Raw genomic sequence first — 101,003 nt, forward strand, 5'->3', positions numbered from 1 at the left:
GACACCCACCAGGCGCTGATCGACACGATCTTCAGCGAGACCGGCCTCAACGACGTCGCGGTCAGGATCAACAGCGAGATCGAGACCACCCACCCGACCCTGACGGCAGATTATTCCGGCGCCGACCTCGCCGAGAAATTCACCCTCAGCGCCTTCGCAGCGCGCGGCGTCGACGGTGCGATCACCGACCTGATCGAGGCCAAGTACAGCGGCGAGGACGCGCCGACGAAGGCCAGCCTCAAGGGGGCGTTCAAGGACGGGTTCAACGACGGCATCTACACCAAGATGCTCGGCGGGACGAACCCGTTCAGCGTCGACCTCACCGACGTCACGTCGGGCACCGACACGATCATCGGCTTCACGCAGAACACCACGAACAGCGAGGCCGTCGACGTCACCGTGACGCTGCCGAAGGTGACGCTGATGCTCGACCGGCTGATCGGCTCCGACGCGCTCGGCTTCAGCGTCGGCGAGGCGCTCGAGACGGTGGTCTCGACGGCGGAGAGCTTCAGCTTCACCCTGACGCCGGTCACCACCATGAACGGCGGTGCGCTGGAGGAGGTCGGGCTCGACGTCGACGGCTTCGACGTCGACACGCTGTTCGAGGTGGGCGGCGTGACCATCAACCTCGCCGACCTGACCGACTTCCGGCTCGGCTTCGTGTCGGGGCAGATCGACACGGTGGAGCTGGGCAAGCTCGGCCTGTTCTTCGAGGGCGCCGACACCCTGACCCTCGGCGCGCGCCTCACCGGCATCGACTCCGGCAGCTTCGACTTCGCCTTCGACCTCGCCAGCACCTTCACGCCCGACTTCTCCGTCAAGGTGCAGGAGGTCGGCGCGGCCGCCTATACCGACATCCTCACCGACACGAGCTACGAGGTGCTCAAGGTCGACGGGGCCGCCGCGCTCGACATCGGCGGGTCGAACGTCGACTTCGACGTGGCGCTCGGCGTCGGCACGATCTTCGACTCGAGCGCCGTGAGCGGGGCCGAGTCGCGGCTGGTGCAGATGCTCAAGGACGTCGAGGTCACGAGCTTCCTGATCGACATCACCGCCGGCGTGACCGACCCGACGCTCGAGGCGGCGCTCGAAGAGGCGATCCAGTCGATGGCGGTGCTCGCGGGCGAGCAGATCAAGGACGTGCTGACCTCGCTCGGCGTCTCCATCTCCTCGACCCTCGCCAACGCCACCTTCGACGTCGCGATCCCGTTCACCGACGTCGAGCTCGGCGACGCGTTCGGCGACGTGCGCAACTTCTTCCTCGGCCTGCCCGCGATGTTCGAGGTCTCGTCGGAATCGCTCGGCTACGGCGGCGAGGCGACGGAGACGTCGCTGCGCAACGAGACGACCGAGCAGACTGGCAACATCCTCAGCTTCGCCGACCTGTCGATCTTCGCGTCGTTCAACGACATCCTCGAGGTCACCGTCCTCACCGGCGCGACGACGACGAACGGCGCCGGCGAAGACGTGCCCGTCACCGAGACGGTGGAGGTCAATCTCCAGTCGCTCGTCTTCACCAACCTGTCGACCGGCGAGGCGCTCGATCTGCTCATCGATCGCTTCAACACCGCCTTCGCGGCGCGCGGCCTGTTCTTCGAGAATGACGGCAACAACGCGCTGAAGGTGAAGGCGTCGGAGGTCGGCGGCTTCTTCCAGACCTTCACGCTCGCCGACGCGACGCTGAAGATGGCGGGGACCAACGCCGGGCTGACGCTCGGCTCGCTCGGCTTCGACAGCGCCAACGCCAGCACCTCGACCGACGCCAACGACGTCACCCGCACGGCGCTGTCGTTCCTGACCGCCAACACCAGTGCCGAACTCGGCGCGATCGACTTCACCGCGCTCGCGGGCGTCGGCTCGCTGCGGTTCGACATCACCGTCGACGGCGTGCTGAAGACCATCGACGTCGCCGCCAGCGGCGGCAGCTGGAGCAACGTCGCCGGGCTCGTCGCCGATCTCAACGCGGCGTTCACCGAGTTCGGCGCCGGGATCGCGGTGTCGGCCAACAGCGGCGGCGACGGGCTGGCCTACAGCCTCACCGACGGCTCCATCGCGCAGGCCACCCTGCGCCTCGCCACCGAAGACCTGCTCGTCGCGCTCGATATCGACGGGCTCATCACCTGGGTGAACGTCGAGCTCGACAAGGTGCTCTCCGGTGCGAGCCTCGCGCTCAACGACGACGGCAGCCTCGTGCTGTCGCTGCCGGACGTGACCGGCGCGGCCTCGTTCGGCAGCGCCGACCCGATCTCCTTCAGCGCCGCCGATCTCGGCCTCGGCGACATCGCCGACCTGACCCTGTCGGCCAACCTCGAGGGCGACGTCGCCGCGTCTTTCAGCAGCGCCATCGGCATCGACTTCGGCTCGCTGTTCGACGGCATCATGTCGTCGGGCGGCGCGACGACCCTCGGCGGCAAGTCGTCGCTGGGCGACAACTTCATCGCCACGGTGCTCGACTCGGTGTTCCTCGAGGGCATCAGCCTCGACGCCTCGGTGCGGGCGACGGCGAGCTCCGTGACTGGCGGCGCGGATATCGGCCTCGCCAAGGTGGCGCTGGGCGGCACCGACCCGACGCAGAACTTCATCGTCCTCGACGCGCAGATGCGCGCGGCGCTGGTGGGCGAGGACGGCGACGGGGCGTTCTCCGACCGGATGAGCTTCGGCCACCTCTACGGCAAGCTCACCGCCGGCGCGGTGGGCGACCTGATCGGCACGCTCAACCTCGAGGGCGGCATCGCGACCGACGACGAGGGCAACGCCCTCGACGCCTCCGGCGCGGCGGCCACGGCGCTGGCCGACATCGAGGTGCGCGACGGGGTGATCGATTCGCCCTTCGCCGCCGGCTCGCGCGGCAACATGCTCTACATCTCGATCGGCGACATCGAGATCGACGTGGTCGGCATCGGCGGCCTGCCCGAGGACGCCTTCGCCGGCCTGACCGTCGCCACCGGCTCGGTCTTCGAGTTCGACGACACAACCGACATCAACATCGACAGCCCGCTGGCGGAGAGCCTGACCGGGCTCGGCGAGGGCGACATCCTCGATGTGATGACCAACATCGCGACGATGCTGCAGGCCGTCGGCGAGACTTTTGAGGACAACTTCCCGTTCCTCGGCACCGATATCCCGCTGCTCAACTTCTCGGTGCTCGACAGCCTCGACTTCGCCACGAGCTTCCTCGAGGCGCTGCAGGACCTGCGCGACGACCCGCAGATGGGGCTCGACGTGATCGACGCCTTCTTCGAGGGCATCTTCGGCGCCGACACCGTGACGCTGACCTGGGACGCGCCGAACCAGACCATCGACTTCGCACTCGAGCTCGACTTCCTGCAGGACTATTCCGAGGAGGTCGGCTTCCAGGTCGATCTCGCGCAGCTGCTCGGCGATCAGCTGGCGGACGTGCTGGGCGCCGGGCTGGCCGATCTCGTCACCGGGCTGGTGGACGCCAAGGGCGACGCGTCGTTCATCTTCGATCCGGATCTCAGCTTCAACCTCGTCTTCGGCATCGACCTCGCGCCGCTCCTCGTCGAGCCGACGGTGCTCGCCGACGACGCGACCGCGCTCGACGCGCTGTCGACGGTCGGCGGGCTGGTGGAATCCACCAGCGGCGCCAACGACCTGCGCATCGCGATCCAGAGCGACAGCGGCACCACCAACACCGTCTCGCTCGACGTCAGCAGCGCCACCGACATGGGCGAGCTGATCGCGCTGATCGACAGCGCCATCGACGGCGCGACGAGCGGCACCGCCTCGGTCGCGCTGGTTGACGGGGTCGTGACCTTCACCGACAGTCGCGCCGAGATCGTCGACACGACCGGCGTTACCGCGCTGTTCGGTGCCGCCGAGGCCGAGGCCGCCGACAATGCCGGCACGCTCGAGCTGGACTTCGACGCGGGCTACACCGACTACGCCGCCGCGGTGTCGTTCGCGCTGTCGATCAACGACGGCGAGGCCGTCACCGTCTCGCTCGACGCCGACGCCACCCGCACCACGCAGACCGATTTCGTCGACGCGCTGAACACGGCGCTGCAGGCGCTCAGCGTAGCCCGCGCGCTGCTCTCGGAAGGCGCGATCACCGGCACCACGCTGAAGCTCTCGCAGCTGGTGCGCGCCGTCGTCGACGGCGGCACGATCAAGCTGCGCGGCACTGACTTCGCCACCGCCAGCGGCTACGACCCGATCGGCTTCAAGGCGCAGGGCATCGACCAGTCCGAGACCGTCACCGTCAAGCTGACCGACCTGACCGGCGCCAACGTCGCCCGCCTGCTTGGCTTCAGCTCGGGCACCGCCGTCACCGTGGGCGAGGATGCCCTGGGCGAGACGATCTACCTCGGCGTCGACGCCGCCGCGCCGCGCGTGTTCCTCGACACCGACCAGACCGAACTACGCGCCGAGCTGACCGCCGGCAGCGTCGGCGGGCTCAACGTGTCCATCGGCCTCGGCCCGATCTCGGCCAACGTCACCGGCGGGTCGGCCTACATCAGCGACGGCACCGCTGGCGGTGGCCCGGCCTTCATCTCGCTGGGCCTCAACGACATCGACGGCGACGCCAACGACGGCGAGTACGACCTCTCCGACCTGCGCGACATCTTCTCCGACGCCTCGCGCAGCTTCCTCGACCTGTTCGACTTCGACATGGGCATCGGCATCTTCGTCGACCTGCCGCTGTCCGACAGCTTCGGCTTCTTCGATCCGGCGACGGACGGGCTGGAATACTCGGGCACACTGCTCGAGGTGGTCGACAACGTCGACTTCTCGACCTTCACCGTCGCCGATCTCGGCAACTTCTTCCAGGGTGACCTGATCTCGCTGTTCGAGGACGGCAAGATCGACATCAGCGCGGCGAACACCTTCACCGACTTCGAGCTGACGCTGCCCGACCTCTCGGACTTCTTCTCGAACTTCAACATCGCTGCCTTCCTCAACGACCCCATCGCGGTGATCGACGGGCTCGAGAGCGTCATGGGCACCATCGAGCGGGTGATCGACGACTACATGTCGGACATCGACGTGCCGATCGTCGGCGATGCGCTCTCGACCGGCCTGACCTTCTTCGACGACTTCCGCTACGCCGTGCTCGACCCGGCGCGCGACTACGCCGAGCAGCCCAAGGCCGATGGCTCGCTGCCGACGACGGTGGACCTGATCACCGGCTTCCTCAACGATGAGATGAACGACCTGCTCGGCACTACGGGCGAAACCTACCTGCAGGCGTTCCTCAACACCGACGACCCCGGCAACCCCTATCTCTACGCGGCGCTGAACTTCACCGGGACGATCTTCTCGGAGATGCTGGATATCGATTTCGATTTCGGCATCCCCGGCTTCAACATGGAGGTCGAGGACGGCTCGGAGATCCTGCTCGAGCTGAACTACCTGGTGAACCTCGGCTTCGGGATCGACGGGTCGGGCTTCTTCCTGCTCAACGACACTGACCAGGACGAGATCGCCATCGAGTTCCTCGCCGACGCGGGCAGCTTCACCGGCTCGATGTCGGTGCTCAATCTGCTCGGCGTGTCGGCGGCGGCGGTCGAGGTCGACGGCAACGACAACGTCATCAAGAGCGCGCACGACGGCCAGCAGGGCATTGCCCGCGTGACGGCCGGGCTCGGCGCCGACCTCTACGGCGACAGCGGCACCGAGATCACGTCCATTGACTACGACCTGAGCGGGATCGCCCCCGTCTTCGGCTCGACAGTGCTCGACTACGAGAAGCTGATCTATTTCGGCCAGCTCGACACCAGCAACCTGATCGCGTTCGACTTCTCCGCCGAGGCGGAGCTGCAACTCACCCTAGAGGGCAACGTCCTCAATCCGACGACCGGTGACCCGATCACCATCGGCGGCGTCGAGTTCCTGCCCACCGTCGCGACCGAGCTGCTGTTCTCGGGGGACTACACGCTCTCCGGCGGCCTGTCGCTCGACAAGCTCGAATTCAGCAACGTCCGGATCGATCTCGAGAACCTCGTCGGCGGCGTGCTCGACCCGATCCTCGACCCGATCCGCGCCTTCATCGACCCGCTCAACGAGTATTTCGGCTGGCTCAACGACGCGCCGTTCAGCTACATGCTCGACGCCGTCTCCACGGCGTTCCCGATCCTGAAGCTGCCGGTCACCATCGCCGACACGATCATCACCGTGACGGAGTTCGTCGCGGACCTGCAGGACAACGATTACAAGATCATCTTCGGCGATTACGACTTCTCCGGCGTCAGCGCCGACGAGAGCTTCACCGACATCGACGCCTCGACGACCAAGACCTCTTCCGGGTCGGGGTCCGGCAGCAACTCGCTCGACTCGATGCTGTCCTCCGGCGGCTCGACCTTCGGCCAGTTCGGCAGCGAGTCCGGCGGCTTCCTGTTCAAGCTGCCGCTGCTGCAGGATCCGTTCTCGGCGATCAACCTGCTCACCGGCGATTTCGAGAGCGTGGATCTCGTCGAGGCGACCTTCTCGCTGTTCAACTTCGACTACGACATCGACATCGTCCAGTCGCTGCTCAACGCGATTTCGGCACCCGGCTGGGTGCAGAACATCATCAACGGCGCGCTGTCGGCGAACATCTCGGCGAAGTTCTTCGCGGGCTTCACCGTGGGCTACGACCTCGGCGGCATCGCCAACTTCGTCAACACGCTCGACCCGATCCGCCTGCTCGACGGCGTCTACATCGACGCCGAGCCGGGCTCGCTCATCGAGGCGAGCTTCGAGCTGGCCGCGAGCCTGAACGCGGGCATCGCCGGGCTCAGCGGCAGCGCGGGCGCCGGCGTCGACCTGGCGTTCAACGACCCGGACGGCGATGGCAAGCTGCGCCTGCCCGAGCTGACGGCGATCATCGAGGCGGCGGCCGACGAGTTCGCTGCCGGCGACATCATAGACGGCCTCGAATACCTGTTCGTCGGCAGCGCCTACTACCACGCCAACCTGAGCGTCTGGGCCGGCATCAACCTGCCCTGGCCGCTGCCCGACCTGAAGTTCAGCTTCGACGTCTTCGACTTCGGCGACACCGTGAACTTCGGCGGCACGCCGCTGACGACCGGCATCGCCCCCGAGGTCGCCGACGGCGGCACCGCGGTCCTCAACATCGGCGCCAACGCGGGCAACAGCTTCACCAAGCTGAGCGAGGACGGCGACGACAAGGTGGTCATCTCCGGCCCCAACTCGCCCTACTCCGTCAGCCTGACGACCAACGGCGGCAACGCAACCGGCTCGCTGAACCAGAATCTCGGCTCCATCGTCGCGCCGCTGGGCGATGGGACGAACGTCCTCGACATGAGCGGTGTCACGTCCGACATCACCACCGTCACCATCGCCGGGTCCGGCAAGGACACGATCATCCTGCCCAAGACCGGCCTGCACGTGGTCGTCTCGGGCGACGACGTGGACTCGATCACCACCGAGGCCGGCTCGTCGGGCACCTACATCATCTTCGCCGGCGCCGGCGCGGACAGGATCGACATCAAGGGCGGCAACGTCGTCGTGCTGGGCGGCGACGATTACGGCATCGGCGAGAAGCTCAAGGAGAAGTACATCGGCAACGGCGATCCCGTCGTCGACGCCGAGCTCCTCGCCTTCCTCGGCATCAACGCCGACGGGACCCTGAACGCCTCGGGCGGCGCGAACTACACGTTCGGCGGCGTCGCGATGAACCTGGCAGGGGTCGTCGCTGGCTTCACCGAAGGCTCGCAGCAGAAGAACGACAGCGCCGCCGACAGCATCACCGTCGGCGCGGGCAACCACGTGATCCTCGGCGCCAAGGGTGCCGACGAGATCACCTTCGCGACCGGCAGTGGCGACACCGCCATCGTGCTCGGCGGCGCGGGGGCGGACCAGATCACCGGCACCAACGCCGGCAGCGCCTCCATCGAGGCCGGCGCCGGGCAGGACCGCGTCGTGCTCAGCGGCGGCGGCTCCTCGACGATCTTCGGCTGGGGCGCCGCCGCGGCGACGGAAGGGCTCGACCCGGACGCCGCCGTGGCCGCGCTGGCGCGGGCCGACGGGGCGGACATGCTGATCGGCGGCGACGGGGCCGACACGATCCACGGCCAGTACGGCGGCGACATCATCATCGGCGGCCTCGGCGACGACGTCATCACCGGCGGCCTCGACAACGACATCCTGATCGGCGGCGCCGTCACCATCTCCGACCCCGCCAACAACGTCTTCGATCCGACCGTCTCCGACCTGCACATCACCCGCGCCACCGGCCTCGTGCTGACCACCGGCGACGTCGCCGACGGCAACGACAGCGTGTCGGGCAACGGCGGTCAGGACGTCGTCGTCGGCGGCGGCGGCAACGACTGGCTGCGCGGCGGTGCGCTCGCCGACCTCGTCGTCGGCGACTTCGGCACCATCGGCATCTCGTCCAACCTGATCGCCGAGAGCTTCACCTCGCTGCACGCCGAGAGCGCCAACGCGGGCACCGACGACCTCGAGGGCGGCTCGGGCGGCGACATTCTCGTCGCGGGCGGCGCGGCCCCGGGCGACAGCGAATCCGTCACCGACCTGCTCGGCGACAACACCGTCCTTGGCGACTTCGGCACCGTCACCGGCGCGCGTATCCTCGAGGGCGTCACCGGCGTCGTCTCCATCGCCAGCAACACCGGCGGGGCGGATTCCATCACGCTGGGCAACGGCAACGACATCGTCCTCGCGGGCGAGGGCAACGACGTCGTCGACATGGGCGGCGGCGGCGACATCGTCATCGGCGACCTCGGCACGCTCGACATCACCGCCGGCACCATCGAGACCAGCGCCGCGGGCACCAGCGGCGACGACACCATCACCCTCGGCAGCGGCTTCGCCGACGACATCTACGACATCGTCCTCGGCGGCGGCGGCAACGACACCGTCACCTCCAACACCGGCGGCCTCGCCTTCCTCGGCGACGACGGCTCGATGGTGCTCGACTCGTTGGGCCTCAGCGAGCTGCGCACCTACAGTCCGCTCTCCAGCAGTGCCTCGGCCGACGACATCAAGGCCGACGAGGCGACCCGCGAGACGATCGACAAGACCGTCCGCCAGATCACCTCCGACGCCACCGCGGCGGGCGGCAACGACAGCCTGACCACCAGCGGCGGCACCGTCTACTCCGTCCTCGGCGGCGGCAGCGACACCGCCACGCTCGGCGACGGCGACGCGGTGGTGCTCGGCGACGACGGCACCATCGAGCTGGTGCTCGGCGGCAGCCCCGAAGAGGTCCAGGTCCAGACCGTGACCAGCGCCTCGGCGGGCGGCGACACGCTCTCCAGCGGCTCCGGCCGCGACCTGCTCGTCGGCGGCGACGGCGCGGATTCGATCTCCGGCGGCGACGGCGCGAACGTGCTGCTCGGCGACAGCGGCACCGTCACCCGGCCGTTCGAGACCGGGACCGACATCGACATCACCGCCGACGTGACCGGCAACGACGGCAACGACACCATCACCGGCGGCGCGGACGTCGATCTCGTGATCGGCGGCGGCGGCGACGACACCATCACCCTCGGCGAAGGCGCCAACGTCGCCGCGGGCGACGGCGGCGTGCTGGCCGTCTCGGGCACCGACATCACCCTCACCAGCACCGCCGACAGCCGCGACGGTGCCGACAACGTCTCGGCCGGCAGCAGCCGCGACATCCTGATCCTCGGCGGCGGCTCCGACGAAGCCGACCTCGGCGACGGGGACAACCTCGCGCTCGGCGACAGCGGCGAACTCGTGCTCGACGGCAGCGGCCTCAGCCTCACCTCCGAGAGCGCCGACAGCGACGGCGGCGACAGCCTGACCACCGGTGCGGGCAACGACCTCGTCGTGCTCGGCGGCGGTGCGGACGACGCGTCCCTCGGCAACGGTACCAACGCGCTGCTGGGCGACAGCGGCACCCTCGTCTCGTCGCTCGACTTCGCCACCCTGACCCTGACCTCCGCCAGCATCCTCACCCGCGACGGCGCCGACAGCGTCACCTCCGGCAGCGGCCGCGACGTGATGATCCTCGGCGGCGCGGGCGACACGGCCGCCCTCGGCGACGGCGACAATCTCGCCCTCGGCGACAGCGGCACGCTCACGGTGGACGCGACCGACCTGATTCTCGAGTCGACCAGCCAGGACAATGACGGCTCCGACGACCTCTCCACCGGGGAGGGCAACGACCTCGTCGTCCTCGGCGGCGACGCCGATATCGCCACCCTCGGCGACGGCACCAACGCCCTGCTCGGCGACAGCGGCACGCTGACCTCCACCGCCGACTTCCTGACCCTGACCCTCACCTCCGCCACCGATCGCAGCCGCGACGGCGCCGACAGCGTCACCGCCGGCAGCGGGCGCGACGTGGTGGTGCTCGGCGGCGCGGGCGACACCGGCGATCTCGGCGACGGCGACAACCTCGCCCTCGGAGACAGCGGCCTGCTCACCATCGATCCCGCCGATCTGACACTCACCTCCCAGAGCGATGCCACCGACGGCGACGACAGCCTCACCACCGGGACGGGCAACGACCTCGCCATCCTCGGCGGCCTCGCCGACACCGCCACCCTCGGCGACGGCACCAACGCCCTGCTCGGCGACAGCGGCACGCTGACCTCCACCGCCGACTTCCTGACCTTGACCCTCACCTCCGCCACCGACCGCAGCCGCGACGGCGCCGACAGCGTCACCTCCGGCAGCGGGCGCGACGTGGTGGTGCTCGGCGGCGCGGGCGACACCGGCGACCTCGGCGACGGCGACAACCTCGCGCTCGGCGACAGCGGCCTGCTCACCATCGATCCCGCCGACCTAACGCTGGTCTCCGAGAGCGACGCCACCGACGGCGACGACAGCCTGACCACCGGCGCCGGCGCCGATCTCGTGGTGCTCGGCGGCCTCGCCGACACCGCCGCCCTGGGCGACGGCACCAACGCCGCGCTGGGCGACAGCGGCACGCTGACCTCCTCCGCCGACTTCGCCACCCAGTCGCTCGCCTCGGCCACCGACCGCAGCCGCGACGGCGCCGACAGCGTCACGTCGGGCAGCGGGCGCGACTCGGTGATCCTCGGCGGCGCCGACGACAGCGCCGACCTGGGCGACGGCGACAACGCCGCGCTCGGCGACAGCGGCACGCTGATCCACGACGCCACCGGCCGCACCCTCGTCAGCGAGGTCGACGTCACCGACGGCGACGACAGCGTCACCACCGGCCTCGGCAACGACGTGGCCATCCTCGGCACCGGCAGCGACAGCGGCACCCTCGGCGAGGGCGACAACGCGGCCCTCGGCGACAGCGGCACCCTCGTCGCCAGCGCCGACCTGACCGAGATGACCCTGGTCTCCGATGCCGACATCACTGACGGCGACGACAGCCTCACGGCCGGTGCCGGCCGCGACCTCGTCATCCTCGGCGGCGCCAACGACACCGCCGATCTCGGCGACGGCGACAACTCGGCCATCGGCGACAGCGGCGAGCTGGTGCTCGACGCGGACGGGCGGACGCTAACTTCGGCGAGCGCCGACACCGACGGTGTCGACACCCTCACCACCGGCAGCGGCGACGATGCCGCGATCCTCGGCGGCGCGGGAGACACGGCGGCGCTCGGAGAGGGCGACAACAGCGCGTTGGGCGACAGCGGCTCGCTCATCGCCAGCGCCGACATGCTGACGGTGACGCTGGAGTCGGTGGGCGACGCGCGCGACGGCGACGACAGCCTCACGGCCGGTGCCGGCCGCGACCTCGTCATCCTCGGCGGCGCCAACGACACCGCCGATCTCGGCGACGGCGACAACTCGGCCATCGGCGACAGCGGCGAGCTGGTGCTCGACGTGGACGGGCGGACGCTGACCTCGGCGAGCGCGGACACCGACGGCATCGACACCCTCACCACCGGGAGCGGCGACGATGCCGCGATCCTCGGCGGCGCGGGGGACACGGCGGTGCTCGGCGAGGGCGACAACAGTGCGCTCGGCGACAGCGGCTCGCTCATCGCCAGCGCCGACATGCTGACGGTGACGCTGGAATCGGTCGGTGACGTGCGCGACGGCGACGACAGCCTCACGGCCGGTGCCGGCCGCGACCTCGTCATCCTCGGCGGCGCCAACGACACCGCCGATCTCGGCGACGGCGACAACTCCGCCATCGGCGACAGCGGCGAACTGGTGCTCGACGCGGACGGGCGGACGCTGACCTCGGCCAGCGCCGACACCGACGGCATCGACAGCCTGACCACCGGCAGCGGCGATGATGCCGCGATCCTCGGCGGCGCGGGGGACACGGCGGTGCTCGGAGAGGGCGACAACAGCGCGCTGGGCGACAGCGGCTCGCTCATCGCCAGCGCCGACATGCTGACGGTGACGCTGGAATCGGTCGGCGACGCGCGCGACGGCGACGACAGCCTCACGGCCGGTGCCGGCCGCGACCTCGTCATCCTCGGCGGCGCCAACGACACCGCCGATCTCGGCGACGGCGACAACTCGGCCATCGGCGACAGCGGCGAGCTGGTGCTCGATGCGGACGGGCGGACGCTGACTTCGGCCAGCGCCGACACCGACGGTGTCGACACCCTCACCACCGGCAGCGGCGACGATGCCGCGATCCTCGGCGGCGCGGGAGACACGGCGGTGCTCGGCGAGGGCGACAACCTGGCGCTCGGCGACAGCGGCTCGATCGCGGCGACGGCGGACGGGGCGCAGATCGCGCTGAGCTCGGTCGGCGATGTGCGGGACGGCGACGATAGCGTCACCGCCGGCGCGGGGCACGATTTCGTGGTGCTCGGCGGGGCCGACGACACGGCCGCGCTCGGAGACGGCGACAACCTCGCGGTCGGCGACAGCGGCCTCGTGACGGTCGTGTCGGGAGACATCGTGCTGATCTCCGAGAGCGCCGATACCGACGGTGTCGACAGCCTCACCACCGGCCTCGGCGACGACACCGCGATCCTCGGTGGACGCGGCGATACCGCGACCCTCGGCGAAGGCGACAACATCGCGCTCGGTGACAGCGGCGCGATCTCCTCCGCGTTCGCGACGCTGATGATCTCGCTGGAGTCGGACGGCAACCTGCGCGACGGCGACGACAGCCTGACGGCCGGTGCAGGGCGTGATCTCGTCATCCTCGGCGGCGCCAACGACACCGCCGATCTCGGCGACGGCGACAACTCGGCGCTCGGCGACAGCGGCGAGCTCATCGTAGGCGTCGAAGGCCGCTCGCTGCTCTCGAACAGTGCCGACACCGACGGGATCGACCTCCTCACCACCGGGTCGGGCGACGATGCGGCGGTGCTCGGGGCGCGCGGCGACACGGCGCTGCTCGGCGAGGGCGACAACATTGCACTCGGCGACAGCGGCCAGATCCTGGCGAGCGCGGACATGCTGTCGCTCGAGCTCGCCTCGACGGGCGACCTGCGCGACGGCAACGACAGCCTCGTGACCGGCGCCGGGCGCGACGTGGTGATCCTCGGCGGACGGGCGGACACCGCGTCGCTCGGCGACGGCGACAACAGCGCACTGGGCGACAGCGGCGACATCAAGCTGACGCCGGAGGGGCAGACCCTGTTCTCCGGCAGCGCCGCGACGGACGGCATCGACAGCCTGACGACCGGGATCGGCGACGACACCGCGATCCTCGGCGGGCGCGGCGACACGGCCATCCTCGGCGAGGGCGACAACAGTGCGCTCGGCGACAGCGGCTCCATCGTCGCCAGCGCCGATCTGGCGACGATCGGGCTCGGGTCCGAGAGCCGCAACCGCGATGGCGACGACTCGATCAGCGCCGGGGCCGGGCGTGACCTCGTCATCCTCGGCGGCGCGGCAGACATCGCGCGGCTGGGCGACGGCGACAATTCCGTGCTGGGCGACAGCGGCGGCATCGGGCTGGCCCCGGGCGCGCTGGCCCTGGAGTCGCGTGCGGCGCTCACCGACGCGGCGGACCTCGTGGTCACCGGCGCGGGGCAAGACCTCGCGATCCTCGGCGGCGACGACGACGTCGCCCGTCTCGGCGACGGCGACAACGGCGCCCTTGGCGACAGCGGCCGCATCGCGCGCGAGCAGATCGGCGGCGTCGAGCAGCTGGCGCTCGACACGACCGACGCGGAGATCGGCGGCAACGACACGATCACCACGGGCCTCGGCGAGGACGCCCTGCTCGGCGGGATGGGCGACGACAACATCCGCTCGGGCGACGGGCGCGACGCGCTGGTCGGCGACAACGGCGAGATCCTGTGGAAGCGCACGACGGACGAGCTGCGCCGGCTCGAGGTCCGCACCACCAACTCCGCGATCGGCGGCGACGACAAGCTGCGCTCGGGCGCGGGCCATGACGTCGCGCTCGGCGGCGTCGGCGACGACTTGATCGAGACCGATACCGGCGACGACGCGGTTGCCGGCGACAACGCCGCCTACCTCGCCGCGGCCCAGGGCGGCATCGGGGAGCTCGTCTCCACCGCCTTCGCGGTCGGTGGCGACGACCGGCTCATGTTGGGCCGGGGCGACGACCTCGGCATCGGCGGAGGCGGAGACGACGTTATCAAGGTCGGCAACGGCAACGACTTCGCCAGCGGCGACAGCGCGACGCTGACGTTCCTCGCCGAGACCCGGCTGATCACCGCGGTGCTCACCGACGTGTTCAACGGCGGCGACGACCGGATCAGCGCCAAGGGCACCTCGAGCGGCGACAACATCCTGATCGGCGCTGCCGGCGCCGACGAGGTGACGGGCGGCGGCCGCGACGACCTGGTGGCTGGCGACGTGGTGACGCTCGAGCTGCAGGACCCGGCCACGGCGCGGGAGGGGCAGAGCCACGTGGACCGGCTGCTGCGCATCGTGTCGGCCAATCCGCTGGTGGCGGCCGACGACGTGCTCGACGGCGGGCCGGGCGACGACATCGCGATCGGCGGCTTCGGCGACGACCTGATCAACGGCGGCAGCGGGCAGGACTTCCTGTTCGGCGACCTGGTGAACTGGCAGCGGGTCTTCGAGGACCTGGGCGGCGGCAGCGTGGCGGAGGCGATCACCTTCGAGACGATGCTGCCCTATGTCGAGGGCGGCTACGACGTGATCCGCGGCGGCGACGGGCCCGACGTGCTGGTCGGCTCGCTGGGGCCGGACCTGTTCGTGGGCAACACCGCCCAGGACCAGCTCTTCGGCGACAGCTACTGGGGCCTTTATCTGGTGCTCTGGGAAAGCGGCTTCTCCAGCGACACGCCGACCCGGCTGCTGTCCACGCTGAACTTCCCGGGCTTCGGCGCGAACGATCTCGTGTCGCTGTCGCAGACCAACGAGGCGATCTCCAACACCGTCAACATGGACCTCTTCCTGCAGGGCACGCCGCCCGCGCCGGAGCCGGAGCTCGTGGCCGGTCAGCGCGACGTTTCGTCGATGATGGACGGGTTGCAGGCGCGGGCGCTGCAGAGCTTCGCCGTCGACTACTTCAGCCAGGAAAGCGTCAGGCTCGAGCTCGCGCAACTGATGCTGCTGGGCGCCGATGCCGAGCTACTCGGCGAATCGGCGATGCAGTCGCTGCTGCTCCGGCTGGTGGTGCTCGGGGTCGAGCTCGACGCCAGCCAGATGCTTGAACTGCGCGCGACCGTCTGGCAGATCATCGAGGCGATCGAAGCCGGCGCGGCAGAGCAGCCGGCCGGGCTCGACGACGGGGCCGCCAATACCGACACGGTGCCGGCGGCGATCGCGGCGGAATAATCAGAGACAGGCAGGGATGACGCGATGAGCGACGAGAACGAACGTGGCGGTGCGACGCCGCAGCGGGTCAATGACGTGAACATCGACTGGGACGATTCCGCGATGGAGTCGATCTACGCCAACATCGGCACCGCGACCGCCAACCGCGAGGAATTCTTCCTGCTGTTCGGCCTGCACCAGAACTGGCGCGGCCAGAAGCAGGCGGGCGAGAAGCAGCTCGACGTGAAGCTGAGCCACCGCGTGGTGATGAGCCCGTTCGCCGCCAAGCGGCTGGCGCTGGTGCTCAACCAGTCGCTGAAGGTCTACGAGGACCAGTTCGGCAAGATCGAGGTCTGAGCCGGGCACCGACATGCTGAGCGCGCCGACCGCGATCCTGCGCCGGGCGCCGGACGGGGCCGAGACGGTGCTGCTCGGCGCCGACAAGGCCGTGCGGCTGCGCGAGGCCTACGCGCAGATGGCGCAGGACAAGCCGAGCGCGCGGCGGGCGGGCGAGGAACTCGTCGTCGCGGCGCCGGCGGGCGAGGCGGTCTACCTCTTCCTGATCCCGGCGATCCCGCCGATGGCGGCGCTCTCGGACGGGATCCGTCACCTCCAGCAGCTCGCGCAGGGCATCGAGGACGGCCGTGGCGGGGGCGGCGACGGACCGGGCGCGGCGGAGATGCAGCAGGCGCTGGCGGTCGACCTCAACCGCATCGGCGCGCGCCGCGCCGTGCCGCGCCTGCGGGTGATGCTCAACGCGCTGACCGGCCACCGCGCCGCCGCCACGGCGAGCGCGATCCGGCTGCGCGGCGGGCGGGCCGGACGGATCGTGCACCACGACCGCCGCCATTCCCGGCTCGACCAGGAGATCCGCAACCTCGTCCGGCGCTGCACCGCGGCCGGCGTCACCCACGCCGCCCATCCGGCGCCCGAGGGACAGGACAGCGGCATCGGGCTGCAATGCGAGCTGCTCGCCGACCGGCTCGAAGTCGCTTCGCTGGAGATGCACCTGCCCGAGGGCGACGGCATCGCGCTGCTGCTCGGCGATCCCGACCGGCGGCGGCTCGACGCCAGCCTGCCGGCGCTGGTGCAGGCGATGACCGGCCCGCTGCGGGGCGGCGGCAAGGGCGTCCGGTGGAGGCGGCTGGTGCTGCCGGTGCTGATCGCCGCGCTGCTCCTCGCCGCGCTGGTGCCGCTGCCGGTGCGCCTGCCCGCCACCGGCCAGACCATCGCGCGCGAGGCCGAGATCGTCGCGCTGCTGTCGGACGCGTTCCTCGAGACGGTGCTCGTCGCCCCCGGCGACGAGGTGGCCGAGGGCGACCCGATCGCCCGCTTCAACGCGCCCCAGCTGCTCGCCGACCTCTCGGAGGCGCAGCTGCAGGTGAAGGTGGAGGCGGTGAACGCGCAGGACGCGCTGGCCGAGAACGACTACGCGGGCTTTCAGTCGGCCGAGCAGCGCGGGCTGATCGCGGAGGCCCGCGTCGCCAACCTCGAGGACCAGATCGCCGCGCTGACCCCGACCGCCCCCGTGGCGGGCCGCGTCGTGCAGGCGCTGCCGCGTGGCGCGTCGGGGCAGTTCTACCCGCTGGGCGAGCCGGTGGCGACGATCCAGCAGGTGCCTGCATTCGACCTGATGCTCGCCCCTTCCGAGCTCGACGCGCCGGCGCTCGAGCCGGGCCAGTCCGGCGAGGTCTACTTCCGCGGCCTCGCCGACGCGACCTTCCCGATCCGCCTCGCGAGCGCCGCCGTGCCGGTGCCGGGGCAGCAGGAGGGCGAGGTCGCGCCGATGGTGCGTGCCGAGATCACCGGCGGGCCGCAGGAGCGGCTGATCACCGGGCTCACCGGCTACGCCCGGATCGAGGCCGGCCGCGCCCCGGCGGGAGTGGTGGCGTTGCGCTACGCGGTGGAATGGCTGAGGCTCAGGACATGGACACTCTTCGGCTGGCGGATCTGAATGCCGTCGACCTGACGATCTCGGCCGACCGGGGCAGGGCGATGTACCTCGCCACCGACCGGCGCACCGGCGAGATCCTCGAACTGCCCGAACCCATCGCGATGGCGATGCGGCGCGGCCAGAAGCTCGTCGCGGGGGGCGACGTGACCCTGAGCAAGCCGGAGCTGCAGGCGATCTACGCCGCGCTCTCGACCTTCGACCGCATCCGCCGGCAGGGGCTCGAGAAGGCGGCGAAGTTCAACCCGCTGTTCCAGTCGTTCGAGCTGTTCGACGTCGGCCGCTACGCCCCCGAGCTGGCGCGGCTGGCGCGGGCCGTGCTGCGCCCCGCGCTCGGCTGGGCGGTGGCGCTGCTGGCGCTGGCCTGCCTGTGGCTCGGCGCGCGGACCGACTGGGCGATCCTCGGCGCCTTCCGCGACGTGTTCTCGCTCGAGGCGATCGCCACCTTCGCCCTCATCGCGCCGTTGCTGAAGGTGATCCACGAGCTGGGCCACGTGCTGACCGCGCTCCGGCTCGGCGCGCCGGTGCGCACGGCGGGGATCATGCTGATCGGCATGTACCCGATGCCATTCGTCAACATCTCCGACGCCGACGTCACCGTCGGGCGGCGCGAGCGCATCCTGATCTCGCTGGCGGGGCTGTTCACCGATATCGTCGTGGCGATGGTGGCCTTCGTCGCGTGGCACCTGGTCGACGGGACCTTCTGGACGACCCTGCTGGGCAATATCTTCGTCTTCAGCGCGATCAACTCGGTGCTGTTCAACGCCAACCCGCTGATCAAGCTCGACGGCTACTTCGCGATGTCCGACGCCATCGGCGAGCGCAACCTCAACGCCAACGCGATGACCGCCTTCCGCGCCACGCGCCGCTGGGTGACGGCGCTCGGCCACGACGGCGCCCGGCCGCGTGGGCGGCGGGGCTGGGCGATGCTGGGCTACGCGCTGCTGTCGGCGCTCTACAAGGTCTGGATCATCGTCTCGATCGTCTGGGCGCTGCTGCCGAAGTTCCTCGGGCTCGGCGTGCTGCTCGTCGGCTGGGGCATCTACGCGACTTTTTTCTCGCCGCTGCTCGCCGACAGCGCGGTGCCGCAGGTCTCGGGCGATCCGGAGCGGCGGGCGAAGGCGCGCCGCATCCGGCGGCTGATGCTCGCGGGCTTCGCCGCCGGGCTCGCCGCGCTGCTGCTGCTCTGGCGACCCGCGCCGGTGCTGTTGCTGCCCCTGACACTCGACGTGGGTGAGACCTACGCGCTCACCGTCGAGACGCAGGGCGCGGTGGCCGAGCTGCGCCCCGACGGCCCGGTGGCGGAGGGCGAGGCGCTGCTGGCGCTCGCCAACCCGGCGCTGGTCGCCCGGGCCGAGGTGCTGGCGCTCGAGCGCGAGCAGGCGGCGCTGGAGCTCGGTGCGGCGCAGGGCGTCAACGAGGCGCGGGCGCAGGTCGCCCGTAGTCAGCTCGACGCCTTCGAGGAGCGTCTCGCCCTGTCGCGCCAGTCCATCGACGCGCTCGTCCGCACCGCCCCCGGCCCCGGCACCTTCGTCGCCGCGCCCGGACTGCAGCGCGGCGCGTGGCTGACCGAGGGCGCGCCCTACGGCACCTTCCTGCCCGACGCCGCCAGCGCCCGGATGCGCGCCGACTTCCCCGAGGCCTGGCTGCGCCGCTTCGAGGACGGCGCGGTGCGCGGCGAGCTGCGCAGCGAGATCGGCGTGCTGGGGCCGGTGCTCGACAAGGACGCGATGAGCCTGGTCGAGCGGGCGCAGCGCGACGACGAGAGCGGCGTGCGCAGTTTCGCCCTCACCGCCGAGGTGCCGCTGCCCCCTGCCGAGGCCGCCTCGAGCCGCATCCACATGCGCCTCGTCTTCCCGCGCGAGCCGGCGTGGCGGCATGTCCTGTTCTGGGGCGAGGGCCTCGTGGAGACGTTCCGCGAGGCGCAGCTGCGCGACCGGATCCAGCGCCTCGATTAAGTTGCGGATTGGCCACGCCCCGGGCTGACGATGGGGTAACATGCTGCTTTGCGGTCAATTCCGCCCGGGGTTTGTTAAAAGCTCGGCAGGGACATCAGAAGGGGTTGGGGAATGCGACGCAGGTTGCCTCTCATCATCGCGGGCGCCATCGCCCTGTCGGGCTGCAGCGAAGGGCTCGTCAACAAGGCAACCGACGAGCGGCTCGCCGAACTCGCGGCCAGTGGCCTGCCGGCGGAGGAGCGCGAGCGCCTCGTCGCGATGGCCGAGGAGCGACTCAGCGGCAACGAGACCGCGGCCGAACTCGCCGCCCGCTTCTCCGGCCCCGCCGCCAGCACCCCCGGCGGCGCCGTCTCGGTGCAGGCGATCCTCGCCGGCGCGCTCGAGACCGCCCCCGAGATCGGCCGCGCCGCCCAGGCGATCAACGCCGCCGACGCCCGGCGGCTCAACGCGATCTTTGGCTACACGCCGCAGATCAACGCGGCCGTCGAGTACCAGCAGGTCAACCAGCAGGTCGTCAGCACCGACAACGAGGTCTTCGAACTCGGCGAGGCCGACTTCCCCGTCACCACCGCCAGCGTCGAACTGCGCCAGCCGATCGTGGACCTGTCCCGCATCTACGGCATCCGGCTCGCCAACACGACGCGCTCGCGCGCCGAGGTCCGCTATGTCGCCGCGGTCAAGGAGACCGCCTACGAGGTCTTCGACCTCTACCTCGCCGCCGCGCAGTCGAAGGCGCGCATCGCCGAGATGGAGCGCCGTCGCGGCCTGATCGCCAGCCAGGAGCGCACCCTGCGCGACCTGCAGGCCATCGGCCTCGAGGCCGGCGCCTTCCGCGGCCTGCGGCTCGACAGCGAGAATGTCGGGGTCGAGATCGCCCAGGAGCGCGCGACGCTGCAGCGCCTGCTCGGCGAGCTGTCGTTCGCCTCGGGCATCGTCGTGGACGACGTGCAGATCGCCAACGTGCCGGGCGACGTGTTCGGCACCGAGCGCCAGATCTCCGCCGCCGCCGCCGTCGAGAAGGCGCGGCAGAACAACCCCGAGATCCTCGAGGCGATCATCGGCGTCGCCGAGGCCGACCTGGAGAAGCGCCAGGCCATCGCCGCCGACTTCGGCCCGGTCCTCGAAGCCTTCGCGCGGCTCGAGAACGAGAACCGCGAAGACAGCCGCTTCGGCGGCGGCAGCGAGACCCAGGACGCCACCATCGGCGTGCGCCTGACGATCCCGCTGTTCAACTCCAACGGCGACGGCTTCCGCAACCTCATCGAGCGGATCGACTTCCGCGAGGCGGCGCTGGCCTACTTCTCTACCTCGCGCCAGATCACCGCTGAGGTCGGCGCCACCCACGCCCGCATGGCGGAGCTGTCGCAGGCCATCGCCCGTGCGCAGGGTGCCCTGTCGGCGGCGTCGCGCATCTCGGCCGACGAGCAGGCGCTGGTGCAGACCGGCGTGTCGCGCGACTTCGCCGTCGCCTCGCAGCGGCTGCGCGAGAGCCAGGCGCGCGAGCAGCTCGACTATTACCGGCTCGAGTACCTGCGGGCCTGGGCGCTGTTCTCGTACCTGACGGGCGAGAACCTTGCGAACTAGGCTGCTCCTCGCACTGGCGCTGCTGCTGCCGCAGGAGGTGGCGGCGCAGTCCCTGCCGCCGCTCAATTGCGCGATCCGGCCGAGCCGCGTCGTCGAGGTCAGCGCGCCGCGCGAGGGGATCGTCTCCGAGGTCGCCGTCGCTCCCGGCGACGAGGTCGCCGCGGGCGATCTGCTGGTGCGGCTCGATACCGTCCTGCTCGAATCGCAGGCCGCGCTGGCCGAGCGCCGTGCCGAATTCGAGGGCCCGCTCGCCGTCGCCCGCTCCCGGCTGGCCGGGGCCGAGCGGCGCGTCAGCATCATGCGCCGCGCCCGCGACCGGGGCGCGGTGAGCCAGGACGACCTCAACCAGGCGGAGCTCGAATTCGCCACCGCCCGCGCCGAGCTGCTCCGCGAGCAGGAACTGCTCGACGTCGCCGCGATGGAGGCCGACCGCGCGCGCCTCGAGGTGGCCCGATCCGCCGTCGTCGCGCCGGTCTCGGGGATCGTGGGCGAGGAGCTGATCTCGCCGGGCGAGACCACCGCCTCCGGCCCCGTCGCCCGCGTAGTGGTCACCCGGCCGATGCGGGTCGAGGTCTACGTCCCGTCGCAGCTGATCGACGACGTCCTCGCGCGCGACAGCTACGCCGTCACGGTCAACGGGGCCGGTGCCGTGCCGGTGACGTTCGATTACGTCTCGCCGGTCGCCGACGTCTCGTCCGACACGATCAGCGTGTTCTTCGAGCTCGACGACCCCGACGTGCAGCCGGGCTCGCGCTGCCAGCTGGCGAACTGAGGGAGGGCCGGGCTGAAGCCCGGCCTACCGGCATACCGACCGTAGGCCGGCTTCAGCCCGGCACACGCCCCGCCGTCAGCTCCAATCCAGAACCACCTTCCCCGACCCGCCCGACAACATCGCGCCGAACCCGTCCCGGAACTCGTCCGCCTTGAACCGGTGCGTGATGACCGGCCGCACGTCGAGCCCGTTCTCCAGCATCGCGATCATCTTGTACCAGGTCTCGAAGATCTCGCGGCCGTAGACGCCCTTGATCGTGATCGCCTTGAAGACGATCCGGCTCCAGTCCACCGGCGACTTGCCCGGCGGAATGCCGAGCAACGCGATGCGCCCGCCCATGACGAGGTTCTCCACCATCTGGTCGAGCGCCCGCTGGTTGCCCGACATCTCGAGCCCCACGTCGAACCCCTGCTTCATCTTCAGCCGCGGGATCACGTCGGCGAGGTCCTCGCTCGCGACGTTGACCGGCGTCACGTCGGCCACCTTCTCGGCCAGCGCCAGCCGCTCGGGGTTCACGTCGGTGATGACGACATGGCGCGCGCCGACATGGCGCGCGACGGCGGCAGCCATGATGCCGATGGGGCCCGCGCCGGTGATCAGCACGTCCTCGCCGACGAGGTCGAAGCTGAGCGCGGTATGCACCGCGTTGCCCAGCGGATCGAGGATCGCGCCGATCTCGTCGTCGATGGCGTCGGGCAGCGGCACCACGTTGAACGCGGGCAGGCGGAGATACTCGGCGAACGCCCCCTGTTCGTTGACGCCGATGCCGCGGGTGCCGGGGTCGAGGTGGAACTTGCCGGCCCGGCTCTGGCGCGACTGGTGGCCGATCAGGTGCCCCTCCCCCGAGACCCGCTGCCCGATCTCGAGATCGGTGACGCTGCGGCCCAGCTCGACGATCTCGCCGGCGAATTCGTGCCCGGTGATCAGCGGCACGGGCACGGTATGGGCGGCCCATTCGTCCCACTTCCAGATATGGATGTCGGTGCCGCAGATGCCGGTCTTGCGGACCTTGATCAGCACGTCCTCCGGCCCGATCTCGGGCACCGGCGCATCGATCATCCAGAGCCCTTCCCCGGGCTTCGACTTCTCCAGCGCACGCATCTGGTTGCTCATTGGTCGCTCTCCAGCACCAGCCATGTCCACGATATCCCGGCCTCCTCGGCCATGCCCGGCCCGCGATGGCACAGGCGCAGCCCGGCCTCGCCGGCGCGGGCGATTTCGTCGTCGGCGTCCATCGCGTGGACCATCCCGTCGTGCCCCGCCGGCCCGTGGCGCAGGGCCAGCGCGATGCTGCCCCCGGGCGCGAGCAGGTCGGCCATCCGGGCAAGCCCCGCCGCGCGCTCGCCCGGCGCGAGGTGGTGCCACACGGCGTTGGCGAGGATCAGGTCATAGGGCCCGACGAGGCCGTCGAGGCCCGGCAAGCCCGCGTCCACGACCTCCGCCCCGGGCAGCCGCGCCGCGAGGATCTCGCGGAACTCCGCGACGGGCTCCGCCGCCGTGACCCTGTCGCCGCGCGCCGCGAACCACGCCGCGTCGCGCCCGCTGCCCGCGCCGATGTCGAGCACCCGCGCCGGCGCGGGCGGCAGGTGGTCGATCACGCCACCGAGCACGTCCTCCGCGCTCAGCCGGTCGAACTTGGCCTGCAGCTTGGCCGCGTTGGCGGCGTAGACGCCGAGCACGTCGCCCCTCATGCCAGCACCCCCGTCTCGCGCCCGGCCCGCGTGAAGGCGTCGATGCCCCGGTCCAGGTCCTCGCGCGTCAGGGCGGCGTTCATCTGGGTACGGATGCGGGCGCGCTCCTTCGGCACGACGGGATAGAAGAAGCCCGAGACGTAGACGCCAAGCTCGTAGAGCCGGTTCGCCATCGCCTGCGCGCGGCCGGCGTCGTAGGTCATCACCGGGATGATCGGATGCTCACCCTCCAGCAGGTCGAACCCCGCGTCGGTCAGGCCGGCCCGCCAATACCTGGCGTTCTCGAACAGCCGCGCGCGCAGATCGTCGCCGGCCTCGACGATCTCGAGCGCCTTGATCCCGGCCGCGACGATGGAGGGGGGAAGGGCGTTGGAAAAGAGGTAGGGCCGCGCGCGCTGGCGCAGCAGGTCGATGACCGGCTGTGGCCCCGCGATGTAGCCGCCGAGCGCGCCGCCGAGCGCCTTGCCCAGCGTCCCGGTCAGCAGGTCGGCCCTGACACCGGCATGGGCGGGCGTGCCCTCGCCCTTCGGCCCCATGAACCCGGTCGCGTGGCAATCGTCGACCATCACCAGCGCGTCGTAGCGGTCGGCGAGGCGGCGGATCGCGCCGAGGTCGGCGAGGTAGCCGTCCATCGAGAAGACGCCGTCGGTGGCGATCATCACGTGCCGCGCGCCGCCGGCCCGCGCCTCCTTCAGCTTGGCCTCGAGATCGGCCATGTCGGAATTGGCGTAGCGGAAGCGCTGCGCCTTGCAGAGCCGGATGCCGTCGATGATCGAGGCGTGGTTCAGCGCGTCGGAGATCACCGCGTCCTCGGGGCCGAGCAGCGGCTCGAACAGCGCGCCGTTGGCGTCGAAACAGGCGGCGAACAGGATCGCGTCGTCGGTGCCGAGGAAGCGGGCGAGGCGGGCCTCGAGCTCGAGGTGCAGGTCGGCGGTGCCGCAGATGAAGCGCACCGAGGCCATGCCGTAGCCGTGGTCGTCCATCGCCGCCTTGGCCGCCGCGACGAGCCGGGGGTCGTCGGCGAGGCCGAGGTAGTTGTTGGCGCAGAGGTTGATCAGCTCGCGGCCGGCGACATCCACCCGCGCGCCCTGCGGCGAGGTGATCTCGCGCTCGACCTTGCGCAGGTCGGCGGCGTCGATCTCGGCGAGCTGATCGCGGATGTGGGCGAGGAACGGTGCGGACATGGCGGTCTCCTTTGCCGCCTGTCTAACGCGCCCCGCCCGCCCTTTGCCAGTGACGCTCGCGCGACCGCCCCGTCCGCGCGCCGCCCCCGCCCCTCTGTCCTGCAAATATCCCCGCCGGAGGCATCCCCCGGCCGCCAGCCGCGCGGCGGGCGGGTCAGTTCTCCGGGAAGAAGCACGCCGCCGGATGCGGCTCGCCCTCCAGCCTCGGGCGCTCCTCGCGACACTTGTCCTGCGTCTTCCAGCAGCGCGGCGCGAACGGGCAGCCCGGCGGCACGGCCAGCGGCGACGGCAACTCGCCCGACAGCTTGATCCGCTCGCGCCGCCCTTGCGGGTCGGCGGAGGGCGTCGCCGAGAGCAGCGCCTTCGTGTAGGGGTGGCGCGGCGCGGAGAAGACCGCGTCCTTGGGGCCGGTCTCGACGGGGCGGCCGAGATACATGACGATCACGTCGTCCGCGAGGTGGCGCACCACCGACAGGTCGTGGCTGATGAACAGGTAGGCGAGGCCGAGCCGCTCCTGCAGGTCCATCAGCAGGTTCAGGATCTGGCTCTGGATCGACAGGTCGAGCGCGGAGACGGGCTCGTCGAGCACCAGCAGCTTGGGCTCGAGCATCAGCGCGCGGCCGATGGCGATGCGCTGGCGCTGGCCGCCGGAGAACATGTGCGGGTAGCGGTCGTAATGTTCGGGGCGCAGCCCGACCAGCTCCATCATCGCCCGCGCCCTCTCGGCGCGCTCGCGGGCCGAGAGCTCGGGGCGGTTGATCTTGAGCGGCTCCTCGAGGATCGTGCCGACCTTCTGGCGCAGGTTGAGCGAGCCGTAGGGGTCCTGGAACACGATCTGCACCGAGGTGCGCAGGCTGGCCCAGGTCTCGGGCCGCGCCTCGGTGCCGTCGATGACGAGCCGGCCCGAGGTCGGCTCCTCGATCAGCGTCACCATGCGCGCGAGGGTGGACTTGCCGCAGCCCGACTCGCCCACCACGGCGAGGGTGCGGCCGGGCGCGAGGGTGAACGAGGTTTCGGCCACGGCGCGCACGGTCTGGGCCTGCGAGAACAGGCCGCCGCCGACGGAATAGTCGCGGCCCAGCGCGTCGGCGATGAGGACGGGTTCGGGAGCGGTCATATCGCGTCGGCCTCCTCGGGGACGTTCAGGGGATAGTGGCAGCGCGCCAGTCCGATCGCGGGCGGCTGGACCGGCGGCGGCACGGTGCGGCAGCGCTCGTCCGCGAACTTGCAGCGCGGCGAGAACAGGCACCCCTCGGGCCGGTCGTGCTGCCCCGGCACGACGCCGGGGATGGTCGGCAGCCGCCGCTCGGTGGCGCGCTCGGGCAGGGCGGCGAGCAGGGCGGCGGTGTAGGGGTGGTGCGGGTCGGAGAACAGCGAAGCCACTTCCTGCTCCTCGACCTTCTGGCCGGCGTACTGGACCGACACCCGCCGCGCCGTCTCGGCGACCACGCCCATGTCGTGGGTGATCAGGATCAGCGCCATGCCGGTCTCGGCCTGCAGCCCGGTGAGCAGGTCGAGGATCTGCGCCTGGATCGTCACGTCGAGCGCGGTGGTGGGCTCGTCGGCGATCAGCAGGCGCGGCTTGCAGGCGATGGCCATGGCGATCATCACCCGCTGGTTCATGCCGCCCGAGAGCTGGTGCGGGAAGGCCGAGAGGCGCTTCTCGGGGGCCGGGATGCCGACCATCTCGAACAGCTCGATGGCGCGGGCGTGGCGCTGCTTGCGGTCGAGGTCGAGATGCTGGCGCAGAGCCTCCTTGATCTGGAAGCCGACGGTGAAGCACGGGTTCAGCGAGGACATCGGCTCCTGGAAGATCATCGACATGTCCTTGCCGATGATCCGCCGCCGCGCCCGGGGCGAGAGGTCGCGCAGGTCGCGCCCGTCGAAGGCCAGGGTGTCGGCGGTGATCGTCGCGGTCCAGGGCAGCAGGCCCATCGCGGCGAGCATGGAGACGGACTTGCCGGAGCCGGATTCGCCGACGATGGCGTGCAGGTCACCGGCATCGACGGACAGGTCGACGCTGTCGACGGCGCGGAACGTGCCGGTCGAGGTGGCGAAGTCGACGGAGAGGTTGCGGATGTCGAGGAGGCTCATGGGTGGCTCCCTGTGGTGTGTGTATGTCGCATCGGCCGGCTGCCCCGCCCGGCCACGGGCCGCGCAGCGCCCTTCGCACCCGTGCTCCGCCCGGTGGCACACCGGGCAGCGCCGTCACGCCCCCCCGGGGCGGCGCTTCTGGCGAGGTCGGCGCGAGGCTCACAACGCTGGTGCTTTGAAGTGCGGCGGTCCGCGGTGTCGGCCCGCCCCGCCGTGACGGCGCTGCCCTTTGCGCTCAACTTGCCCACCGCTCAGCTCCGCTTCAGCTTCGGGTCGAGCGCGTCGCGCAGACCGTCGCCCATCAGGTTGATGGCGAGCACGGTGACGAGGATCGCGACGCCGGGCAGGGTGACGACCCACCAGGCGCGCAGGATGAACTCGCGCGCCTCGGCCAGCATGGTGCCCCATTCCGGCGTCGGCGGTTGCGCGCCCATGCCGAGGAAGCCGAGCGCCGCCGCGTCGAGGATGGCGGTCGAGAAGGACAGCGCCGCCTGCACGATGATCGGCCCGAGACAGTTGGGCAGCACGGTGATGAACATCAGCCGGAGCAGGCCGGCCCCGGCGACGCGGGCGGAGACGACGTAGTCCTTGCCGCGCTCGTTGAGCACCGAGGCGCGGGTCAGGCGGACGTAGTGGGGCTGCAGCACCAGCGCGATGGCGATCATCGCGTTGATCAGGCTCGGCCCGAGGATCGCCACCAGCGCCAGCGCCAGCAGCAGCGACGGGAAGGCGAGGATGATGTCCATGATGCGCATGATGATCGTGTCGAGCCAGCGCGGCGCGAAGCCGGCGATCAGCCCGATCATGATCCCGCCCGACGCGGCCACGACCACGACGACGATGCCGACGAAGAACGAGAACCGCGCCCCGTGCAGCAGCCGCGAGAGCATGTCGCGGCCCAGCGGGTCGGTGCCGAGCGGGAACTGCCACGTCCCGCCGTCCTGCCAGACCGGCGGCACCAGCGTGAAGGCGCGGTGCTGCGCGGTCGGGTCGTAGGGAGCGAGGATGTCGGCGCCGATGGCGATCAGCACGAAGGCGGCGAAGACGTAGAGGCCGATCACCGCGCCCCGGTTCTCGCGGAACGAGCTCCAGAAGTCCTTCAGCCGGCCGGGGCGGCGGGTCGGGACGGTGCGGGCTATGGTCGTGGAGGCGTCGGACATGTCAGCGCTTCCGGATCTTGGGGTTGATGAGGCCGTAGAGCAGGTCGACCGTCAGGTTCACGATCATCACGATGACCGCGATCAGCAGCAGCCCGCCCTGCACCACTGGGTAGTCGCGGCGGAAGATCGAATCGACCATCCACTTGCCGATCCCGGGCCAGGAGAAGATCGTCTCGGTCAGGATCGCGCCGGCCATGAGCGTGCCGACCGACAGGCCGATCACGGTGATCACCGGGATCATCGCGTTGCGGAGCGCGTGGAGCCCGTTGACGCGCGAGGGCCGCAGCCCCTTGGCGCGGGCGGTGCGGATGTAGTCCTCGCTCAGCACCTCGAGCATCGCCGAGCGCGTCTGCCGCGCGATCACCGCCAGCGGGATGGTGCCGAGCACGATGGTCGGCAGGATCAGGTGGCGCACGGCGGAGGTGAACGCCCCCTCCTGCCCCGAAAGCAGCGAGTCGATCAGCATGAAGCCGGTGACGTCGTCGAAGAAGTAGAGCAGGTCGATCCGCCCGGAGACCGGGGTCCAGCCGAGATTGCCGGAGACCACGATGATGAGCAGCAGCGCCCACCAGAAGATCGGCATCGAGTAGCCCACGAGCGCCGTCGACATCAGGGCCCGGTCGAAGAACTTGCCGCGGTAGACCGCGGCGATCACCCCGGCGGGCAGGCCCAGCACGATGGCGAAGATGATCGCGCAGAGCGACAGTTCGAGCGTGGCGGGGAAGAGCGTGAAGAACTCGTCCCAGACCGGGCGCTTGGTGACGAAGCTCTGGCCGAGATCGCCCTGCAGCACGCCGGTGAAGTAGTCCCAGAACTGGACCCAGAGCGGCCGGTCGAAGCCGAACTGCTGCTGCAGCTCGGCGTAGCGCTCCTCGGTCAGGCCGCGCTCGCCGGCCATGACGATGATCGGATCGCCCGGCAGCAGGCGGATGAAGGAAAAGGAGACCAGCGTGACGCCGATGAAGGTCGGCACGAAGGTCAACAGGCGGGCGAGGACGTATCTCAGCATCCGATCACCGTGAGCTCCTTGGGATAGGTGGTGAGCGAGCGGCAGCCATCGTCGGTCACGAGGATGTCGTCCTCGATGCGGACGCCGAACGCGGTGATGTCGTAGAGGCCCGGCTCGTTGGTGAAGACCATGCCGGGCTCGAGCGCGGTGTGGTTGCCGCGCATGATGTAGGGGGCCTCGTGCACGTCGCGCCCGAGGCCGTGGCCGGTCTTGGTGCGGATGCGCTCGGCGTAGGGGGAAGCTTCGAGCACGGAGATGACCGCGTCGTCGATCTCGTGGGCGGTGACGCCGGGGCGGGTGATCTCGTGGCCGCGCCGGTTGGCGTCGAGGACCGTCCGGTAGACGCGCTGCGCCTCGTCATCGGCATGGCCGACGAAGAAGGTGCGGGTAATGTCGGCGCAGAGCCCGCCCCAGCGCGCGCCGAAGTCGATCAGCAGCGCGTCGCCCGCGGCGATCTCGTAGTCGCCGGCATGGGCATGGGGGCGCGCCGAGTTCTTGCCGGCGGCGACGATGGGGCTGAAGGCGGTGTCCTCGGCTCCGTGGCCGTAGAGCGCGGTGAGCAGGCGGCGTTCGACCTGCTTCTCGGTCATGCCGACCCGCACCGCCTCGACCGTCTCGGCCAGCGCCGCCTCGGAGATCCGGATCGCCTCCTCGAGCGCGGCGACCTCGGCGGGCGTCTTGTGCAGCCGCAGGCCCGAGATCTCGCGCTCGGCATCGACGATGCGCAGCCCCGGCAGCGCCTCGGCGAGCGCGTGGTGGACGAAAACGCGCATCACCTGGCCCTCGACGGCGAGACTCTCGAGCGGCAGGGCACGGGCGAGGGCGGCGAAGGCGTCGGAATAGCCGTCCTGATCGCGCCAGTCGAACACCTCGCCCTCGAACCCGATCAGGTCGAAGGAGCGCAGTTCCAGATTGGGCACGATGGCGGCGGGGGCGCCCTCGGCGGAGATCACGACGACGAGCGGGCGCTCGTGGCTGCCGAAATCCTTGTCGAAGGTGCGCCGGAAATTCGGCCCCGGCACCAGGGCGACGGCGTCGACCTTCAGGTCGCGGGCCAGCTGGCGAAAGGGGCGCAGGCGGTCGGTCATGGATGTGCCTTGAACAAGGCGGGCGGGGCCAGCGATGGCCCCGCCCGGAGTTGCTAACGCAGGGGCGGTTACTCGGAGAGACCGACCTCGGTGAAGATGTGGCCGCCGAGCGGGTGCACGACGTAGCCTTCGACCTCTTCACGCACCGGCATGAAGACGACGGAGTGCGCGATGGTCGCCCACGGCGCCTGCTCCTTGAAGATCTCCTGGGCCTCCCGGTAGAGCTCGGCCCGCTCTTCCTGGTCGGAGAGGGTCTTGGCTTCCTGGATCAGCTCCTCGAAGGGCTCGTGGCACCACTGGGCGCGGTTCGAGTTCTCGACCCCGTCACAGCCCAGCAGCACGGCGAGGAAGTTGTCCGGGTCGCCGTTGTCGCCGGTCCAGCCAAGCAGGATCGCACCGTCGCGGTCGATGGCGCGCGAGCGGTCGAGGTACTCGCCCCACTCGTAGGAGACGATCTCGACGTCGACGCCGACCTCGGAGAAGTCTTCCTGGATCAGTTCGGCCATGCGCCGAGCGTTCGGGTTGTAGGGACGCTGCACGGGCATCGCCCAGATCTTCATCGACAGGTCCTCGACGCCGGCATCGGCCAGCATCTGGCGCGCGGCCTCGGGATCGTAGGGGTCGTCCTCGATGTCGTCGTTGTAGGACCACATGGTCGGCGGGATCGGGTTCTTGGCGACCTGGCCGGAGCCCTGGAAGACCACGTCGATGATCGCGTCCTTGTCGATCGCCATGTTCAGCGCGCGACGGACCTCCGGGTTGTCGAAGGGCTCCATCGTGGTGTTGTAGGCGAGGTAGCCGACGTTCAGGCCTTCCTGCTCGAGCACCTCGATACCCTCGGCCTCCTTCATCGCCTCGATGTCGGCGGGGTTCGGGTAGGGCATCACGTGGCACTCGCCGGCCTGCAGGCGCTGGTAGCGCACGGAGGCGTCGGGCGTGATCGCGAAGACGAGGTTGTCGACCTTGGGCAGGCCTTCCTTCCAGTAGTCCTCGTTGGCGGCGTAGCGGATGACGGCGTCGGCCTGGTAGTCGACGAACTGGAACGGGCCGGTGCCGATCGGCGCCTGGTTGACCATCTCGGGCGTGCCCGCCTCGGCCATCGCGTCGTGGTATTCCTTCGACACGATCGAGGCGAAATCCATGGCCATGTTGGCGATGAAGGGCGCTTCGGGGCGGGTCAGGTTGAACTGCACCGTCATGTCGTCGACCTTCTCGATCGACTCGATGAGGTCGGGCATCGACATGCCCTGGAAGTACTCCCAGCTGCCCTCGGTGTTCATCTGGCGCTCGAAGCTGTGGATCACGTCATCGGCGTTCAGGTCCCGCGAGGGGGTGAACATGTCGTTGGAGTGGAACTTCACGCCCGGGCGCAGGTTGAACGTCACCTGCATGCCGTCCTCGGAGACTTCCCAGCTCTCGGCGAGGCCGGGAACCACTTCGGTGGTGCCGGTCTTGAACTCTACGAGGCGGTTGTAGATCGGGTGCGAGGACGCGTCGAAGGTGGTGCCCGACGTGTAGAGCGCCGGGTCGAAGCCCTCGGGCGAGCCCTCGGAGCAATAGACGAGGGTCTGGGCGAACGCCGGCATGGCGGCGCCGGCAGCCAGCAGGCTGGCGCCTGCGAGCATGTTACGAATCTTCATGTCGTTCTCCTGTCGAACAGTTACCTTCCCCGCCTTGTGACCGGCGAGGCATGCGCACAGACTTGCCGGGATTTCGCAGCGTTGCAAGCAGAGCATAGCCGTCAGTCACTTCATGCCGTAGCGGCAGGGGGTTCTTGACGATGCGGCATTGGCATTCCCCGCGGGCCGGGGCAAAGGTGGCGCGGTGTTGTCATGTCATCCCGGACGTCCGTCATGCCCCTCGGCCTGAGCCTCACCCCCGATCGCCGCGTCTTCGCGGGCTTCGCCATCTATTCCTTCGCGATGGGCAACCTGTTTCCGCGCCTGCCCGACATCAAGCAGGCGATGGGGATCGAGGAGGGCGCGCTCGGGCTGGCGCTGATCGGCACGCCGATCGGCACCCTGATCGCGCTGTCGCTGGCCGCGCCGGTGCTCGACCGCATCGGCTACCGCCGCTCGCTGATGGTGCTGCTGCCCTCGGTCGCGCTGTTCTTCGCCATCGCGGTGCAGGCGTCGGGGCCGGTGGGGCTGTTCCTGCTGCTGCTGCCCGTCGGCCTCGCCATCGGCGGCAGCGAGGTGATCCTCAACGTCGAGGCCGACCGGACCGAGGCGCTGCTCAAGAAGCGCATCATGAACCGGGCGCACTCGTTCTGGAGCATCGGCTTCTTCTGCGCCGGCCTGTTCGGCGCCACGATGGCGCATTTCGGCGTGTCGCCGCAGGTTCATCTCGCGCTGGTGGTGCCGATCGTGATCGGCGGGCTGGCGCTGTTGATGTCCGACTACGCGCCGGCTCCGCCGCGCGTCGGCGAGGCGACCGATTCGCCGCTCTTCGCGCGGCCGACAGCGGCGATCATGCTGCTGGTGGCGGTGACGCTGTCGGCGATGCTGATGGAGGGGGCCAGCATCGACTGGTCGGCCATCTACATGCGCAGCGTCTTCGACGCCGACGCCTTTACCGCGGGCGTGGCCGTGGCGACCTTCGCCTTCTTCCAGGCCAGCGCGCGCTTCTTCGCCGACGGGTTCGTCGAGAAGCACTCGCCCTACAACGTCGCGCAGGTGCTGTTCACCGCCATGGCCGCCGGGCTGTTGCTGGTGGTGTTCGCGCCCGCGCCCGGCTTCGCGCTGGCGGGCTTCGCGCTGCTCGGGCTCGGCACCAGCGCGATCTTCCCGCTGGCGATTTCGGCGGCGGCGCAGCGCACCGACCGGCCAGCGGCGGTCAACGTCGCGGCGGTGGCGCAGATCTCGTTCGTGATCTTCCTCCTCGGCCCGCCGCTGCTCGGCTTCATCGCCGAGCATTTCGGCCTGCGCTCCGCCTTCGCCGTGGGCCTGCCGCTGGTGGCGCTGAGCTTCCTGACCTCGAGCGCGCTGGGCCGGCGGCCGGTGGCGGGGACGGCACCCGCCGAGTGAGGGCGCGCGTGAGGGCTTGAATTCTGGCGGACCCGGGCGTATGTGGCTGCTCAACAGCGGTGCGTCGGGGTCCAAACCCGGGGCTCCACCGGAACTCGCAACGGGCCGCTGGCCCGTTTTTTTGTGCCTGGAGACCGCCATGTCCGACCTGATCGCCAAGACGGCGATGGACCGCAGAATCACCGAGATCATCGACCCCGTCATCACCGACATGGGCTTCGAGACGGTGCGCGTGCGCCTGCAGGGCGGCAACACGCCGGTGCTGCAGATCATGGCCCAGAAGCCCGACGGCACCATCGAGGTCGACGAGTGCGCCGAGATCTCGACCGCCGTCAGCGCCGTGCTCGACGTTGAGGACCCGATCCTCGACGCCTACACGCTCGAGGTCTCGAGCCCCGGCATCGACCGCCCCCTGACCCGGCTGAAGGATTTCGACCGCTGGCAGGGCTACGTCGCCAAGCTGGAAACCACCGAGCTGATCGACGGCCGCCGCCGCTTCAAGGGCGAGCTCGGCGGCGTCGAGGGCGGCGAGGTGCTGATCGAGATCGAAGAGAACGGCGAGCCGGTGACGATCGGGCTGCAGTTCGACTGGCTGAGTGACGCCAAGCTGGTCTTGACCGACGAGCTGATCCGCGAAGTGCTGAAGACCCGCAAGGACGCGGGCCAGATCGACGAGAAAGATTTCGACGAGGTTGAGACCGTCCTGGACGGCTCGGATGAGGAGAACGACTGATGGCCATTACCTCTGCCAACCAGCTTGAGCTGCTGCAGACCGCCGAGGCGGTCGCGCGCGAGAAGATGATCGACCCGGGCCTCGTCGTCGAGGCCATGGAGGAGAGCCTCGCCCGCGCCGCCAAGAGCCGCTACGGCGCCGAGATGGATATCCGCGTCTCCATCGACCGGCGCACCGGCCGCGCCACCTTCACCCGGGTGCGCACCGTGGTGGAAGACGAGGAGCTCGAGAACTACCAGGCAGAGCTGACCGTCGAGCAGGCCAAGCAGTACCTGGACGACCCGAAGGTCGGCGACCAGTACATCGAGGAGATTCCGCCGGTCGAGCTGGGCCGCATCGCGGCGCAGTCGGCCAAGCAGGTGATCCTGCAGAAGGTCCGCGAGGCCGAGCGCGACAAGCAGTACGAAGAGTTCAAGGACCGCGCCGGCACGATCATCAACGCGCTGGTCAAGCGCGAGGAATACGGCAACGTCATCGTCGACGTGGGCGCCGGCGAGGCGGTGCTGCGCCGCAACGAGAAGATCGGCCGCGAGAGCTACCGCCCCGGCGACCGCATCCGCTGCTACATCAAGGACGTGCGCCGCGAGCAGCGCGGCCCGCAGATCTTCCTCAGCCGCACCGCGCCCGAGTTCATGGCCGAGCTGTTCAAGATGGAAGTGCCCGAGATCTACGAGGGCATCATCGAGATCAAGGCCGTCGCCCGCGACCCGGGCAGCCGCGCCAAGATCGGTGTCGTCTCCTACGACGGCTCGATCGATCCGGTCGGCGCCTGCGTCGGCATGCGCGGCAGCCGGGTGCAGGCCGTCGTCAACGAGCTGCAGGGCGAGAAGATCGACATCATCCCGTGGAACGAGGACATGCCGACGTTCCTCGTCAACGCGCTGCAGCCCGCCGAGGTCTCGAAGGTCGTGCTCGACGAGGACGCCGAGCGCATCGAGGTGGTGGTCCCCGAGGAGCAGCTCAGCCTCGCCATCGGCCGTCGCGGCCAGAACGTGCGGCTGGCGAGCCAGCTCACCGGGCTCGACATCGACATCATGACCGAAGAGGAAGAGTCCAAGCGCCGCCAGGCCGAGTTCGAGGAGCGCACCAAGCTCTTCATGGACACGCTCGACCTCGACGAGTTCTTCGCGCAGCTCCTCGTCTCCGAGGGCTTCACCAACCTCGAGGAAGTCGCCTACGTCGAGCAGGACGAATTGCTCGTCATCGACGGCGTCGACGAGGGCACCGCGCAGGAGCTGCAGGCCCGCGCGCGCGACGTGCTCGACGAGCAGAACCGCGTCGCGCTCGAGAAGGCCCGCGAGCTGGGCGTCGAGGACAGCCTCGTCAACTTCGAGGGCCTGACGCCCGCGATGGTGCTGGCGCTGGCCGAGGACGGCGTGAAGACGCTGGAAGACTTCGCCACCTGCGCCGACTGGGAGCTGGCCGGCGGCTGGACGACGGTCAACGGCGAGCGGGTCAAGGACGACGGCGTGCTCGAGAAGTTCGACGTCAGCCTCGAGGAAGCGCAGGACATGGTGATGACCGCGCGCGTCCTGCTCGGCTGGGTCGATCCCGACGATCTGATGCCCGAGGCCGCCGCGGAAGACGGTGGCGAGGAGCCGAGCGAAGAGGAGCAGGCCCCGGCCTGAGGTTCGCCATGTCGCGCGGTGGTCGCAGCAAGGGACGGGACGAGCCGGAGCGCCGGTGCATCGTCACCGGCGAGGTCGGGCCCAAGCAGGGCTTGATCCGTTTCGTTTCGTCCCCAGATAATGTCATCGTTCCCGATGTGGCCGGCAAGCTGCCGGGCCGCGGGATGTGGGTCACCGCCGACCGTGCCGTTCTCGATCAGGCGAAGAAGGGGCAATTCGCCCGCGCCGCCAAGGCACAGGTGGAGGTGCCCGAGGGGCTGGCGGACGAGGTCGAGCGGCAAGTCGCCCGGCGCGTCGTCGAATTGATCGCCCTCGCGCGGAAGGCCGGGCTCGCGGTGTGCGGGTTCGAGAAGGTGAAGGGCTGGCTGGCCGACAGGCCGGTGCGCGTGCTGCTGCAGGCGAGTGACGGGTCGGTACGTGGCAAGAGCAAGCTTTGGACGCCGGAGGGGGCACGGTACTACGACATCCTCTCCGCTTCGGAGCTTGGTGTGGCCTTCGGCCGGGAAAGTGTGATACACGGCGCGCTCTCCACTGGCGGACTCAGTGACCGTGTTGTAGAGGAAGCCGCAAAGCTTAGAGGTTTGCGGACCAGCGAAGGCGGCGACACGGCCGCCCGGAAGGACATTAGAGCTACATGAGCGATACCGACGGCAAGAAAACACTTGGTCTGCGCGGCTCCCGTCCGGGGAACGTGAAGCAGAGCTTCAGCCATGGGCGGACCAAGAACGTCGTGGTGGAAACCAAACGCAAGCGGGTGGTTACGCCCAAGCCGGGCGCGGCCAAGACCGGTGGCGGCGCTGCCGTCGGCGGCGATCCGTCGCGCCGGCCTGCAGGGATTTCCGAGGCCGAACTCGAGCGCCGCATGAAGGCGCTCGCGCTGGCCCGCGCCCGCGAATCCGAAGACGCAGAGCGGCGCGCCGCCGAGGAAAAGGCCCGCGAGGACGATCGCAGGCGCCGCCGCGAGGAGGCCGAGGCCAAGGAGCGCGAAGAGCGCGAGCGCGAAGAGCGCGCCAAGGCTCGCGCCGAAGAGGAAGCCCGCAAGAAGCAGGAAGCCGAGGCCGAGCGCAACCGCAAGGAAGCGGCGAAGAACGAGCCTGCGCCGAACCCGGCCGATGCCGAGGCCGCGGCCCAGCGTCCGAGCAACACCGCCCGCAAGCCCGACCGCGAGCGCGAGGCCCGCACCGATCGTCCGCGTGGCAAGGGCGCCCGCGACGACGGCCGCCGTTCCGGCAAGCTGACCCTCAACCAGGCGCTTCGCGGTGGCGAAGGCGGCCGGCAGAAGTCGCTCGCGGCGATGAAGCGCAAGCAGGAGCGTGCCCGTCAGAAGGCCATGGGCGGCCCCGTCGAGCGCGAGAAGGTCGTGCGCGAGGTGCGTCTGCCCGAGGCCATCATGGTCTCCGAGCTGGCCAACCGCATGTCCGAGCGCGTCGCCGACGTGGTCAAGGCGCTGATGCAGAACGGCATCATGGCGACCCAGACCCAGACCATCGACGCCGACACCGCCGAGCTGATCATCGAGGAATTCGGCCACAAGGTCGTGCGCGTCTCCGACGCCGACGTCGAGCAGGTCATCGACACGGTCGAGGACAAGGCGGGCGATCTGAAGCCGCGTCCGCCCGTCATCACGATCATGGGCCACGTCGATCACGGCAAGACGTCGATCCTCGACGCCATCCGCAACGCCCGCGTCGTGCAGGGCGAGGCCGGTGGCATCACGCAGCACATCGGCGCCTACCAGGTGACGACGGAGAGCGGCAGCACGCTGACGTTCCTCGACACGCCCGGCCACGCCGCCTTCACCTCCATGCGCGCCCGCGGCGCGCAGGTGACGGACGTCGTCGTGCTCGTCGTCGCAGCCGACGACGCGGTGATGCCGCAGACGGTCGAGGCGATCAATCACGCCAAGGCCGCCAAGGTCCCGATGATCGTCGCGATCAACAAGTGCGACAAGCCGGCCGCGAACCCCGACAAGGTCCGCACCGACCTGCTGCAGCACGAGGTCATCGTCGAGAAGCTTTCGGGCGACGTGCAGGACGTGGAAGTCTCCGCGACCACGGGCAAGGGTCTCGACGACCTGCTCGAGGCGATCGCGCTGCAGGCCGAAGTCCTCGAACTGACCGCCAACCCCGACCGCGCCGCCGAAGGTGCCGTGATCGAGGCGCAGCTCGACGTGGGCCGTGGCCCCGTCGCCACCGTGCTGGTCCAGCGCGGAACGCTCAAGCAGGGCGACATCTTCGTCGTCGGCGAGCAGTGGGGCAAGGTGCGCGCCATGGAGAACGACCAGGGCAAGCGCGTGAAGGAAGCCGGGCCGTCGGTTCCGGTCGAGGTGCTCGGCCTCAATGGCACGCCCGAGGCCGGCGACGTCCTGAACGTCGTCGAGACCGAGGCGCAGGCCCGCGAGATCGCCGAGTACCGTGCCAACGCCGCCAAGGAGAAGCGCGCCGCCGCCGGCGCCGCGACGACCCTCGAGCAGCTCATGGCGAAGGCCAAGGCCGACGAGAACGTCGCCGAGCTGCCGATCCTGGTGAAGGCCGACGTGCAGGGCTCCGCCGAGGCCATCGTCCAGGCGATGGAGAAGATCGGCAACGACGAAGTCCGCGTGCGCGTGCTGCACTCCGGCGTCGGCGCCATCACCGAGAGCGACGTGGGCCTCGCCGAGGCCTCGGGCGCGCCGGTGTTCGGCTTCAACGTCCGCGCCAACGCCTCGGCGCGCAACACCGCCAACCAGAAGGGCGTGGAGATCCGCTACTACTCGGTGATCTACGACCTGGTCGACGACGTGAAGGCGGCCGCCTCCGGCCTGCTGTCGGCCGAGGTGCGCGAGAAGTTCATCGGCTACGCCAACATCAAGGAGGTCTTCAAGGTCTCCAACGTGGGCAAGGTCGCCGGCTGTCTCGTCACCGAGGGCGTGGCCCGCCGCTCCGCCGGCGTCCGCCTGCTGCGCGACAACGTGGTGATCCACGAAGGTACCCTGAAGACGCTCAAGCGCTTCAAGGACGAAGTCGCCGAGGTCCAGTCGGGCCAGGAATGCGGCATGGCCTTCGAGAACTACGAGGACATCCGCGAAGGCGACGTCATCGAGATCTTCGAGCGCGAGGAGTTCGAGCGTACGCTCTGACCGCCGCGATAAAGTCTGGAGAAGAGGGCGGGAGCTGCGGCTTCCGCCCTTTCTGTTTTGCCCATCGGCTTGATCCCGCGCCCGGCGGCTTATCTCGCTCGGCATGACCTACGAGATTGCCGTCGGCCCCAACGTACGCAAGTCGCCCTACTTCGACGCCACCGTCGAGGACGGAGTGCGCGCCTTCGCCGTCTACAACCACATGTTCCTGCCCGCCCATTACGGCGACCCCGACGGCGAGTACGACCGTCTGATCGAGGGCGTCGCGATGTGGGATGTCGCCGTGCAGCGGCAGGTCCAGCTCGAAGGGCCGGATGCCGCGCGGCTGGCGCAGGTGCTGACCCCGCGCGACATTGCCGGGATGGAGCCGGGGCAGGGGCGCTACGTGCCACTCTGCGACCATGACGGCTGGCTCATCAACGACCCGGTCCTGCTGAAGCTCGCCGACGACCGCTTCTGGCTTTCCATCGCCGACAGCGACATCGGGCTTTGGGCCACCGCCATCGGCCGCGAGCGCGGACTCGACGTGCGGGTCAGCGAGCCCGACGTCGCGCCCCTCGCGGTGCAGGGGCCGAAGGCGGAGGACGTGGTCGCCGCGCTCCTCGGCGAGGCGGTGCGGGAGATCAGGCCGTTCCGCTTCGAGCCGCGCGAGCTCGATGGCATCCCGCTGCTGCTCGCCCGTTCCGGCTGGTCGAAGCAGGGCGGGTTCGAGCTCTACCTCACCGACACGCGCCGCGCCCTCGCGCTCTGGGCCCGGGTGCGGGAGGCGGGGCAGCCGTTCGGCATCGGTCCGGGCGCGCCCAACGACGTGGAGCGCATCGAGAGCGGCCTGATCTCCTACGGCGCCGACATGCGCCGCCAGACCCACCCGGCGACACCCTACGAAATGGGCTTCGGCGGCATGGTCGATCTCGGCCACGACTTCATCGGCCGCGACGCGCTCGCCCCGCTCGCCGACCAGACGCCGCCGCGGCGGCGCGTCGGCGTGGTGGTCGAGGGCGACCCGCCGACGCCGGGCCACCCGGTCCCGCTCGAGCGCGACGGTGCGGAGGTCGGCTTCGTGAGCGAGCTGGTCTACTCGAAGCGCCTCGGCCGGACGATCGCCGTCGGCCTGCTGCAGAGCGGCGTCGAGGACGGCCTGTCGGTGCGCGTCGGCGAGACGCTCTACCCGGCGCACCTGCACGAGGTGCCGTTCCTCTAGCCCGCCGCCTCGCTCTTCAGCCAGCGCACGAACAGGTCGCGCGCCTGACTGATGGTGCCGGGGCGGGTGAGGAGGTGGTAGGCCACTTCCGCCTCCTCCTGTGCGCCGAGCACTGTCAGCCGGCCGGCGCGGATATCGGCGAGCAGGATCGGGCGCGGCAGGATGGTGATCCCGAGCCCCGCCTTCGCCGCCTCCATGGCGAGCTGCGCGGAATCGAACTGGAGCACCCGCTCCTCGGCGAGGTCGATACCGTGCGAGAGCGCCCAGATCTGCTCCTCGCGCGCGCCCCGGTCGAGGATCCACGTCTCGCCGGCGAATTGCGCCAGCCCCTCGCCCTCCGTCGCCCGGTAGCGCCCCGGCGCCCCGACGGCGTAGAGCGAGGCGACCACGAGCGGCTCGCTGTCGAGCCCGGGCCAGCCGCCGCGACCGTAGCGGATGGCGAGATCGATGCCGTCGGCGCGCAGGTCGACGAGGTCGTTGTTGGGCATCAGCTCGAGCGTCACCTCCGGGTGCTTGAGCCAGAAGCCGCTGATCTTGGGCATCAGCCAGTTGGCCGCGAAGGACGGCGTCAGCGCCACCCGCAGCGCCCGGCTGCTGCCGGTGTCGAGCATGTCGCGGCTCGCCGCGCCGATGATCCCGAACGCCTCGCCCAGCGCCCGCGCGAGCGGCTGGCCCTCCACCGTCACCGCCATGGTACGGCCCTGCCGCTGCAGCAGCGGGATGCCGAAATGATCCTCCAGCGTGCGCACGTGCTGGGCGATGGCGGCGTGGGTGACGTTCAGCTCGCGCGCCGCCGCCGACAGGCTCCCGAGCCGCGCCGCGGCCTCGAAGCCGCGCAGCGCCGCGAGTGAGGGGACGTGCCGCCAGTCCATCCGTTAGCTGCGCTTACACATCGAAAATCTTCCTGAGTCGTCCGAAAGCGCCCTGAGCGGTATCTATGATGCATCGGATCGAGTCAAAGGAGGCGCACATGTTCAGCATACTTGCAGATATGCTGCGAAAGGCAACGACCCCGCCGCCCGGCCGCGCCCGGCCCCGGCAGGGCGAGGACTGGAGCGAGAGGTTCCGCTCCGACCTGCACAGCCGCAGCCCCGAGCCGTACCGCTTCAACCCCAACCGCGACCTCTGGTAGGCCGCCCGTCCTGGTTCACCGTCATGTTCAACATCCTCAACGACACCCTGCACACCGCCAGCCGCCAGGACCCCTGGCCCGTCCACCGCCGCCCGGCCCGCCCGAGCCCGCAGCGCCGTACCTGGCTGCGCCGCGCGCTGGACCTCTACCGCGGCTGAAGATCCAAGCGCCGCGACACCGCGTCGTCGGTCTCGCGCCAGGTCACGAAGCCCATGCGGCCGTAATAGGCGAGGCCGCCCGCGTTTTCCCGCCGGATCGTCGCGTCGATCGCGACCAGCCCGGCGGCGCGGGCGGCCTCGCGCGTCACCGCGAACAGGGCCGAGCCGATGCCGCCGCGGCCGTGGCCGGCGCGGACGAAGGTGGCGATGATCCCCCAGCCGGCCGGGATGCCGTCGCCGAAGGCCGGGTCGGCGCGCACCAGCGACTGAAAGCCCAGCACCGTCCCGGCCTCGTCCTCGGCGAGCGTGCAGCAGACGCCGTCGGGCGGGGCGATGTAGTGCGCCACCATGCGCGCGGGCGTGAAGGGGCGGCGATGGGCGGTCGTGCCGCCGGCGGCGATCAGCGGGTTGATGACGGCGCAGAGGCCGGCGGCGTCCGCGTCGCTCGCCGGGCGCAGGATCAAAGCGCCGCCAGGAGCGCGGCGTGGCGCGCGGTGTAGTCGGCGCGCACCTCGACGGGCGGGCGCAGGCGGATGTCGCACTCGTCGATGAACTCGGGCGCGGGCCGGCCGAAGAAGCGCGTCGCCTCGGCCTCGGAGAAGCCCGCGATCCGCACCGCCTCGAGCCAGGCCGAGACCTTGTCGGCCCGCTTGATCTGGCGCTTCACCGTCTTCGGCACCTGCGCCGGCAGCCCGAAGCGCAGGTGGATCGCGCTCATCAGCCGCTCGTCGAGCGCTCCGTAAGCCGGTCCGACGGCGGCCTTCACCGGCGAGATCATGTCGCCGATGACGTATTCCGGCGCGTCGTGCAGCAGCGCCGCCAGCCGCCATTTCGGCGGCGCGGCAGGCACCTGCCGCGAAAAGATGTCCTCCACCAGCAGCGAGTGCTCGGCGACGGAATAGGCGTAGTCGCCGTGCGTCTGCCCGTTCCAGCGGGCGACGAAGGCGAGGCCGTGGGCGATGTCCTCGATCTCGATGTCCATCGGCGTCGGGTCGAGCAGGTCGAGCCGGCGGCCGGAGAGCATCCTCTGCCAGGCGCGGGGCTGCTTCATCGGGCCGAGCCGCGCGGCCGGTGCGGGTGGTCGGGCATGAGCGCTCCGTCGTTACGGCTGGCCAGCATGCGCAGCCGGCGGGGGAGGTCAAGGTGGCGCAGTTGTCGGTTCAGGGTCCACCTGCTAAGGCCGTGGCCAACCGGATCCAGCTCAGGAGTGCCACCGCAATGGCCAAGGATTACGTCGTCAAGGACATCGCTCTCGCCGGCTACGGCCGCAAGGAGCTCGACATCGCCGAGACCGAAATGCCCGGCCTGATGGCCCTGCGCGAGGAATACGGCGAGAGCAAGCCGCTCACGGGCGCGCGCATCGTCGGCTCGCTGCACATGACGATCCAGACCGCCGTGCTGATCGAGACCCTGACCGCCCTCGGCGCCGACGTCCGCTGGGCCTCGTGCAACATCTTCTCCACCCAGGACCACGCCGCCGCCGCCATCGCCGACGCGGGCGTGCCGGTGTTCGCGATCAAGGGGCAGTCGCTGGAGGAGCACTGGGACTACCTCGACCGCTCGTTCCAGTTCCCCGAGGGTCCGAACATGATCCTCGACGACGGCGGCGACGCGACGCTCTACGTGCTGCTCGGCGCCGACGCCGAGGCCGGCAAGGAATTCGGCGTGCCGACCTCCGAAGAGGAAGAGGTGATCCAGGCGCAGATCAAGAAGCGCATGGAGCAGAGCCCGGGCTGGTTCACCAAGACGCGCGACGCGATCAAGGGCGTGTCGGAGGAGACCACCACCGGCGTCCACCGGCTTTACGAGCTGGTCAAGCAGGGCCGGCTGCCGTTCCCGGCGATCAACGTCAACGACAGCGTCACCAAGTCGAAGTTCGACAACAAGTACGGCTGCAAGGAGAGCCTCGTCGACGGCATCCGCCGCGCCACCGACACGATGATGGCAGGCAAGGTCGCCGTGGTCTGCGGCTACGGCGACGTTGGCAAGGGCTCGGCCGCCTCGCTGCGCGGCGCCGGGGCGCGGGTGAAGATTACCGAGGCCGACCCGATCTGCGCGCTGCAGGCGGCGATGGACGGGTTCGAGGTGGTGCTGCTCGAGGACGTGATCGACAGCGCCGATATCTTCATCACCACGACCGGCAACAAGGACGTGATCCGCATCGAGCACATGCGGCAGATGAAGGACATGGCGATCGTCGGCAACATCGGCCATTTCGACAACGAGATCCAGGTCGCCAACCTGCGCAACCACAAGTGGACGAACATCAAGGAGCAGGTGGACATGATCGAGATGCCCTCGGGCACTCGCATCATCCTGCTCTCTGAGGGCCGCTTGCTGAACCTCGGCAACGCCACCGGCCACCCGTCCTTCGTGATGTCGGCCTCGTTCACCAACCAGGTGCTGGCGCAGATCGAGCTTTGGACGAAGGGCGACCAGTACGACAACAAGGTCTACATCCTGCCCAAGCACCTCGACGAGAAGGTCGCGCGGCTGCACCTCGCCAAGATCGGCGCGCGGCTGACCGAGCTGAGCCCGGAGCAGGCGGCCTATATCGGCGTCTCTCCCGAGGGGCCCTTCAAGCCCGAACATTACCGCTACTGATAATCTTCCGCCCGGGCGGCGCGCACGATGCCGCCGTCCGGGCGATGAGTCATATGACATAGCAGCCCGGCGCGGCTGCGGCCTCCCATGGCGCGGGAAGGCCCTGTAAACTATCGGCGAAATACCGCCGCTTCCGACGTCGAAAAATGTAGCCGGGCAGGGAACGAGTCAGAACCTTCGGCGCTTTCTCTAGCAATCGAAACACACGAGGAAGCAAATCCGATGACCTACAAGACTCTCATGATCAGTGCCGCTGCCAGCGCTCTTTTCGCGTCGGCTTCCCTCGCTCAGACGACCGAGTCGATGGAAGTGCAGATCCCGGAAGGCACGACCTCGATCACCATCGACGTGACCATCAACGACGGCGAAGCCTCCGTCAGCACCGAGGCCAACGCGGCCGCGGAGACGGAGATGGACGCCGAGACCGAGATGGACTCCGAAACCGAAATGGAGACCGCCGAAACGGAGATGGAGACGGATGGCGACGCCGCTGCCGTGACCATGGCCGAGGGCGAGGCCGAGATGGAAGACGGCGAAATGGCCGAGACCGAGATGGTCGAGGGCGAGGAGATGGCCGAAGGCGAGATGGAGACCGTCGAGGCCGAGGTCGAGACCATCGATCCCGAAGCCAACACCGCTGTCGGCACCGCCACCGACCCGGCCGTCGATCCGGCTGTCGACGGTGAAATGGCCGTCGCTCCCACCTTCACCAGCTTCGAGGAGATGATGGTCGGCGACGTGGTCGGCCTCATCGTGCGCAACGACGAAGGCGACCGTGTCGGCGAGATCGACTACGTGGTGCAGACCTCCGAAGCGCTGGCCGGTGTGATCGGCGTCGGCGGCTTCCTGGGCCTCGGCGAGTACACCGTGGCGATCCCGCTCGAGGACTTCCAGCTCGTCGACGGCGGCCAGAGCCTGCTGCTCGCCGGCGCGACCAAGGATGGCCTGAAGGAGCTGCCCGAGTTCGACGAGTCCGAGATCGAAGGCATGGAAGCCGACGTCCCGCTCTCCGAAGTCATGCAGTAACAGTGTCTATCTGACACCAGAAGCCCGGGCAGCCGCCCGGGCTTTTTCTCGTGCGGCGTTGCGTGATGTCATCCGACACCCTACCCTCTCCGGGGATCAACAGGGGGACGGCATGGGCAAGCGCGAAGACCTGATCGAGCGGTACGCGGACGATCTGCGCACCAAGTGCGGCATCGAGCCGGACATGGAGCTGCTGCGCAAGGTGACGATCGGCTGCGGGCCGGCGATCTACAATTCCGACAGCGCCACGGTGGCGGCGAGCCAGCCCAGCGAGGTCGAGACGGTGAAGAACAACTTCCTCGTCCGCAAGCTCGGCCTATCCGACGGGCCGGAGCTGACGGAGGCGATCGAGGAGGTGATCGAGACGTACGGCCGCAGCGAGCGCGACAAGTACCGGGCGGTCATCTACTACATGCTCACCAAGCACTTCGGTCGCGAGTCCGTCTACCGCTGACGCGGAGCATTCGCGTCGAATTGTCGGCACTTGGTCTTTGCCTGGTCGTGCCCTCGCGGTGTAGGACGACCGGGAGGGCCAGGACGGCCGAAACACTTCCCGACGACACGCGTGGTGGGCACGCGGGGTGAGGCGGAGGGTTTCGGCAGCCGCCGGGGCCCTCCGCCATCGTTTCAGAACAGGCCCAGCACGAAGCCGATGATCGTCGGTCCGAGGATCGCGTAGCCGCCGTCGAGCACGATCAGCTTTGGCTTCCGCGCCGAGTACGCGTAGTTCATCGCCAGCCAAGGTGCGATGAAGAACAGCCCCACACCGAAGCCCGACAGCGCGCTGCCGAACACGCTCTCCACGTCGCCCGCCTCGAGAATGTGGCGCAGCATGATCGCCACCAGCAGCTGCGCGACGAAGCTGACGACGTGCGGCGTCGGCCCGCTGTTGAGCGGCGCGCCGTCCGGCCCCGTCGGCACCTCCGACGCCTCGAGCCACTGTTTCGACAGCGTCATGTACCACGCCGCACCGCCGGCGAAGCTGGCGATGGCGGCGACGAGTATCGCGATGATGGTCATGAGCGGCCCCTCTCTCTGCTGTCCCTGCAAGCGAGTATGAAGCCGATCGGCGCGCGGCGCTACGGCGCCGTGTCCCCCATCTCGCAGATCGCCCGCCAGGCGGCCTCGTCCACCGGCTGGACCGACAGCCGCGTGTTCTTCACCAGCGCCATGTCGGCGAAGCGCGGGTCGGCCTTGATCTGTTCGAGCGTCACCGGCCGGGTGAAGGGGCGCACGGCACGGATATCGACGCACTCCCAGCGATCGTCGTCGCTGGTGCTGTCGGGGTGCGCCTCGGCGATGACCTCGACGATGCCGACGACGGCCTTGTCGGATTGCGAGTGATAGAAGAAGCCGAGGTCGCCGACCTTCATCTGCCGCATCACGTTGCGCGCCTGGTAGTTGCGCACCCCGTCCCACTCCTCGCCCGCCTCGCCCCGCGCGACCTGATCGTCCCAGGACCAGCCTTCGGGCTCGGACTTGAACAGCCAATACGCCATCGCTCACTCCTCCTTCAGCGGCCGCGACAGCAGTCGTGCGAGCGCATCCTGCGCCGTGATCGTCTCTTCCACCAGCGCCTCGACCACCGCGCAGACCGGCAGGTCGAGGCCGCGCACCCGGGCGATCCGGCCGATGGCGCGGGCCGTGGCGACACCCTCGACGGTGCTCCCCGTGTCTCCGCGCTCGCCGCGCCCGATGGCGAGGCCGTGGCGGTAGTTGCGCGACTGGTCGGAGGTGCAGGTCAGGGTCAGGTCGCCGAAGCCCGACAGCCCCGCGAGGGTCTCGGCCTCGGCGCCCATGCCGACGGCGAGGCGCTGCATCTCGGCGAAGCCGCGCGTGATGAGCGCGGCGCGTGCGCTCTCGCCGAAGCCCGCGCCGATGCAGGTGCCGCAGGCGATGGCCATGACGTTCTTCAGCGCCCCTCCGAGCTCGGCACCGGTGACATCGGCGGTGCGATAGAGCCGCAGCACCGGGGTCGAGAGCCGGTCCTGCAGCGCGACGGCGGCGGCGGAGTTTCGGCAGGCGAGGGTGAGGGCGGTCGGCAGGCTGCGGGCGATGTCGGCGGCGAAGCTCGGGCCGGTGAGCACGGCGGCGGTGGCATCGGGCACGGCGGCCTCGATGATGGCCGACGGCCCCTCGCCCGTCTCCACGTCGATACCCTTGGAGCACGCGACGAGCGGCTTGCCGGCAAGGCGGGCGCCGTGCTGCGCGAGGAACGGGCGGAGCTGCTGGGCGGGAATGGCGAGCAGCACGATCTCGGCGGCGAAAACAGTCTCTAGATCAGCCGAAACGCGCACCGGCGCGGGGATCGGCACCCCGGCGAGCCGGTGGCGATTTTCCCGCGTTTGTTCGTTCCGCGCGGCCTCCTCCGCGTCGCGCATCCAGAGCGTCACCGGCCCGTTCGCCGCCAGGGCCGCCGCCAGCGCGGTGCCGAACGCGCCGCCTCCCGCCACTGCGATCATGCCTTCGCTCCCTTCTTGCCCGACCCTAGCATCGCCGCCGCCCGGGAATCGAGCGGCCAGCGCGGCCGGGCCGCGAGGTCCATGCCGTCGCGCCGCCCCAGCGCGAAGAGAGCGCCGCCCGCGTAGGCGATCATCGCGGCGTTGTCGGTGCAGAGCGCCAGCGGCGGGGCGAGGAAACCAGTGTCTGTCTCGGCGCAAACCGCCTCGAGCGCCGCCCGGACCGTGCCGTTGGCCGCGACGCCCCCGGCGACGGCGAACCGCGATACGCCTGCCTCGGCCAGCGCCCGGCGCGTCTTCTCGGCGAGGATATCGGCCACCGCCTGCTGGAAGCCGGCGCAGAGGTCGGCGCGGTCGGTGACGGTGAGGCCGCCCTTCTCGGCGACGATGGCGTCACGGGCCCGCAGCAGGGCCGTCTTCAGGCCGGAGAAGCTCATGTCGCAGCCCGGTCTGTCGAGCAGCGGGCGTGGCAGGGCGAAGCGGCGGGCATCGCCCTCGGCGGCGGCGCGCTCGACGGCGGGGCCGCCGGGCTGGGGCAGGCCGAGCAGGCGGGCGGTCTTGTCGAAGGCCTCGCCCGGCGCGTCGTCGATCGTGCCGCCGAGTCGGCGGAACTCGTCGGCGCCCTCGACCAGCAGGAACTGGCAATGCCCGCCCGAGACGAGCAGCAGCAGGTAGGGGAAGGCAACCCCGTCGGTGAGCTGCGGCGTCAGCGCATGGCCGGCGAGGTGATTGACCCCGATCAGCGGCTTGCCCGTCGCCGCCGCCAGCCCCTTGGCGCACATCACCCCGGCGAGCACCCCGCCGATCAGCCCCGGCCCGGCCGTGACGGCAATTGCGTCGACCTCCGCCAGCGTCACCCGCGCCTCCTCGAGCGCGGCCTCGACGCAGTGGTCGATCTTCTCGGCATGGGCGCGGGCGGCGATCTCCGGGACGACGCCGCCGAAGTCGGCGTGGAGCTCCGCCTGGCCGAGGACGACCGACGACAGGATCCGCCGGCCGCGCACGAGGGCGGCGGCGGTGTCGTCGCAGCTGCTTTCGAGGCCGAGGATCAGGGGATCGGACATGGGCGCCGGTTGCTCTTGGGTGCGCTGCAGGTAACACTGGCCCGCTCCCCGAACAATGGCCCCCGCTCATGCCCGCGCCCGATCCCGTCCTGCTCGTCACCCGTCCCGCACCGGCGGCCGAACGCTTCGCCGAGGCGGTGCAGGCGCGGGTTGGGCCGGTACAGAGCCTGATATCGCCGCTGCAGGAGATCGTGCACTGTGACCCGGGCCCGCTGCCCGAGGCGGGCGCACTTGTGCTAACCTCTGCCAACGGCGCGGCGGCGGCGGACCGGCTGGGGCTGGGCGGCGAAGCCTGGTGCGTAGGGCCGCAGACGGCGGCGGCGGCGCGGGCGGCGGGGCTCGAGGCGGTGGCGGCGGAGGGGGACGCGGACTCGCTCGTGGCGCTGCTGCGCGCTCGCCGTCCCGCAGGTCCGCTGCTGCACCTGCGCGGGGCGCACGCGCGGGGCGACGTGGCGCGTCGCCTGACCGAGGCGGGCCTGCCCTGTGCCGAGCGCGTCGTCTACCGCCAGGAGCCGCGCCCGCCGACGCCGCAAGCTTGGGCCCTACTGCGCGGTGACGCGCCCCTCGTCGTCCCGCTGTTCTCCCCCCGCTCGGCCGCGCTCTTCGCCGCGCTCACGCCGATTGACGCGCCGCTGCACCTCGTCGCGATCAGCGCGGCAACCGCCGGGCCCTTGGCGGCGTTGGCCTCGCGGGAGTGCCGCGTCGCGCCGGCTCCCGAGGGAGAGGCGGTGCTCGCGTTGACGTGCGACGTGCTCGGGCCATTGTTGATGCCTTGAGGGCGGTCTAGGTTGAGGGCCGCATCAGATACGGAAGGAATTGCCCAGGTGGCGGACATCACGAACGAGAGCACCGCAGACGAGACCGCCACGCCCCGTGATCCCGTTCCGGCCGACCGGGAGAAGGTCGTGGAGGTGCGCCGCGGCGGGTTCGCGGGCGCCATCGTGGGCGGGCTGTTCGCCGGGGCCGTCGGCTACGGGCTCGCGTTCTTCCAGTTCGGGCCGGGCGACGAGGTGGTCGACACCACCGGCCCCGACAACGCCGCCGCCATCGCCGAGCTTCAGGCCGCCGTCGAGGAGCTGGCCGAGGGGCCCGACTTCGCGCCGCTACAGCAGGCCGTCGACAGCGCCTCCGCCGGGGCGAGCGAGGCTTCCGAGCGGGTCGATGCGCTGCAGGACGAGCTTGGCGACACGCTGGCCCAGATCAACGCCAACATCGCCGCGCTCGACGAGCGGCTGACCGACGTCGAGCAGCGTCCGCAGGCGGACGGCTCGCTCTCGAGTGCCGCCGTGGAGGCCTACGAGCGCGAGATCGCCGCGCTGCGCGAGGAGACGGCGGCGACGGTAAGCGCGCTCGAGGAGCGGGTCGCCACCGCCGAGGGCAACGTCGAGTCTCTCTCGGGGCAGGTGCAGAACGAGCTCGTGGCGCTGCAGGAGCAGGCCGAGACGGTCGAGGCGCAGTCGGCCGCCGCCGCCGACGCCGCCGCCGCCCGCGCCGCCGCCGAGGACGTGGCGAGCGCCCTGCGCAACGGTGCCCCTTATGCCGAGCCGCTGGCCGAGCTGCAGGCGACGGAAGCGGGCGCGGACGTGCCGCAGGTGATCGCGGAGAACGCGGAGGAGGGCGTCACCAGCCTCTCCGAGCTGCAGGCGAGCTACGCCGACGCCGCCCGCGCCGCCCTCGCCGCGGCCCGGGCCGCGGGCGAGGACGCGACCGCCGAGGGCACGGGCGGCTTCTTCCGCCGCCAGTTCAACGTCCGCTCCGTCGAGCCGCGCGAGGGCGACGACCCCGACGCGGTGCTGTCGCGCGCCGAGGCGGCGCTGCGCGAGGGGCGGGTGGCCGAGGCGCTCGCCGAGCTCGACGCGCTGCCCGCGCCTGCCCTCGAGGCGATGGCCGACTGGCGCACCGCCGCCGCCCGCCGTGTCGAGGCGCTCGCCGCGCTCGACGACCTGACCCAATCCCTGAACACCAACTGAGGCCGCGCGTATGCTCCTGACCCTCCTCAAGCTCCTCGCTTTCGTCGTCGTCGTCATGGCGATCGCCTACGGGGCGGTCTGGCTGATGAACGTCGAAGGCGGCGCGACGGTCACCATGGCGGGCTACGAGGTCACGCTGACGACGCTGCAGCTCGCCATCGCCTTCGTGGTGCTGGTCCTCGCGATCTGGCTGTTCTTCAAGCTCCTCGGCCTGCTGAGCGCGCTGTTCCACTTTCTCAACGGCGACGAGACGGCGGTGAGCCGCTACTTCAACAAGCGCACCGAGCGGCGCGGCTTCGAGGCGCTGTCGGAAGGGATGATGGCGCTCGCGGCGGGCGACGGGCAGCTGGCGCTCGTCAAGGCCGAGAAGGCCGACCGCTACCTCGACCGGCCGGAGCTGACCAACCTCCTCAAGGCGCAGGCCGCCGAGCGGGCGGGTGACCGGCGCGTCGCCGAGGATACCTACAAGCTGCTGCTGCAGGACGACCGGACCCGGTTCGTCGGGGTGCAGGGTCTGATGCGCCAGAAGCTCGAGGCGGGCGAGACCGAGACGGCGATGCAGCTCGCGCAGCGTGCCTTCGCCCTGTCGCCGAAGAACGACGAGGTGTCGAACACGCTGCTGCGCCTGCAGGCCGAGCACGAGGACTGGGCCGGCGCCCGCCAGACGCTCGGCGCGCGGCTCAAGACGGGCGCGATCCCGCGCGACGTCCACCGCCGCCGCGACGCGGTGCTGGCGCTGTCGGAGGCGCGCGAGAAGCTGCTCGAAGGCAAGGACGCCGCGGCCCACGAGGAGGCCATCGAGGCCAACCGCCTGTCGCCCGACCTGATCCCCGCCGCGATCATGGCCGCGCGCGGCTACATCGACCAGAACAACGGACGCAGTGCCGCGCGGGTGCTCAAGAAGGCCTGGGAGGCGCAGCCGCACCCCGACCTCGCCGCCGCCTTCGCCGACATCAAGCCCGACGAGGGGCCCGCCGAGCGGATCAAGCGCTTCCGCGACCTGACCCGCGTGCACCCCGACCATTCCGAGACGCGGATGCTGCTCGCGGAGCTCCACGTCGCCGCCGAGGATTTCCCGGAGGCGAAGCGCGCCCTGGGCGATCTCGTCGAGACCGACCCGACCGCGCGCGTGCTGACCCTGATGGCCGCCATCGAGCGGGGTGCGGGCGCGGACGACACCGTCGTGCGTGGCTGGCTCACCAAGGCTCTCACGGCGCCGCGGGGCGATCAGTGGATCTGCGACAACTGCCACAACGTCGCGGCGCATTGGGCGCCGGTCTGTCCCAATTGCAAGAGCTTCGACACGCTCGCCTGGAAGCGGCCGCCGCAGTCGGAGGTGGCGATGCCGCGCGGGGTGGAGATGCTGCCGCTCATCGTCGGCCGCATCGAAGACCGCAGCGCCGAGACCGCCGCGCCGGGCTCCGTGCCGCCCGAGGAGGCGAAGGTCGTCGATGCGTCGGCGGATGGGGATATCTCGCGGCAAGAGACCGTACGGTAAGGCCGAAATAGCCCTTTCCCGCCGCGGGCCTCGGTGTTAAGAGGCCCGCCGTGGCCGGTGTAGCTCAGCTGGTAGAGCACGTCATTCGTAATGATGGGGTCGGGGGTTCGAGTCCCTTCACCGGCACCACGACTTCCCCAGAGATCGCGGCGTCAGCCGCCCGTGCGGATCGCGGGCGGTGGCGGGACCATCTCGCCGCGCTCGCCGCGGCGGCAGAGATAGACTTCGCGCTCGGGCTGGGCGGTGATTTCGAACCCGGAGGAGCGCAGCATCGCCTCCATCGCGGGCCGGTTCGGGACGAACCAGTTGGTGGGATCGGCCGAGAAGCGCTGCTCGATGAACCAGAGCTGCGGCCAGTCGGCGCGCTCGAACGGCTCGGGATCGTCGAAGTCGTAATCGTCCGCGACGGGCGCGGCGGCGGTGTCGGGGCCGCGCTGCATGCACTGGAACAGCATCAGGTCGTCGACGACGTGCTCGTAGAGCAGGTCGAGCGCGAGCAGCGGGTGGCGCAGGTGGTAGAGCACGCCCATGAAGATCACGAGATCGAACCGCTCGCCGAGCGCGGCGACGTCGTAGACGTCCATCTGCCGCAGGTCGAGCTCCACGCCCGCGCGTTCGGCGGCGAACTCCGCCTGTGCGAGGTAGTGCGGATCGCTGTCGATGCCGACCACGCGGCCCGCGCCGCGCCGCGCCATCTCGAGGCTGTAGAAGCCCGCGTTGCAGCCGATGTCGAGGACGCTCGCGCCCTGCAGGTCGTCGGGGAGCACGTCGCGGAAGCCCTCGAACTTGAAGCGCGGGTAGTCGCCCAGGAAGTGGTCGGGGGCGGTTTCGATGCCGTCGATGGTCAGGTTGTGAAACCACGGCCCGAGCTCGGCGATGCGGCGGGCGGTGGCGTCGCCTGAAGCCTCCGTCACGGGCGCACCTCCGCCGCCGCTTCCGCGCCGCCGCCGGCGGCCGCGATCGCCGGGCGCTGCAGGGCCTCGGCGAAGTACGGGATCGTCTCCTTCAGACCCTGTTCCAGCGGAACACGCGGCTCCCAGCCCAGCAGCGCCTTGGCGCGCGAGATGTCGGGGCGGCGGCGCTGGGGGTCGTCCTTGGGCAGCGGGCGAAAGACGGGATGGGCCGAGGTCGGCACCATGGAGCGGATCAGCTCGGCCAGGTCGAGGATGGTGAATTCGCCGGGGTTGCCGATGTTGACGGGCGCGTCGGGCGTCTCCGGCACCTCCATCAGCGCCATCAGCCCGGCGACCATGTCGGCGACGTAGCAGAAGGAGCGGGTCTGCTGGCCGGTGCCGTAGATCGTCATCGGCTCGTCGGACAGCGCCTGGCAGATCAGGTTTGACACGATGCGCCCGTCGTCGCACTGCATGTTCGGGCCGTAGGTGTTGAAGATCCGCGCCACGCGCACGTCGGTGCGGCCCGCGCGCAGGTAGTCGTAGCACAGCGCTTCGGCGGCGCGCTTGCCCTCGTCGTAGCAGGCGCGGGGGCCGGTGCAGCTGACATGCCCGGTATAGCCTTCGGGCTGCGGGTGGACCTCCGGGTCGCCGTAGACCTCGCTCGTCGAGGCTTGCAGCAGCCGCGCCCCCTTGGCCTCCGCGAGCGCGAGCAGGTTATTGGTGCCGACGACGTTGGTCATCATCGTGCGGACCGGGTCCGCCTGGTAGGCGGGCGGCGAGGCGGGGGAGGCGAGATTGTAGATGCGGTCGATACGGCCCGAGATCGGCGGAAGCGTCTCTACTTCACCGTCAATGAGCCGGAAGTTCCGGTGGCCGAGCAGGCCGGCGACGTTGTGCCGGGTTCCGGTCTGGTAGGAATCCAGCGCGATCACCCGGTGGCCCTCCTCGAGCAGGGCGGCGCAGAGGTGCGAGCCGATGAAGCCGGCACCACCGGCCACGAGTATGGTTCTGGGCAGGGGGGTCATGTCCATTCCGGCGTCTCCTTCGCTTCCCGACGGGTCCCCTCGTCCGGTAGTTTCTGAAGTTCTGCGGCCAGCTCCGCCGCCCGCGCCCGACCGGTATGGCCGGCGAGGACGATCTTCCGGGCCCGCGCCGCGAGGGCCTCGGGCGTCGTTCCGTCCCGCCCGGTCAACGCGGCAACGGCATCATCAGTGCCATCGGCGATGACGATCGCCTCCCCCTCCGGCAGCAGCTCGCCGAGACCTCGCCAGCGGTCGGACAGGATCGGCGTGCCGACGGCCGCGGCCTCGAACAGCCGGACGCTCGGCGACCAGCCGAGCCGGCGCATCGCGGCGCGGGTGATGTTCAAGGTGAAGCGCTGGGCGCTGTAGAAGGCGGCGTGCTCGCTCGGCGGCAGGTGCTCGATCCGCTCGACGTTGGCGGGCCAGTCGATGTCGTCCGGATATTGCGGCCCGGCCACGACGAAGCGCATCCCGGGCAGCCGCCGCGCCGGCTCGATCAGCAGCGCCTCGAGGCCGGGCTGGCGGTCGTCGCTGTAGGTGCCGAGGTAGCCCATGTCCCACTTGATCGGCACGTCGGCGCGGGCGTAGCGGGTCTCGTCGACGGAGCAATAGAGCGGCAGCGGGCGACGCGCGCCGTAGCGCTCGGCGAGCCGGTCGAGCACGCGGCCGCCGGAGAAGCTGAAATAGGCGTCGAACAGCGGCACCTGCCGCTTCGCGAGGTGCGTGTCCTCGCCCTTGTCGAGCAGGTCCATCGTGACAGGCGTGTCGATATCGTAGAAGCAGAGTCGCTTGAGCGGCATCTCCGCGAGCCGGTCGATCAGCGCCGCGCCCTCGGGGACGTAGCTGCCGACGATCACCGCGTCGGCGGCCTCGAGCCGGGCGGCGTGGCGGCCGGTGATGTCGTCGAGCGCGTGGTAGTAGACCAGCTCGCAGAAGTCCGGGTCGGGCAGGTCGCGGTTGTCGCCCGCGTACCACGGCACCTCGCGCTCGAGGAACAGGACGCGGTGGCCTTCGGCGGCGAGGCCCTTGATGAGCGCGCGGAAGGTCGTCGCGTGGCCGTTGCCCCAGCTCGAGGCGAGCGACAGGCCGAGGATGACGATGTCGAGCGGCTTGCTCATGCCGTCGCCTCCGAAGAACGCACCCGTGCGCGCAGCAGCGCGTCGAGCTGGCGGGCGCGGTGTTGGTAGGTGTGCTCGGCCAGGATCCGGGCGCGGGCCCGCTCGCCGATGGCGGCGTCGCGGCCGGGGGGCATGTCGCGCAGCGCCTCGGTGACGTCCTGCCCGTCGCGGGCGACGAGCACCTCCTCGCCGGGCTTCAGGAACAGCTCGATCCCCTCCCAGTAATCCGTCATCAGGCATGCCCCCGCGCCCGCCGCCTCGAAGACGCGGGTGGCCGGGGAGAAGCCCGTCGCGGCCATCGAATCGCGGGCGATGTTGAGCACCATCCTGGGGGTGACGTTGAAGGCGTTGTGGTCGGCGGTGCGCACGTGGCCGAGGCAGCGGACGTTGCCCGGCACCTTGTCCTGCTCCCATCCCGAGCCGCCGAGCAGGAACGTGTGCCCGCTCAGCGCGCGGGCGGGGCCGAAGAAGAACTCGTCCACCCGCGCCTCGCGGTCGGGGAGGCGGTTGCCGAGGAAGGCGAGGTCGCAGGCAAAGCGCGGATCGGGCGGGACCGGGTGATGCGTCGACGGATCGAGCGCGTTGTAGACGGGCACGCATTCGCGCGCGCCGAGGGCCCGGTAGGCGTCGATCACGGGCTGGCCGCCGCCGTAGGTCAGGACGAGATCGAGGTCGGGCAGCATGGTGCGCAGCGCGTCGTCGGGGTCGGCCTGCATGGCGGCGAGGGTGGCGGGGGCGTCGACGTCCCAGAAGATGCGCAGCGTGTGCGGCGCGGCGTGGCTCATCACCTCGCGCAGCAGCATGTCGTCCTCGAAGCCGACGCCGCTGGCCTTCACCACCACGTCGGCCTTCGCGGCCTCGGCGGCGACGCGCTTCAGCGCCTCGGGCGTGCCGTCGTAGACCACCACCTCGCACCACTCGGGCGGGTCGATGTCGCGGTTGGCCTGCCGGTCGTAGACGTCGGGCTCGTAGAAGGTGACGCGGTGGCCGTGCGCGGTGAGGGCCTGGATGATGCCCCGGTAGTAGGTCGCGGCGCCGTTCCAGTAGCTCGACAGCAGGCTGGACCCGTAGAATGCGATGCGGCTCATGCGCTGGCCTCCGTTGTCGTCTTGGTGTCGATGTCGAGGCGGGTCAGCACCGCGAGCAGTTCGTCGGCGCGATGGCCGCAGGTGTGGCGGGCGTGGATCGTCTCGAGCCCGCAGGTCGCCTGCTCGCGCGCGGCGTCCGGGTTGGAGAGCAGCTCGCGCAGGTGGGCGGTCATCTCGTCGCCGTCGGCGGCGAAGCGGAAGTCGCCGGGCCGGAACAGACCCTCGGCATCGTCCCACGGCGCGCTGACGAGGGGGATGCCGCAGGCCAGCGCCTCGAACGGGCGGATGGTCGGGATGCCGGGCAGGCTCTCGACATAGGGCCGGCGCGGGACGTGGACGGTGACGCGATGGGCGGCGAAGGCGCGGGGGACGTCGGTGTTGGCGATGCTGCCGGCGAAGTTGATGCCCGCGTCGCGCAGCCGGGCGCGCGCGTGGTCGGGGTAGCGGACGCCGTGGATGCGGGTCTTGAGGCCGAGCAGCTCGGCGGGCGCGATGAGGAACCGCTCGAGCTCTTCGGTCCGCTCGCCGTCGCCCCAATTGCCGACCCAGACGAGGTCGCCCTCCGGCTTGGCGGCCGGATCGGGGCGGAACAGGCTCACATCCGCGGCCTCGTGCCAGGTGAAGACCTGCCGGCCCCAGCCCGCCGCGAGGTAGCGCTCGCGCAGGGCCTCGCCGAAGGCCAGCACCCCGTCGTAGCCCGCCAGGTCCATGCCGGCGATCTCGCCCTCGGCGCTGACGGCCCGGTGGTGGGTGTCGTGGAACAGCAGCGTGAACCGCCCGCCGCGCGCCCGCGCCCGCCCGATGCGGGCGACGAGGGTCGGGTCGGTCCACTCGTGCACCACCACCACGTCGGCGGCGTCGAGCGCGGCCTCGTGGTCGAAGCCGGCGCCGTAGATTTCCCAGCTCAGCTCGGGGAAGACCCGCTCGAAGTCGCCGATCGCCCCGGGCCCACGGTCGGCGATCAGGTTCTCGCGGCTCCACGCGCCGTCGGGTTCGAGCGCGTGGGTGCCGTGGCCGCGGACCTGCAGGGCGCGCATGACGCCGCGCAGGAAGTGGGCGTTGCCGTGGTTCCAGTCGGAGGCGAGGGAGTGGGTGTAGAACAGGAAGCGCATGGTCACTCGGCGGCTGTCAGCGCCGCGGCGGCGGCGACGCGGTCATGGATGTCGGCCATCGCCCGGGCCTGCGCGGCGAGGGTGTAGCGCGCGGCGCGGGTCTTGGCGGCCGCGCCGAGGGCGCTGCGGCGGGCGGGGTCACGGGCGAGGGCGGTGAGGGTGGCGGCGAGCGCGTCGGCGTCGCCGGGCGGGAAGAAAAGGGCGGAATCGTCCCACAACTCGCGAAAGGTCGGGATGTCGGACAGCACCAGCGGCGCGCCGGCGCGGGCGGCTTCGAGCACGGCGAGGCCGAACGGCTCGTAGAGCGACGGCGACACGAAGATGCCGGCGCTCGCGATTAGGCGGGCTGCGGCGTCATGGGGCAGCGCGCCGCGATGGTCGGCGACCTGCACATCGAGGCGGGCGCCGTTGGGGCCGGCCGTGGCGCCGAGCATGAGCACCGGCCAGTCGACCCGTCCGGCGGCGGCGTCGAGCGTCGCACCGCCCTTGCCCTCGTCCCACCAACGGCCGGCGGCGACAATGGTCTCCGTGCGGGTCACCTCCGGCACTGCGTCCGCGCTGGCATTGTGGACGACGTGGAGGTCGTTCAGGCCGGAATAGAGCCGCTTCAGCGCCGCCGCTTGTGCCGCGGAAGGCGCGACGACGGCGTCGGCGCGGGCCAGGCCGGCAGCGGTCAGCTCGTGCGCCCAGGCCATGTCGCCGGGCACGCCGCTGCCGCGCACTGCCTCGAACCAGCTGGCGAGGCAGGAGTGCGACACAGCGAGCACCGGCCGGCCCGACGGCAGGTCGGCGGCCTGGCTCGGCAGGTTGCACTGGATCAGCCCGGCGCCGCGACGGTCGGCGACCTCGGCGAGCCAGTCGCCCGCTCCGGCCACGTCCCCCGGCCCCCGCGCCATCCACTCGAGCGCCTGCGGCCCCCAATCGAGCGGCCCCAGCGCCTCGGCCTCGGCGCGCTGGGCGGCGTCGGGAGCAGGCCCGAAGCCGGCGAAGCAGACGGGCCGCCCGAGCGCGCGCAGGCCGCGGGCGAGGTCGATGGCGTAGCGCCAGACGCCGCCGACGGCGTCGAGGGTCAGCAGGACGGGCGGGGTCATGCCGGCACCCGCAACCGCTCCGGAGCCGGGCTCTCGCCGTCCGTCAGCCAGTCCGCCAGGCCGCGCAGGCCGTCGCGCCAGCCGATCCGCGCGCGCCAGCCCGTCGCGGCCTCGAGCGCGCGGGTGTCGGCGACGAACCACGGCTGATCGCCCTGCCGCCAGTCCTGGTAGGTGACGTCGATGTCGCGCCCGGTGATCGACTCGATCTCGCGCAGCACCTGCATCAGGCTGACCGCGTTGCCCGGCCCGCCGCCGAGGTTGAACGCGCGGCCGCGCAGGCCGTCGATCTGGCCGAGCACGGCGCGATAGGCCCGCACGGCGTCGGCGACGTCGAGCACGTCGCGGACCTGCCGGCCGGTGCCGAAGACGGTGATCGGGCGCTTCTTCAGAGCCTGGATGAGGAAATGCGCCACCCAACCCTGATCCTCGGTGCCGAACTGGCGGGGGCCGTAGATGCAGCTCATCCGGAGTACGGCAGCGGGCAGGCCGTAGCTCTTGGCGTAGTCGAGCACGTACTGGTCGGCGACGCCCTTGGAGCAGCCGTAGGGCGTGCAGAAATCCAGCGGCCGCCCCTCGCCGACGCCGTGCGCGCGGACGGAGGGATCGTCGGGCGCGCAGGCTTCGTTGCTGTCGGTGACGGTGAGGTCGGCGAGATCGCCGTAGACCTTGTTGGTCGAGGCGAAGAGCAGCGGCACCGGCCGGCCCGTCGCGCGCAGGGCCTCGAGCACGTTCAGCGTGCCGCGCGCGTTGACGTCGAAATCGGCGACGGGCGAGGTCAGCGACGTCGTCACCGCCGTCTGCGCCGCCATGTGCAGCACCGCGTCCGCGTCGTGCAGGGCCTCGCGCACCGACGGCTCGTCGCGCAGGTCGACAGGTACGGCGTGGAGCCGGTCGCCGTGCCGGTCGGCCAGCCAGCGCAGGTTGCGCTCGACGCCGGGGCGGCTGAGGTTGTCGAGCACGACCACGTCGCGCCCCTCGGAAAGGAAGCTTGCGGCAAGGTTGGAGCCGATGAAGCCCGCACCGCCCGTCACCACGAGGGGCCGCACGGCCTTGCCGACGGCGGGCGTGGCGAGGCGGGTGACCTCCTCGACGCGCGCGGTGCCGCCGGAGGTGAGCAACCGGGCGAGCAGCTTGGGCTGGTTGCCGCTGTCGATGGCGCCGAGGTGGTAGTGGCGCGGGTCGAACCAGAGCCCCTCCTGCACCGCGACGTCCTGCGGCAGGTCGCGCCAGGCGTACCAGTACATCCGCTCGGCCGGTGCCTTCAGCGCCTGCGCGAAGCGACGCGCCTGCTCCAGCTCGTCGCGCCGCCAGGTGGAATAGCCGGTTTCGGTGATCCAGATCTCGCAGGCCGGGTTCCAGCGGTCGAGGATCGCGCGCATCTCACCGAGGTGCGTCTCCCAGCCGTTCCAGGTGCCGGCCTCGCTGTCCCAGGTGCCGGGGAAGCCGTGGAAGCCGGCGGCGTCGACCTGCGCCAGCAGGCCGCGCTCGCCCATCAGGTTGAGCCAGTACACATCGAATGGTGCCGGGCCGGCGAGGACGGGCTTCCAGCCGCGATGCTTGGCCCAGTAGGCTGCGCCGCCGACCATCTCGCAGAACAGGTCAGACGCGGGGTCCTCGCGCCAGTCCCAGTCGAGCAGGTTGTTGGGCTCGTTCCAGAGCTCGATATGCTCGAAGTGATCGCCGTGCCGCGTCAGCACCGCGTCGATGAAGTCGGCGTAGTCCTTGAGCACCTTCGGCGCGCCGGAGCTGCGCCCGGTGCGCGAGAGCGAGGGGGGCGTGTAATGCACGCAGGGCAGCAGCTCGAGATCGCGGGCGAGACGGGGCAGGAGCCAGTCGTACCACTCCTGCCCGCCCTCGGCGTGGTACTCCGCCCAGCTCAGGTGGGTCCGCAGGTACTTCGCGCCGGACGCGACGAGGCCCGGCAGCACCGCCTCCACCCGATCGTATTCGCCGGGGCGAAACCATTCGACGAAGCCGTAGTCTCGTTTCACGATACCAGGCCCCGCGCCTCGAGCTGGCGGCGCATCTCGTCGCCACGGTCTTGCTTGTCCTGCGCGGGCGCGTTGCGGACCCAGTCGACGAACGGGCCGAGGCTGTCCTCGAGCCGGTGCTCGGGCTCGAAGCCGAGCAGGCGCTTGGCCTTTGAGATGTCGGAGAAGCAGTTGCGGATATCACCGGAGCGGAACTTGCCGAGGATCTCGGGGGTCAGCTCGGGGCAGCCCATCGCGTCGGCGAGCAGCTCGGCGACCTGCGTGATGCTGTAGGCGTTGCCGGAGCCGACGTTGATGACCTCGCCCGCGGCCTCGTCGTGCTCGAGCGCGAGCGCGAAGGCGCGGGCGACGTCGCGGACATGGACGAAGTCGCGCTTCTGCTGGCCGTCCTCGAAGATCGTCGGCCGCTGCCCGTTGGCGAGGCGCGAGGCGAAGTTGGCGAGAACGCCGGTATAGGGGTTGGACAGAGCCTGCCCGGCGCCGAACACGTTGAACAGGCGCAGCGAGGTGGTGGGGATGTCGTAGGCCTCGCCGAAGATCAGGCAGGCCTGCTCCTGCTGATACTTCGTGAGGGCGTAGATGGAGGCGAGGTCGACCCGCTTCCTCTCGTCGGTCGGGCGCGGGGTGAGCGCCTCACCGTCGGGGCCCTCGGGCTCCCACTTGGCCGCCTTCAGGTCGCTGTTGCGGCGGCGGACGCCCTCGTGGAGTGCGCCGTCGGGGCCGGCATAGTAGCCTTCGCCGTAGACGCTCATCGACGAGGCGACGACGAGGCGGCGGATCGGATCCTCGGCGATGGCTTCGAGCAGGACGGCGGTGCCGAGGTCGTTGGCGCTGACGTAGCGGGCGATCTCGTACATCGACTGGCCGACGCCGACCTCGGCGGCGAGGTGCACCACCTCGTCGACACCCTTCAGCGCCGAGCGGAGCTTGTCGATCTCGCGCACGTCTCCGCGCACCACCTCCGCCCCCTCGGGCACTTCGGCGGCGGCGTCGCCGTGGACCTGATCGATCATCGCATCGTACAGCACGACCTCACGGCCCCGGGACAGCAGCTCCGTCGCCACCTGCCGACCGATAAAACCGCACCCGCCGGTTACGAGCGTCTTGACCATGGTTCCGATCCCCTGCGTGATTTGACATTTGCTGACGGAACAGGCTGCTGAAGGGAAAGGTTCCAGAAATACCGGCTGTTTCGGGCCGCCTGCGAGCTGCAGGTTCATCTTTGATAACTGCAGCAGCTTCTTCCGGAACCGATCAAATACGCGTGAGTTGGTTTCCCCGGACCGTGCCGGGCGGCCCCTTTCGCCCGGCCCGTGCAGACGCAGGGAGACAGCATGACAGACACCACCAGCCACGCCGCGTCCGCCGAGGGCGCGACCGGACCCGGCGCGGGCGGAATGCAGGCGGCGCAGGTCGTCGCGCCGGGCCAGGTCGAGATGCGCACGCTGCCGCTGCCCGAGCCGGGGCCGGGCGAGGTGCGGGCGCGGATCGAGGGCTGCGGCGTCTGCGCGTCAAACCTCGAGCCGTGGGCGGGGCCGGAGTGGCAGGAGTTCCCGATGGAGCCGGGCGGGATGGGCCACGAGGCGTGGGGCGTCGTCGAGGCGCTGGGCGCGGACGTGCGCGGGCTGGCGGTGGGCGATCACATCGGCTGGCTCGGCAGCCACGGCTACGCCAGCCACGAGGTGCTCCCCGCGGCCGCCGCGCTAATCCTGCCGCCGGCGCTCGCGGGGCGGCCCTTCCCGGCCGAGCCGCTGGGCTGCGCGATGAACATCTTCCGCCGGTCCGGCATCGAGGCGGGGCGGACCGTCGCGATCATCGGCATCGGCTTTATCGGCGCGACCCTCACCGCCCTGGCCGCCAGGGCGGGCGCGCGGGTGATCGCGATCTCGCGGCGCGACAGTTCGCTGGAGCTGGCGCGGCAGATGGGGACAGCCGAGACGATCCCGATGCACGACCACTGGGAGATCATGCGCGAGGTGGGGCGGCTGACCGGGGACAGGCTCTGCGACGTGGTGATCGAGGCGGTCGGGCTGCAATGGCCGCTCGACCTCGCCGGCGAGCTGGTCCGCGAGGGCGGGCGGCTGGTGGTGGCGGGCTACCACCAGGACGGGCCGCGGCAGGTCAACATGCAGATGTGGAACTGGAAGGGCATCGACATCGTCAGCGCTCACGAGCGCGACCCGGAGGTGCAGATGCGCGGGATGCGCGAGGCGGTCGACGCGGTGGCCGACGGGCGGGTCGACCTCGCGCCGCTGCTGACCCACCGCTTCCCGCTGTCCGAGCTCGGCCGGGCACTCGACGCGACCCGGGACAAGCCCGACGGGCTGGTCAAGGCATGGGTGCAGCCGTGAGCCGCCCCCGCCTCGCCTTCCTCGGCCTCGGCTGGATCGGACGGCACAGGATGGAGGCGGTCGCCGCCGCCGACATCGCCGACATCGTCGCTCTCTCCGACCCGTCCGCGGAGGCCGTCGACGCCGCCGCCGAGTCCGCGCCGGACGCCGTGCGCTGCGACGGGCTCGAGGAACTGCTCGCCGAGAAGCCGGACGGCGTCGTCATTGCCACGCCCTCCGCGCTGCATGCCGAGCAGACGATCGCCGCCCTCGGGGCCGGCGCGGCCGTGTTCTGCCAGAAGCCCCTCGGCCGTACCGCCGAGGAGGCCCGCGCCTGCGTGGAGGCGGCGCGGGGGGCCGGCCGACTCCTCGCCGCGGATCTCAGCTACCGCCACGCCGCCGCCTTCATGGCCCTGCGCGACGCGGTGGCGGCGGGGGAGCTGGGGCCGGTCCATGCGGTCGACCTGACGTTCCACAACGCCTACGGCCCCGACAAGCCGTGGTTCCGCGACCGGGCACTATCGGGCGGCGGCTGCCTCATCGACCTCGGTGTGCACCTGGTCGACATGGCCGTCTGGGCGCTGGGAACGCGCGACCTCCGCTGCACCTCCGCGCATCTCTACAGCGGCGGACAGAGACTGACCGGCGCGGCGCTGCAGGAGACGGTGGAGGATTATGCGGCGGCCACGCTTGAGACAACGGACGGGGCGGTGGTGCGCATCGCCTGCTCCTGGAACCTCCCGGCGGGGCGCGAGGCTGTGATCGAAGTCGAGGCCTTCGGCGCGCACGGGGGCTTCGCGGTGACCAACGAGCACGGCAGCTTCTACGACTTCTCCGCCCACCGCCACCACGGCACCAGCACCAAGCAACGTGTCGCCCCGCCCGACGCGTGGGGAGGGCGCGCCGCGGCCGACTGGGCGAGGCGTCTGGCGGAGGGGGAGCGATTCGACCCGGCCTGCGAAGGCCTCGTGGACCTCGCCGCGGCGATCGACGCGGTCTACGCGCGGGCGGCGGCGGGCTGACCGCCGCCCGGCGGGGTCAGTCGCGGTCGATGAACTTGTTGAAGCGGCTGGTCGAGCCGTCGGACGTCTTCTCCTGATAGAGGAAGGCGAGCTTGTTGTCGTCGAACGTCCTGAAGAACTCGTCCCAATCGATTTCCTCGAGGTTCTCCTCCGGCTCGCCGAAGTCGATGCGCAACAGCCCGCCCTCGCCGGTCTGCTTGACCCGGCTCGGCCGGCCGCCGCGGTCTTCGGCCCACTTGCGGATGGTGTCGTGGTCGGTCGTCGTCTCGGAACTGCTCATCGCGTGATCTCCCGTTGTCGATGGCGACCAACGCGAGGAGGGCGGCTTTTGTTGCCGTGCGCGTCAGGTCGTCTCGAAGCGGACGGAGCCGTCCTCGATGATCGCGGCGGTGAGGCGACCAGTGGCGTAGGCGCCGGTGTCAGTCGCGATGCGGCCGCGCGCGGCGCTGGGCGCGTCGACGATGGTGTGGCCGTGCGCGATCCAGAGCCCGTCGGTGCGCGCGGTGCGCTCGAAGTCGGGGTGCCCCCAGAGCAGGGTCCGGTCCTCCTGCGCGTCGAGCGGCAGCGCCGGGTCGGCGGCGGCGTGCACGACGGCGACGTTGCCCGAGCGGGTGGTGCGGGGCAGGGCGCGGAGCCAGTCGGCGAGATCCTCCCCCATCGCCTCGAGCAACGCGTCGCGGCGCTGGTCGGCCGCTTCGGGATCGGGGCGCGGACCGAAGGCGAGGCGGAAGCTGGCGAGCGTCTGCAGCCCGCCGTTCGCCAGCCAGCGCCGCTCCGACCCGGCGGGGCTGTCGAGGAAGTCGAGCAGCATCCTCTCGTGGTTGCCCATCAGGCAGACGGCCCGCCCCTCGCCGACGAGCGCGCGGCAGGTTTGCAGCACCTCCGCGCTCTCCTCGCCGCGGTCGATATAGTCGCCGACGAGCACCGTCCGCGCGTCCGGATCGAGCCGGTCGAGGAGGCGCAGCAGCAGGTCGTGGCGGCCGTGGACGTCGCCGATCACCTGCAGCTTGCCCTCCGGGTTCGGCGGGTCGAACTCGGCGGACGTGCGCATGAGGCGGGACAGGAAGCGCATCATCGGCGGGCGTCGCTTTCGGTGTGGCGGGCGGTGCGGGGCCGCAGACTAGGCACGATCCGGCCCGTTGGCCATCACACATCTCCGAGCGCCACGTGGCGTCGCGGGTCGGTTTCTCTTGCCAAAGCGGTTTGATTTGATAGCGCGGATCCAACGAAGCACAGTCAGGAGAGGCGTCATGGCCATCCGTACCATCGTCTGGGGCGAGAACGTCCACGAACAGAAGAGCAAGATCGTCGCCGGGATCTACCCCGACGGGATGCACCAGACCATCGCCGACGCGCTCAACGCCGCCGGCGGTATCGACGCCGAGACCGCGACGCTCCAGGAGAAGGAGCACGGTCTGCCCGAGTCGCGGCTGGCCGAGACGGACGTGCTGATCTGGTGGGGCCACGCCGCGCACAAGGACGTCGACGACGAGATCGTCGCCCGGGTCTGCCGGCACGTCTGGGCCGGGATGGGGCTGATCGTGCTGCATTCGGGTCACTTCTCGAAGGTGTTCAAGGCCCTGATGGGCACCCCCTGCAACCTCACCTGGCGCGAGGCCGGCGAGCGCGAGCGGCTCTGGGTCACCTCGCGCAGCCACCCGATCGCCGCCGGGCTGCCGGACCATTTCGAGCTCGAGAACGAGGAGATGTATGGCGAGCCCTTCGGCATCCCCGAGCCGATGGAGACGGTGTTCGTGAGCTGGTTCCAGGGCGGCGAGGTGTTTCGCTCGGGCGCGACCTGGCGGCGCGGCGCGGGCAACGTGTTCTACTTCCGCCCCGGCCACGAGACCTACCCGACCTACCACGACGGCAACGTCCAGAAGGTGATCGCCAACGGCGTGCGCTGGGCGCACAATCCGGCGGCACGGCTGACCGATCCCGAGGCGGCGCCCAACGTGCCCGTCGAGAAGGCGCTCGAGCCGATCGAGGCGCGCGGGGAGAAGCTGCACGCGGACGGCGAAGAGGGCTTCCGGTGAGCGACGTCCGGGTCCTGATCCTCGGCACCGGCGGCATGGCCAACAGCCATGCCGAGGCCTACGCCGCGATGCCCGGGGTCGTTCTCGCCGCCGGGGTCGACACCAATCCGGGGCGGCTCGCCGAGTTCAAGGCGCGGCACCGCATGGAGCACGGCTTCACCTCGCTCGCCGACGCCATCGCCTGGGGCGAGTTCGACGCGGTCTCCAACGTCACCCCCGACGCCGCGCACCATGTCACCACGATGGCGCTGCTGGCGGCGGGCAAGCACGTGCTCTGCGAGAAGCCGCTGGCCACCAACGCCGACGACGCCGCCGAGATGGCGCAGGCCGCCGAGGCGGCGGGCGTGGTCAACATGGTCAACCTGACCTACCGCAACGTCCCCGCGCTGATCCAGGCGCACGCGATGGTCGAGGCCGGCGAGATTGGAGAAGTGCGCCACTTCGAGGCGGCATACCTGCAGAGCTGGCTGACCCAGGACGCCTGGGGCAAGTGGGACGAAGACCAGCAATGGCTGTGGCGGCTGTCCACCAAGCACGGCTCGACCGGCGTGCTCGGCGACATCGGCGTCCACATCGTCGACTTCGCCACCTTCGCCGCCGGGCGCATGGGGGTGGATGACGTTTCCTGCCGGCTAACCACCTTCGACAAGGCGCCGGGCGGGCGGATCGGCGAGTACGTGCTCGACGCCAACGACAGCTTCGCGATGCATGTCGGGCTCGAGAACGGCGCGGTCGGGGTGATCCACGCCAGCCGCTTCGCCTCGGGCCACATCAACGACCTGTCGTTGCAGCTGTTCGGCACGAAAGGCGGGCTCAGGGTCGAATTCCGCGGCGGCGCGAGCACCCTCACCGCCTGCCTGGAGCCCGACCTGCGCTCGGGCACCTGGCGCCCGGTGGCGGCGCCGGCGGTGCCGACGAACTACGAGCGCTTCATCGCCGCGATCCGCGCCGGCGCGCAAGTGCGCCCCGATTTCGCGCGCGGCGCACAGCTGCAGCGGGTCCTCGACCGGGCCATCGAGTCCGACGCCGCCGGGGGCCTCAAGCTGGACGTCTGAGCCGGGCACGCCGGCACTGCACCTGCCATGGCCGCGCCACCGGCGCGGCCATGTCCTTTGACACGCCGGCTGCAATGGGCTTCAGTCCGGCGAAGGGACAGGGGTAGGGTATGCGGCTTTCGGTTCACTTCGACGACGCCTCCGGCGAGGGCAGGGCCTCCGGACCGGTGCAGGTGGGCTGGTTCCTCAACACGATCAAGGGTGGCGTGATCTACGATCCGCCCGAGCGCGTGCGCGGTCCCGAGAAGAACCGCAGCCATGCCAAGAGCGCCTCGCGCTGCCCGGCGGTCATCAACATGGAGAGCCGCTACTTCCTGATCCGCTGCCCGTTCGACCTCAACCTCGAGTTCGTGCGCGACAAGGACGGCAAGCCCGCCCTGCGCAACCTCAACGGCTCGATGTCGAGCATCCGCGCCAACAAGTTGCGCGACAAGGTCCACATCACTGCCGAGCACGAATGGCGTTACGAAGGCGTGCCGACGATCCAGGTCGAGACGCCCTACGTCTTCATCAGCGACGAGCCGGTCTACATGACCCAGCTGTCGCCGTTCATGCACTACACCCGCGAGCCGATCCCCGGCACGATCTTCGGCGGCCGCTTCCCGATCAACGTCTGGCCGCGCCCGCTGATGTGGGCCTTCGAGTGGCACGACCTCGAGCGCCCGCTGAAGATCAACCGGGGCGATCCGTGGTTCTACGCCGGCTTCGAGACCCGCTCTCCCGAGCGTCCGGTGGTGGTCAGCGAGACCGAGCGGACGCCGGAGCTGATCGAGTACATGGAGCTGATCTCCGGCGCGGTGAACTACGTCAACCAGACCTTCTCGCTGTTCGAGGCCGCCGAGGCGCGGCGTCCGGAGAAGCTGGTGAGCCCGGTGAAACGGCGTCGCGATGGCTGACGGCACGCCGGAGGAGCCGCGCACGCTCGCCGACCTGCGCCGTGCCGCGACCGACGCGCACCAGTCGGGCGACACGGCCCGCGCCCTCAGGCTCTACGCCGCCTTCCTGCAGCGTGTGCCCGACGACGCGGGCATCTGGTCCAACCTCGGCGCGCTGCACCGCTCGGAGAACCGGCTCGACCAGGCGGTGCGTGCCCACCTGCGCGCCTACGAGCTGACCCCCGACAGCGCCAGCGTGCTCAACAACTACGCCAACGCCCTAAGCGACATCGGCCGCTACGACGAGGCCCTCGCGCTGCGCGAGCGGCTCGTCGAGTACCGGCCCGACGACGCCCAGCAGAAAAGCCTCATCGGCCGGGCGCTGCGCGGCAAGGGGCAGTACCGCAAGGCGGTCCGCTACCTCGAGGGAGCGCTCGCCGAGCATCCCGACGATGCCGAGATCGAGCTGCAGCTCGCCTTCGCCCTGCTCGGTGACGGCGCCTACGGCGATGGCTTCCGCCACTACACGTCCCGCTGGCGCACCGGCGAGCTGAAGAAGCACGAGGTGCCGTTCCCGAAGTGGAGCGGCGAGGATCTCGCCGGCAAGACCGTGCTGGTGATGCCCGAGCAGGGGTTCGGCGACGCGGTGTTGATGATGCGATTCCTACCGGAGCTGAAGCGGCGCTGCGGGCGGGTCATCCTGCTGTGCGAGAAGCCGATGTTCCGCCTGTTCGCCGAGCTCGAGGGGGCCGACGAGGTGGTGCTCGAGCTGTCGCGGCACGCGCCGGTCGACATCTACATGAACCTGATGGACCTGCCGCGCCTGTCGCTCGAGACCCGCGACGACATCCCCGCCCCGGCGCGGCTCGCGATCCCGGCCGACAGCGTCGAGCGGGCGCAGAAGATCGTCGCGCCCTATGGCGACAAGTTCCGCGTCGGCGTCGTCTGGAGCGGCTCGGCGACCTACAAGGCCAACCACTTCCGCTCGTTCAGCCACACCGACCTGCTGCCGCTCGTCGACGTGGAGGGGGTGCAGCTGTTCTCGCTCTACAAGGGGCCGTTCCTCGAGCCCTACCGCGCCGACGGGACCGACGCCTTCATCCTCGACGCCGCCAGCACCGACCGCGACTTCGCCGACTGCGCCGCGACGATGCAACAGATGGACCTGATCGTGACCTCCGACACCGCGACCGCCCACATCGCCGGCTCGCTCGGCCTGCCCGTCGGGGTGGTGCTGCATTGGGACAGCTTCTGGGTCTACACCCATTCCGGCACCTCGACGCCGTGGTATCCCTCCATGCGCCTGTTCCGCCAGAAGACCCCGCGCGACTGGGCCGAGCCCATCGCCCGCGTCCGGCGGGCGCTGCAGCAGGCGGTCAGGAAGGGGCGCGCCGATGGATGACATCCTCGTCCCCGTCTCGCCCGGCGAGCTCATCGACAAGCTTACCATCCTGCGCATCAAGTCCGAGCGGATCACCGATGCCGCCAAGCTCGCCAACGTGCGTCACGAGCAGGCCGAGCTGACCCGCGTCGCCGAGGCGCACCTGCCCGCAAGCGCCTCGCTGGCGGCGCTGTGGGAGGAGCTTTACGGCATCAACCTGCGCCTGTGGCAGATCGAGGACGATATTCGCGACTGCGAGGCCGCGCGCGATTTCGGCGAGCGGTTCGTGGCGCTGGCGCGGGCGGTCTACGTCACCAACGACGCCCGCTCCGACGTCAAGAAGCGGATCAACCTGCTGCTCGGCTCGGCGCTCGTCGAGGAGAAGTCCTACGCCGACTACCGGGCCGCGCCGTGACCCCGACCGAGCGGATCGAGGCCGCGCGCGCCGAGCTGATGGCCGCCCGGCGCGAGCTGGTGGCGGCGCTGCGGAGCGAGCGCTCCCGCCGCCGCGCCGCGCTGAACCGCGAGCTGCACGAGCTCGACCGGATGCTGCGCCCCGACTACCGCTTCACCTCGCAGGCCGGGCAGGACCGGGTGGTCGATACCGCGCTGAAGGGCAAGCGGGGCGGTACGTTCGTCGATGTCGGCGGCTACGACGGCGTCACCGGGTCCAACAGCCTGTTCTTCGAGCTCTTCCGCGGCTGGACGGGCCTCCTCGTCGAGCCGGTGCCGGCGCAGCTCGCCAAGGCGCGGCAGGTGCGGCGCTGCGAGTGCCTCGGCGTCGCCGTCGCGCCCGGCGCGGGCGAGGCCGACTTCATCGAGGTGCGCGCCGGCTACACCCAGATGAGCGGGCTGGCGTCGAGCTACGACGCCGACCTGCTCGCCACCGTGCGCGACGACCCGCGCCACGACGAGGCCCTGCTGCGCGTCGAGACGAAGCCGCTGTCGGACATCCTCACCGACGCCGGCCTGCCCGACCCGGACTTCCTGTCGCTCGACATCGAGGGCGGCGAGCTTGCCGTGCTCGAGGCCTTCCCCTTCGCCCGCCACGACATCACCGCCTGGTCGATCGAGAACAACACGGCCTCTCCGCGCATTCCCGAGATCATGCGCGCCAACGGGTACGATCTGGTCGAATTCTGCGGACCGGACGAGATTTACCTTGAAAGGCGGCCCGGTTAACCCTGTTAGCCCCAATTGTGGCGCCGCCGCCCCCGCGCCGCCCCGCCGTCGCCCCCCTCGCCCCCGACGTCTCGGACCGGCAACAAGGGGGCCGGACCATGACCATGACCAGCAACGCGCCGATCATCATCAAGCGCAAGAAGATCACCGGCGGCGACGGCCACCACGGCGGCGCCTGGAAGGTCGCCTACGCCGACTTCGTCACCGCGATGATGGCCTTCTTCATGCTCATGTGGCTGCTCAACGCCACCACCGAGCAGCAGCGCAAGGGCATCGCCGACTACTTCTCGCCCACGATCCCGATCAACCGCATCTCGGGCGGCGGCGACGGCGCCTTCGGCGGCGACAACATCTTCACCGACAACACCCTCGCCCAGAGCGGCACCAACCCCGGCGCGACCGGCGACGCGGTGCCGGGCGCGACCGCCGAGGAGGCGGCGCAGGTCGCGGCGCTCGAGCAGATCGAGGAGCAGCTGCTTGGGCGGGGCGGCGAGAGCATGATCGCCGACGAGGCGTTGCAGCACATTGTCACGAAGCTGACGGACGAGGGGCTCGTCATCGAGATCTTCGACCTCGACGGCGCGCCCCTGTTCGCGCCGGGCACGGCCGAGCCGGAGCCGGTCACAGTCGAGCTCGCCGCCGTTTTCGCCCGGGTGCTGGCGCTGGTCGACAACGACGTCGCCCTCGCCGGCCATGTCCGCGCCCGCCCGGTCGTCGTCGCCGACAGCCGCGTCTGGCCGCTCTCGACCAGCCGCGCCACGCGCTTCCGCGAGCTGCTCGAGGCGAGCGGACAGGCGCCCGAGCGCATCGTGCGCGTCACCGGCCACGCCGACCGCGCGCCCGCCGTGCGCAACGCCGTCTCTCTGCGCAACAACCGGCTGGAGGTGGTCGTGCTGCGCTCGGACAGGTGAAGTGGAAAAGATTTGAGGCGTTAGGGAGGCCTTAAGACTGCTTGGATAGGGATGAGCCAGACAGGCCCCTTGGCAGCAGAAAGGCTCCTCCATGACGATTTCCTCCTCGCTGAACGCCAGCGTCGCGGGGCTGACAGCGAATGCCAGCCGCCTGGCGACGATCGCCGACAACATCGCCAACAGTTCGACCTTCGGCTACAAGCGGGCGACGACGGACTTCCACTCGATGGTGCTCAACACCACCGAGGGCACCTATTCCGCCGGCGGCGTGCGAGTCACCACCCAGCGCCTGATCGACCAGCGCGGCTCCATCGTCTCGACGGACAACGTCACCGATCTCGCCGTGCGCGGCCGCGGCATGATGCCGGTCTCCACGGAGGCCGCGCTGGGAACGGGCAACGCGTCGAGCCAGTTCCTGCTGACGTCCACAGGCTCCTTCCGCGTCGACGACCAGGGCTACCTCGCCAGCCAGAGCGGCCTCATCCTCATGGGTTGGCCGGCCGGGATCGACGGCAACGTCCCCGCTTTCCCGCGCGACACCGCCGACGGGCTGCAGCCGATCCGGATCAACGCCAACCAGTCCGCCGGCGAGGCGACCACCTACATCGACGTCGGGCTCAACCTGCCCGCCACGTCGACGGAGTTCAGCTCCACCGGCGAGCCGGAGGAGCTGACCGTCGCCTACTACGACAACCTCGGCACGTCCGAGACGTTGTCCATCACCTTCACGCCGACGGTTCCGGCGGCCGGCTCGTCCAACGAATGGACGATGCAGATCACCGACAGCGCCTCGGCCGGCGCGGTCGTCGGGGAATACACCCTAGTCTTCGACGACACCCGCGGCGCCGGCGGCACCCTCGCCTCCATCACCCCGGTCAGCGGCGGCGCCTACGATCCCGTCACCGGCCGCGTCACCGTCAACGTCGAGGGCGGGCCCCTCGAGGTCGGCCTCGGCCTCCTCGGAGAGCCCGGCGGCCTGACCCAGCTGTCCGACAACTTCGCCCCCGTCTCCATCCTCAAGGATGGCAACGCGGTCGGCAGCATGACGTCGATCGATATCGACGCGAACGGCTTCATGCGCGCCGCGTTCGATACCGGCATCAGCAAGGTGATCTACCAGATCCCGCTCGTCGACGTCTCCAACGTCAACGGCCTCGAGACGCTCGACCAGCAAACCTACCGCGCCACGCCCGAAAGCGGCAGCTACTTCCTCTGGGATGCCGGCGACGGGCCGACGGGCGACCTGCTCAGCTACGCGCTCGAGGAGTCGGCGACAGACGTCGCCGGCGAGCTCACCGAACTGATCCAGACACAGCGCGCCTACTCGTCCAACGCCAAGGTCATCCAGACCGTAGACGAGATGCTGCAGGAAACCACCAACATCAAGCGCTGACCCTTAGGAGCCGCCCGCCATGAGCATCGCAACCAGCATCGGTTCGGCCCTGAGCGGCCTCGAGGTCGCCTCGCGGCGGGCGGAGATCGTCTCGGGCAACATCGCCAACGCCCTCACCGAAGGCTACGGCCGCCGCTCTCTCGCCGTCTCGAGCACGATGCTGGGCGGCGTGCGCGCCGACGGCGTGATCCGCCACGCCGACCGCGGCATCGCCGCCGACCGCCGCTCCGCCGAGGCCGACATGGAGGCCAACGCCGCCCAGTCCGACATCCTCGACCGGCTGCAACGCCTCTTCGGCGAGCCGGGCGAGCCCGGTGCCCTCTCCTCGCGCCTCACCGCCGTCGAGCAGGCCCTCGTCTCGGCCGCCGCCGATCCTTCCTCCGACATCCGCCTCGGCCACGTCGCCGATCGCCTTACCGCCCTGACCGGCGCGCTGAACCACGCCGGCGACAGCCTGCAGGAAATGCGCACCGAAGCCGACCGCAGCATCGCCACCCAGGTCGCCAGCCTGAACCGCCAGCTCGAACGGGTCGAAACCCTCAACGGCGAGATCACCTCCCTGCGCGCCCGCGGCGTCGACGTCTCGCCCCTGCTCGACGAGCGCCAGAAGGCGGTCGACGGCATATCCGCCCTCGTACCCGTCCGCGAGATCGTCCGCGAAAACGACGCCATCGCCCTCATGACCCTCTCCGGGGCGACGCTTCTCGACGGCAAGGCGCGCGAGATCGGCTTCAGTCCCGTCAACCTCGTCACTGCCGACATGACCCATGCCTCCGGCGCCCTCTCCGGCCTCACCATCGCCGGCGACCCCGTCACCGGAAGCACCGCCTACGGCAAGCTCGGTGGCGGCCGCCTCGGCAGCACCTTCGACATCCGCGACACGATCCTCCCCGACGTCTCCACCGGCCTCGACGCCTTCGCCCGAGACCTGGCCGACCGCTTCGCCGATCCCGCCACCGATCCCACCCTCGCCGCCGGCGCGCCCGGCCTGTTGACCGACGCCGGCGCCGCGCTCGACCCGCTCGACACCCCCGGCCTCGCCTCCCGCATCGCGCTGAACCCGACCGTCGATCCCGGCAACGGCGGCAGCCTCGCCCGCCTGCGCGACGGCCTCGGCGAGACCAGCTCCGCACCCGTCGGAAGCAGCACACAGATCGAGCGATGGCTCGACGCCCTGCAGGATTCGAGACGCACTGATCTCGGCGGCAGCGCCGCCTCCGCCTCGGGCCACATGGCGAGCCTCCTCGCCGATGTCGGCAGCCGCCGCTACGCCATCGAGCAGGACCTCGCCTTCGAGACCGCCCGTTGGGAGGTCTTGAAGTCGGCCGAACTCGCCAACGGCGTCGATACCGACCGCGAACTGCAGGAGCTCCTGCTCATCGAGCAGGCCTACGCGGCCAACGCCAAGGTGCTGCAGACCGTGAATTCCGTCCTGACCCGCCTGCTGGAGATCTGACTCATGGCCCTCACCACCACCGGCGACCTCAGCCAGCACTTCCTCAGCGCCCGCCGCACCGTCCAGGTCAAGGATCGCCTGCACCGTCTCTCGGACGAGCTCAGTACCGGCAAGGTCGCCGACGTCGCGCTCGCGCTGCACGGCGAGACGACCCGCGTGTCGCACCTCGAGCACCGCATCGCGCTCGCCGACAGCCATGTCAGCGCTAATCGCGAGACCGGCGGCCTCTTCGCGCAGGCGCAGCTTGTCCTCGGCAAGATCGAAGACCGCCGCGCCGCCCTCACCGAGCAGGTCCTCTCGCTTCCGGCCAACAGCACCCGCGACCAGCGAGAGAGCGTCGCCGCCGCCGCGCGCGAGACGTTCGAATCGATCGTCGGCGACCTCAATCACCGCGTCGGCGGGAAGAGTCTCTTCGCCGGCGAGGCCACCGACCGCGCAGCGCTCGCCGCTCCCGACGTGCTCCTGAACGATCTCTTGGCGGCCGTCGCCGGAGCGAGCGGCGCCGATCAATTGCTCGACGCTGTCGATGCCTGGTTCGATGATCCGGCCGGGTTCGAGAGTCGAGGCTACCTGGGAGATCCGGCAGCCTATCTCAACCGCCCGCTGGGTGACGGTACCAGCGCCACCCTCTCCGCCCGCGCCGACATGCCTGCCTTGCGCGGCCTCCTGAAAGCCGCCGCGCTCGGCGCCCTCGCCGCCGCGTCGCCCGGTCTGGGCGCCAGAGCCGCCGACGCCGTCCTGCGCCACAGCGGTGTCCTGCTGGCCTCGGCGGCACAGCCCCTCGCCCTCGCCCAGGGGAGCCTTGGCCTGCAGGAAGACCGGATCGAACAGGCATCGGCGCAGCAGGCCGCCGAACGATCCTCTCTCGCCATCCTGCAGAACGAACTCACATCCGCCGACCCGTACGCCACGGCGACGGCCCTGCAGAGCGTCGAGATTCAACTGGAGATGAGCTTCATGCTCACGGCACGCCTGTCGCGCCTGTCGCTGTCGGAGCACATCTGATGCGCCACTTGCTCGCGCTGATCCTGCTCATTGCCGCCGCCGGCGCTGAGGCGATGCCTGTCCGGCTGAAGGACCTGGTGGAGTTCGACGGAGTGCGCTCGAACGACCTCGTCGGCTACGGCCTCGTCGTCGGCTTGAACGGGACCGGCGACGGCTTGCGCAATTCGCCCTTCACGGAAGAGATCATGACGAACATCCTCGAGCGTCTCGGGGTCAACGTCACCGGAGAACAGTTCCGGCCGAAAAACGTCGCGGCAGTCATCGTGACAGCGAGCCTGCCGCCCTTCGCCCGCGCGGGCAGCCCCATCGATGTCACCGTTTCGGCCATCGGCGATGCCGGCAGCCTGCTCGGCGGCACCCTCATCATGACGCCGATGAACGCGGCCGATGGCCAGATCTACGCGGTCGCGCAGGGCACGATCATCGCGGGCGGCGCCAGCGCGGAGGGCGACGCGGCCGCCGTCGTGCAAGGGGTGCCGACGTCCGGCGTCATCCCCTCCGGCGCGACGGTCGAGCGGGAGGTGGCCTTCGACTTCGCCGCTCTCGACCAGATGCGGCTGGCCCTGCGCACCCCCGATTTCACGACGGCCGCGCGCATCGAAGCAGCCGTCAACAGAGCTTTCGGAGCTCACGTGGCTCTGATGATCGACTCCGGCACGGTGGAGATCAATGTCGCCGGGACGGGCGCGGCGTCCCCGGCGCACGCGATCGGGCGCATCGAAAACATCCTCGTAGAGCCGGAACGGCGCGCACGGGTCGTGGTCGATCAACGCTCGGGGACGATCGTCATGGGCGAGGATGTCCGGATCAGCCGGGTGGCCGTCAGCCAGGGCAACCTGACACTGCGCATCGAGGAGGCGCCGCTGGTCGTCCAACCGAACCCGTTTGCGCCCGGCGAAACCGTCGTCGTCCCTCGCTCGGAAGCGGAGATCGCGGAAGAGCCGGGCATCGGGTTGGCCGAGGTCCAGGGGGGCACGTCGCTGTCGGAAGTGGTGGCGGGGCTCAACGCCCTCGGGGTCTCGCCGCGGGACATGATCGACATACTGAAGAGCATCAAGGCCGCAGGAGCGCTACATGCGGAATTCATCGTGATGTAGCACGAGCGATCCCGTCGAATGCGCGAACTTCAGATGAAGTATCCAGTTTATCAGGATCAATGTGGAATCGACGTGAGGCTGAGACGCTAGCGAATAGAGGTTGATCCGCTCCCAAGGTCTCCGCGCCAAGTCCGGTGCGGCGAGACGCGACGGAACCGCTTCTGGCAGCCCAAGCTATAAACCCGCGCCGCGGATCGTCGACTGCGCCTCCTCCGGCGGGACGGCGCAGGGACAATGAAAGCGCTTCTCGTCGCGGGTGTCAGCTGCCGCCTCGCTCGATCAGACCGGGGGCGACCAGATGACTCCGAGCCAAGTCCCGCCTCGCTATACGGGACAATAGCGTGCGGGCGGCGAGGCGGCCGATGTCTCTGGCCTTTTATTTCAATGCTGCTGAGGCCGATCAGCGGCAGAGAGGAGACTGGCCAATCGTCGCTCGGCCTCGAGGTTAAGATGACCTTGTCGCCGGCTTCATCGGCGTCCCGATGATGAACCTCAACGAAGGAGAGGTGGCCCGGAAGATGGGCTGTCAGGTCAACGGCATCCGTCCGGAGCATATCTCTCTGCGCGAGGACGAGGGGTTATGGACAGGTCAGGTGCGCCACCTCGAGCGGCTCGGCGCGGACACGATCGTTACTCAAACATCCTCGCCCTCGGCCCGCTCATCGCCCGCGTCGACGGCAGACGGTTGCTCGACGGAGGGTCTATGCCACGCCGGGAGTTCAGGTACTGAACAACGGGGCGGGCAGCCAGAGGTTCGTCGGCCGTGCCCCCTCACGCTTGAAGTTACCCACTATGTCGACCTGATGCCCCACAACCTGCTCGGCCCGGTCTGTACCGCCGCCAGCGTCCATCTCGGCGCCGCGGTGCCGAATTTTTCTTGGCTCGAGTGCCGCGCTTCTCCCGTCGAGCAACTCGGTTTCGCACCGAGCTTTGCCCGAAGAAGGTCGAGCTCGACGAGCGCGGCCTATGTCGTGCCCGACGCGCCCGGCCTCGGCGTCGAGGTGGACGAGGACTTCCTCAAGCTCGCGGAGTTCGTTTTCATCGACCCACCGATGTTGCGCCGCGACGGATCAATCACCGATTAAAGGGGAGCAGTACAGGCGTCACCGGCTGGTACTGCCGCATGAGCTGGAGCGCTCCCGATCAAGCTCGAAACCGTTGGTCTTCAGCGTGTACAAATGCGGTGGACTTGTCGGTCGCGCAGCCCGCCGGATATCCGGGATCGGTAGTCCCCGAGATGCGGATACCTGCCCTTCGCAGCGGGTCGGTTCGAGACAACGCTGAAGTCGCTTCGAACATAATATCTGGAAATACTGGTCGGAGTGAGAGGATTCGAACCTCCGACCCCTGCCTCCGAAGACAGTGCTCCCATTTTGCATACCTGAACATGGTGTTGCAAAGTTTTGGTTTTTCAGCTAGTTGAGAGTTCTTAGGTGAACATAGCACGCCGTCCCGATCCCTCTTTGAGCGCGTCGTTTTCGAGACAATTGCGAGACAACGCTCGTGGGTGCGCTCACAGAACTCACCATCCGGAAGCTTGCCCATCCCGCGAAGGGCAGCACAAAGCACCTTGATCCCTCACTGCCGGGGTTCGGTGTTCGATGCACGACGCGCTCGAAGGCCTTCTTCGTCATGTACGGTGCAGGCCGTCGGCTCAAGACGCTCGGGAAGTGGCCGGAACTATCTCTTAAGGAGGCCCGTCAGGCGGCCAGGAAGCTGCTCGCCAATCCGGTGGCGGATACGCCACGGTCGCCGTTCTTCCATGATGCGCGTGATGCGTTCCTAAGAGACTGTCGCAGCCGTCTGCGGCCAAGCACCATAGAGCGATACTACTATGCCCTGAGGGGTATCGATAACGAGAGATTGGATCGGGTCAGCACAAGTCGACACGATCCCAACCAGCTGAAGGCCCTGAAGGCCCTGTACAATTGGTGCATCGATCACGATCTGCACGATCGAAACCCCTTTGTTCGTCGGAAGGTTCATTTCGCTGTCCGCATCGCCTCCTCACCGACGAAGAAGTGGCGGCGATCTGGCGGGTTGATCAGCGACCTTTTTCAGACACCGTTAAACTGCTTCTCTTGACCGGCCAGCGCCGTAATCAGATCTGGCAGTACGATCCTGATTAGTTGACGGGCGACGAGCTCACCTTTCCGGCTGCCGTGATGAAGAGTAAGCGTAGCCACACGATCCCAGCAACTAAATTCCGTCGCTACCTCCCTAACAGTCGGTTCGCGTTCAACAGCTGGAGCAAGTCGAAGTCGCGCCTCGATGGACAGAGTGGTGTATCAAACTGGGTACTGCACGACTGCCGCCGCTACTTCTCGAGCACGATGGCCCGACTCGGTGTGCCGCTTCACATTACCGAGCAGGTCATCGACCATCGCAGCCAACTGACCGGGGTTGCCGCGATCTATAACCGCTACTCATACCTAGCTGAGATGCGTGAAGCGCTGGAGTTGTACGAGGCCCACGTCGAAAGCATCGTCGCTGACTGACCACACGCCGTGTTGTGACGATTGCTTGTTGCTGCTCCGATGTTACCGTGGGTGGGCCTAGGACTCGCAACCCTGGGGCATCGCGATGCTCCTCCCAAAAGGAGACATCGTGATGCGGATACTTTCAAAGCGCCAGCTGAAGGAGTTGGTTCTATACTCGCCTCAGCACATCGCACGCCTTGAGAAGGCCGGGCAATTCCCTAAGCGGGTCAATCTCGGCCCGAACTGGGTGGGATGGGTCGAGGACGAGGTTCTGGATTGGCTCAAAGAACGCATGGAGCGCCGCGAGCGGACCTGAGCGACCTCCTCTCGCAGGAGCAGGGTGGTCGGACGTGCACAGTTCGGCCACCCGTTCGCGAACGATGCGATAAGGTGCCGCAAACAACCTGAAGGCTTAGGCAATCAAGTGGGTAAGGCTCTTAGCGGACGCTCGCAATCGGTCGAGCCGTCGCGCGCTTGAAGGGATCAGAAAACCTGATACAGATGTCCAGCCGAAGCGTAAGAGGGAAGAAGGTAGGTTGGCCAAGAACTTCATCCTCATTGATCCCGAGAAGGACCATGAGGTCCTCAAGGGACTCGCCTCCGTCGCGCGGGCGCGGATCCTCAAGCTTCTGCACACCGACGGCCCGATGAACCTCAACGACATCGCTGCGCGGCTGGAGCTGCCGCAATCGAGCGTGTCGTCAAATGTCGCGCTGCTCGAGAGCGGGGGGCTGATCCGGTCGGAGATGCGCAAGGCGCGCAAGGGCAGTCAGAAGATCTGTCACCTGAACTTCGACGAGATCGTCGTCACCTTCAATCCCGGCGAGCCGAAGAAGGCGGACAATGCCATCGAGGTCGCGATGCCCATCGGGCTCTACACCGGGTTCGAGCTGACCGCGCCCTGCGGGCTCTGCACCACCGAGGGGATCGTCGGGCTGCTGGACGTGCCTGACAGTTTTCACGACCCCGACCGTATGCGGGCGGGGCTCTTGTGGTTCACCCGGGGATACGTGGAGTATCAGTTCCCGAACAACGCCCGCCTTCGCAACCGCGATATCGAGGCGATCGAGTTCGTGCTGGAGTTGAGTTCGGAGGTGCCGGGAACGCGCGAGGATTGGCCGTCGGACATCACCCTCACGGTTAATGGACTGGAGGTCGGCACGTGGACCTCGCCCGGAGACTTCGGCGACAAGCGCGGCGTCTACACGCCCGACTGGTGGAAGTTGAAGGGCTCGCAATACGGCAAGCTCAAGAACTTCCATGTCGGCAAGAACGGCACCTTCGTGGACGGCGTGCGGATCTCCGACACCACGCTGGCCGACCTCGACGTCGGCAGCCACCACTCCATCCGCCTGCGCGTCGGCGTGCAGGACAAAGCGCGCCATCCCGGCGGAATCAACATATTCGGCAAGGGCTTCGGCAACTACGACCAGGACATCGTCATGCGGTTGCTTACCGAAAGTTGACGAAGCGCCGCGCTGCGCCCTTGACGGAACCCGACAACCCGTTTTGTATCCAATTCATCGGTTCATACCGAAACGGCGGATAAAGGGGGGCGGCATGAAGGCGGCTGTTACGGCGTACAAGGGCTACACGATCTCGAGGATCGACCATCGGGTCTACGGCGCATTTCTCGAACACCTGGGGCGTGCCGTCTACGGCGGCATCTACGAGCCCGACCACCCGACGGCCGATGCAGACGGCATGCGCGGCGACGTCGCGGAGATGGTCCGCGAGCTGAACGTGCCCTTCGTCCGCTATCCGGGCGGCAACTTCGTCTCCGCCTACAACTGGGAAGACGGCATCGGCCCCAAGGACCAGCGGCCGGCGCAGCTCGACCTCGCCTGGCACACGACCGAGAGCAACCAGGTGGGCGTGCACGAATTCGCCGCGTGGTGCGACACGGTCGGCACCGAAATGATGCTGGCGCTCAATCTGGGTTCGCGGGGGCTGGAGGAAGCGCGAAACTTCGTCGAGTACGTCAACCATCCTGGTGGCAGCAAGTGGTCGGATATGCGCCGCAAGAACGGCCGGGCCGAGCCGTGGGACGTCAAGCTCTGGTGCCTCGGCAACGAAATGGACGGCCCCTGGCAGATCGGTCACAAGACGGCCGACGAGTATGGCCGCCTTGCCGAGGAAACGGCAAAGGCGCTCCGCGCTTTCGATCCGAGCCTCGAGCTCATCGTCTGCGGCTCGTCGCACGCGAACATGCCGACCTTCCCTCAGTGGGAGGCGACGGTGCTCGAGCACACCTACGACGTGGTCGACCATATCTCGCTGCACATGTATTTCCGCAATCCCGAGAAGAACACGGGCGACTACCTTGCGCTGAACGAGAAGCTCGACGCCTATATCGGCACCGTGGCCGGCGTCATCAGTTACGTGAAGGCCAAGAAACGCTCGAAGAAGGACATCACGATCTGCTTCGATGAGTGGAACGTCTGGTATCATTCCAACGAGCAGGATCGAAAGATTCTGGAGGGCAGGGACGGGTGGCCCGAGGCGCCGCCGCTGCTCGAGGACATCTACAACTTCGAGGATGTCCTGCAGGTCGGCTGCATTCTGAACACCTTCATCCGCCGTTCCGACGTGGTGAAGCTCGCGGCGATCGCGCAGCTGGTGAATGTGATCGCGCCAATCATGACGGAAACCGGCGGAAGCGCCTGGCGGCAGACGACGTTCTTCCCGTTCTTCTTCGCCTCGAAGTACGGGCGCGGCAACGCGCTCCACCTGCTAACCGACTGCCCCGGCTACGATTGCGTGCACGGCGACAACGTCCCCTACGTCGATGTCGCGGGCGTGCATGACGAGGAGGGAGGCTTCGTCACCTTCTTCGCGGTCAACCGCAACCAGACGGAGGCGATGGAGCTGGATCTCACGGTCGCCGGCTTCGGCAGCGCGCGGATCGTGGAGCACAAGATGATCCGCCATGATTCGCTGGAGGCGGTCAACACGGCCGACAAGCCTGACGAGGTCGCTCCGCAGGACGTGGAGGGCGCGAACCTCGACGGCGAGCGGCTCAGCGCGAACTTGCCGTCTCTGTCTTACCACATGATCCGCGTCGCGGTGTCCTGACTAGGTGAGAAGGCAGGCCCGTCAACGGCTTGCCTTTTTGTATCGAGTTTTGTGGTTCATATCGAGTAATTAGTTGACAGAATCCGAGCTTCCGGTACCTTGTTCTGCAGTTGGCGCGTGTGGAGGCGCGCTTTCTTTGGGAGGAAAACATGAGAACCATGACCGCGCTTGCGGCAGCGGCGTCTGTCGCCGTGTCCGCGCTCGCCACGACCGCGTCCGCACAGGACGACGCCGTGGCGCCGCCGATTACCGAGTTCCCGCGGGAGCAGACGCTGATCATCCACAACCCCGAACAACCGGCGACCAATCCGCCAAACTTCAACATCTGGGTCGCCGGCAACGGCGCGGCATGGTCCAACGGCCTGCACCAGCTCACGATGGACACGCTGTGGTTCATCGATCCCGACGCCGGTCTGGACGGAGCGCTTTACAACCAGCTCGCCTCTGACACCTGGCAGTACAACGAGGACTTCACGGAGATGACCGTGGACCTCCGCGAGGGCGTCTACTGGTCCGACGGCGAGGAATTCACCGCCGAGGATGTGGTGTTCACGGTCGAGACCCAGATGGCGACGCCGGGCATGACCTGGAGCGCCGCGTTCTCCGAAGCGGTCGAGTCCGTCGAGGCGGTGGACGACTACACAGTGAAGTTCACGCTCGCGCAGCCGAATTCGCGCTTCCACTCGATCTTCTCGGTGCGCTGGAACGGCGCCTGGATCATGCCGGAGCACGTGTTCTCCGAGGTCGACGACATCATGGCCTTCCAGAACAATCCGCCGGTCAGCCTCGGCCCGTACACGCTGCACTCGTTCGACCCGAACGGCTACTGGTATGCCTGGCAGAAGCGCGAGGACTGGGACCGCACCGCGATGGCCCAGTGGGGCGAGCCGGGGCCGGAGTACGTGATCTACCGCTCGATCCCGTCGTCGGACAATCGTCTCATCGAGATGTCCAACGGCAACCTCGACATGATCCACGACCTGTCGCCCGAGGCCACCTTCTCGATCATCGAGGATCGCGAGACCGCGCGCGGCTGGTTCCCGGGCTTCCCCTACGCCCACCCGGATCCGACCCTGCCGATGGTTATCTTCAACACCCAGAACGAGCTGTTCGCCGACAAGCGGGTTCGCTGGGCGCTGGCGCTGATGCTCGACGCGCGGGCGATCTCGATGGCCTCCTACCGCGGCGCGGCGACCCTGTCTGCCATTGCCATCCCGCCGACCGGAACCCATCCGGACGACTACCACATGCCGATGCAGGAGTGGCTCGAAGGCTACGAGCTCGATCTCGGCAACGGCGAGACGGTGCGGCCGTACGATCCCAACATCGGCCTGCAGGTCGCCGACATGGTGCGCCCGCAATTCGGTGACGAGGTCCCGACCGACGAGGCCGCCATCCGCCGCGCCTTCGGCTACGGCTGGTGGAAGCAGGACGTCGAGGCCGCGACCGCGCTGCTCGAAGCCGCCGGGTTCAGCAAGCAGGGCAACACCTGGATGACTCCCGACGGCGAGCCGTTCGAGTTCACGATCAACACCTTCACCGACGGCGTCATCAACCGCATGGGCACCATGATCGCCCAGCAGTGGACGCAGCAGGGGATCGAGGCGACGCCGCTGGCCGACCCGCAGATCTTCGGCACCACACTGCCCTTGGGCGACTTCGATGTTGCGACGGCCTGGTCGATCGAGACCTGGGGCGGCGATCCCGACCTGTCGTTCTTCCTCGACAGCTGGCACTCCGACTTCGTAGTGGAGCCGGGCGAGCGTCAGCCGGCCCGCAACTGGCAGCGCTGGACCCATCCCGAGCTCGACCGGATCATCGAGGAGGTGCGCGTCACCGAGTTCACCGATCCGCGCAACCTCGAGCTCGGCAAGGAGTTCGTGCGCCTCATGGTGGACGAGATGCCGGTGATCCCGATCATGTCGTACAACGTGTTCTCGGTCTACGACACGGCAGTCTGGGAAGGCTTCCCGACCGCGGAAGAGAACCCCTACGCCAACATCGTCAACAACTGGGCGAACTCGAAGTTCATCCTCACCCAGCTTCGCCCGGCCGGTTCCTCCGAGTGATCCAGCCGCACTGACGAACCGGGAGCGTCCGGCACGGCCGGGCGCTCCCAAGCCGCCTCAGAGTTCGAGCAGAAAGAACCGAGACAGCCATGAGAGCCTACCTGATCTTCGCCCTGAAGCGCCTTCTGCAACTGGCCGTCGTCGTGTTCGCAGGTGTCTCCGCCGCCTTTGTCGTGGCGCATTTCTCACCGATCTCGCCGATCGAGACGATCATCGGGCGCGTCGCGGGTCAGTCTTCCTTCTCCCCGACAGCCGTCGAAAGCCTGCGCCAGACGCTTACGGAGCTCTTCGGCTACGACCAGCCGCTGACCCAGCAGTACCTGAACTTCTGGAGCCGCTTCGTGCGCGGCGACCTCGGCCCGTCACTGATCGCGTTTCCGACCCCGGCGATGGAGCTGGTGATGCGCGCGCTGCCCTGGACCGTCGGCCTGCTGACCGTCGCCATCATCATGGCCTGGCTGCTGGGTAACATCCTCGGCGGCCTCGCCGGCTACTACCAGAACAATCGCCCGCTGAAGGCTTTCGGCATCGTCGCCATCGGCATCCAGCCGATCCCGTACTACATCATCGCCTTCCTGCTGGTCATCATCTTCGGCTACCTGTGGCCGGTGCTGCCGATCTCGGGCGGCTTCGCGATGGCGGTGCGGCCTGCCTGGAGCTTCGACTTCATCTTCTCGGTCCTGCACCACGCGATCCTGCCGGCACTGTCACTGGTGCTGGCAGGGATCGGGACCTGGTTCCTCGGGATGCGGGCGCTGGTGTCCAACATCGTCACCGAGGACTACGTCACCTATGCCGAACTCGGAGGTGTCAATCGCGGCACCATCGTGATGGGCTACGTGACGCGCAACGCCCTGATCCCGCAGCTGACGGCCTTGGCCATGGCGCTCGGCGGGATCTTCTCGGGCACGATCATCACAGAGCAGGTCTTCTCCTACCCCGGTCTTGGCACGCTGCTGATCCGCGCCGTGAACGGCGGCGACACTGGACTAGTGCTGGCGGTGTCCTGCGTCTCAGTCATCGCGGTCGCCTCCGCCATCTTCATCATCGACCTGCTGCATCCGTTGCTCGATCCCCGCGTGAAGGTGGGCTGAACCCGTGCTGACGACATTCCGCGATCTCTTCCGCTACAACATCGAGTTCCGCATTGGCGTGGTGCTGGTCAGCCTGATCGTCATCTTCTCGTGCCTGAGCTTCTTCTCACCCTACGTGCCCGAGCAGATCTACACGGTCATCCCCGACCAGCCGCCGAGCCTCGAGCACTGGTTCGGCACCAACAGCCGCGGGCAAGACCTGTTTTGGAACCTGACCTTCGCCTTCCGCAATACGCTGGTCTTCGGGCTCATCGTCGCGGTGCTGAGCCGCATCATCTCGATCGTGGTGGGCATGACGGCGGGCTACCTAAGCGGCTGGGTCGACCGCGGCCTGATGTTCGTCAACGACATCTTCGTCGCGCTGCCGATCTTCCCGATCCTGATCCTGTTCTACTTCGTGCTGCGCAACGATCTCGACACCTACACGCTCGCGCTGATCATGGCCTGCCTCGGTTGGCCCTTCGACGCGCGGCTGATTCGCTCCGTCGGGCTTGGCCTGCGGCACCGGGAGTTCACGCGGCAGGCGATCTTCGCGGGCATGAGTCCGGCCAAGATCATGTTCGAGGAGCATCTGCCCTACGTGATGCCGATCATCTTCTCGACGGCGATGGCCAACATGATCTGGTCGATCGGCTTCGAGGTGACGCTGGGCGTGCTGGGCTTCACCAACCTCAACGTGCCCACCATCGGCACCACGCTCTACTGGGCCAACAACCACTCCGCGATGGTCGTGGGGACGTGGTGGTGGGTCATCATCCCGGTGATCCTGATCATTCTCACCTTCATCGGGCTGTTCCTGCTGGCCGTCTCGATGAACGAGCACATCGATCCGCGCTCGCGGCTGCGCCGCATGGGAGGAGGCAACGGATGAGCGACGATCCCGTCCTCAAGGTCGACAACCTCAAGGCCTATTACCAGGTCGGCCGGTACGGCAAGAACCGTCGACGTGCGCGCTGTGGACGACATCACGATGCAGGTGGAGCGCGACGAGATCTACGGCATCGCCGGCGAGAGCTCGAGCGGCAAGACCAGCTTCATCAAGGTGCTGGCCGCCGCCATCCGCCCGCCGTTGCGTGTCGTCGGCGGCTCGGTCGAGTACAATTTCGCGGGGCAGCGGATCGATTCCACCAAGGCGAGCGAGGCCGAGATCAAGGCGATCCGCTGGCGCCACCTGAGCTACATCATGCAGGGCTCGATGTCGGTGCTGAACCCCGTGCGGCGGATCGAGAAGACCTTCGGCGACTTCGCCCGCAGCCCGCTCGGACTCGACTGTCGGGCCTTCCGCGAGCGCATCGAAGAGCATCTCGACCACCTCAAGCTGCCCAAGTCCGTCCTGCGCGCCTATCCCCACGAGCTCTCGGGCGGTATGCGCCAGAGGGTGACGATCGGCCTCGCCACCGTCTGCCGCCCCGAATTCATGATCGCCGACGAGCCGACGACCGCGCTCGACGTGGTGGTGCAGAAGGACGTGTTGTCGCTGCTGCGCAACGTGCAGAAGGAGATGGGCGCCTCCATCGTCTTCGTCACGCACGACATGTCGGTGCACGCCAACATCGCCGACCGCATCGGCATCATCTATGCGGGCCGGCTCGTCGAGGAGGGGCCGACACGAACGCTATTCACCGAACCCAAGCATCCATACACCGCCCATCTGGTCGCAAGTTTGCCGGTAATCGGCGACACCCGACCGCGGCCATCGCTTGAGGGCCGCCCGCCCAGCCTCGCCGACCCGCCGCAGGGCTGCCGCTTCCATCCGCGCTGCCCGCTCGCCATCGACAGGTGCAAGCGCGAGGTGCCGCCGCTCGAAACGGTGGGCACCCGCCATCGCTCCGCCTGCTGGCGCGCCCAAGAGGTGGAGCCGCTGGTGCGGCCCGAGGCCACTGTCGCGGGGGCGGGGGCATGAGCGCGCTGCTACACGTCGACGGGGTTAGCAAGTACTTCGCGATGGGCGGACTGCTGTCGCGAACCCAGACCGCGGCCGTGCGCGACGCGAACTTTAGGCTGGAGCAGGGGACGCCCGAAATCTTCACCATCGTCGGCGAGTCCGGCTCCGGGAAGACGACGCTGGCGCGGATGATCCTAGGCCTTGAGACGCCGACCGAGGGCGAGATCCGCTACAAGGGCAACCCGATCAGCGGGCTGAGCTTCGGCGCGGCGCGCAGGGCTTTCATGACCGACGTTCAGCCGGTGTTCCAGAACCCCTTCGAAGCTTTCAACCCGCTCAAGCGCGTCGACCGCTACATCGAGTCCACCGCCAAGGTCTTCCGGGGCATCACCGCGCGCGCCGACCTCGATGCCGCTATGGACGAGGCGCTGGCCAGCGTCGGACTCAGTCTCGCGGAGGTGCGCGGTCGCTATCCCCACGAGCTCTCGGGCGGCCAGCTCCAGCGCGCCGCCATCGCCCGCGCGCTGGTGTGCAAGCCCAAGGTGCTCATCGCCGACGAGCCAGTGTCCATGGTCGACGCCTCCCTGCGCATGGCCATCGTCAACCTGCTGCGCACCCTGCGCGACGACCTGGGCGTCTCGGTGATCTACATCACGCACGACCTCGCAACGGCTTACTACATTTCCGACCGGATCATGATCATGCAGAAGGGCCGCGTTGTCGAAATGGGCGCGGCGCGTCAGGTGCTGGACGACCCGCAGCACCCCTACTCGCGCCTGCTCAAGGCCTCCGTCCTGTCGGTGACCGACGCCGGGCAAGGCAACCTCGAGCCGGCCCGCGATCTGATGGAGGCCAGCCGCACAGCCCTCGAGCACGCCGACGCCAGCCGCCTCGTCGAGCAGGGTGAGGGCAGGCTGGTGCGCATGGCGGGCTGAGTGGACGCCACTCCTCCCGTGCAGAGAAGAGTGCGCAGGGCCGGGACGTGGCGCGACTGTATTGAGTGCTTGCCCGAGGTGAAGCTGATGCGCGTCGCGGCTCGGCAGGTCGGCGAGTGAGCTGCGGGTGGTGCCTCGCCCGGTTTCAGTTCCTGCGCAGCTGCTCCAGCAGGTGCCGCTCCGCGCCTCGGCAGTGCTGACGCACGATCTCGGCCGCTTCGTCCTCCAGGCCCCTTGCGGCTGCGTCGATCAGCGCTCGGTGCTCATGATTCTGCGCTTGGCGCCGAGCAGGGCTTGCCGGGAAGCGGATGCCGAGCGCCTGGACGACGCGGCTCTGGCGCTGGAAGATCGCCAGCGCTTCGGTGTTGTGGTGCCCGGCGTAGGTGATGTCGTGGAAGTGGGCGTCGAGCGCCCGAAGGCGCTCCTGATCCTCGCCGACGATCGTCTCGATCCGGTCCTGCAGCTCTGCCAGCCGACTGAGCTCCCGTTCGGTCGCGTGCGAGACGAACAGGCGGATCAGGTACGGCTCGATCAGGGCGCGGACGTCGAACATGTTGCGCACGAGGGTCTCGTCGAGCACGCGGACCCGCGCGCCGCGGTTGCGCTCGATCTGGACGAAGCCCTCGCCGGCCAGCTGATGCAGCGCCTCGCGGATCGGATTGATGCTCGTGCCGTATCGCGCCGCCAGCTCTTGGGTCTTCAGTCGCGCGCCCTGTGGGAGAAGGCCTGCAACGATGTCGGCCCGCAGGCGCGTCGCGACCGTGAGCGGCCGTTCGTGCGGCGGCTTGGGGGCCTCCGACGGCGTCCTGATCGTACTGTCTTGATCCATGCCAGCCTCCTGCGTGAGAGGGTTCATGCCCGAATTCCGGTCGCTATGGCCAGACTTCCATTGATTGTGTGTAATCGGTATGTGATTGTAGATTAATCATCAACCGGAGGAGAAAACCATGCGTATTACGAAGCTCGCCGCGCTCGCCGCGGCCTCGTCCCTCGCCCTGATCGCCGGAGGGACCGCGGCTCTGGCCCAGCAGGAGATCCGCTTCGCGTTCGAGATGTTCGAAGGCGACAATCCCGAGTTCAATGCCGCCACCGCCTTTAAGGAATACGTTGAGAACAAGACCAACGGCGAGCTGACGGTGCGCCTGTTCCCGGGCAACCAGATGGGCTCGGTGCGCGAGACCACTGAGATGGTCCAGCAGGGGACACTGCAGCTTACCTTGCCGTCCGACGGCGCCTTTGCCGGCTTCTACGCGCCGATCCAGGCCTGGTCGATGCCCTACCTGTTCCCCTCGGCCCCGGTCGCCTGGAAGGTGATGGACGGCGAGTTCGGGCAGTGGATGCTCGACGATATCCAGGAGCAGACCGGCATGCGGGCGCTCGCCTTCTCGCAGAACGGCTTCCGCAGCTTCATGAACAATGAGCGGCTGATCGTCAGCCCCGACGACCTACAGGGCATGCGGATTCGGACCATGGAGAGTCCGGTCTACATGACGATGGTCGAAGCGCTCGGCGCGAGCGCCACGCCAATTGCCGGCTCCGAAGCCGTCATGGCGCTCCAGCAGGGGGTGGTCGACGGACTCGAGAGCCCGCCGCCGGTGCACCTGTCGGGCGGCGCCGCGGACGTGGCCGACTACATGACGCTGAACGAGCACGTCTTCGGGCTCCACATCCTGGTCGCCAACGACGACTGGTTCACCTCGCTGTCGCCCGACCACCAGAAGGTGATAACCGATGCCGCCCAGCTGTTCGCCCACGTCGAGAACGTCGAGAAGACGGCGGGAGACTGGGAGGCGATCCGTGTCATCGCCGAGGAGCGCGGGGTGGAGGTCCACATCTCCACCGCCGAGGAAAAGGCCGCCTTCCGCGACGCCGTCTATGAGCCGGTTCGCAACTTCATCGTCGAGCAGGTCGGCGAGGACATCCTGACCCGGATGGAGAACGCCGTGGCGGAGGCCGAGGCCGAGGCCGAACTCTACGGCGCCGAGACCGCGGCGGAATGAGGACTGGACCGGGCGGATTCCTTCCTGATCCGCCCGGTCCTCTCGAGGAATAAGAGAATGACCGTCGCAATCGCCGCGCGCCGGGCTGGTCTTCGTCTGCGGAACGGCCGCCGCCGCTCTCTTCGCCGTCATCTGCGTGCTGAACTTCTGGCAGGTGGGTGGGCGCTACGTGTTCGGCTCGTCGCTGAGATGGGCCGAGGAGGTGATGCGCTACGGCATGGTCTGGGTGATGATGCTGGGCGGCACCGCCGCAATCTACCACGGTGAGCACATGGCTGTGGATGCCGTCGTCGATGCGGTGCCCCGCCGATTTGCCCATCTGCTCCGGTCCTTGCTCTACGGCATCGGCGCCGTCTTCATTGGACTGCTGGTCTGGTATGGCTGGCCGGCCGCACTGGCCAATCTTCGCCAGAGTGCCGCGGCATCGGGTATCTCCATGATCTATCCCTACATGGCGCTGCCGGTCGGCGGGCTTCTGATGATACTGCAGATCGTCCTGTGCTTCTTCGCGGGCTTCGCGTCGACGGCGTATGAGGAGGAACCGCTTTGATCTGGGTCGCTCTCGCCTGCTTCGCCCTGGTCTTCATCGGGGTGCCGATTGCTTTCGCGCTCGGGCTCGGTGGGACGCTGGGCCTGCTGATTTTCGGCATCCCGCTGCCCGTCGTCATCACCCGCTTCTTCGGCGGCGTAGACTCCTTCGTATTCCTGGCGATGCCATTCTACATCCTCGCGGCCGAGATCATGAACCGTTCCGGCATCACCGACCGTCTGATCCGCCTGACGGCGCTCCTGACCGGCCGCTTGAGCGGCGGGACCGCCTACACCAATGTCGGCACTTCGATCCTCTTCGCCGGCATCTCGGGTGCGGCCATCGCCGATGCCAGCGCCCTCGGTCGGTTCTTTATGCAGGTCATGCCGAAGGAGGGCTACAGCCGCCCCTATTCGGCCGCGGTCACGGCTGCTTCCTCGATCATCGGACCGATCATTCCCCCCTCCGGCCTCGCCATCATCATGGCTGCGGTGACAGGGCTTTCGATCGTCGATCTCTTCGTTGCCGGGATCATCCCGGGGCTGATGCTCGGCGGGGCCTGCGTTCTGGTCATCTTCCTGAAGTCGCTTGGCGGTGGCCTTCCGAATTCGCGAATTACTGTGGAGCGCGGCCAGATTGTCCCGCTGCTGATTGAAGGCCTGCTCGTGGCGTCGCTTCCGGTCGTGATCGTCTGGGGCATGGTCACCGGCGCCTTTACCGCGACGGAGGGCGGCGGTATCGCGGTCTTCGTTGCCGCGATCCTTGGGCTCTTCATCCTGCGCACAATGCGTCTCGCCGATCTCTGGGACGCGCTGGTGGTCTCGGCGCGGATGACCGCGGCGATCTACCTGCTCGTCGCCTCCGCCGCCGTGCTGAGCTACGCGCTCAACCTGCTGGGGATCGGCGCGCTGGTCTCCTCCTTCGCGCCCTACTTCGAGGGCAGCCCGACGCTGTTCCTGTTCGGGATCATGCTTCTGATGCTGGTGCTCGGCATGTTCATCGACATCGGCGCGGCGCTTATCATCTTCGTGCCGCTGGTGATGCCCACCGTGATCGCGCTCGGGATCGACCCGATCCAGGCGGCGCTGGTGGTGATGCTCACCCTGGCGCTCGGCCTGATCACCCCGCCCTTCGGTGTCGTCCTCTTCATCCTGATGAAGATCGGCCAGGTGCGCATGGGCGCCCTGATCGCCGCCATCGCCCCCTTCGTCCTCGCCGAACTGGCCGTCATCGTCCTGCTGGTGCTGTTCCCGGCGCTGACGACCTGGCTCCCCAACCTCCTGAACTGACCGGACCCCCTGCATGAAGATCACCGCCATCCACCCCTACCCCGTCCGCATCGGCGTGCGGAACCAGCTCCTCGTCAAGGTCGAGACCGACGAGGGCATATACGGCTGGGGCGAATCCGGCCTGTCCTACCGCGAACTCGCCGTCGCGGGGGCGATCCGGCATTACGCGAACTTCCTCGTCGGGCGCGACCCGATGCAGTCCGGCGCGCTCTGGCAGGAAATGTATCGAAGCCAGTATTTCGAGGGCGGGCGCGTGCTGACGGCGGCGATCGCCGCGCTCGACATCGCCTTCCACGATATCCGCGGCAAGGCGCTCGGCGTGCCGGTGCACCAGCTGCTCGGCGGCAAGCACCGGTCCCGCGTCCCCGCCTTCGCTACCGTTCCTGCGACGAACGGCGACAAGGTGCTGGAAGATGCGCTCACGCTGCGCGATGCCGGCTGGACCTGCATCCGTCTCGTCGCCGCCGGGCAGGAGGAGCCCGAAATCTTCGAGCCTCGTGAGTCGATTGCGGAGACCGCCGAGTGGGCGATCCGCGTGCGCGAAGCCGTGGGGCATGGCACCGTCCTCGGCATGGAATACCACCACCGGCTCAGCGTCGCCGAGGCCGCGTCCTTTGCCCAGAAGCTGCCCTCCGGCACGCTCGACTTCCTTGAGGAGCCAATTCGCGACGAGGCGCCCGGCGCTTACGAGGCGCTGCGCCGCATGACGGAGATCCCCTTCGCGCTCGGCGAGGAGTTCTCGTCGAAGTGGACGTTCCAGCCCTATCTGGAGAAGGACCTGCTGCAATATGCGCGGCTCGACATCTGCAATGTCGGCGGCTTCACCGAGGCGATGAAGGTGGCCGGCCTTGCCGAGGCCCACTACGTCGACCTGATGCCCCACAATCCGCTCGGCCCCGTCTGCACCGCCGCCAGCGTCCATCTTGGCGCCGCGGTGCCGAACTTCTCATGGCTCGAATGCCGCGCCTCCCCCGTCGAGCAGCTTGGCTTCGAAAGCACCGAGCTTTGCCCGAAGAAGGTCGAGCTCGATGGCGCGGCCTATATCGTGCCCGACGCGCCCGGCCTCGGCGTCGAGGTGGACGAGGACTTCCTCAAGCGCGCGGAGTTCGAATTCATCGACCCGCCGATGCTGCGCCGCCGCGACGGGTCGATCACCAATTGGTAGGAAGGGGGGCAGCACGAGCGGCACCGGCTGGTACTGCCGCATGAGCTGGAGCGCTCCCGATCAAGCTCCAAACCGTTGGTCTTCAGCGTGTACGAATGCGGTGGACTTGTCTGTCGCGCAGCCCGCCGGATAGCCGGCATCGGTAGTCCCTGAACCTTGGAAAGGATCTCACGGTCTCTAAGCTACTCTCCGGGTCTCCTGGTCGAGTTGCGTGATCGTCGTGCCGCGCCGGAAGATCACGTCCGGCGGCCGTCCGCCGAGGGCCGCATGAGGCCGCCGGTGGTTGCAGAAGTCGAACCAGGTCCGCGGGCCCGCACGGGCTCCTGACCCGGTCTCCTAGGCGCACGGGTAGACGCATTCGTGTTCCGGGCTGCGCCACAGCCGCTCGATGAAGATGTTGTCCAGGAGCCGGCCCTTCCCGTCCATCGAGATGCGGATACCCGCCCTTCGCAGCGGGTCGGTTCGAGACAACGCTGAAGTCGCTTCGAACATAATGTCTGGAATTACTGGTCGGAGTGAGAGGATTCGAACCTCCGACCCCTGCCTCCCGAAGACAGTGCTCTACCAGGCTGAGCTACACTCCGACCGTGGGCGGTGCGATAGCCTCGACGGTGGCGCTTGGCAAGGGGTCATTTGTCTTCCGGGTGGCGGCCGCGCAGGCGCAGGAAGGTGCTGATGCGGAACGAGGTCGCGGTGTCGTGGCGGGAGCGGGTGCGCAGGACCGGACGGTTGGCCGAGGCGCCGCCGCGGCTTTCGCGCAGGACGATGTAGACGCCGCTGGCGATGATGATGCCGGCGCCGATGGCGGTGGGGCGGTCGATCACCTCGTTGAAGAACAGCAGACCGTAGGCGCTGGCCCAGAGGATCTGGGAGTACTGCATCGGCGCGACGATGGCGGCCTCGCCGGTGGAGTAGGCGGAGACGACCAGTCGTCCGCCGGTCCAGCCGAGCACCGACAGGACGGCGACGAGGCCGAGATGCTCGACAGGCATCGGCACGTAGACCCAGTAGAGCGCCGAGCCCATGACGAGGAAGTTCGCCACCATCGGGTAGAGCATCAGCACCACCGGCCGCTCCTCGCTGCCGATGCGGCGGACGATGATCGAGGTGGTGGCGTTGCTGATCGCCGCCACGAGCGCGGCGAGATGGCCGAGCGTCAGCTCGGTGGAGCCCGGGCGCAGCACGACGAGCACCCCGCAGAGGCCGACGATCACCGCCATCCAGCGCCGCACCCGCACCACCTCGCCGAGGATCGGGATCGACAGGATGGTGATGATGAGCGGCGAGGCGAAGATGATTGCGTAGACCTGCGCCAGGGGCAGCACGGAGAAGGCGTAGAAGGCGCAGAGCCCGGTGATGACCGCCGTCACCGTCCGCGCCCCGACCCAGTAGGGGTGGACCGGGCGCAGGGTGCTGGGCTTGGGGTCGCCCATCAGCGTGATCGTCGCCAGCGGAAAGCTCAGCAGCACCGAGAAGAACACGAGCTGCACGGGCGAGTAGTTGCCGCCGAGCACCTTCACGATCACGTCGTGCGAAGCGAATACGCCGAAGGCGAGGAGCGCGATCAGCGCGCCCTTGAGATTCGAGCTCATCTTGTCACCGGTCGCGCGAAGGCGCTGTTTCCCGCGCGACCCTCGGTCAGAGCGGCGGGAAGGTCAAACCCCCTCGCAGGGGGCCCGCCCCGGGAGGGGCAGGCCGGAGCGTGGCTCAGTCGGCCAGCGCGGCGACGATGGCGTCGCCCATGTCGGAGGTCGACACCGGCGCGCGGCCTTCCTCGCCCAGCAGGTCGGCGGTGCGCAGCCCGTCGGCGAGCACCTTCTCCACCGCAGCCTCGACCCGGTCGGCGGCCTCGCCCATGTCGAAGCTGTAGCGCAGCGCCATGGCGAAGGAGAGGATGCAGGCGATCGGATTGGCCTTGCCCTGGCCGGCGATGTCGGGAGCCGAGCCGTGCACCGGCTCATACATCGCCTTGGGCCGGCCGTTGGCCATCGGCAGGCCGAGCGAGGCCGAGGGCAGCATCCCCAGCGAGCCGGTGAGCATCGCGGCGAGGTCGGAGAGCAGGTCGCCGAACAGGTTGTCGGTGACGATCACGTCGAACTGCTTGGGCCAGCGGGTGAGCTGCATCGCGCCGGCGTCGGCGTACATGTGGCTCAGTTCGACATCGGGATATTCCTCGTCGCCGACCCGCTGCACCACCTCGCGCCAGAGGATGCCGGATTCCATCACGTTGGCCTTCTCCATCGAGCAGAGCTTGTTGCCGCGCTTGCGGGCCAGCTCGAAGGCGGAGCGGGCGACGCGCTCGATCTCGGATTCGGTGTAGCGCTGGGTGTTGATTCCGACGCGCTCGTTGTTCTCCGTGACGATGCCGCGCGGCTCGCCGAAATAGACCCCGGAGGTGAGCTCGCGCACGATCATGATGTCGAGCCCGGCGACCACGTCCTTCTTCAGCGACGAGAAGTCGGCGAGCGCGTCGAAGCACTGGGCCGGGCGCAGGTTGGCGAACAGGTCCATCTCCTTGCGCAGCCGCAGCAGGCCGCGCTCGGGCTTCACCGAGAAGTCGAGATCGTCGTACTTCGGCCCCCCGACGGCGCCGAGCAGGACAGCGTCGACCTCCTGCGCCTTCGCCATCGTGGCGTCGGTGAGCGGCGTGCCGTGGGCGTCGTAGGCGGCGCCACCGACGAGGTCTTCGCTGACGTCGAAGGGCGTCCCCTGGCTGCCGAACCAGTCGATGACCTTGCGCACTTCGGCCATGACTTCGGGACCGATGCCGTCGCCGGGAAGGATGAGCAGGGAGGGGTTGGCCATGATGGTCCTCACACGGGCTTGACTGAACGAGAGCGCGCTACCCCGCCGACCGGCGGTGGTCAAGGGAACGGACCGGCGCGCCGGCCGTTGCGCCTCGGTCCAAAGAAGGAGATCGCCATGCTCATGCCCGCCCGGAAGACGCCCCCCCTGTCGCTGCCGCTCGTCGGCGACGGCCAGTTCGACCTCGACCGCGACGGCGGCGCCGCCGGCACGCTCGTCGTGTTCTACCGCGGCCTGCACTGCCCGATCTGCAAGAAGCAGATGAGCGAGCTGGACGGCGCGCTCGAGCAGTTCGAGGAGCAGGGCGTGAAGGTGGTGATGGTCTCGGCCGACGATGCCGACAAGGCCGAGGAGACGAAGCGCACCACCGGCGCGAGCCGCATCGCCGTGGCGCATTCGCTGGATCTCGAGGCTGCGCGCGACGCGTGGGGGTTGTGGATCAGCGATGCGCGCGAAGGGTCCGAGGAGCCGGCGCTGTTCAACGAGCCGGGGGTGTTCTTCATCCTCCCCGACCGCACGCTCTATTCCGCGCACGTCCAGTCGATCCCCTTCGCGCGGCCGTCGGCCGAGGATCTGATCGGCATGGTCAAGTTCCGCGCCGAGAAGCAGTACCCGCCCCGCGGCGACCACGAGGGTCCGCTGCACAAGGCGGCCTGAGGCGGAGGGTGCGCATTGAAGGCGCACCTGACCCACTGACCCGCGCCGGGTGCGCATTGAAAGCGCACCCTACCCATGGGCCTGCGTAGGGTGCGCATTCATTGCGCACCCACCACGTTCAGAGGATGAAGTCCCCTTCGTCCATCCGCCCGACGCCGAACACCCGGAGCGCGAAGTCCGCTTCGCCGTCGCCGTTGACATCGGCGAAGACGCGGACGTGGCGACCGTGGTCCTCCAGCCAGACCGACGCCGCCGCCGGCCCCTTGCCGGACCAGTCGAGGGCCTGGTTGCCGCCGAGCGACGGGTCCGCGTCGATGCGGGAGAGATCGATCACGTCGGTGCCGCTCTCGAACCGGTAGATCCGGTCCGGCGCGTCGGCCTCGCTCTGCTTCTTGCCGCGGAAGAGGAAGGTGTCGCGGGCATCGTCGTGGCCGCCGTAGAGCTTGTCGGCCCCGCCTCCGCCCCAGATGTCGTCGGCCCCCTGGCCGCCGTAGACCCGGTCGTCGCCCCGTCCACCGCGGACGACGTCGTCGCCGCCGTTGCCGCGCACGGTATCGTCGCCGCTGCCGCCCTGTGCCTTGTCGTCGCCCTTGCCGCCGCGCAGGACGTCTGCGCCGGACATGCCGCTCATGCGGTCGTGGCCCGACTGGCCCCAGACTTCGTCGTCGCCGCGTCCGCCGGCGACGATGTCGTCGTCCCTGCCGCCGCGCAGCCGGTCGTCGCCCCCGCCGCCGAACATGCGGTCGTCGCCCCGGCTGCCGCTGATGTGATCGTCGCCGCCGCGGCCGTCGAGCATGTTGTGGGCTTCGTTGCCGCGGATGCGATCGCCCGCGCGGCCGCCGATGGCGTTCTCGATGACGACGCCGTTGGCGATGGTGACGCCGCCGATCACGCCCTTGACGTAGGAGACGTAGCCGCCCGCGTGACGACCGGTAAGGGGCGCGTCGTCGAGGTCGATGATGGCCGCCTCCTCGCCGCCCCGGTGCGAGATCTTGTCGATCCCGCCAGCGTCCCAGATGCAGGTGTAGCCGGTGCCGCGCTTGTTGTCGGCGGGCAGGGTGTAGACGTCGCGGCCGGTGGCGTGATCCATGTTGGCGCCGTAGATCTCCTGCGCGGCGGCGATGTCGAGCGCCATCGGCGTCGCCTGCCAGCCGTGCGTCTCCGACCACGCCTCGGGAAATTTCGTCGCCCAGCCGTCGTTGTAGGTCATCGTCGTCCAGATGCCCTGGTTGAGGTCGTGGCGCCCGTAATCGGCGAAGGGGGCGCTGACGCCGGGAAAGGTCGTCGCGTCTTCGGCGTAGCCGCCGTCGTGGGGGTGGGCGAGGCCGAGGCCGTGGCCGATCTCGTGCAGGACGGTGATGAAGCCGTATCCGCCGGGCTTCAGCCCCCGGTCGTCCCAGCCGAAGCCCTGCCAGTTGAACGCGCCGTAGAGCGGCTCGACCGCCTCGCCCGGCACCTCGTGCCAGCCGAGCGTGCTGCCCATCTGGCTCCCGTCGCCGATCCAGTACCAGATGTCGGCGCGCTCCGGATCGTCGACCTCCTCGAAGCGGATGTCGGCGACGGCTTCCCAGGCGGCGAAGGCGTCGCGCACGGCGTCCTTCTCGTGGTCGAACCAGCGGTAGCCGGGCCTGTCGGAGAAGTAGGCGTAGGGATCGCGGCCCGACTGGAACATGTAGGAGACGGTGACGGGACCGTCCTCCTCGTCGCTCCAGGCGCCGCCCCAGACGAGGCTGTCGATCAGCGGGTTCGTGCCGCCCGTCGGCCTGCCGTCGACGTTCGTCCCCTTCGCGGTGCCTGCCATGCGCGCCCTCCAGCAGGGTCGGCCACGCCGACCGACCCTGCGGAATCCCTAGCTCATTCCGGCCGGGCACGCACCACGGATGGTGGAAACAGTGCGTGATCAGTCGCCCGCGAGCGTCAGTCCTTCCACCAGCAGCGACGGGACCACCCGGCTGAGATGGGTGCGCGCGTCGTTGGCGGGGGTGAGGCGGCGCAGCATGTCGCGCAGGTTGCCCGCGATGGTGATCTCGTTGACGGGGTAGGCGATCTCGCCGTTCTCCACCCAGAAGCCGGAGGCGCCGCGGGAATAGTCGCCGTTGTTGGGATTGATCGTCGAACCGATCATCGAGGTGACGAGCAGCCCCGTCCCCATCTCGGCGAGCAGCGCCTCGCGGCTTCGGTCGCCCTGGGTCAGCGCGAGGTTCGACACCGACGGCGAGGGCGGCGAGGCAGGGCCGCGGCTGGCGTTGGCGGTGCTCTCGAGCCCGAGGCGGCGGGCGGTGGCGAGGTCGAGGGTCCAGCCGGTCAGCACCCCGTCCTCGACAAGCGCGCGCCGGGCGGTGGGCAGGCCCTCGGCGTCGAACAGGCGCGAGCCGGAGGTGCGGGGGCGGTGCGGGTCTTCGACCAGGCTCATGCCGGCCGGCAGCACCTGCTCGCCCAGCGCGTCGCGCAGCCAGCTCGTGCCGCGCGCGATCATCGTGCCGTTGATCGCCGAGACGAGGTGGCCGACGAGCGAGGCCGAGATGCGCTCGTCGAACAGCACCGGGAAGGCGCCCGTCTTCGTGCGCCGCGAGCCGCTGCGGGCGACGGCGCGCTCGCCGGCGAGGCGGCCGATCTCGTCGGGGTCGCGCAGGTCGGCCTGGAAGATGCGGCTGTCGTAGTCGTGGTCGCGCTCCATCTTCAGCCCTTCGCCGCTGATCGCGACACAGGAGATGGTGCGGTCGGAGCGCTGGTAGCCGCCGGAGAAGCCGTTGGTCGCCGACAGGTGGATGCGGCGGCGGCCATAGGCGGCGGAGGCGCCCTGCGCCTGGCTGACGCCGGCGACGGCGAGCGCGGCCGCCTCGGCGCGGCGGGCGTCGTCCTCGAGCGCCGCCGGATCGGGCTCGGGCGACGGGTCGTACATCTCGAGCCGGCCGGCGTCGCGGTCGGTGGCGAGCTGGGCGGGGTCGGCGAGGCCGATATGCGGGTCCTCGGGCGCTTCGCGGGCCATCGCCACGGCGCGCTCGGCCATCTCGCCGAGCACCCGGTCGGACGTGTCGGAGGCCGAGACGCAGGCCTGCCGCTGACCGATCAGCACGCGCAGGCCGATCTCGACCCCCTCGGAGCGCTGCGCCTCCTCGAGCCGCCCGCCGCGGACGTCGATCGAGACCGAGGTGCCGTCGACGGCGAGGGCGTCGGCCTGCTCGGCGCCGGCCTTGCGGGCGGCGTCGAGGATGCGGCCGGTGAGCGCGGCGAGGTCGGTGGTCATGGGCGTCCCTCTCAAGTGGTCAGCCCGGAGGTAGTCCCCGCCGCTCTCCGCTGCAAGCTCAGGGCATGCGCATGCCGTTCACGACAATGCCGCCGTCCTCGGTGAATTCGACGGTCGAGGTCACCACGTCGTTGCCCGCGGCCGTGGTGAACATGCCGAGCGCCATGCGCCCGCCCATCGCGTCTTCCTCGGTGATCAGGCCCATCGTGATGAGCCGGTCAATCAGCGTGTTGACGCCGCTCGCCTCCGCCGAGGCCGAGCCTTCGATGCGGGGCAGGCCGTCGAAGGTGTCGAAGTCGGTGAAATCGAAGGTGAAGGCGCCCGAGGAGGTCAGCGTCACTCCCGCGGCCGACGCATTGAGCGCGCCGATGATGACCTTGCCGAGCTCGAGCGGCATCTGCTCGGCATCGAGCATGGGCAGGATCTTCTCGTAGTCGAACACGTCGGCGAGCAGCCGCACCTCCGACGAGATCTCGAAGCGCATCGATGCCGGGTCGCGCGGCAGGATCGCCGCAGGATCGACCAGCCCCCAGAGCTGGTCGGCCACCGTCAGCCCGTCGAGCGCGATCTGCAGCCCCGCCTGCTGCGGCGTCTCCGTCGTCAGCAGCGGCAGCGCGAGCTGCAGGCTGATCTCGTCGAGCGATGCCTCGATGTCGAACGGCATCATGGGGGTGACGCTGTAGGTGATCGTGGTCCCCGTCGCGGCCCCGCCGAGCGCGAGACCGGCGGCGGAGAAGGAGAACGCCCCGGTGGTGCTCTCGCTGCGCGACGTGCTGTCCGTCTGCATGAACTCGGCTTCGCCGGTGGAACTGCTCTGGACCGCGCCGCGGCTCGTCGAGGTCGCGGTCAGCGACAGGCCGCGGCGCAGCTCGCCGCCCATGTCGAGCCAGTCGATCCCGTCGGTGGGCACGATCATCATCGCCGTGGAGGAGCCCGACTCGGAGCTGCCGGTGGTTTCGGAGATGTTCTCGCCGTTCGGTCCGGTGAGGGCGATGCGGTACGCGCTCGGGCCGGTGGTGCTGTCGGTCGAGATCGTGAGCATCCCGCCGGTCTGCGAGATGTTGCTGGTGCTCGAGATCGACTCGCCCGAGGCGGTCAGGGCGACCCAGCTCTCGTCGATCTCCTCGAGGTCCGGATCGCCGCGCAGGGCGAGGTCGGTCAACGCCATCTCGAAGCTGGCGAGGCTGCTTTCGACGACCATGCTGTCGGCGGTGCCGCTGAAGGTCGTCTCCTGCCCCGCCATCGTCATCGACAGCGTCGCGTCGCCCGAGAGCTGCTCGCCCGGCGGGCCGATCTTTGCGGTGAGCGCCATATCCATCGACTCGGGGTAGACCAGCCGCACCGTGCCGTCGCCCTGGTCGACGAGCTCCATGTCCGGGAGCGTGGCGGCGATCTGGCCGAAATCCTGCGGCAGCGGGATCGTCAGGGTGACGTCGCTCAGCTGCAGCGCGCTGCCGTTGCGCACGGAGCCGGCGCTGACCTCGATCCCGAACGACTCGGTGTAGGTCTCGTAGATCGCCCAGACCTCCTCGGGCGTGACGTCGGCGAGCGCACCGCCCGCGCAGAGCGCGGCGAGGGGCAGGGCGGTGATGGTGGCAGCGAAACGGGGCACGGGCGATATCCTCTTTCTTGAAATGGACGGGGCCGGGGTGGCGACCTGCTCGTTCCAGAACGCGAACCCAGCGAAGGCGGCCCGGTGATGCTCAAGGTCGCAAGCCTCTCCGCCGCCTCGCCCCGGCCGTTCGGCACCACGCTCAGGGAAGTCCGCTTCGAGGTGCGCGCCGGCGAGGGGCTCGGAAACGGCGGCGTCGAGGGCAACGGGTAGGACGAGGTGCTCGCCGCGCTCTCGGGCGAGCTGCGCACGAAGCCCGGCATGGTGCGCTTCAAGGGCGACGACATCGGCCGCCGCGGCCCCAACGAGCGGAGCGCGCGGGCGCTGCTGCCCGCTCCCGAGGAGCGGATGGGCCACGCCGCCGCGCCCGACATGAGCCTGACCGA

Annotated in this window: 82 protein-coding genes, 2 tRNA genes and 1 pseudogene (1 of these 85 only partly in view); 51 read left to right on the plus strand and 34 right to left on the minus strand. The window is 69.4% G+C overall.

Annotated elements, in window-relative coordinates; all coding sequences use genetic code 11:
* The 6 genes from OG2516_RS11375 to OG2516_RS11400 form a co-directional block, all read left to right on the plus strand.
* Positions 1-15,627, plus strand: partial view of a beta strand repeat-containing protein gene (locus OG2516_RS11375; RefSeq protein WP_156799316.1) — the 3' portion only. 339 nt of this gene lie to the left of the window's left edge; 15,627 of the gene's 15,966 nt are visible here — the last part of the coding sequence; the start codon falls outside the window, past its left edge; the stop codon is at positions 15,625-15,627.
* A 24-nt stretch (positions 15,628-15,651) separates the two neighbouring features.
* Entirely contained in the window at positions 15,652-15,963 is a 312-nt protein-coding gene (locus OG2516_RS11380) for a DUF3467 domain-containing protein (RefSeq protein WP_007255820.1), read from the plus strand.
* Positions 15,964-15,976: 13 nt separating this feature from the next.
* Positions 15,977-17,560 (plus strand): RND family efflux transporter, encoded by a 1,584-nt coding sequence (locus OG2516_RS11385; protein ID WP_007255821.1) that lies wholly within the window; start codon positions 15,977-15,979, stop codon positions 17,558-17,560.
* Positions 17,533-19,515, plus strand: a complete 1,983-nt coding sequence (locus OG2516_RS11390; protein WP_007255822.1) for a M50 family metallopeptidase — start codon at positions 17,533-17,535, stop codon at positions 19,513-19,515. Before OG2516_RS11385 ends, OG2516_RS11390 begins: the two co-directional genes overlap by 28 nt.
* A gap of 123 nt (positions 19,516-19,638) precedes the next feature.
* Complete coding sequence (locus tag OG2516_RS11395; RefSeq protein WP_007255823.1) at positions 19,639-21,099, plus strand: TolC family protein; 1,461 nt, start codon at positions 19,639-19,641, stop codon at positions 21,097-21,099.
* The gene (locus OG2516_RS11400; protein ID WP_007255824.1) at positions 21,089-21,871 is read left to right on the plus strand and encodes an efflux RND transporter periplasmic adaptor subunit; all 783 of its coding nucleotides are present in this window, start codon (positions 21,089-21,091) and stop codon (positions 21,869-21,871) included. Before OG2516_RS11395 ends, OG2516_RS11400 begins: the two co-directional genes overlap by 11 nt.
* Before the next feature lie 75 nt (positions 21,872-21,946).
* On the opposite strand, the gene tdh is transcribed toward OG2516_RS11400, so the two are convergent.
* From tdh to OG2516_RS11445, 9 genes are all read right to left on the minus strand, one after another.
* Positions 21,947-22,984 carry an L-threonine 3-dehydrogenase gene (gene tdh / locus OG2516_RS11405; protein ID WP_007255825.1) on the minus strand — a complete coding sequence of 346 codons (1,038 nt, stop codon included), beginning with the start codon at positions 22,982-22,984 and terminating at the stop codon, positions 21,947-21,949.
* Positions 22,981-23,562, minus strand: a complete 582-nt coding sequence (locus OG2516_RS11410; protein WP_007255826.1) for a class I SAM-dependent methyltransferase — start codon at positions 23,560-23,562, stop codon at positions 22,981-22,983. Before OG2516_RS11410 ends, tdh begins: the two co-directional genes overlap by 4 nt.
* Positions 23,559-24,746 carry a glycine C-acetyltransferase gene (locus tag OG2516_RS11415; RefSeq protein ID WP_007255827.1) on the minus strand — a complete coding sequence of 396 codons (1,188 nt, stop codon included), beginning with the start codon at positions 24,744-24,746 and terminating at the stop codon, positions 23,559-23,561. The genes OG2516_RS11410 and OG2516_RS11415 overlap by 4 nt, the downstream gene beginning before the upstream one ends.
* 154 nt (positions 24,747-24,900) lie before the next feature.
* Positions 24,901-25,863 carry an ABC transporter ATP-binding protein gene (locus tag OG2516_RS11420; RefSeq protein WP_007255828.1) on the minus strand — a complete coding sequence of 321 codons (963 nt, stop codon included), beginning with the start codon at positions 25,861-25,863 and terminating at the stop codon, positions 24,901-24,903.
* Positions 25,860-26,840, minus strand: coding sequence for an ABC transporter ATP-binding protein (locus tag OG2516_RS11425; RefSeq protein WP_007255829.1), 981 nt, complete (start codon positions 26,838-26,840; stop codon positions 25,860-25,862). The genes OG2516_RS11420 and OG2516_RS11425 overlap by 4 nt, the downstream gene beginning before the upstream one ends.
* A 251-nt stretch (positions 26,841-27,091) precedes the next feature.
* Positions 27,092-28,000 (minus strand): ABC transporter permease subunit, encoded by a 909-nt coding sequence (locus tag OG2516_RS11430; protein ID WP_007255830.1) that lies wholly within the window; start codon positions 27,998-28,000, stop codon positions 27,092-27,094.
* 1 nt (position 28,001) lies between these two features.
* A complete protein-coding gene (locus tag OG2516_RS11435) occupies positions 28,002-29,009 on the minus strand; it encodes an ABC transporter permease subunit (protein ID WP_007255831.1) in 1,008 nt (335 codons plus the stop codon).
* Positions 29,003-30,097 carry a M24 family metallopeptidase gene (locus tag OG2516_RS11440; protein ID WP_007255832.1) on the minus strand — a complete coding sequence of 365 codons (1,095 nt, stop codon included), beginning with the start codon at positions 30,095-30,097 and terminating at the stop codon, positions 29,003-29,005. The genes OG2516_RS11435 and OG2516_RS11440 overlap by 7 nt, the downstream gene beginning before the upstream one ends.
* A gap of 68 nt (positions 30,098-30,165) precedes the next feature.
* Positions 30,166-31,737, minus strand: coding sequence for an ABC transporter substrate-binding protein (locus OG2516_RS11445; protein ID WP_040615159.1), 1,572 nt, complete (start codon positions 31,735-31,737; stop codon positions 30,166-30,168).
* 213 nt (positions 31,738-31,950) lie between these two features.
* Here OG2516_RS11445 and OG2516_RS11450 point away from each other — a divergent pair, with 213 nt between their 5' ends.
* From OG2516_RS11450 to OG2516_RS11475, 6 genes are all read left to right on the plus strand, one after another.
* Positions 31,951-33,123, plus strand: coding sequence for an MFS transporter (locus OG2516_RS11450; RefSeq protein WP_007255834.1), 1,173 nt, complete (start codon positions 31,951-31,953; stop codon positions 33,121-33,123).
* A 139-nt stretch (positions 33,124-33,262) separates the two neighbouring features.
* Positions 33,263-33,856: a ribosome maturation factor RimP gene (gene rimP, locus OG2516_RS11455; protein ID WP_007255835.1), complete on the plus strand. Its 594-nt coding sequence runs from the start codon at positions 33,263-33,265 to the stop codon at positions 33,854-33,856.
* Positions 33,856-35,484 carry a transcription termination factor NusA gene (gene nusA, locus OG2516_RS11460; protein ID WP_007255836.1) on the plus strand — a complete coding sequence of 543 codons (1,629 nt, stop codon included), beginning with the start codon at positions 33,856-33,858 and terminating at the stop codon, positions 35,482-35,484. The genes rimP and nusA overlap by 1 nt, the downstream gene beginning before the upstream one ends.
* A gap of 8 nt (positions 35,485-35,492) precedes the next feature.
* Entirely contained in the window at positions 35,493-36,122 is a 630-nt protein-coding gene (locus OG2516_RS11465; RefSeq protein WP_007255837.1) for an RNA-binding protein, read from the plus strand.
* Positions 36,119-38,602, plus strand: a complete 2,484-nt coding sequence (gene infB, locus OG2516_RS11470; protein WP_040615161.1) for a translation initiation factor IF-2 — start codon at positions 36,119-36,121, stop codon at positions 38,600-38,602. Before OG2516_RS11465 ends, infB begins: the two co-directional genes overlap by 4 nt.
* Positions 38,603-38,705: 103 nt before the next feature.
* A complete protein-coding gene (locus OG2516_RS11475; RefSeq protein WP_007255839.1) occupies positions 38,706-39,803 on the plus strand; it encodes a glycine cleavage T C-terminal barrel domain-containing protein in 1,098 nt (365 codons plus the stop codon).
* Here the strand turns inward: OG2516_RS11475 and OG2516_RS11480 are convergent.
* The gene (locus OG2516_RS11480) at positions 39,800-40,675 is read right to left on the minus strand and encodes a LysR substrate-binding domain-containing protein (protein ID WP_007255840.1); all 876 of its coding nucleotides are present in this window, start codon (positions 40,673-40,675) and stop codon (positions 39,800-39,802) included. The two genes, OG2516_RS11475 and OG2516_RS11480, sit on opposite strands and share 4 nt — an antisense overlap.
* Before the next feature lie 98 nt (positions 40,676-40,773).
* Here OG2516_RS11480 and OG2516_RS19965 point away from each other — a divergent pair, with 98 nt between their 5' ends.
* Positions 40,774-40,935, plus strand: a complete 162-nt coding sequence (locus OG2516_RS19965; RefSeq protein WP_007255841.1) for a hypothetical protein — start codon at positions 40,774-40,776, stop codon at positions 40,933-40,935.
* 23 nt (positions 40,936-40,958) lie between these two features.
* A complete protein-coding gene (locus tag OG2516_RS20890) occupies positions 40,959-41,093 on the plus strand; it encodes a hypothetical protein (protein ID WP_007255842.1) in 135 nt (44 codons plus the stop codon).
* On the opposite strand, the gene OG2516_RS11485 is transcribed toward OG2516_RS20890, so the two are convergent.
* Both OG2516_RS11485 and OG2516_RS11490 read right to left on the minus strand, forming a co-directional pair.
* Positions 41,081-41,557: a GNAT family N-acetyltransferase gene (locus tag OG2516_RS11485; protein WP_007255843.1), complete on the minus strand. Its 477-nt coding sequence runs from the start codon at positions 41,555-41,557 to the stop codon at positions 41,081-41,083. The two genes, OG2516_RS20890 and OG2516_RS11485, sit on opposite strands and share 13 nt — an antisense overlap.
* Complete coding sequence (locus OG2516_RS11490; protein WP_007255844.1) at positions 41,554-42,144, minus strand: HD domain-containing protein; 591 nt, start codon at positions 42,142-42,144, stop codon at positions 41,554-41,556. Before OG2516_RS11490 ends, OG2516_RS11485 begins: the two co-directional genes overlap by 4 nt.
* Before the next feature lie 167 nt (positions 42,145-42,311).
* Between OG2516_RS11490 and ahcY the strand changes: the two genes are divergently transcribed.
* From ahcY to OG2516_RS11505, 3 genes are all read left to right on the plus strand, one after another.
* Complete coding sequence (ahcY, locus tag OG2516_RS11495; RefSeq protein WP_007255845.1) at positions 42,312-43,697, plus strand: adenosylhomocysteinase; 1,386 nt, start codon at positions 42,312-42,314, stop codon at positions 43,695-43,697.
* 303 nt (positions 43,698-44,000) lie between these two features.
* On the plus strand, positions 44,001-44,723 hold the full coding sequence (locus tag OG2516_RS19005) for a PRC-barrel domain-containing protein (RefSeq protein WP_156799317.1): 723 nt from the start codon (positions 44,001-44,003) through the stop codon (positions 44,721-44,723).
* Positions 44,724-44,835: 112 nt separating this feature from the next.
* Complete coding sequence (locus OG2516_RS11505; RefSeq protein WP_007255847.1) at positions 44,836-45,177, plus strand: DUF2853 family protein; 342 nt, start codon at positions 44,836-44,838, stop codon at positions 45,175-45,177.
* Positions 45,178-45,350: 173 nt separating this feature from the next.
* On the opposite strand, the gene OG2516_RS11510 is transcribed toward OG2516_RS11505, so the two are convergent.
* Genes OG2516_RS11510 through tsaD form a run of 4 tightly spaced genes read right to left on the minus strand, consistent with a single transcriptional unit; the run spans position 45,351 to position 48,246 of the window.
* Complete coding sequence (locus tag OG2516_RS11510; protein WP_007255848.1) at positions 45,351-45,743, minus strand: DUF1761 domain-containing protein; 393 nt, start codon at positions 45,741-45,743, stop codon at positions 45,351-45,353.
* A 59-nt stretch (positions 45,744-45,802) separates the two neighbouring features.
* Entirely contained in the window at positions 45,803-46,222 is a 420-nt protein-coding gene (locus tag OG2516_RS11515; protein ID WP_007255849.1) for an EVE domain-containing protein, read from the minus strand.
* 3 nt (positions 46,223-46,225) lie between these two features.
* Positions 46,226-47,185: an NAD(P)H-dependent glycerol-3-phosphate dehydrogenase gene (locus tag OG2516_RS11520; protein WP_007255850.1), complete on the minus strand. Its 960-nt coding sequence runs from the start codon at positions 47,183-47,185 to the stop codon at positions 46,226-46,228.
* Positions 47,182-48,246: a tRNA (adenosine(37)-N6)-threonylcarbamoyltransferase complex transferase subunit TsaD gene (tsaD, locus tag OG2516_RS11525; protein WP_007255851.1), complete on the minus strand. Its 1,065-nt coding sequence runs from the start codon at positions 48,244-48,246 to the stop codon at positions 47,182-47,184. The genes OG2516_RS11520 and tsaD overlap by 4 nt, the downstream gene beginning before the upstream one ends.
* Before the next feature lie 68 nt (positions 48,247-48,314).
* Between tsaD and OG2516_RS11530 the strand changes: the two genes are divergently transcribed.
* From OG2516_RS11530 to OG2516_RS11545, 4 genes are all read left to right on the plus strand, one after another.
* Positions 48,315-49,022, plus strand: coding sequence for a uroporphyrinogen-III synthase (locus OG2516_RS11530; RefSeq protein WP_007255852.1), 708 nt, complete (start codon positions 48,315-48,317; stop codon positions 49,020-49,022).
* 48 nt (positions 49,023-49,070) lie between these two features.
* On the plus strand, positions 49,071-50,216 hold the full coding sequence (locus tag OG2516_RS11535; protein ID WP_007255853.1) for a COG4223 family protein: 1,146 nt from the start codon (positions 49,071-49,073) through the stop codon (positions 50,214-50,216).
* A gap of 10 nt (positions 50,217-50,226) precedes the next feature.
* Positions 50,227-51,714, plus strand: coding sequence for a heme biosynthesis protein HemY (locus OG2516_RS11540; RefSeq protein ID WP_007255854.1), 1,488 nt, complete (start codon positions 50,227-50,229; stop codon positions 51,712-51,714).
* A 53-nt stretch (positions 51,715-51,767) separates the two neighbouring features.
* Positions 51,768-51,843 (plus strand) — tRNA-Thr (locus OG2516_RS11545).
* Between the two features lie 23 nt (positions 51,844-51,866).
* Here the strand turns inward: OG2516_RS11545 and OG2516_RS11550 are convergent.
* The 8 genes from OG2516_RS11550 to OG2516_RS11585 are packed head-to-tail and all read right to left on the minus strand — an operon-like array spanning position 51,867 to position 61,144.
* Positions 51,867-52,628, minus strand: coding sequence for a TIGR04290 family methyltransferase (locus tag OG2516_RS11550; RefSeq protein ID WP_007255855.1), 762 nt, complete (start codon positions 52,626-52,628; stop codon positions 51,867-51,869).
* Positions 52,625-53,641 carry a UDP-glucuronic acid decarboxylase family protein gene (locus OG2516_RS11555; RefSeq protein ID WP_007255856.1) on the minus strand — a complete coding sequence of 339 codons (1,017 nt, stop codon included), beginning with the start codon at positions 53,639-53,641 and terminating at the stop codon, positions 52,625-52,627. The genes OG2516_RS11550 and OG2516_RS11555 overlap by 4 nt, the downstream gene beginning before the upstream one ends.
* On the minus strand, positions 53,632-54,750 hold the full coding sequence (locus tag OG2516_RS11560; protein WP_007255857.1) for a CgeB family protein: 1,119 nt from the start codon (positions 54,748-54,750) through the stop codon (positions 53,632-53,634). Before OG2516_RS11560 ends, OG2516_RS11555 begins: the two co-directional genes overlap by 10 nt.
* Entirely contained in the window at positions 54,747-55,838 is a 1,092-nt protein-coding gene (locus OG2516_RS11565; RefSeq protein WP_007255858.1) for a CgeB family protein, read from the minus strand. The genes OG2516_RS11560 and OG2516_RS11565 overlap by 4 nt, the downstream gene beginning before the upstream one ends.
* Positions 55,835-56,950 (minus strand): CgeB family protein, encoded by a 1,116-nt coding sequence (locus OG2516_RS11570; RefSeq protein WP_040615163.1) that lies wholly within the window; start codon positions 56,948-56,950, stop codon positions 55,835-55,837. The genes OG2516_RS11565 and OG2516_RS11570 overlap by 4 nt, the downstream gene beginning before the upstream one ends.
* 2 nt (positions 56,951-56,952) lie before the next feature.
* The gene (locus OG2516_RS11575; protein ID WP_007255860.1) at positions 56,953-58,041 is read right to left on the minus strand and encodes a glycosyltransferase family 4 protein; all 1,089 of its coding nucleotides are present in this window, start codon (positions 58,039-58,041) and stop codon (positions 56,953-56,955) included.
* Positions 58,038-60,032: an NAD-dependent epimerase/dehydratase family protein gene (locus tag OG2516_RS11580; RefSeq protein ID WP_007255861.1), complete on the minus strand. Its 1,995-nt coding sequence runs from the start codon at positions 60,030-60,032 to the stop codon at positions 58,038-58,040. The genes OG2516_RS11575 and OG2516_RS11580 overlap by 4 nt, the downstream gene beginning before the upstream one ends.
* Entirely contained in the window at positions 60,029-61,144 is a 1,116-nt protein-coding gene (locus tag OG2516_RS11585; protein ID WP_007255862.1) for an NAD-dependent epimerase/dehydratase family protein, read from the minus strand. The genes OG2516_RS11580 and OG2516_RS11585 overlap by 4 nt, the downstream gene beginning before the upstream one ends.
* Positions 61,145-61,366: 222 nt before the next feature.
* On the opposite strand from OG2516_RS11585, the gene OG2516_RS11590 reads away from it, so the two are divergent.
* Entirely contained in the window at positions 61,367-62,383 is a 1,017-nt protein-coding gene (locus OG2516_RS11590) for an MDR/zinc-dependent alcohol dehydrogenase-like family protein (protein ID WP_007255863.1), read from the plus strand.
* Complete coding sequence (locus OG2516_RS11595) at positions 62,368-63,384, plus strand: Gfo/Idh/MocA family protein (RefSeq protein WP_040615164.1); 1,017 nt, start codon at positions 62,368-62,370, stop codon at positions 63,382-63,384. Before OG2516_RS11590 ends, OG2516_RS11595 begins: the two co-directional genes overlap by 16 nt.
* 16 nt (positions 63,385-63,400) lie before the next feature.
* Here the strand turns inward: OG2516_RS11595 and OG2516_RS11600 are convergent, their stop codons facing one another.
* Both OG2516_RS11600 and OG2516_RS11605 read right to left on the minus strand, forming a co-directional pair.
* Positions 63,401-63,664, minus strand: coding sequence for a hypothetical protein (locus OG2516_RS11600; RefSeq protein WP_007255865.1), 264 nt, complete (start codon positions 63,662-63,664; stop codon positions 63,401-63,403).
* Between the two features lie 63 nt (positions 63,665-63,727).
* Positions 63,728-64,459 carry a metallophosphoesterase gene (locus tag OG2516_RS11605; RefSeq protein ID WP_007255866.1) on the minus strand — a complete coding sequence of 244 codons (732 nt, stop codon included), beginning with the start codon at positions 64,457-64,459 and terminating at the stop codon, positions 63,728-63,730.
* Between the two features lie 175 nt (positions 64,460-64,634).
* Between OG2516_RS11605 and OG2516_RS11610 the strand changes: the two genes are divergently transcribed.
* The 22 genes from OG2516_RS11610 to OG2516_RS11700 all read left to right on the plus strand — a co-directional run bounded on the left by OG2516_RS11610 (position 64,635) and on the right by OG2516_RS11700 (position 87,313).
* The gene (locus tag OG2516_RS11610) at positions 64,635-65,420 is read left to right on the plus strand and encodes a ThuA domain-containing protein (RefSeq protein ID WP_007255867.1); all 786 of its coding nucleotides are present in this window, start codon (positions 64,635-64,637) and stop codon (positions 65,418-65,420) included.
* The gene (locus OG2516_RS11615) at positions 65,417-66,475 is read left to right on the plus strand and encodes a Gfo/Idh/MocA family protein (RefSeq protein WP_007255868.1); all 1,059 of its coding nucleotides are present in this window, start codon (positions 65,417-65,419) and stop codon (positions 66,473-66,475) included. Before OG2516_RS11610 ends, OG2516_RS11615 begins: the two co-directional genes overlap by 4 nt.
* Before the next feature lie 110 nt (positions 66,476-66,585).
* On the plus strand, positions 66,586-67,371 hold the full coding sequence (locus tag OG2516_RS11620; RefSeq protein WP_007255869.1) for a hypothetical protein: 786 nt from the start codon (positions 66,586-66,588) through the stop codon (positions 67,369-67,371).
* Complete coding sequence (locus OG2516_RS11625) at positions 67,364-68,752, plus strand: tetratricopeptide repeat protein (protein WP_007255870.1); 1,389 nt, start codon at positions 67,364-67,366, stop codon at positions 68,750-68,752. The genes OG2516_RS11620 and OG2516_RS11625 overlap by 8 nt, the downstream gene beginning before the upstream one ends.
* On the plus strand, positions 68,745-69,146 hold the full coding sequence (locus OG2516_RS11630) for a DUF6165 family protein (protein ID WP_007255871.1): 402 nt from the start codon (positions 68,745-68,747) through the stop codon (positions 69,144-69,146). The genes OG2516_RS11625 and OG2516_RS11630 overlap by 8 nt, the downstream gene beginning before the upstream one ends.
* Positions 69,143-69,913 (plus strand): FkbM family methyltransferase, encoded by a 771-nt coding sequence (locus OG2516_RS11635; protein ID WP_007255872.1) that lies wholly within the window; start codon positions 69,143-69,145, stop codon positions 69,911-69,913. Before OG2516_RS11630 ends, OG2516_RS11635 begins: the two co-directional genes overlap by 4 nt.
* Positions 69,914-70,011: 98 nt before the next feature.
* On the plus strand, positions 70,012-70,824 hold the full coding sequence (locus OG2516_RS11640; RefSeq protein ID WP_007255873.1) for a flagellar motor protein MotB: 813 nt from the start codon (positions 70,012-70,014) through the stop codon (positions 70,822-70,824).
* Positions 70,825-70,915: 91 nt separating this feature from the next.
* Complete coding sequence (locus tag OG2516_RS11645; protein ID WP_007255874.1) at positions 70,916-72,217, plus strand: flagellar hook protein FlgE; 1,302 nt, start codon at positions 70,916-70,918, stop codon at positions 72,215-72,217.
* A gap of 19 nt (positions 72,218-72,236) precedes the next feature.
* Positions 72,237-73,673 (plus strand): flagellar hook-associated protein FlgK, encoded by a 1,437-nt coding sequence (gene flgK, locus OG2516_RS11650; protein ID WP_007255875.1) that lies wholly within the window; start codon positions 72,237-72,239, stop codon positions 73,671-73,673.
* A gap of 3 nt (positions 73,674-73,676) precedes the next feature.
* The gene (locus OG2516_RS19010) at positions 73,677-74,678 is read left to right on the plus strand and encodes a flagellin (protein WP_007255876.1); all 1,002 of its coding nucleotides are present in this window, start codon (positions 73,677-73,679) and stop codon (positions 74,676-74,678) included.
* On the plus strand, positions 74,678-75,775 hold the full coding sequence (locus tag OG2516_RS11660; RefSeq protein WP_007255877.1) for a flagellar basal body P-ring protein FlgI: 1,098 nt from the start codon (positions 74,678-74,680) through the stop codon (positions 75,773-75,775). The genes OG2516_RS19010 and OG2516_RS11660 overlap by 1 nt, the downstream gene beginning before the upstream one ends.
* Before the next feature lie 482 nt (positions 75,776-76,257).
* Positions 76,258-76,860: an enolase C-terminal domain-like protein gene (locus tag OG2516_RS20745; RefSeq protein WP_245544287.1), complete on the plus strand. Its 603-nt coding sequence runs from the start codon at positions 76,258-76,260 to the stop codon at positions 76,858-76,860.
* Between the two features lie 418 nt (positions 76,861-77,278).
* Positions 77,279-77,860, plus strand: a complete 582-nt coding sequence (locus tag OG2516_RS19555) for an Arm DNA-binding domain-containing protein (protein WP_083788527.1) — start codon at positions 77,279-77,281, stop codon at positions 77,858-77,860.
* A gap of 44 nt (positions 77,861-77,904) precedes the next feature.
* A complete protein-coding gene (locus tag OG2516_RS19970; protein WP_156799318.1) occupies positions 77,905-78,273 on the plus strand; it encodes a site-specific integrase in 369 nt (122 codons plus the stop codon).
* A gap of 112 nt (positions 78,274-78,385) precedes the next feature.
* Complete coding sequence (locus OG2516_RS11665) at positions 78,386-78,571, plus strand: helix-turn-helix transcriptional regulator (RefSeq protein ID WP_007255880.1); 186 nt, start codon at positions 78,386-78,388, stop codon at positions 78,569-78,571.
* 220 nt (positions 78,572-78,791) lie between these two features.
* The gene (locus tag OG2516_RS11670) at positions 78,792-79,721 is read left to right on the plus strand and encodes an ArsR/SmtB family transcription factor (protein ID WP_007255881.1); all 930 of its coding nucleotides are present in this window, start codon (positions 78,792-78,794) and stop codon (positions 79,719-79,721) included.
* A gap of 94 nt (positions 79,722-79,815) precedes the next feature.
* The gene (gene arfA, locus OG2516_RS11675) at positions 79,816-81,330 is read left to right on the plus strand and encodes an arabinosylfuranosidase ArfA (protein ID WP_007255882.1); all 1,515 of its coding nucleotides are present in this window, start codon (positions 79,816-79,818) and stop codon (positions 81,328-81,330) included.
* Between the two features lie 149 nt (positions 81,331-81,479).
* On the plus strand, positions 81,480-83,399 hold the full coding sequence (locus OG2516_RS11680) for an ABC transporter substrate-binding protein (RefSeq protein ID WP_040615166.1): 1,920 nt from the start codon (positions 81,480-81,482) through the stop codon (positions 83,397-83,399).
* 89 nt (positions 83,400-83,488) lie between these two features.
* On the plus strand, positions 83,489-84,493 hold the full coding sequence (locus tag OG2516_RS11685; protein WP_007255884.1) for an ABC transporter permease: 1,005 nt from the start codon (positions 83,489-83,491) through the stop codon (positions 84,491-84,493).
* Between the two features lie 4 nt (positions 84,494-84,497).
* Positions 84,498-85,364, plus strand: a complete 867-nt coding sequence (locus OG2516_RS11690) for an ABC transporter permease (protein ID WP_007255885.1) — start codon at positions 84,498-84,500, stop codon at positions 85,362-85,364.
* A 75-nt stretch (positions 85,365-85,439) separates the two neighbouring features.
* Positions 85,440-86,396 carry an ABC transporter ATP-binding protein gene (locus tag OG2516_RS11695; protein WP_202795410.1) on the plus strand — a complete coding sequence of 319 codons (957 nt, stop codon included), beginning with the start codon at positions 85,440-85,442 and terminating at the stop codon, positions 86,394-86,396.
* Positions 86,393-87,313, plus strand: coding sequence for an ABC transporter ATP-binding protein (locus tag OG2516_RS11700; RefSeq protein WP_040615168.1), 921 nt, complete (start codon positions 86,393-86,395; stop codon positions 87,311-87,313). Before OG2516_RS11695 ends, OG2516_RS11700 begins: the two co-directional genes overlap by 4 nt.
* 145 nt (positions 87,314-87,458) lie before the next feature.
* Here the strand turns inward: OG2516_RS11700 and OG2516_RS11705 are convergent, their stop codons facing one another.
* Entirely contained in the window at positions 87,459-88,142 is a 684-nt protein-coding gene (locus tag OG2516_RS11705) for a GntR family transcriptional regulator (protein ID WP_007255888.1), read from the minus strand.
* Between the two features lie 118 nt (positions 88,143-88,260).
* Here OG2516_RS11705 and OG2516_RS11710 point away from each other — a divergent pair, with 118 nt between their 5' ends.
* The 4 genes from OG2516_RS11710 to OG2516_RS11725 all read left to right on the plus strand — a co-directional run bounded on the left by OG2516_RS11710 (position 88,261) and on the right by OG2516_RS11725 (position 92,296).
* Positions 88,261-89,313 (plus strand): TRAP transporter substrate-binding protein, encoded by a 1,053-nt coding sequence (locus tag OG2516_RS11710; RefSeq protein WP_007255889.1) that lies wholly within the window; start codon positions 88,261-88,263, stop codon positions 89,311-89,313.
* A 136-nt stretch (positions 89,314-89,449) separates the two neighbouring features.
* Positions 89,450-89,863 (plus strand): TRAP transporter small permease, encoded by a 414-nt coding sequence (locus tag OG2516_RS11715; protein WP_007255890.1) that lies wholly within the window; start codon positions 89,450-89,452, stop codon positions 89,861-89,863.
* Positions 89,860-91,131, plus strand: a complete 1,272-nt coding sequence (locus OG2516_RS11720; protein ID WP_007255891.1) for a TRAP transporter large permease — start codon at positions 89,860-89,862, stop codon at positions 91,129-91,131. The genes OG2516_RS11715 and OG2516_RS11720 overlap by 4 nt, the downstream gene beginning before the upstream one ends.
* Positions 91,132-91,144: 13 nt before the next feature.
* Positions 91,145-92,296, plus strand: coding sequence for a mandelate racemase/muconate lactonizing enzyme family protein (locus OG2516_RS11725; RefSeq protein WP_007255892.1), 1,152 nt, complete (start codon positions 91,145-91,147; stop codon positions 92,294-92,296).
* 177 nt (positions 92,297-92,473) lie between these two features.
* On the opposite strand, the pseudogene OG2516_RS20750 reads toward OG2516_RS11725, so the two are convergent.
* The 4 genes and pseudogenes from OG2516_RS20750 to leuB form a co-directional block, all read right to left on the minus strand.
* Positions 92,474-92,758: pseudogene (locus OG2516_RS20750) on the minus strand (integrase core domain-containing protein); the annotation flags it as partial.
* Between the two features lie 45 nt (positions 92,759-92,803).
* Positions 92,804-92,880 (minus strand) — tRNA-Pro (locus tag OG2516_RS11735).
* A gap of 45 nt (positions 92,881-92,925) precedes the next feature.
* On the minus strand, positions 92,926-93,888 hold the full coding sequence (locus OG2516_RS11740) for a DMT family transporter (RefSeq protein ID WP_007255894.1): 963 nt from the start codon (positions 93,886-93,888) through the stop codon (positions 92,926-92,928).
* Positions 93,889-94,003: 115 nt separating this feature from the next.
* Positions 94,004-95,101 (minus strand): 3-isopropylmalate dehydrogenase, encoded by a 1,098-nt coding sequence (leuB, locus tag OG2516_RS11745; protein WP_007255895.1) that lies wholly within the window; start codon positions 95,099-95,101, stop codon positions 94,004-94,006.
* 117 nt (positions 95,102-95,218) lie between these two features.
* Between leuB and OG2516_RS11750 the strand changes: the two genes are divergently transcribed.
* Entirely contained in the window at positions 95,219-95,758 is a 540-nt protein-coding gene (locus tag OG2516_RS11750) for a redoxin domain-containing protein (RefSeq protein WP_007255896.1), read from the plus strand.
* Between the two features lie 118 nt (positions 95,759-95,876).
* On the opposite strand, the gene OG2516_RS19015 is transcribed toward OG2516_RS11750, so the two are convergent.
* The 3 genes from OG2516_RS19015 to OG2516_RS11765 all read right to left on the minus strand — a co-directional run bounded on the left by OG2516_RS19015 (position 95,877) and on the right by OG2516_RS11765 (position 100,617).
* Positions 95,877-97,559 carry a M10 family metallopeptidase gene (locus OG2516_RS19015; RefSeq protein WP_007255897.1) on the minus strand — a complete coding sequence of 561 codons (1,683 nt, stop codon included), beginning with the start codon at positions 97,557-97,559 and terminating at the stop codon, positions 95,877-95,879.
* Between the two features lie 99 nt (positions 97,560-97,658).
* Positions 97,659-99,005, minus strand: a complete 1,347-nt coding sequence (locus OG2516_RS11760; protein ID WP_007255898.1) for a TldD/PmbA family protein — start codon at positions 99,003-99,005, stop codon at positions 97,659-97,661.
* A 58-nt stretch (positions 99,006-99,063) separates the two neighbouring features.
* Positions 99,064-100,617, minus strand: a complete 1,554-nt coding sequence (locus OG2516_RS11765; protein ID WP_007255899.1) for a hypothetical protein — start codon at positions 100,615-100,617, stop codon at positions 99,064-99,066.
* A gap of 87 nt (positions 100,618-100,704) precedes the next feature.
* On the opposite strand from OG2516_RS11765, the gene OG2516_RS20920 reads away from it, so the two are divergent.
* Positions 100,705-100,830 carry a hypothetical protein gene (locus tag OG2516_RS20920; RefSeq protein WP_007255900.1) on the plus strand — a complete coding sequence of 42 codons (126 nt, stop codon included), beginning with the start codon at positions 100,705-100,707 and terminating at the stop codon, positions 100,828-100,830.
* The last annotated feature ends 173 nt before the right edge of the window (positions 100,831-101,003 follow it).

The organism is Oceanicola granulosus HTCC2516, from assembly GCF_000153305.1.
Classification (GTDB): Bacteria; Pseudomonadota; Alphaproteobacteria; order Rhodobacterales; family Rhodobacteraceae; genus Oceanicola; species Oceanicola granulosus.

What these genes read in the sequence shown, in the direction of transcription:
- OG2516_RS11380 (WP_007255820.1), top strand. Translation starts at nt 15,652, where the DNA reads ATGAGCGACGAGAACGAACGTGGCGGTGCGACGCCGCAGCGGGTCAAT.
- OG2516_RS11385 (WP_007255821.1), top strand. Translation starts at nt 15,977, where the DNA reads ATGCTGAGCGCGCCGACCGCGATCCTGCGCCGGGCGCCGGACGGGGCC.
- OG2516_RS11390 (WP_007255822.1), top strand. Translation starts at nt 17,533, where the DNA reads ATGGACACTCTTCGGCTGGCGGATCTGAATGCCGTCGACCTGACGATC.
- tdh (WP_007255825.1), bottom strand. Translation starts at nt 22,984, where the DNA reads ATGAGCAACCAGATGCGTGCGCTGGAGAAGTCGAAGCCCGGGGAAGGG.
- OG2516_RS11410 (WP_007255826.1), bottom strand. Translation starts at nt 23,562, where the DNA reads ATGAGGGGCGACGTGCTCGGCGTCTACGCCGCCAACGCGGCCAAGCTG.
- OG2516_RS11415 (WP_007255827.1), bottom strand. Translation starts at nt 24,746, where the DNA reads ATGTCCGCACCGTTCCTCGCCCACATCCGCGATCAGCTCGCCGAGATC.
- OG2516_RS11420 (WP_007255828.1), bottom strand. Translation starts at nt 25,863, where the DNA reads ATGACCGCTCCCGAACCCGTCCTCATCGCCGACGCGCTGGGCCGCGAC.
- OG2516_RS11425 (WP_007255829.1), bottom strand. Translation starts at nt 26,840, where the DNA reads ATGAGCCTCCTCGACATCCGCAACCTCTCCGTCGACTTCGCCACCTCG.
- OG2516_RS11430 (WP_007255830.1), bottom strand. Translation starts at nt 28,000, where the DNA reads ATGTCCGACGCCTCCACGACCATAGCCCGCACCGTCCCGACCCGCCGC.
- OG2516_RS11435 (WP_007255831.1), bottom strand. Translation starts at nt 29,009, where the DNA reads ATGCTGAGATACGTCCTCGCCCGCCTGTTGACCTTCGTGCCGACCTTC.
- OG2516_RS11440 (WP_007255832.1), bottom strand. Translation starts at nt 30,097, where the DNA reads ATGACCGACCGCCTGCGCCCCTTTCGCCAGCTGGCCCGCGACCTGAAG.
- OG2516_RS11445 (WP_040615159.1), bottom strand. Translation starts at nt 31,737, where the DNA reads ATGAAGATTCGTAACATGCTCGCAGGCGCCAGCCTGCTGGCTGCCGGC.
- OG2516_RS11450 (WP_007255834.1), top strand. Translation starts at nt 31,951, where the DNA reads ATGCCCCTCGGCCTGAGCCTCACCCCCGATCGCCGCGTCTTCGCGGGC.
- rimP (WP_007255835.1), top strand. Translation starts at nt 33,263, where the DNA reads ATGTCCGACCTGATCGCCAAGACGGCGATGGACCGCAGAATCACCGAG.
- nusA (WP_007255836.1), top strand. Translation starts at nt 33,856, where the DNA reads ATGGCCATTACCTCTGCCAACCAGCTTGAGCTGCTGCAGACCGCCGAG.
- OG2516_RS11465 (WP_007255837.1), top strand. Translation starts at nt 35,493, where the DNA reads ATGTCGCGCGGTGGTCGCAGCAAGGGACGGGACGAGCCGGAGCGCCGG.
- infB (WP_040615161.1), top strand. Translation starts at nt 36,119, where the DNA reads ATGAGCGATACCGACGGCAAGAAAACACTTGGTCTGCGCGGCTCCCGT.
- OG2516_RS11475 (WP_007255839.1), top strand. Translation starts at nt 38,706, where the DNA reads ATGACCTACGAGATTGCCGTCGGCCCCAACGTACGCAAGTCGCCCTAC.
- OG2516_RS11480 (WP_007255840.1), bottom strand. Translation starts at nt 40,675, where the DNA reads ATGGACTGGCGGCACGTCCCCTCACTCGCGGCGCTGCGCGGCTTCGAG.
- OG2516_RS19965 (WP_007255841.1), top strand. Translation starts at nt 40,774, where the DNA reads ATGTTCAGCATACTTGCAGATATGCTGCGAAAGGCAACGACCCCGCCG.
- OG2516_RS20890 (WP_007255842.1), top strand. Translation starts at nt 40,959, where the DNA reads ATGTTCAACATCCTCAACGACACCCTGCACACCGCCAGCCGCCAGGAC.
- OG2516_RS11490 (WP_007255844.1), bottom strand. Translation starts at nt 42,144, where the DNA reads ATGAAGCAGCCCCGCGCCTGGCAGAGGATGCTCTCCGGCCGCCGGCTC.
- ahcY (WP_007255845.1), top strand. Translation starts at nt 42,312, where the DNA reads ATGGCCAAGGATTACGTCGTCAAGGACATCGCTCTCGCCGGCTACGGC.
- OG2516_RS19005 (WP_156799317.1), top strand. Translation starts at nt 44,001, where the DNA reads ATGGAAGTGCAGATCCCGGAAGGCACGACCTCGATCACCATCGACGTG.
- OG2516_RS11505 (WP_007255847.1), top strand. Translation starts at nt 44,836, where the DNA reads ATGGGCAAGCGCGAAGACCTGATCGAGCGGTACGCGGACGATCTGCGC.
- OG2516_RS11510 (WP_007255848.1), bottom strand. Translation starts at nt 45,743, where the DNA reads ATGACCATCATCGCGATACTCGTCGCCGCCATCGCCAGCTTCGCCGGC.
- OG2516_RS11515 (WP_007255849.1), bottom strand. Translation starts at nt 46,222, where the DNA reads ATGGCGTATTGGCTGTTCAAGTCCGAGCCCGAAGGCTGGTCCTGGGAC.
- OG2516_RS11520 (WP_007255850.1), bottom strand. Translation starts at nt 47,185, where the DNA reads ATGATCGCAGTGGCGGGAGGCGGCGCGTTCGGCACCGCGCTGGCGGCG.
- tsaD (WP_007255851.1), bottom strand. Translation starts at nt 48,246, where the DNA reads ATGTCCGATCCCCTGATCCTCGGCCTCGAAAGCAGCTGCGACGACACC.
- OG2516_RS11530 (WP_007255852.1), top strand. Translation starts at nt 48,315, where the DNA reads ATGCCCGCGCCCGATCCCGTCCTGCTCGTCACCCGTCCCGCACCGGCG.
- OG2516_RS11540 (WP_007255854.1), top strand. Translation starts at nt 50,227, where the DNA reads ATGCTCCTGACCCTCCTCAAGCTCCTCGCTTTCGTCGTCGTCGTCATG.
- OG2516_RS11555 (WP_007255856.1), bottom strand. Translation starts at nt 53,641, where the DNA reads ATGGACATGACCCCCCTGCCCAGAACCATACTCGTGGCCGGTGGTGCC.
- OG2516_RS11560 (WP_007255857.1), bottom strand. Translation starts at nt 54,750, where the DNA reads ATGAGCAAGCCGCTCGACATCGTCATCCTCGGCCTGTCGCTCGCCTCG.
- OG2516_RS11565 (WP_007255858.1), bottom strand. Translation starts at nt 55,838, where the DNA reads ATGAGCCGCATCGCATTCTACGGGTCCAGCCTGCTGTCGAGCTACTGG.
- OG2516_RS11570 (WP_040615163.1), bottom strand. Translation starts at nt 56,950, where the DNA reads ATGCGCTTCCTGTTCTACACCCACTCCCTCGCCTCCGACTGGAACCAC.
- OG2516_RS11575 (WP_007255860.1), bottom strand. Translation starts at nt 58,041, where the DNA reads ATGACCCCGCCCGTCCTGCTGACCCTCGACGCCGTCGGCGGCGTCTGG.
- OG2516_RS11585 (WP_007255862.1), bottom strand. Translation starts at nt 61,144, where the DNA reads ATGGTCAAGACGCTCGTAACCGGCGGGTGCGGTTTTATCGGTCGGCAG.
- OG2516_RS11590 (WP_007255863.1), top strand. Translation starts at nt 61,367, where the DNA reads ATGACAGACACCACCAGCCACGCCGCGTCCGCCGAGGGCGCGACCGGA.
- OG2516_RS11595 (WP_040615164.1), top strand. Translation starts at nt 62,368, where the DNA reads ATGGGTGCAGCCGTGAGCCGCCCCCGCCTCGCCTTCCTCGGCCTCGGC.
- OG2516_RS11600 (WP_007255865.1), bottom strand. Translation starts at nt 63,664, where the DNA reads ATGAGCAGTTCCGAGACGACGACCGACCACGACACCATCCGCAAGTGG.
- OG2516_RS11605 (WP_007255866.1), bottom strand. Translation starts at nt 64,459, where the DNA reads ATGATGCGCTTCCTGTCCCGCCTCATGCGCACGTCCGCCGAGTTCGAC.
- OG2516_RS11610 (WP_007255867.1), top strand. Translation starts at nt 64,635, where the DNA reads ATGGCCATCCGTACCATCGTCTGGGGCGAGAACGTCCACGAACAGAAG.
- OG2516_RS11620 (WP_007255869.1), top strand. Translation starts at nt 66,586, where the DNA reads ATGCGGCTTTCGGTTCACTTCGACGACGCCTCCGGCGAGGGCAGGGCC.
- OG2516_RS11625 (WP_007255870.1), top strand. Translation starts at nt 67,364, where the DNA reads ATGGCTGACGGCACGCCGGAGGAGCCGCGCACGCTCGCCGACCTGCGC.
- OG2516_RS11630 (WP_007255871.1), top strand. Translation starts at nt 68,745, where the DNA reads ATGGATGACATCCTCGTCCCCGTCTCGCCCGGCGAGCTCATCGACAAG.
- OG2516_RS11640 (WP_007255873.1), top strand. Translation starts at nt 70,012, where the DNA reads ATGACCATGACCAGCAACGCGCCGATCATCATCAAGCGCAAGAAGATC.
- OG2516_RS11645 (WP_007255874.1), top strand. Translation starts at nt 70,916, where the DNA reads ATGACGATTTCCTCCTCGCTGAACGCCAGCGTCGCGGGGCTGACAGCG.
- flgK (WP_007255875.1), top strand. Translation starts at nt 72,237, where the DNA reads ATGAGCATCGCAACCAGCATCGGTTCGGCCCTGAGCGGCCTCGAGGTC.
- OG2516_RS19010 (WP_007255876.1), top strand. Translation starts at nt 73,677, where the DNA reads ATGGCCCTCACCACCACCGGCGACCTCAGCCAGCACTTCCTCAGCGCC.
- OG2516_RS11660 (WP_007255877.1), top strand. Translation starts at nt 74,678, where the DNA reads ATGCGCCACTTGCTCGCGCTGATCCTGCTCATTGCCGCCGCCGGCGCT.
- OG2516_RS20745 (WP_245544287.1), top strand. Translation starts at nt 76,258, where the DNA reads ATGATGAACCTCAACGAAGGAGAGGTGGCCCGGAAGATGGGCTGTCAG.
- OG2516_RS11665 (WP_007255880.1), top strand. Translation starts at nt 78,386, where the DNA reads ATGCGGATACTTTCAAAGCGCCAGCTGAAGGAGTTGGTTCTATACTCG.
- arfA (WP_007255882.1), top strand. Translation starts at nt 79,816, where the DNA reads ATGAAGGCGGCTGTTACGGCGTACAAGGGCTACACGATCTCGAGGATC.
- OG2516_RS11680 (WP_040615166.1), top strand. Translation starts at nt 81,480, where the DNA reads ATGAGAACCATGACCGCGCTTGCGGCAGCGGCGTCTGTCGCCGTGTCC.
- OG2516_RS11685 (WP_007255884.1), top strand. Translation starts at nt 83,489, where the DNA reads ATGAGAGCCTACCTGATCTTCGCCCTGAAGCGCCTTCTGCAACTGGCC.
- OG2516_RS11700 (WP_040615168.1), top strand. Translation starts at nt 86,393, where the DNA reads ATGAGCGCGCTGCTACACGTCGACGGGGTTAGCAAGTACTTCGCGATG.
- OG2516_RS11705 (WP_007255888.1), bottom strand. Translation starts at nt 88,142, where the DNA reads ATGGATCAAGACAGTACGATCAGGACGCCGTCGGAGGCCCCCAAGCCG.
- OG2516_RS11710 (WP_007255889.1), top strand. Translation starts at nt 88,261, where the DNA reads ATGCGTATTACGAAGCTCGCCGCGCTCGCCGCGGCCTCGTCCCTCGCC.
- OG2516_RS11725 (WP_007255892.1), top strand. Translation starts at nt 91,145, where the DNA reads ATGAAGATCACCGCCATCCACCCCTACCCCGTCCGCATCGGCGTGCGG.
- OG2516_RS11740 (WP_007255894.1), bottom strand. Translation starts at nt 93,888, where the DNA reads ATGAGCTCGAATCTCAAGGGCGCGCTGATCGCGCTCCTCGCCTTCGGC.
- leuB (WP_007255895.1), bottom strand. Translation starts at nt 95,101, where the DNA reads ATGGCCAACCCCTCCCTGCTCATCCTTCCCGGCGACGGCATCGGTCCC.
- OG2516_RS11750 (WP_007255896.1), top strand. Translation starts at nt 95,219, where the DNA reads ATGCTCATGCCCGCCCGGAAGACGCCCCCCCTGTCGCTGCCGCTCGTC.
- OG2516_RS19015 (WP_007255897.1), bottom strand. Translation starts at nt 97,559, where the DNA reads ATGGCAGGCACCGCGAAGGGGACGAACGTCGACGGCAGGCCGACGGGC.
- OG2516_RS11760 (WP_007255898.1), bottom strand. Translation starts at nt 99,005, where the DNA reads ATGACCACCGACCTCGCCGCGCTCACCGGCCGCATCCTCGACGCCGCC.
- OG2516_RS20920 (WP_007255900.1), top strand. Translation starts at nt 100,705, where the DNA reads ATGCTCAAGGTCGCAAGCCTCTCCGCCGCCTCGCCCCGGCCGTTCGGC.